The organism is Lentzea roselyniae (assembly GCF_039537795.1).
In the GTDB taxonomy this organism is placed as follows: domain Bacteria; phylum Actinomycetota; class Actinomycetes; order Mycobacteriales; family Pseudonocardiaceae; genus Lentzea; species Lentzea atacamensis.
Genome location: NZ_BAABBE010000011.1, coordinates 170,027 through 268,592 on the forward strand (window position 1 = coordinate 170,027; position 98,566 = coordinate 268,592).

The window sequence follows — 98,566 nt, forward strand, 5'->3', positions numbered from 1 at the left end:
AGTAGGAGTTCGCGAACATCGCCAGCTCGTCGAACGGGTCGTAGAAGCGGCGCAGGTACACCGTGAACGCCGTCAGCACACCCAGTTCGAGGGAGCCTCCCGCCACGCGGTAGGCGCCCCAGGCGAGGACGATGGCCAGGGACACGTTGCCGATCACGCGGATCGACGCGGTGAAGGTGGCCATCACGCCGAGGGCGTCGGTGTTCGCGTCGCGGAACTGGGCGTTGAAGCCCTTCATGATCTGCTCGTTGCGGGGCTGGCGGCGGAACGCCTGCACCGCGCGGATGCCGTTCATGGACTCCACGAACTGGACGATGATCTTGGCGATGGCGCCCCGCGTGCCTCGGTAGGCCTCCATCGAGCGGTGGCGGAACCAGCGCCAGATGACGTACGCCGGCAGGAAGCCCGCCACCACGACCATGGCCAGCGGGGCGTCCAGGTAGATCAGGATGATCGCGATGCCCGCCACCGACAGCAGGGCGTTGAACAGGCTGTCCAGACCCTCTTCGAGCAGGTCCTGCAACGCGTCCACGTCGCTCGTCAGCCGGGAGATGACCTTGCCGGACGTGTACGACTCGTGGAAGCCGACGGACAGGCGCTGCGAGTGCCGGAAGATCCGCCCGCGCAGGTCCAGGAGCAGGTCCTGGCCCACGCGGCCGGAGATCCGCAGGAACGCCCAGCGCAGGAACGTCGTCAGCACCGCGCAGATCGCGTAGCCGGCCACGCACCACACCAGGATCGACGCGCCGCCGTCCATCGCGGCCGGGATGCCCTGGTCGATCGCGGCGGCGATCAGCAGCGGGCCCGCCAGGTTCGCGAGGTTGCCGCCGATCACCGCCCCGATCGCGAGCGAAGTGCGCCCCACGTGCGGGCGCAGCAGCGAACCCAGGAGCTTGCGCGACCTGGCCTGCAGGCGCAGACCTGTCGAGTGCGAGATCTCGTCGATCTCCTCGGCGGCGACGCCGCGCCACTCTTCTTGTTGAACCACAGCCTGATCACTCACGACGCCACCTCCTCTGCCACGATCTCCTCGCTGTCCGAGCTGGACAGCAGGCGCCGGTATTCCTCGTTCGTCGCCAGCAACTCGCGGTGCGAGCCGATCGCGGCGATCTTGCCGTTGACCAGCATCGCCACGCGGTCGGCGAGCTGCACCGTGGACGACCGGTGCGCCACCACCAGCGCCGTCACGCCGTGCAGCACCCGCCGCAGCGCGGCTTCCACCTCGGCCTCGGTGTGGACGTCCAAAGCCGACAGCGGGTCGTCCAGCACCAGCACCGCCGGCCTGCCGACGACCGCGCGGGCGAGCGCCAGCCGTTGCCGCTGACCACCGGACAGCGACAGGCCCTGCTCACCGATGCGGGTCGCGAGGCCCCACGGCAGCGCGTCCACGAACTCCTCCGCCTTGGCGATGCGCAACGCCTCGCGCACCGCGGTCTCGGAGACGTCCGGCACGCCGAGCCCGACGTTCTCGGTCACCGACGCGGAGAACAGCACCGGTTCCTCGAACGCCGTGCCGACCACGCGCCGCAGGTCCTCCAGCGCGAAGCCCCGCACGTCGACGCCGTCGATCGTGACGCGGCCGCCCGTGACGTCGGCCAGCCGCGGCACCAGCGCGGTCAGCGTCGTCTTGCCGGAGCCGGTCGCGCCGACCAGCGCCACCGTCTCACCGGGACGCAGGTCGAGGTCGATGCCCGAGAGCACCTCCTTGCCGTCCTCGAACGCGAACCGCACGCCCTCGAAACGAACGTGCCCGCGCAGCGGCGTCGGCAGCGGCGCGGGCCGGGCGGGGCTGGTGATCGTCACGGGGGAGTCGATGACCTCCCAGTAGCGTTCCAGTGCGGAGGCGGCCTGGTTCGTCTCCGCCAGCAACCAGCCGATCGAGTCGATCGGCCAGCGCAGGTACGCGCTCACCGCCACGGCGGCGATCAGCGTGCCGACAGTCATCGTGCCGTTGATGATGCCGATCGCGCCGACGCCGAGCATGCCCGCGATCGACAGCTCCGGCAGCACGATCAGGACCGACCACAGCGACGCCAGGATCGAGATCTTCTGCAGCTCAGTCGCCCGCAGGTCACGAGCCTGCGCCAGGAACCGCTTCGAGAGCTCCGGCCCGCGCCCGAACGCCTTGAGCACCCGGATGCCGAGCACCGACTCCTCGACGGTCGTGGTCAGGTCGCCCGCCTGGTCCTGCGCCTGCCGCGCGACGACCTTGAACTTCTTCTCGAAGAAGTACGAGATCACGATCAACGGCAGCGCACCGCACAGCGACACGATCAGCAGCGACGGCGAGAGCGCCGCGATGATGCCCAGCCCGATCACGATGACGATGCTGTTCACGATCAGGAAGACGATCGCGAACGCGACGAACCGCCGCACGGTCGTGAGGTCGTTCGTCGCGCGGGACAGCAGCTGACCCGACTGCCACCGGTCGTGAAACGCCACCGGCAGCCGCTGAAGGTGCTGGTAGAGGTCGAACCGCATGCGTGCCTCGACCTCGGCCGCAGGCCGGGCGACGATCTTGCGGCGGATGTAGAAGAGCGTCGCCTCGCTGACACCGAGCACCAGCACGCCGAGGATCAGCCACGGCAGCAACTCGGTCTGCTTGTTCTGAATCGGACCATCGACGATGCGCTGCGTGAGCAGCGGGATGCCAAGACCGCACAGCATCGCGAGCATCGTCGCCGAGACCACGACAGCCATCCGTGCGCGGTGCGGCCGCACGTACGGCCACAGCCTTCGCAAGGTGCGGATCGTCGAGTTACGTTGATCGCTCACGCGATGAGCCCCCTCCAGGTCGTCTCCAAAGTACGAAGGACGACCGACAGTCAGCATCCGGTTTTTCTCCCCACCGGAGCCTGCTGTCTCGACTTAGGTCGAGGTCAAGGGCACGATGACCGACATGACGCGGTTTCTGCGAACCGAGCAGACGATGGCGTTTCCACACGGACGGCTCATCGCCTCACACGATGGAGCGAACTACGTGCTGGCCCCGGACGGCTGGGACCACCTGGCCGGCCCACGGCCGCGGCACGCGATGTACGTCTCCCGCGAGGAGGCGGAGGACTGGTGCGAACGCGAGGGCTGGGACCTGAACCTGCTCGACGAGGTGCCTACGACCTCTTGAACGTGAAGAGTGCGACCAGCCCGTAGGCGACGGCCGCGAGCAAGGCCTCGGCGTGGTGCCGGTTCGTGAACCACCCGAGGACGGGCTCGTGCACCTTGAAGTAGAGGCCGAGCCCCAGCAGGATCGGCCCGAGCAGGATGATCGGCCACACCGGCCGCACCCCGAAGATCCACAGGATCGGCCCGGCCAGCACCAGCGACGACACCAGCGCGAGCGGCAGCCCGATCAGCACGAGCAGCAGGAACGTCGACATCGAGGTGCTGTCGAGCCACGACTTCAGGAAGCCCGACTCGTACGCCCACGTCCACCCGAGCACGAGCCCCGCCCCGACGGCCATCGACAGGACGACCCGGAAGAGGAGCCGGCGTCCTGCCTTACCCGTCTTGCCCGCTGTGCTCTGTTCGGTCACGCCGACCACCGTAACCAGCGGTCACCGCAGCGGCCAAGGCGTAGCCACCGGCAGCCGCGATCGCGACCACGAAGATCCCGGCGTCCTCGGGCAGCTGAACCTGCACGAACCTGAGACCGAACGTGCTGATCAGCAACAACACGACCGCACCCGCTGTCCCCACCACGGCGGTCGGCCAGGCGGGGGAGAACCGCGCGAGCCGCAGCAGCCCCCACCCCACGACACCCCAGACGATCACCAGGGCCGGCACGACCAGCAGGATCAGCCCGACGACGCACTCCAGCCCGCTGTCCCGGCACAGGAACTCCCCCGACGGCTGGAGCGACGCGAACCACCCCGCCCCGCACAACGACCCCACCAACCCCGCTGTGACCGCCCTCATGCGACCGATCATGGCGAGTCGCGGGTGACCTCGCCATGAGGGGAACTGCGCGACCAGAACCCGGAGCACGTGCTCACGCCGTCCGCCGCTGGCCGACGCACAAGGCGGCAACCGCGTAGCCGACGCACGCGACCAGCACGTACGCGATCTCCAGGAAGCGATGAACATCCTCCTGGTACAGGTCGCCGAGGTGGAACACCCGCACGTAGATGACCGCCAGGAACAGCACGAACCACAGCCCGCTGCCGATCCCCGCCGTCCACCACCCGCGCTCCGTCCGCAACGCCCGGAACCCCGTGCAGATCAGCGCCGCGGCGACGACCATCCAGATCGAGAAGTTCAGTCCGAACGCCAGCGGGAAGGCGGCACCGCAGCCCGCCACGACGGGACCGCTGTCGCAGTACCGCGTGAACAGTTTCAGGGTCAGCAGGAACCCGGCGCCGGCCACCGTTCCGACGACGGCACCGACCGCAGTGCGCAACACCATGCGCCAAGAGCTACCTGATCTTCGACGCGATCAGGCCGGCCTGCACGAACCCTCCACATCACCTTCACCGGGTGAGCACGGCGATCAACGCGTACAGCGCCGCGAACACCAGGAAGGCCAGGAAGGGCAGTCCGAGCAGGAGCACCATCGCCACCACGGACATGAGGGTCGCGGGCACGGCCACCAGCCCTGCCCGCGACACACCCAGAGAACGCAACGCCACCCACCCGAGCGCCGCCGCCACCACCGCGAAGACCGGCACGGTCATCACGAAGGTGCCGAGGCAGCCCCAGTCCTCGAACGAGCAGACCGCGCCCGACGAGATGAGTGCGAACACTCCCCACCAGGCGAGACCGAGGAGTGCGCCCACTCCGGCAGCCAGCGCGACACGACGTCCCACGGCGTCAGCCGATCAGTCAGCGGTTCGACCGCACGCCCAGTAAAACGTCCTCCCACGAAGGGACGATGGGGTGGTTCTTCTTCCCCCGCTTGGGAGGAGGGTCCTTGCGCACCGGCTTCTCCGCGGCGGGCTCCTGCTCCTTCTTCACCGGTGGTGGAGGTGGGGCAGGAGCGGGCTCCGGCTCTGGCAGCTCCTCCTGAACCGGCTTCTCCGCCACGACCGGAGCCGGAGCGGGGGCCGGCGCTGGTGCAGGCGCCTGAACCGGCACCGGAGCAGGCTCCTCCGCGACGGGAGCGGGGGTGGCCACCGGAGTCGCCTCCAGGGCCTGCCGCGCCAGCTGCGTCACCGGCCGCACCGTGCGCAGCGTGCGGTTCGGGTTCGGGTCCATGAGGTCGACAGCGGCGTCGTCCAGCGCTGTCACCGTGCCGCCCTGCGCACCGGGGTGGAACGCCCAGTGCGCCCGGTTGTCCGAGCGTCCGGTCTTCCAGTGCAGCTGCACGATCCAGCGGCCGTCGTCACCGCGCCACGAGTCCCACGAGGTGTCGGAGAGGTCGTGTCCGCGCAGGCCGAACGAGTGCGCGACGACCTCGCCGAGCGTCTGCACGTCGGGGCCGTCCTCGCGGACCGGGTGCGCGCGCTGGGCCAGATCGGCCGTGCGCGAACGCTCCAGCAGCACCGGGTACGCGAACCGCTCGATGCGGTGCGTCGGCATGCCGGCTGCGGCCGCGACCTGCTCGATCGACTCACCGGCGCGGATGCGGGCCTGGATCTCGCGCGGCCGCATCTGGGCCTCGCCTGCCTCGATCTGCATCTGGCCGAGGCGGGCCAGATCACCGCGCAGTGCAGCCCGAAGGCGCTCGTCGGCGGGGAGCGTGAAGCGCTCGCCGCGGTTTTCGGGGTCCTCGAGGATGACGGACTTGCCGTCCTCGTCGAGCCCGATGACTCGCAGCGCTCGCATCGTGGCCTCCCTGAATTTGCACCTCGCCAGCAGACAACGTTAGGACAACGAGCCACCCGGGGGCGGGAGGCGCGCCGATATCTCAACGTGATCTTGCCAGTTCACGAGGGCTGTCGCACGTTCGTTTCCGGAAGGTTCACCTGGACCACCAGGCCGCCTCCCCCGTTCGGACGAGCCTTCACCGACCCCTGATGCGCCCGCGCCACGGACTGCACGATCGACAGACCGAGGCCAGATCCGGCGGTCCCGGTGCGGTCGCGCAGCCGCCGGAACGGTTCGAACAGGGCGGGCACGGCCTCCGCGGGCACGGTCGGCCCGGTGTTCGAGACGACGAGTTCTCGATCAAGACGGACCGACACGGTCCCGCCAGGTTTGTTGTAGAGCACGGCGTTGCGCAGCAGGTTGCCGACCAGCTGCGCGAGCAGCACGGGATCGCCCTCGACCAGATACGGCCGCACCGACACGTCGAAGGTGACTTCCTTCGCAGCCGCCAGCGAGGCGCACGACTCGACCTCGTCCTCGATCGTCTCGTCCAGCCAGACCAGCTCCCGGGTGGCCAGGCCGCGATCACTGCGTGCGAGCAGCAACAACCCGTCGATGAGCTTCTCGCTTCGCTCGTTCGTGTCGAGCAGGTGCGCTCCGAGACGGCGCATGTCGTCCGAGGCGCCGGGATCGGCCAGCGCCACCTCGATCAACGTCCGTTGCACGGCCAGTGGCGTGCGCAGCTCGTGTGACGCGTTCGCGACGAACCGCTTCTGGCTGTCGAACGACGACGCGAGCCGGTCGAGCATCCCGTCGAACGTGTCCGCGAGCTCCTTGAGCTCGTCCTGCGGCCCCTCCAGCTCGATCCGCTGGTCCAGCCGTTCCGCCTCCAGCCGGTGCGCGGTCGTGGTGATCGAGTGCAACGGCGCCAGCACCCGGCCGGCCACCACCCAGCCGAGCCAGACGGCGAGCACCGCGGCCACGAGCAGCGCGATGATCGACTGCCACAGGACGGTGCTCATCGTGGCCATCTTGAACTGGTCGCCGGTGATCACCTGGGTGTCGCCGGGCAGTTGCGCCGCCTCCACCACCACGTGGCCCGTGTACGGGTCGATCGGAAGCGCCCGTGTCACCGCGACGCTGCCGTCGACCGGCATCCACTCGGCCAGCAGGAAGTAGTTGAGCCCGATCAGCGCGACGCCCGCGATCAGGAACACCCCGGCGTACCAGGCCGTCAGCCTGGTCCTCAGCGTCACGAGCCGAACCGGTAGCCGGCACCGGGCACCGTCTCGATGACCTGCGGCGCGCCCAGCTTGCGGCGCAGCGTCATCACCGCCACCCGCACGGCGTTCGTGAACGGGTCGGCGTGCTCGTCCCAGGCCTTCTCCAGCAGCTCCTCGGCGCTCACCACGTTGCCCTCCGCCCGCATCAGCACCTCCAGCACGGCGAACTCCTTGGGCGAGAGCGGCAGGAACTTCCCGTCCCGCGACGCCTGGTGCCGGGGCACGTCCAGCGTGACGCCCGCCCGTTCGAGCACCGGCGGCAGGGCCGGTCGAGCCCGGCGGCCCAGCGCCTGCACGCGCGCCACGAGCTCGGCGAACGCGAACGGCTTGGTCAGGTAGTCGTCCGCACCGAGTCCGAGCCCGGTGACCCGGTCGTCCACTTCGGCCGCCGCCGTGAGCATCAGCACCCGTGCCTCGCCGCCGGTCGAGTGAACCGCCTTGCACACCTCGTCGCCGTGCACGAGAGGCAGGTCGCGGTCGAGCACGACGACGTCGTACGCGTGCACCCCCACCCGCTCCAACGCCGCTTCGCCGTCGTAACAGACGTCGACCGCCATCGAGAACCGGCGCAGTCCCTCGGCGATCGTGTCCGCGAGCAGCTGTTCGTCCTCGACCACCAGCACACGCATGACACCTATTTTCCGCGTGCCGGGGATAAGCGCCGGATAAAGGCTTTCGCTTAACGCCGTCGAATGACGCCCTCCGTAGACCTGTCGCCGTGAAGAAAACCATCCCAGTGCTGATCGCCGTGCTGCTGGCGCTCGTCGCCTGTGGCAGCAAGCAGGACAACGGCAACGCCAAGAAGGACGACACGGGCGACATGGTCAAGTTCGCCCAGTGCATGCGGGACAACGGTGTCGACATGCCCGACCCCGAGGACAACGGCAAGGGCGGTGTCGTGATGCGCGCGGCACCGGCCGAGGACGCCGGCTCCGACGGGCAGGCGAGCAAGTTCGAGGCCGCGCACAACGCCTGCAAGCAGCATCTGCCCAACGGCGGCGAGTTCAAGCCTCCGTCACCGGAGGAGCAGGACAAGATGCGCCAGCAGGCGAAGTGCATGCGGGACAAGGGCCACAACTGGCCTGACCCGCAGTTCGACGGCAACGCCAAGGGACAGGCGATCGAGCTGCCGGACATGGAGGACGAGAAGGTCAAGCAGGACATGAAGGACTGCGGCCTGAACATCCAGATGGCGACCGCGCCGGAGGAGGGCAAGTGAAGCGGAAGGTCGTCATCACCGCGATCATCGCGGCCGTCCTGCTCGGCACGGGTGGGGTCGTGGTGCTCACCAGAGTCGCGTCGAGCCAGGCGAACGCAGAGCCTCCCAAGTCGGATCCGGTCAAGACGGCTCCGGTGAAGAAGACGAACCTCGCCGACCAGCAGTCCATCTCCGGGCAGCTCGGCTACGGCGCGGAACGAGCGCTGGCCGGTCGCAAAGGAGGCACCATCACGGGTCTGCCCGACCAGGGCGCGGTCATCGACCGCGGCAAGGCGGTGTACTCGGCAGACGCGAAGCCTGTGCCGTTGTTCTACGGATCGCTGCCGCTCTACCGCGACCTGGAAGCGGGCATGCCGAACGGACCCGACGTCAAGGTCGTCGAAGAGAACCTGTCGGCCCTGGGGTTCAAGGACTTCGGCGCCCCCGACGAGAAGTTCACCTCCTACACCGCCGCCGCCATCAAGAAGTGGCAGAAGGCGAACGGCCTGGAGCAGAACGGAAAGCTCGGCCAGGGCGACGTCGTCGTGCAACCGGGCGCGATCCGGGTGTCGTCGCTGGTCGCGCAGCTCGGCGCGCCCGCTGGCGGTGAGGTGATGAAGGTGACCGGCACCGAGCGCGCGGTGACCGTCGAACTCGACACCAACAAGCAGCGCCTCGCGAAGGTCGGCGAGAAGGTCGAGCTGTCGATCCCCGGCGGCAAGCCCACCACCGGCACCATCCAGTCCGTCACCAAGACAGCGGGCAACGGCATGGACCAGAAGGCGAAGCTGGTGCTGACCATCTCGGTCGACGACGCGGCCGCCGCGGAGGGCGTCGACTCGGCCACGGTCTCGACCGTCTTCACGGTCGGCAAGAAGCAGAACGTGCTCGCGGTGCCGATCGGCGCGCTGCTCGCGTTGTCCGAGGGCGGCTACGGCGTGGAGACCGAGGATCGCAAGATCATCAAGGTCACCGTCGGCCTGTTCGCCAAGGGCCAGGTCGAGGTCAGCGGCGACGGTCTGCGCGAGGGCATGAAGGTGGTGACCACCGAGTGATCACGATCGACCACGCGAGCCGGACGTATCCGGGTGGCGTGCAGGCGTTGCGGGACGTGTCGCTGAACGTCGGGGGCGGCGAGATGCTCGCGATCGTCGGCCCGTCCGGCTCCGGCAAGTCCACGCTGCTGCACCTGATGGGCACGCTGGACAAGCCGACCACGGGCCGCGTCGAGATTGATGGGAACGACGTCTCCTCGTTGTCGGACAACGACTTGTCGGCCTTGCGGGCACGCACGATCGGCTTCGTGTTCCAGCAGTTCTTCCTCACCGACGGCCTGTCGGCGATCGAGAACGTCGCCGCGGGCCTGGTCTACGCGGGCGTGCCGCGGCACAAGAGACGTGCCCTCGCGATGTCCGCTTTGGACAGAGTCGGGCTGATCCACCGCGCACTGCACAAGCCGCACGAGTTGTCCGGTGGTGAACGTCAGCGCGTCGCCATCGCTCGCGCGGTCGTGAACACGCCAGGGATCCTGCTGGCCGACGAGCCGACCGGAAACCTGGACACGCGCAACGGTGCCGGTGTGCTGGAACTGTTGGAGGGCTTGAACAACGACGGCACCACAGTCGTGCTGATCACGCACGACCGCGACGTCGCCGCACGGGCGCCACGACGCATCGAAGTCCGCGACGGGGTGATCGTGTGATCGACCTGCTGCGCCTCGGCTTCTTCGGGATGCGCACCCGCCCGATGCGCGCGGTGCTGTCCGCGCTGGGCATCGCGATCGGCATCGCCGCACTGGTCGCCGTGATCGGCATCCCGGCGTCGAGCGCGCAGGCGTTGAGGGACAAGCTCAACACGCTCGGCACCAACCTGCTGACCGCGGCGCCCGGCCAGACGTTCGGCGGCAGCGACGCCAAGCTGCCGGAGACCGCGGTGCCGATGGCTCGCAGGATCGGCGCGGTCACAGCCGCCAGCGGCACCGGCTCCATCTCGGCGAACGTGCGCAAGACCGACCACGTGCCGTCCAGTGACACGCTGGGCCTGCGGGTGGCCGCGGCGGACCAGGACCTGCTGAAGGTGCTCGACGCCAAGGTCGACAGGGGCCGGTGGCTGCAGCCCGGCGAGAAGTCCATCGTGCTCGGCTCGACCGCCGCCTCGCGTCTGGGCATCGAACGCGTCGGCACGCAGGTGTGGATCGACGGGCAGTGGTTCAGCGTCGTCGGGATCCTCGCGCCGCTGCCGCTCTCGCCCGAGATCGACAGGGCCGCGCTGATCGGCTGGGAGGCGGCGAAGGAGGTGTTCGGCTTCGACGGCAGCCCGAGCACCGTGTACGTGCGGACCGACAAGGACCAGGTCGACGAGGTCCGCAAGCTGCTCGGCCCGACGCTGAACCCTCAGCAGTCCAACGAGGTGAAGGTGTCGCGGCCGTCCGACGCGCTGGCCGCGCAGCAGATCGCGGAGAACAGCTACAACGCGCTCTTCCTGGGACTGGGCGGGGTCGCGTTGTTGGTGGGTGGCGTCGGCGTGGCGAACACGATGGTGATCTCGGTGCTGGAACGGCGCAGGGAGATCGGTCTGCGGCGGGCGCTCGGGGCGACCCGGCGGCAGATCAGATGGCAGTTCCTCACCGAGTCGGTGCTGTTGTCCGGCCTCGGCGGCCTCGTAGGGGTGGTCGTCGGGATCGCGGTCACGGCTGGTTACGCGATCAGCCAGAAGTGGCCGGCGGCACTGCCGTGGCCCGCCCTGCTCGGGGGAGTGGGCGCGGCCATGGCCATCGGCGCCATCGCCGGCGTCTACCCGGCGGTCCGGGCGGCCCGCCAGTCGCCGACCGAAGCGCTTGCCTGAAAGCCCTGGGGTGCACCGAGAAGTCTCGCGGTGCACCCCAGGTTGCGCTTCTCAGAGCTGGCCGACGACCCAGTCGACGGCCTGCGTGAGGATCGTGATGTCGTTCGGCTCGATGGCCGGGAACATCGCGACCCGCAGCTGGTTCTTGCCGAGCTTGCGGTACGGCTCGACGTCGACGATGCCGTTGGCGCGCAACACCTTCGCCACGGTCGCCGCGTCGACGTCGTCGTTGAAGTTGATCGTGCCGACGACCTGCGAGCGGTCAGCGGCCTTCTCCACGTACGGCGTCGTGTAGGCGGTCTTCTCGGCCCAGTCGTACAGGCGGCTGCTGGAGTCCTTGGTGCGGCTGACCGACCAGTCCAGGCCACCGTTGCCGTTGATCCAGTCGATCTGCTCGGCCAGCAGGAAGAGCGTGGCGATCGACGGCGTGTTGTACGTCTGGTCCTTGGTGGAGTTGTCGAGCGCCGTCGGCAGCGACAGGAACTCCGGCACCCAGCGGTCCTTGAGCTCGTCGACGCGCTCCAGGGCCTTGGGCGACATCAGCGCGATCCACAGGCCGCCGTCCGAGGCGAACGACTTCTGCGGCGCGAAGTAGTAGACGTCGAAGTCCTCGGCCTTGACCGGCAGACCACCCGCGCCCGACGTGGCGTCGATGGCGATGAGCGCGTTCTCCGACCCCTCCGGCCGGAGCACGGGCATCGCGACACCCGTGGAGGTCTCGTTCTGCGCCCAGCCGACCAGGTCGGCGCCCGCGGCGTAGAAGAGCTCGGGCGCGGTGCCCGGCTCGGCCTTGGTGACCAGCGAGTCCTTCAGGAACGGCGCGGTCTGCGTTACCTTGGCGAACTTGGACGAGAACTCACCGTTGGTGAAGTGCTGGGCGGTCTCGCGGACCAGTCCGAACGAGGCCGCGTCCCAGAACGCCGTGGTGCCACCGTTGCCGAGCACGACCTCGTAGCCCTCGGGCAGCCCGAAGAGCTCACGCAGCCCGGACCGGACGCGGCCGACGAGGTTCTTGACGGGCTTCTGCCGGTGAGACGTGCCGAGCAGCGCCGCACCCTCGGACGCGAGGGCGGCGACGGCCTCGGGCCGCACCTTGGACGGTCCACAGCCGAAGCGGCCGTCGGACGGCTTGAGCTCGGCGGGAAGCACCAACGTGGTCGGATCGGCGGTCTGGGTCATGTGGTCACGCCTCCGGGGCGGATTGACGAGCTGAAGGGACCTGACCGGCGCCGTTGCCGGAGTTCACAGTGTTGCAGGCGGGTGGCCGGGAGATGTCAGCCGGGTGTCCTGGGTCACTGCAACATGCCCCGATCCATGGCGGTCGTCACCGCCGCGGTGCGGTCGGACACGCCCAGTTTGTTGAACACCCTCAGCAGGTGAGTCTTCACGGTCGCCTCCGAGATGAACAACGTCCGTCCGATCTCGACGTTGGACATACCCTTCGCCACCAGTCGCAACACCTCGGTCTCCCGCGCGGACAGCGGCGGTGTCCGCACCTGCCCGACGACCTTCGCGACCATCGACGGCGCGAGCACCGTCTCCCCACGTGCCGCCGCCCGGATCGCGGCGATGAGGTCCTCGGTCGTCGAGTCCTTGAGCAGGTACCCGGACGCCCCGGCCTCGACCGCGCGAAGAATGTCCGAATCGGTTTCGTACGTGGTGAGCACCAGCACCCGCGGCCCGGTCCCGACGATCTTCGACGTCGCCGTCGCCCCGTCCATCTCTGGCATCCGCAGGTCCATGAGCACGACGTCCGGCTGCAACGCGGCGGCCTGCGTGATGGCCTCCTGACCCGAGCCCGCCTCGCCGACGACCTCCAGATCGTCCGCCACGAGCATCCCCCGCAGGCCCTGGCGGACCACCGGGTGGTCGTCCACCAGCAGAATCCTGATCACAGCGGTACCTCCACCAGCACCGACGCCCCCTCATCGCTCGACAACGAGAGCGTCCCACCCACCTGTTCCAGCCGGGCACGCATGCCCCTCAACCCGAAGCCCTCCGGCGCGTCGCCGAACCCGCGGCCGTCGTCCCGCACTTCCAGCGAGACGCAGTCCTCGTCGAACCTCAGCACGACGTCGACCCGCGAGGCACCCGAGTGTCGTGCCACGTTGTTCAACGCCTCCTGCACGGTTCGCAGCAGCACGACCTCGACCGATGTCGGCAGTCCGGCGGCATCCCCGATCACCCGGAACGAAGACGGCAGAGCAGCCCCGGAGACCAGCCGCCGCAACGCGTCCTCCAACGAGGAACCGTCCAAAGGAGATGGTGCGTTGGAAGCCACCAGCGCCCGTGCCTCACGGAGGTTCTCCCGCGCGGTCTGCAGCGCCAGCTCGACGTTCGGCTGTGCGCCCTGCAGCAGCGTGATGATCGACGTGAAGCCCTGCGCCAAAGTGTCGTGAATCTCGGCGGCCCACCGCGCCCGCTCGGCCTCCAGCGTCAGCGCCTCGATGCGTTGCAGCAGTTCGCCGCGCTGCTGGTTCTGCTGCGCGATCCGGCTGACCGCCCATCCGAATGCCTGGGAGAAGCCGATGATGATCAGCGCGGCCGGCCACGACAGCGCGGGCACCGCACCGGCGAACCAGGTCAGGAGCTGCGGCGTGAACACGAACAGCGCCATCGGGTAGAACGCCCACGTGACCGGCAGCACCATGTAGATCTGCGGGACCAGGCCGAACAGAGCGAACGTGGCGTTGCCGCTGAACCAGACCGCGGGCGCGAAGGTGGCGAGCGAACCGGCCGCGTAGACGAGACCCTGCCAGTTGCCGTCCTCGCGCTGCACCAGTTTCCGGCCGTAGAACACGAACCACAGGCCGTTCAAACACAACAACCCCGCCGCCGACAGGCGGTCGGCGAGGGTGTTGTCGTCGATCAGGACGAGTGCGAGCGCGGTCGCCTGGGTGATCGCGAAGAGCACGTACCAGGTGATCAGCGGCTGGTGTTGCTCCACTTGAAGGTCCGGCTGACCAGCACCAGTCCCGCGATCGTCCACGCCCCGAGCACCAGCGCGATCCTGCCGAGCTCCCATGATCCCGCCGCCTCCATGACCGCGTAGCCGTCGTCCAGTGCGAACACCGAGCGGAAACCCTGACACACCCACTTGAGCGGGAAGAGCGAACCCGTCACGCGCAGGGACTCCGGCAGCGCCGACAGGCTGATGAAAACACCGGACAGGAACTGCAGCACGATGTACGGCAGGTTCAGCACGCCTGACGCGTTGCGGGTGGACTTCGCGATCGAGCTCAGCGCGACACCGATCAGCGAGCACGAGATCACGCCGAGCACGAACACCCAGCCGAACGTGAACCACTTCTCGGCGGTGGAAGGCAGTTCCACGTCGAACCGCAGCATCGCGACGACCAGCAGCAGCACGGCTTCGAACAGGCTGGACACGAAGACCAGGACGATCTTGCCGATGAAGTAGGACGTGAACGGCATCGGCGTGCCGCGCAGGCGCTTCAACGTGCCGTCCTCGCGGTCGGCCACGACGCTCATGCCGAGCCCGACGAACGACGTGGAGATGATGCCGGCGCCGATCATGCTGGCGGCGAACATCTGGCCCTCTGCGGCCTCGTGCACGTGAACGGTGCCGAGCAGCAGCATCAGGATTGCCGGCAGCGACACCGTGAAGATGAGATTTTCCTTCTGCCGGAAGAACTCCCGCAGCTCGGTCGCACCCCTTGAGAGACCGAGCGACAGCGTCGATGGCAGTGCGGCTGCGGTCGTCATGCGATCAGCTCCAGGTAGACGTCTTCCAGCGACGGGCGGGTGACGGTGAGTTCGGCGAGCTCGCCGTGCCTGGACAGGTCGGCGATCACCTTGGTGGGTTCGGAGGTGCGGACTTCCCGGTAGCCGCGGTCGGACAGCCAGCGGACGGTCGCGTCGGCGTGCGCACGGCCGCTGAGCGTCTGCGGTGTGCCCTCGGCGACGATCCGGCCGCCCGCGAGCACGGCCACGCGATCGGCGAGCGCCTCCGCCTCGTCCAGGTAGTGCGTGGTCAGCAGGATCGTGGTGCCCTCGCCCGCCAGCAGCTTGATCAGGCCCCAGAACTGGCGGCGTGCCTGCGGGTCGAAGCCCGTGGTCGGCTCGTCGAGGAACACCAGTTCGGGTCGGCCGATGATGCCGAGCGCCACGTCGAGCCGGCGGCGCTGGCCACCCGACAACGTGCCGGCGCGGGACTTGGCCTTCCCGGTGAGCCCGACGAGGTCGATGACCTCCTCCGGGTCGCGCGGGTCGGCGTAGTACCTGGCGTAGTGCTGCACGGCCTCGCGCACGGTCAGCGTCGCGGCGTCCGTCGCGCTCTGCAGAACGATGCCGAGCCGCGAACGCCACTCCCGCCCGGCTTTGGCCGGATCCACGCCGAGCACGCTGACCTCGCCGCCGTCGCGGTCGCGGTGGCCCTCCAGGATCTCGACGCTCGTGGTCTTGCCGGCCCCGTTCGGGCCGAGGACGGCGAACACCTCGCCGCGGGCGACGTCGAGGTCCACCCCTGCCACCGCCTGGTGGCCCTTGTAGGCCTTCGTCAGGCCCCTCACTCGAATCGCGTTCATGGGGTAAATCCTGCGGTTTTGCCCCATGAACGCGGGACGCCCGCACCGCTGACTCCGGCTGTCAACCGGTCGATGGACACGCGACCGTGTTTCGGCCGTGTTTCCACTCCGCGATAACGAGCTTTCGCGTGTTAGAACAACCGGGTGCATCTGACGCCGCATGAACGCGACAAGCTCCTCGTGCACGTCGCCGCCGACGTGGCCCGGCGCCGGCTCGAACGCGGGGTGCTGCTCAACTACCCCGAGGCCGTCGCGTTGATCACCGACCACGTGCTGGAGGGCGCGCGGGACGGCCGCACGGTCAGCGAGCTCATGGAGAGCGGCCGCACGGTGCTCGCGCCGGAGCAGGTCATGCGCGGGGTGCCGGAGATGATCGACTCGGTGCAGGTCGAGGCGACGTTCCCGGACGGCACGAAGCTCGTCACCGTGCACCACCCGATCGCGCCGTCCGCCGGGCCTGCGCCAGGTGAGGTGATCGTCGGTGGCGAGCCCGTCGAGCTGAACCCCGGCAGGCCACGCATCACGATGACCGTGGTGAACGCCGCCGACCGGCCCGTTCAGGTCGGATCGCACTTCCACTTCGCCTCGGTCAACACCGGCCTGGAGTTCGACCGGGAGGCCGCCTTCGGCTACCGGCTGGACATCCCCGCGGGCACCGCGGTGCGGTTCGAGCCGGGTGTGGAGCGCGAGGTCACGCTGGTTCCGTTGGCAGGCTTGAGGATTGTCCGGGGGTTGCAGCGATGATCGACCGCGAGCGCTATGCCGAACTGCTCGGGCCGACCGTGGGCGACCGGATCCGGCTCGCCGACACCGACCTGTTCATCGAGGTCACCGAGGACCGCTCGCGCGGTGCCGGATCGAGTGACGAGGTGATCTTCGGTGGCGGCAAGGTGATCCGCGAGTCGATGGGCCAGGGGATCGCGACCCGTGCCGAGGGCGCGCCGGACCTGGTCATCACGGGTGCGGTGATCCTCGACCACTGGGGTGTCGTCAAGGCCGACGTCGGCGTGCGGGACGGGCGGATCGTCGCGATCGGCAAGGCGGGCAATCCGGACACGATGGACGGCGTCCACCCCGATCTGGTCATCGGGCCGTCGACGGAGATCCTGTCCGGCAACGGGAAGATCCTGACCGCGGGCGGCATCGACTGCCACGTGCACTTCATCTGCCCGCAGATCGTGGACGAGGCGCTGGCGTCCGGGCTCACGACGCTGGTCGGTGGCGGCACCGGGCCGGCGGAGGGCACGAAGGCCACCACGGTGACGCCCGGTGCCTGGTACCTCGACCGGATGCTGACGTCGATGGACCACATGCCGATCAACGTTCTGTTGCTGGGCAAGGGGAACACCGTCTCCGTCGAGGGCCTGCGCGAGCAGCTCACCGGTGGCGCGGGTGGTTTCAAGCTGCACGAGGACTGGGGCACCACGCCCGCCGCGATCGACGCGTGCCTGCGGGTGGCGGACGAGTCCGGTGTCCAGGTCGCGATCCACACGGACACGTTGAACGAGGCGGGCTTCCTGGAGTCCACTGTGGACGCCATCGCCGGCCGGTCGATCAACGCCTACCACTCGGAGGGTGCCGGTGGCGGACACGCGCCGGACATCATCCGGGTGGTCTCGCTGCCGAACGTGCTGCCGTCGTCGACGAACCCGACGCGGCCGCACACCGTCAACACGCTCGAAGAACACCTCGACATGCTGATGGTGTGCCACCACCTCAACCCGTCCGTGCCGGAGGATCTGGCATTCGCGGAGTCGCGGATCCGGCCGACCACGATCGCGGCCGAGGACCTGCTGCACGACATGGGCGCGATCTCGATGATCTCGTCCGACTCGCAGGCGATGGGCAGGGTCGGCGAGGTGATCATCCGGACCTGGCAGACCGCGCACGTCATGTCGTCCCGGCGTTCCATGGACTCGAACCTGCGGGCGCAGCGGTACGTCGCGAAGTACACGATCAACCCGGCGATCGCGCACGGCATCGCTTCCGAGGTCGGTTCGGTCGAGGTCGGGAAGCTCGCCGATCTGGTGCTGTGGGAGCCCAAGTTCTTCGGTGTGCGGCCTTCCGTGGTGCTGAAGGGCGGGTTCATCGCCTGGGGCGCGATGGGTGACGCGAACGCCTCGATCCCGACGCCGCAGCCGGTGTGGGCGCGGCCGATGTTCGGCGCCACGGCCGGAGCTGCTTCGAGCGTGTTCTTCGTTGCGCCGCAAGCGATCGAGGCCGGTATCGCGGATCGGTACGCGCGACGGGTGCTGCCCGTCGCCAACACCCGGTCGGTCACGAAGGCCGACATGGTGCTGAACGACGCGATGCCGGACGTGCGCGTTGACCCGGACAGCTTCGCCGTGCACGTCGACGGTTCGCTGGTGGAACCGTCGCCGGTCGCGGAGCTGCCGATGGCCCAGCGGTACTTCCTGTTCTGATGCTGACCGCGCTGATCCTCGCCGACTCCCGGTTCCCGGGTGGTGGGCACGTGCACTCAGGAGGCTTGGAGGAGGCCGCCGCGCGCGGGTTGGTCACGGACGAGCCGTCGCTGAAGTCGTTCCTGCACGGGCGTTTGCTCACCACCGGCTTGCTGGCGGCCGGGTTCGCGGCCGCGGCGGCCAGGGGCGAGGACCTGGAGCTGCTGGGCGCGGAGCTGGATGCCCGGACGCCGTCACCCGCCCAGCGCGAGGCCTCACGGGCGCAGGGACGCGGCATGCTGCGGGCGGCTCGGCGGGCCTGGCCTTCTGAGCGGCTTGCCGCGCTGTCGAGGGACCCGCACCAGCCGCTGGTGATCGGAGTGCTGGTCGGCGACCCGTACGAGGCCGCGCTGACGTGCGCATATCTCGCGGTGAGCGGCCCGGCGTCGGCCGCGGTGAGGTTGCTCGGACTGGACCCGTTCGGGGTCAACGCGATCGTGGCGGCGCTTCCGGTGGAGGACGTCGCCTCGCGGGCGGTGAAGGAACTGCCCGCACTTGGTTCACCTGCCTTGGACCTGCTGGCCGAGGCCCACGTACGACGCGAAGGGGTGCGTCTCTTTGGGAGCTAACCACGGGCCCGACCCGCACGATCACCACCACGGCAGCGCGCCGCGCATCGGCATCGGCGGCCCGGTCGGCAGCGGCAAGACCGCGCTGACCGCCGCGCTGTGCCGGGCGCTGGGCGAGCAGCTGTCGCTGGCGGTCATCACCAACGACATCTACACGACCGAGGACGCCGACTTCCTGCGGCGGGCGGGCGTGCTGGACCCGGCGCGCATCGAGGCCGTGCAGACCGGGTGCTGCCCGCACACCGCGATCCGCGACGACATCACCGCGAACCTCGACGCCGTCGAACGTCTGGAACACAAGTTCCCCGCGCTGGACCTGGTGATCATCGAGAGCGGCGGCGACAACCTGACGGCGGTGTTCTCGCGCGGCCTGGTCGACAAGCAGATCTTCGTCGTCGACGTGGCCGGCGGCGACAAGGTGCCGCGCAAGGGCGGCCCCGGCGTGACGACGGCAGATCTTCTGGTCATCAACAAGGTGGACCTGGCGCCGTTCGTCGGCGCGAACATGGACGTGATGATCTCGGACGCGCACCGGATGCGGGGCGAGCTGCCGGTCATCGCGCAGTCGCTGGTGGAGACGCCGGAGGCGCCCGAGGTCGCCAAGTGGGTGCTGGCCCAGCTGTGAAAGCTTCGGCGCGGTTGGTGGTGGGGCTGGACTCGCACGGCAACAGCGTCGTGCGGGTCCTGCGCTCGCAGTCACCGTTGACGTTGGTGCCGGCGCGACGCGTGGGTCCGGTCGCTCTGGTGCACCTCGTCAGCTCCGTGACGTCCCCGCTCGGTGGAGACTCGCTGGAGCTGACGGTCGAGGTGGGCCCTGGAGCCTCACTGGATCTACGCGGAGTGGCGGCGACCCTGATGCTGCCCGGCCCGACCGGCCTGCCCTCCTCATCGGTGCTGCGGTTCTCGGTGGAGGGCTCCGTCCGGTACGTGCCGGAGCCGACCGTGGTGACGAGCCGTGCCCACCACGTCGCAGTGGTGGAGGCTGAATTGGACGGTCACGCAGAGTTGCTGCTGCGCGAGGTCCTCGTCCTCGGCCGGGTGGGCGAGTCCGCCGGCACGCTGTCGACCTCGGTGCGCGCAACCCGTTGCGGCAAGCCGTTGTTGCACCAACAGCTCGTCGTCGGCACGCCGTCGATCGACTCGTCCGCCGCCGGGCTGGCGGGCAAGCGGGTCGTCGGCACGTCGTTGATGTTGGACGCGGTGCCGCGAGCGTCCGATGGCGGTGAGTGGTGGAACGTCGTTCCGTTGGCAGCGGGCGGAACCCTTGCCACCGCCTTGGGTGATGACGTGGTGACGGTCACACGTGTGCTCGATGCCATCTGACTCGATCACGGTCTCGATCCAGAACCGTTCTTTCTACGGACAGTCACCGTTCAGGTGGTGGCCATCACCGCGCAGGCGGTTTCGGGATTCGTTCGCCGTGCGTATGGTCGCGGGGCCAGGGACCACGAGTTCTGCCGCTGCTTGGAGGTTCGCCGATGACGGAGATCACGAACATCGCGCTACCGGCGATGCGCGTGTCGTACGAGCAGGGCTCGCTGAGCGAGTCGGAGCTTTCCGCCACCTGGAACGAACAACTTCAGCTGTGGCTCGACGAAGCCACCCGCGCGGGGCTCCCGGAGCCGAACGCGATGGTGCTCGCGACCACCGATGTGAAGGGGCGGCCGTCGTCGCGGACGGTGCTCGCCAAGGGGCTCGATGAGCGCGGGCTCGTGTTCTTCACCAACTACACGTCGAACAAGTCGCACGACCTGATGGCCACGCGGTACGCGTCGGCGACCTTCCCGTGGTTCGCGATGCAGCGGCAGGCGCACGTGCGCGGGGTCGTGGAGAAGGTCGGGCCCGTGGAGACCGCCGAGTACTGGAACTCGCGGCCTCGTGGGTCGCAGATCGGGGCCTGGGCGTCGCCGCAGTCTCGAGTAGTAGCTGGGCGATCCACTTTGGATTCGGCGCTGCACAAGATCGAGCGGCAGTTCGCGGACACGGAGAAGATTCCTGTGCCGCCGCACTGGGGTGGGTGGCGGATCCGGCCTGAGGAGGTCGAGTTCTGGCAGGGGCGGCGGGATCGGATGCACGACCGGCTGCGGTTCCGGCTGGGGCGGGACGGGTGGCAGGTTGAGCGGGTTGCTCCCTAGGTAGTCGAGGCTTTTGCGCGAGGGGCGTCTCCTGTGGGCGGGAGGCGCCCTTTTGCTGTGTTCGAGGGCCGCTGGTTCGTGGTGGGTCAGCTCGCTTCGCGCGGTTAGCTCAACCCCGCTCGGGCCTCGTGCGTCCTCAGGGTGTCTCAGTGCCCGAATTCGGCACGGGCATACTGGGTTTTCGGACACAGCTAGCTACGAGGTGCGATTTCACGTGTGCGGAGTGCTCGGACTCATCTGTTCCACCGAGGCCGCTGCGGCCTCCGCGCGCGGCTCGGTTGCTGCGGCGCTGCGTTGCCAGCGGCACCGCGGGCCCGACGAGCAGGACACCTGGGCTGACGCCGAGGTCGTCTACGGGTTCAACCGGCTCGGGTTCATCGACCTGGACCACTCCCACCAGCCGCTGGTCTGGGGGCCGCCGGAGAACCCGACCCGCTACACGTTGAACTTCAACGGGGAGATCTACAACTACCTGGAGCTGCGGGCTCAGCTGGCGCGGGAGTTCGGGGCGCAGTTCAAGACGCAGGGTGACGGCGAGTCGATCGTCGCCGGGTACCACTACCACGGGGCTGACTGGGTCAAGCGGCTTCGCGGGATGTTCGCCTTCATGATCTGGGACGCGCAGGAGCGGGTGGTCTTCGGGGCGCGGGATCCGTTCGGCATCAAGCCGTTGTTCTGGGCGGCAGGGCCTGGCGGGGTGGCGTTCTCCTCGGAGAAGAAGAGTTTGCTGCAGCTGACCGGGGTGCTCGGGATCAGCCAGGAGCTCGACCGGACGGCGCTGCAGCACTACCTGGTGTTGCAGTACGTGCCGGAGCCCGAGTCGCTGCACAAGGCGATCCGGCGGGTGGAGTCCGGGACGTCGTTCAGGCTCACGCCGGGTGGGCAGGTGCTGTTCAACCGGTACTTCAAGCCGGTGTTCTCGCCGCGGCCGGTCAACAGCGACGCTGAGGCCGAGGCGTTGCACGAGCGGATCGCCGACGTCATGCGCGACTCGGTGGCCAAGCACATGATCTCGGACCCGGACGTCACGGTCGGGGCGTTCCTGTCGGGTGGCATCGACTCGACGGCCACGGCGACGCTGGCCAAGCAGCACAACCCGAACCTCATCGCGTTCACCAGCGGGTTCGACCGGCAGGGGTACTCAGAGGTGGACGTCGCCGCGGAGACCGCGGCGGCGATCGGGGTGCGGCACGTCGTGAGGACGGTGTCGCCGGACGAGATGATGGAAGAGCTGCCGCTGATCATCTGGTACCTCGACGACCCGGTGGCGGACCCGGCGTTGGTGCCGTTGTGGTTCATCGCTCGTGAGGCGCGCAAGTACGTCAAGGCCGTGCTGTCCGGTGAGGGCGCGGACGAGCTCTTCGGCGGGTACGTGATCTACCACGAGCCGTTGTCGTTGTCGCCGTTCGAGAAGGTGCCCGGCAGCGTGCGCAAACTGATGGGGGCCGTGTCCAAGAGCATTCCCGAAGGGGTGCGGGGCAAGGACCTGCTGCGGCGCGGGGCGCTCAGGCTCGAGGAGCGGTACTACGGCAACGCTCGCAACTTCAGCGACGACCAGGTGCGGGCGGTGTTCCCCGGCTACGTCGAGGGGATCGGTTTCCAGGACGTCACGGCGCCCTGGTACCGGGAGTCCGAGGGCTGGGACCCGGTCGCGCGGATGCAGCACATCGACCTCTTCACCTGGCTGCGCGGGGACATCCTGGTCAAGGCCGACAAGGTGACCATGGCCAACTCGATCGAGCTGCGGGTGCCGTTCCTGGACCCGGAGGTCTTCAAGGTCGCGGCCGAGGTGCCGCTCGACCAGAAGCTCACCGAGGGGACCACCAAGTACGCGCTGCGGAAGGCGTTGTCGAAGATCATTCCGCCGCACGTGCTCAACCGGCCCAAGCTGGGCTTCCCCGTGCCGATCCGGCACTGGTTGCGGGCTGAGATGTACGACTGGGCGCGCGGGGTCATCGCCGACTCGCAGACCGGGCACCTGCTGGACAAGAACGCGGTGTACGCGTTGCTCGACGAGCACAAGTCGGAGCAGTTCGACCGCAGCCGGCAGCTGTGGTCGGTGCTGTGCTTCATGATCTGGCACGGGATCTTCGTCGAGGGGCGGATCAGCCCGAAGGTGCCGGAGCCGGTGTACCCCGTCCGTCTCTGAAGTGGTGTTGGCGACACGTTTACGTAAAGGACCTGTTAGTTGTCATAAGCTAACGAAGTGGCCACCCTGGGGAGAAGTGCGCGCTCGACGTTCGTGATCGACACCCGGCCGTTGAAGATCGTCGCTTATCGCCGGTTGTGGCTGTCCACGATCGTCACGGCGGTGGGCTCCCAGCTCACCGCCGTCGCCGTGCCCAAGCAGGTCTACGACCTCACCGGGTCGTCCGCGTGGGTGGGGGTCGCCGCCGGTGTCGCGCTGGTTCCGCTGCTGGTCTTCGGACTGTGGGGCGGAGCGATCGCGGACACGGTCGACCGGCGCAAGCTGCTGCTCGTCACCAACACCGGCATCGCCGTGTCGTCGGTGCTGCTGTGGGCGCAGGCGGCGCTGAACGTCGGTTCGGTGTGGCTCGTGATCGCGTTGCTCGGGCTGCAGCAGGTGTTCTTCGCGGCCAACGCGCCGGCGCGGCAGGCGTCGATCGCGCGGCTGGTGCCGGCTGAGCTGTTGCCGTCCGCGGGTGCGCTGGGGTCGACGGTCATGCAGTTCGGCGCGGTGCTCGGGCCGTTGCTCGCGGGGGCGTTGATGCCCGTTGTCGGGTTGTCCACGTTGTACCTGGTGGACGCGATCGCGCTCGTGGCCACGGTCTACGCGGTCTGGATGTTGCCGCCGATGCCGCCGTTGAACGGGACCGTGCGGCGTGCGGGGCTCAGGGACGTGCTCGACGGGTTCGTCTACCTGTGGGCGCAGAAGGTGCTGCTGGCGAGCATGTTGCTGGACATCATCGCCATGGTGTTCGGCATGCCGCGGGCGCTGTTCCCGGAGATGGCCCAGCACACATTCGGTGACCCGCCCGGCGGCGGGTTCGCGCTGGGCGTGCTGTTCGCGGCGATTCCGGTCGGCGCGGTGCTGTGCGGGCTCACGTCCGGGTGGGTCTCGAAGGTCAGCAGGCACGGGGTCGCGGTGGCGCTGGCCGTGGTCGCCTGGGGTGTCGCGATCATGGGCTTCGGGCTGGCGGGGTCGCTGTGGGTCGCCGCGGCGTTCCTGGCGCTGGCCGGAGCCGCGGACATGGTGTCGATGGCGTTCCGCGGCGCGATCCTGCAGTCGGCCGCGACGGACGAGATGCGCGGGCGGATGCAAGGGGTCTTCATCGTCGTCGTGGCGGGTGGGCCGCGCATCGCGGACCTGTTGCACGGCACGGGTGGTGCCGCGTTCGGCACGGCGGCGGCGGTGACCGCGGGTGGGGTTCTGGTGATCGTGGCGACGGTGCTCGCCGTGGTGTTGCTGCCGGCGATCTGGCGCTACCGCCTCAGTTCCGCCGGCTGATCTCGTTCGCGGCGGGCTCGGCGATCTGCACTTCGGTGCCCCAGTCGGTGAAGCGCGCCTCGTCGACGATCAGCGCGTTCTGGAACTGGGTGGAGAACTTGATGCGGATCGGCAGGCCGCCGCCGTCCAGCTCGACCTCGCCGACCGAGCCCGTGACGCCCTGGTCGAGAGCGAGCTTGACCTCGTTGCGCAGGTTCTCGTCGGTGAGGGTGTCGTAGGCCTTCCGGTAGTCGACGGCGATCGAGTAGCGGGTGCGGTCGCCGGTCTGCGCGGTCAGCTTCAGCTCGCCACCCGCGCCGATCACCGGCAGGTGGTACGTCGTGAAGACGGCCTGCTGGTAGATCACGTCGTGGAAGCCGAGCATGGTGTTGGTGAAGTCGTCGGTGTCCTTGCGGTCGAGCTTCACCCACGGCTTGTCCTGCGGCAGACCGAACACCTGAGGCAGTTTCACGAACGCCGTGTCCTTTGTGGTCGAGACGAACCGCAGTTCCTGCTCCGCGCCTCCGGTCTGGACAGGACGCTTGGTGGTCGCGTCGATGCCGGGGACGTCACCGAGGCGGACCGCGCCGTTCGCCGGGGCCGTGACACCGCCCGTGGTCGGTGGCGCGATGGTGAAACGGTAGGTCTTCTTCTCATTGGCCGCCTTGGAGACCGCGGCGACGAGGCTCTTCACATCGGGGTGTTGGACCGATCCGGCCGGAGGTGGTTCCGAGGTGCAGGCGGTCAGCGCGATGGCGGCGACGAGCAGAGTTGCCGTGCGTTTCATTGTTACACCATATGGGTGAGGTAGACGCCCGTTCACGCTGGTGTCCAGGCCAAACGGGCACAATCTCGGGGCATGGCTGAAGCGACTCCACAAACGGAGCAACCGGAACTGAAACGGGCGATCGGCCCGAAGCTCCTGTTGTTCTTCGTCGTCGGCGACATCCTCGGTACCGGCATCTACGCGCTCACGGGCAACGTCGCCGGCAAGATCGGCGGCGCGCTCTGGCTGCCCTTCCTGCTCGCGTTCGTGGTGGCGTTCCTGACCGCGTTCAGCTACCTCGAGCTCGTCGGGAAGTACCCCAGAGCCGCCGGTGCGGCCCTCTACACCAACAAAGCGTTCAAGATCCACTTCTTGACGTTCATGGTCGCGTTCGCGGTGATGTGTTCCGGCATCACGTCGGCGTCCTCGGCGGCACTCGCCTTCGGCCGCACCTATCTGCGGCAGCTGCTCATCGAGTTCTTCGACGTCGCGATCCGGCCGGAGTCGCTGGTGATCACCGGCATCGCGATCATCTTCATCTCGGCTCTGGCGGTGATCAACTTCCGCGGCGTGTCCGAGTCGGTCAAGACCAACGTCGTGCTCACCTGCATCGAGCTGTCCGGCCTGGTGATCATCATCTTGATCGGCGCGTACGCGATCGCGGTCGGCGACGGTGAACCCGGCAGGCTCACCCAGATCGACGTTCCAGAAGGCAGCACCGTGATGCTCGCGATCACCTCGGCGACGGCACTCGCGTTCTTCGCGATGGTCGGCTTCGAGGACTCGGTGAACATGGCGGAGGAGTGCCGTGACCCGGTGCGCATCTTCCCGAAGGCGATGCTCTGGGGCATGGGCATCGCGGCGACGATCTACGTGCTGGTGGCGATCACGTCGTCGTTGCTGATCCCGGCCGACGAGCTGGCCAAGGCGGGCAGCAGCGCGTTGCTGCGGGTCGTCACCGTCGGCGCGCCCGGCTTCCCGCTGTGGGTCTTCGCGTTGATCGGCCTGCTGGCCGTCATCAACTCGGCGCTGATCAACATGCTGATGGCCAGCCGGTTGCTGTACGGCATGGCGAACGAGCGGATCATCCCGAGGTTCTTCGGCACCGTGCACCCGTTCCGCCGCACGCCGTGGATCTCGATCGTCTTCACGACCGGCGTCGCGGTGATCCTGGTGTCCACCGCGGACATCGGCAAGCTCGGCGGCACGACGTCGTTGCTGCTGCTGATCGTCTTCACCATCGTCAACGTCGCGTGTCTCGTGCTGCGCCGGGAGAAGTCCGAGCACAAGCACTTCCGCGCCCCGACGTGGGCTCCGGTGCTCGGCGCGATCACCTGCGCGTACCTCGCGATGCCGGTGCTGTCCGGCCGCCCGTGGGACGACTACGTGATCGCGGGCTGGCTGCTGCTCGCCGGTCTGGTGCTGTGGGTGATCAACCGCGTGCTGACCGGAAAGCACGAGATTCACCCGGAGAACCTGACGAAGTAGGGCCTTCTCAGTCCAGCAGGTACCTCAGGAACCGGTCGGGCTCACCCAGGAAGTTGCGGGTGAGCGCGACCGGTTCCGCCGTGTCGTAGGAGACCTCGTCGATGACGCCGTCCGTGATCTCCAGGATCGTGGCGCCGGGTGCCGCGAGCAGGATCGGCGAGTGCGTGGCGATGATGAACTGCGAGCCCTCTTCGACGAGCTCGTGCATCCGTCGCAACACGGTCAGGCAGCCCTTGACGGACAGCGCGGCCTCCGGCTCGTCCAGCACGTAGAGCCCGCGCCCGCCGAACCGGTGCGTCATCAGGTCCATGAAGCTCTCGCCGTGCGACCGCTCGTGCAACGACTTCCCGCCGTACGAAGCCAGAATCCCCTCACCGATCCGCTCGATCTCGGTGGCGACGTTGTAGAACGACTCGGCGCGCAGGAAGTAGCCCGTGCGGGGTTTCCTGGTGCCCCAGCTCAGGGTCAGGAAGTCGCCCAGTGACGACTCGGTCGCCCTGGTCGCGAAGCGGAACGACTGCGAGCCGCCCTCCGCGTTGAACCCCGCCGCCACCGCGATCGCCTCGACGAGCGTCGACTTGCCCGCACCGTTGTCGCCGACCAGGAACGTGACGGGCCTCGTCAGCTCGATCGGGTTCTCGACCAGGTGCCGCACGACCGGCAGCGTGAACGGGTACCGGTGCGTGTCATGCTGCTCGTCGAGGCGGATCTGGCGGATGAACGTCATGCCAGCCTGGCCAGCTCGACCGGGTCGTGGGCGCAGAACACCTCGATCTCGTCGTTGGCCTTGAGCTCCCTGAGTCGCTCCACATTGGACAGACGCTGCTCGCGGATCGTCTCGGTCTGCTTGGCGGTGAGCTTGAGCGCGAAGATGTTGCTCGGCGGCGTCTCGACCTCGCCGCGGTAGAAGTACGCGTCACCGGCGTGCAGCAGCCAGCCGTCGTCGCTCTTCACCGCGATGCCGGTGTGCCCGCGGGTGTGTCCGATCAGCGGCACCATGAGGATGTCCTCCGGCAGGCCGGGGATGTTCTTGACGGCCTCGAACCCGAACCAGTCCTCGCCCTCTGCCTTGTGCGTCTCGAAGGTGACGCCCTCGCGCTGGAGCTTCGGGTACCGCGCCCGTTCCTTGGCGTTCCTGGGGTTGGTCGCGGCCTCCAGCTCGGTGTCCAGCACGTGGACCGTGGCGTTCGGGAAGTCGCGCAGGCCGCCGGCGTGGTCCAGGTCGAGGTGGGTGAGCAGGATGTGCCGGACGTCCTCCGCGCCGTACCCGCGCTTCTCGACCTGGAAGATCGCCGTCTCGTTGATGTCGAGCAACGGCTTGAGCAGTGTGCGGCTCAGACCGTCGAGCGTGGCTTTCGGGTTGGTCACCTCGTTCGTGCCGAAGCCGGTGTCGACCAGCACGAGACCCTCGTCGGTCTCGATCAGCAGGCAGTGCGCCACGATGCCGCCCGCGACCAGGGGTGGCCGCATGGTGCCGCAGTTGAGGTGATGAACCTTCATCGGCAAGTCCTTCCGCTGGCCCCGTAGGCTTCAGCCTCATGTTGGGGATCTCGTACGAGGGTGCCACCGCCGTGATCACGACTGTAGGCGCGGGTCTGCGGTCGTTCGAGGTGGACGGCGTTCCGTATGTGGAGACATTCGGGCCCGACGAGAAACCGCCGATGAGCGCGGGTGCCGTGCTGGTGCCGTGGCCGAACCGGACCGCAGGGGCGTCCTGGGTGCTCGACGGGGTCGTTCAGCAGCTCGAAGTCACGGAGCCGGCGCGGGGGAACGCGATCCACGGGCTGGTCCGGCGGCGGCCCTGGTCGGTGCTGGAGCACACCGGGTCGTTGGTGTCGTTGCAGACCCTGATCGAGCCTCAGCCCGGATGGCCTGCGGCTTTGCGGGTCACCGTGTCGTACGCGTTGGACGACAACGGGCTGACGGTGACGCACGGGGTGAAGAACGTCGGGGATCTGGCGACGCCGTTCGGGGTGGGAACGCATCCGTACCCGCGTGCCGGCAACGCCGCCACCGACTCGTGCACGCTGACGCTGGCGGCCACGACCGTGCTGCCGCTGGACACCGACCGGATGGTGCCCTCGGGGGCGGCCGTGCCGGTGGAGGGCACCGAGTTCGACTTCCGCGAGGGGCGGGAGCTGAACGGCGTTCGGCTGGACACGCCGTTCGGCGGGTGTGAGCCGTCGCGGGACGGGCTGGTGCACCACTCCCTGGTCGCGGAGAGCGGTGGCGTCGAGGTGTGGGCCGACCCGGACTTCCGGTGGGTGCAGGTGTACACGCCGGACTCCTACCCGCAGCGCGGGCGCGCCGTGGCCATCGAGCCGATGACCTGCCCGCCGGACGCGCTGAACTCCGGCGTGGACCTGATCTGGGTGGCTCCTGGGGAAACCTGGGGTGCTCGGTGGGGGATCAAGCCGCTCTCGTAGCGAAACGCGGGCACAACCGTTAGCGTTGCTAACCATGAACATCGCGATCACCGGGGGCTACGTCGTGCCCGTCGACGGCGAACCCGTCGAAGGCGGCACTGTCCTGATCCAGGACGGGAAGATCGTCGCGGTTGGTGCCGACGTCGACATCCCGGACGGGGTTGAGGTCGCCGACGCCGACGGGGCCTGGGTGCTGCCCGGCTTCGTCGAGGCGCACGGCCACATCGGTGTCCACGAGGAGGCCGAGGGCTGGGCCGGCCAGGACACCAACGAGATGACGCATCCCGTCGGCGCCCGCATGCGCGCGCTCGACGCGATCAACCCTGCTGACCTGGGCTTTGCCGACGCGCTGAGCGGCGGGGTTACCACCGCGGTGATCAAGCCGGGGTCGGGCAACCCGATCGGCGGGCAGACGGTGGCCGTGAAGTGCTGGGGGCGGACCGTCGACGAGATGCTCCTCAAGGAGCCGGTCAGCGTGAAGAGCGCGCTGGGGGAGAACCCGAAGCGGGTCTACGGGGACAAGGGCAAGCTTCCGTCGACGCGCCAAGGGGTTGCGGCGGTCATCCGGGACGAGCTCACCAAGGCGCAGGACTACCTCGCCAAGAAGGCGGAAGCGGAGAAGGACGGCAAAGCCTTCGAGCGCAACAACACCCAGGAGATCCTCGGGAAGGTGCTCCAGGGCGAGCTGCCGTGGTGCCAGCACGCGCACCGGGCGGATGACATCGCCACGGCCATCAGGCTGTCGGAGGAGTTCGGCTACAAGCTGATCCTCAACCACGGCACGGAAGGCCACCTGATCGCGGACCTCATCGCGGAGAAGCAGATCCCGGTGATCATCGGGCCGCTGTTCACCTCACGGTCCAAAGTGGAGCTGCGCAACCGCGGGCTGCGCAACCCCGGCATCCTCGCCCGCGCCGGGGTCGAGCTGGCGATCACCACCGACCACCCCGTGGTGCCGATCCACTTCCTCGTGCACCAGGCCACCCTCGCGGTCAAGGAGGGGCTCGACAGCGAGGTGGCGCTGAAGTCGATCACGGTCAACCCGGCGCGGATCATGGGGTTGCAGGATCGCGTCGGCGCGTTGAAGCCCGGGCTCGACGGCGACGTGGTGATCTGGTCCGGGGACCCGTTGGACGTGATGAGCCGGGCCCTGCACGTGTACGTGCAAGGGCGCGAGGTCTACACGTGGAACGAAGCCAAGGGTGAAGGGGTCGTGGCCGACCCCTTCTACCGCGAGAGCTAGCGGCGCGTCCCGGAACGTTGGCGAGGTGATTCACGCTCAGCAGGGCACCACGATGCACCCGTCTGACCGCGAATTCCCCGGCAACGTTCCGGGCTACACCACTAGCGGAGCCCGCGGCCGATCACGAGGCGCTGGATCTGGTTGGTGCCCTCGAAGATCTGCAGGACCTTGGCCTCGCGCATGTAGCGCTCGACCGGGAAGTCGCGGGTGTAACCCGCGCCGCCCAGCACCTGCACGGCGTCGGTCGTCACCTTCATCGCCGCATCGGTGGCGACGAGCTTGGCGATCGACGCCTGCTGGCGGAACGGCAGGCCGCGGTCGCGACGGCGAGCCGCCGAGATGTACGTGGCACGCGCCGACTCGACCGCGGCGGCCATGTCGGCGAGCATGAACTCGAGGCCCTGGAACTCGATGATCGGACGGCCGAACTGGGTGCGCGTCTTGGCGTACGCCACGGCCTCGTCCAGTGCGGCCTGGGCCAGTCCGACGGCGCAGGCGGCGATGCCGAGGCGGCCGGAGTCCAAAGCGGACAGTGCGATCTTCAGGCCGTCGCCCTCGTTGCCGATCAGGCGGTCGGTGCCGAAGCGGACGTCGTCGAACGACAGCTGCGCGGTGATCGAGCCGGTGAGGCCCATCTTGCGTTCCGCGGGAGCCGCCTCCAGGCCAGGTGCGTGACCCGGTGCGAGGAAGCAGGAGATGCCGCGGCCGCCGTCCGGGGACGTGCGGGCCATGAGGGTGTAGAAGTCGGCGGCGCCGGCGTGGGTGATCCACGCCTTGGTGCCGTTCACGACGTACTCGGAGCCCTTGCGGACGGCGCGGGTCGACATGGCGGCCGGGTCGGAGCCCGCCTGGACCTCGGACAGGGCGTAGCCGCCGAGCAGCTCGCCCTCGAGCATCTCGGGGAGCCAGCGGTCCTGCTGTTCGCGGGTGCCGAAGGTGGCGAGGCCGTAGCACGACATGACGTGCACGGAGAGGCCCACGGCGACCGTCATCCACGCGGAGGCGACCTCTTCGAGCGCCTGCAGGTACACCTCGTAGGGCTGCTCGCCGCCGCCGAACTCCTCGCGGTACGGCAGACCCAGCAGGCCGGCCCTGCCCAACAGGCGGAACGCCTCGCGGGGGAACTTCTCGTTCTCCTCGGCGTCCGCGGCGTGTGGCTTCAGCTCGTCCCGCGCGATCTCCCTGACCAGCGCGATCAGGTCCTCGGCCTCTTGGGTGGGGAGCAGCCGCTCGGCGGGCATCGTCGACCTCCGGTGTGTACTGATAGCAGTACTGTAGGACGTACCGCAGTACAGCTGCCAGTCAATGTGGCAGGGTCGTCACATGACACGGGCTCTCACGCAGCGGCAGGCCGAGCTGCTCACCCGGTTGGAGACCCTCTTTCTGAACGAGGGGTTCGGTCATCTGACACTGGATGACATCGCGGGCAGGCTGCGCTGCTCCAAATCGACGCTGTACGCGCTCGCGGGCAGCAAGGAACAGCTCGCCGTGCGGGTGGTCGGCCGCTACTTCAAGGGTGCCGCCGAGCGCATCGAAAGGCGCATCGCGGGCCTCGACGACGTGCGCAAACGCATCGGCAGCTACCTCGCGGGCGCTGCCGAGGAGCTCAACAAGGCCTCGGCGGCGTTCATCGCCGACGTGTCCGCTTTCCCGCCCACCCGCGCCACCTATGAGCGCAACGCGCGCGCTGCGGCCGAGCGCATCAAGGCGTTCATCCAAGACGGCGTGCAGACGCACGTCTTCCGCGAGGTCCACGCCACGCTGTTCGCCGAGATGGCCGGGTTGCTCATCGAGAGCATCCAGACGGGTGTCCTCACGAAACGGGCAGGTGTTTCGGACGCCGAGGCGTTCACCGCGCTGGGTGAACTGTTGTTGGATGGGCTCCAGAGAGAACGGAGCCAGAAGTGATCGTGGTTGCTGGTGAGGCACTGGTCGACATGGTGCCGGTGGGGGACGACGAGCTCGCCCCGCTCGCGCCGAAGCTGGGTGGCGGGCCGTACAACGTCGCCGTCGCACTCGGGCGGCTGGACGTGCCGACGAGCTTCCTGTCGCGGGTGTCGGACGACCACTTCGGTGAGCAGCTGATCAAGCGGCTGCACGCGTCCAACGTGCGGACGGATCTGGTCCAGCGCGGGCCGGAGAACACCACGCTCGCCGTCGTCGGGCTCGCCGAGGACGGTTCCGCGCGCTACTCGTTCTACGTCGAGGGCACCGCCGACCGGCTCGTGCAGGACCCCGGTCCGCTGCCCGCCGAGGCCAAGGCCGTCTCGTTCGGCACGCTGTCGCTCGTCCTGGAGCCCGGCGCGTCCACCTACGAGCAAGTGCTCAGGCGCGAGAGCAAGCGCTTGCTCACCGCGCTCGACCCCAACATCCGGGCGGGGCTCATCGACGATCCGGGCGCCTACCGGGCGCGGTTCCGCTCGTGGCTGCCCGACGTCGGTCTGCTGAAGGTCTCCGTCGAGGACGCCCGGTGGCTCGCGGAAGAGGGCGACGTGATCGAGATCGCAAGGACGTGGATTTCACAGGGACCGGCGGCGGTCGTGCTCACCAAGGGTGGTGACGGTCTCTCCGTGATCACCGCCACGGGACAGGTCGACGTGCCGCCCGTGAAGGTCGACGTGGTCGACACGATCGGTGCCGGTGACACCGTGCAGGGTTCCCTGCTCGCGTGGCTGCACGACCACAACGCGTTGAGCGCGGAGAAGGTGCGTGCACTCGGTGACGATGAATGGACCGCCGCATTGACCTACGCGGGTGCAGCCGCCGCGATCACATGTTCCCGCGCGGGCGCCGAACCGCCCTTTGCGAGCGAACTCACCGCTGCGTTGGCTGGATAAAACCGGGGAACGGACTACCGTGAAGGAGCCGCGCTAGAAACTGGCATTACGGATGTGATGCCGGTCCCATCTCACAGAATCGGTTCACACCGCTGCTGCGAGGCGGGCCTTCCGCCGACTAGCGTGAGTGAACTTAGAAGACTCAGATCCCAACGGGGTGGTCCGAGACGACGGCAGGCCGTGCGACCTGCCACCACCCCGTCCGAGCGTTGAGAGGGACTTGAATGCCCGACGCGACGACTGCGCCGAACGACACCCAGACCGTCGCGCTGCGCCACGGGGGCGGAGAGCTCGAGATGAAGGTGGTGCCGGCGACCGAAGGCGCGTCCGGCATCGAACTCGGCAAACTGCTGTCGACGACCGGTCTGGTAACCCTGGACACCGGCTTCGTCAACACGGCCTCCTGCTCCTCCGAGATCACCTACATCGACGGTGACGCGGGCATCCTGCGTTACCGCGGGTACCCGATCGAGCAGCTGGCCCAGCGTTCGAACTTCATCGAGGTCAGCTACCTGCTCATCTACGGCGAGCTGCCCACTGCCGCCCAGCTCGAGGACTTCTCGCAGAAGATCAGCAGGCACACCCTGCTGCACGAGGACCTCAAGCGCTTCTTCGACGGCTTCCCGCGTGACGCGCACCCGATGCCGGTGCTGTCCTCCGCGGTGTCGGCCCTGTCGACCTTCTACCAGGACTCGCTGTCGCCGTTCGACGCGAACCAGGTGGAGATCTCCACGATCCGCCTGCTCGCCAAGCTGCCGACCATCGCGGCCTACGCGTACAAGAAGTCGGTCGGCCAGCCGTTCCTCTACCCGGACAACTCCCTTGGCCTGGTGGAGAACTTCCTGCGGATGACCTTCGGCTTCCCGGCTGAGGCCTACGACCTCGACCCGGACCTGGTCCGCGCTCTGGACCTGCTGTTCATCCTGCACGCCGACCACGAGCAGAACTGCTCCACGTCGACCGTGCGCCTGGTCGGCTCGTCCGAGGCGAACCTCTTCGCGTCCATCTCCGCGGGCATCAACGCCCTGTTCGGCCCGCTGCACGGCGGCGCGAACAGCGCGGTGCTCGAGATGCTCGAGAAGATCAAGGCCGACGGCGGCGACGTGAAGTCGTTCGTCAACAAGGTCAAGAACAAGGAGGACGGCGTCCGCCTGATGGGCTTCGGCCACCGGGTCTACAAGAACTACGACCCGCGTGCCGCGATCATCAAGAAGACGGCCGATGAGATCCTCAACAAGCTCGGCGCCGACGACCAGCTGCTCGACATCGCGAAGCAGCTGGAAGAGGCCGCTCTGAGCGACGAGTACTTCATCTCCCGCAAGCTCTACCCGAACGTGGACTTCTACACGGGTCTGATCTACCGGGCGATGGGCTTCCCGACGAAGTTCTTCACCGTGCTGTTCGCGCTCGGCCGTCTCCCCGGCTGGATCGCGCACTGGCGCGAGATGATCAACGACCCGGCCACCAAGATCGGTCGTCCGCGGCAGATCTACACCGGCCCGACCGAGCGTGACTTCGTGGCGATGGAAAACCGCTGATTGCGGGCTGATTCTGGTCGTAAGCTGAAGGCGCGTCGCCACGGGCGGCGCGCCTTTCGCGTGTTCTGGGGTGGTGCGTGACGGACGTGCGGGCTGAGGTGGCTCGTTTGTACGAGCAGCACGACAAGATGCGGTACCCGCGAGGGTTGACCGCCGGCGCCGAGGTCGCGGGCGTGGTCATGACCCTGCTCGACGGAGGTGCGACGAGCTGGATCAAAGCCTGGCTCGAACGCGATGGTGAGGCTGACGAGGACATGATCGTGTACCTCGCACTCTTCCTCGACGAACTGCACCGGGTGGTGCCGGTCTTCGCTGATCCGGCCTCGGACCGGTATCGGCCGTACGCTGCCCACTACTTCAGCCGCCTCCGTGAGATGGTGCGGCTGATCCTCCTCGAAGTCAGCGCTTCATCCGTGCAGGGCGCCTGTCATGCAGGCGCGCCCCGTTCGTTTTAGCGTCGAGTGGTGAGTTCCGGCCTCGCTCGTCTGGTTCTGCCGAGATTTTGCGGACATCCGATCATCCAGCCATTCTCGCGGCTGCGGAAAGGTTCCCTCGCGCGCTCGCATTGTTCGTTCTCGACGACAGGTTGCTGAAAGCTTCCGGACAGCCGCGAATCGTTTTCCTGCACCGCTGCCTGCGCATTGAACGACGAGCTGGGCGGCCGGCTGATGGTCGTGCACGGCGACCCGGTGAAGATCGTTCCGCGCAGCGCGAAGGAAATCGGGTCGGAGAGCGTCCACGTCACCGCTGACTGCGCGCCGTACGGGGCGAACGCGATGAGGCTGTCGAGGAGGCGTTGGGGGACATCGAACTCGTCCGCACCGGCTCGCCCCGCGCCGTCACGCCGGGCCGTGTTCGCAAAGCGGACGGCACCCCGTTCAAGGTCTTCACGCCGTTCCGCAACGCCTGACTGGACCACGGCTGGCGCAAGCCCGCGGACACCGATACGTCCACTCTGGACTGATCAGGGCGCCCTGGACCCGCACACGCTGGAACCGGTCGTCGACCACGCGGTCGAACGTCAGGTGGCGCTCGACCGCTACCAGGCCGTCAGATCTTGAGGGCCTCGCGGAGCTTCACGCGAGCTCCGGTCCGCAGCACGGCGTTCGCGTAGACCTTGCCGCCCAGCCACGTGATCGCCGCGATGGCCGCCAGCGCGAGCGCGATCGCCAGCAGCACCTGCCACGTCGTCGCCACGCCCATCGCCATCCGGCCCGGCATCAGGATCGGGGCGAACGGCGGCAGCAGTGACAGGACGGTGACCGTCGTGCCGGACGGGCTGCCGATCATCAGGTTGATGCCCACCACGAACGCCACGATGATCGTCATGCTGATGGGCGTCAGCACCGACTGCAGCTCCTCCTGCCGCGACACCAGCGACGCGGCGGCCGCGAACACCGTGGCGTACAAGAAGAAGCCGAGCAGGTACCACAGGACGCCGGTCAACAGCGCCGTCGCGCCGAGAGCACCCACGTCGATCACGTCGAACGCCGACGACAGCCCCAGCCCGACCATGGAGATCACCAGCAGCTGCAGCAGGCCGACCGCGCCGAGCCCGATCACCTTGCCCAGCAACAACTGCCACGGCCGCACGGTCGCGAGCAGGATCTCGACGACCCGGCTGGACTTCTCCTCGACCACGCCCTGCGCGACCATCGTGCCGTAGACCAGCAGCGAGTAGTACAGCAGCGCGGCCACGATCAGGCCGATCGCGAGGCGCTGACCTCGTTGCGGGTCAACGGGTTCCAGCGCGGTGACGTCGACGTTGACGTTCGCCAGGTTCTGCGCGACCTGCTGCGGGGTGATGCCCGCCTCGGCGAGCTGGGCGACGAGCACCTGCTGGCGCAGCACGTCGTTCAGCACCGTCGTCAGCACCTCGTCGCCGGAGCCCTTGACGATCATCTTCAACGCCGGTGGCGCGCCCGTCACCAGAGCGTCCAGCGAGCCGTCGCGGACCTGCTGCTCGGCGCTGTCCACGGTCGTGACGTCCTGCGTCTCGACCTCGATGCCGAACGACTTCGCCTTCTCCCGCAACGGATCCGCGAGCTGCGTCGCCTGGCCGGAGAGACCGACGACGCTGCGCTGCTGGTCGTCGAAGAGCACCGACTGCAGCACGACGTACCCGGCGAGCACGGCGATGATCACCGCGGTGCCGATCAGGAACGAGCGGGTGCGCACCTTCGTGACGAACTCGCGCCGTGCCACCAACGAGACCGCTCGGGCCGACGTCATGTGCTCCTCGCCTCGGTGGTCACCACGTTGCGGAACAGCTCCGTCAGCGTCGGGCGCTGACGTGAGAACTCGTACACCGGGCCCGCGGCGAGAGCGGCATGCAGTACGGACTGGTCGTCGACGCCCGAAGCGAGCTCCAGCACGCAGCGCGTCCCGTTCTTCTCGATCACCCGCACACCGTCCAGCGTGGCAGCCCAGTCGGTTGTTGGCGACTCGACGACCAGCCGCGACTCCCCGCCGGACCGGAGCTCGTCGACCGTTCCGCTCGCGACCATCGACCCGGCGCTGACGATGCCGACCCGGTCGCACAGCCGTTCCACCAGGTCGAGCTGGTGGCTGGAGAACACGACGGGCACCCCGGAAGAAGCCTTCTCGCGCAGCACCTGGCTCATCACGTCCACCGCGACCGGGTCGAGGCCGGAGAACGGCTCGTCGAGCACCAGGACGTCCGGCTCGTGCACCAGGGCGGCCGCGAGCTGCACGCGCTGCTGGTTGCCGAGGCTCAGGCGCTGCACCTCGTCCGTGCGGCGGTCGCGCAGGCCGAGACGCGCGATCCAGTTCTCCGCGCTGGTGTGGGCCTCGTTGGTGCTCATGCCGTGCAGCTCGGCCAGGTAGACCAACTGGTCGAGCACTCTCATCCGCGGGTAGAGGCCGCGCTCCTCCGGCATGTAGCCGATGCGGCGCCGGGTGTCGAGGTCGACGGTTCTACCGTTCCACCGCACCTCGCCGGAGTCGGCCGCGAGCACGCCCAGCGCGATCCGCATGGTCGTGGTCTTCCCGGCGCCGTTGCTGCCGACGAACCCGAAGAGCTCGCCCGCGTGCACGTCGAAAGACATGTCCCGCAGGGCGACGACCTCCCCGTAGCGCTTGGAGATCGCGTCGATCTCCAGCACCCCCTCAGGCACGGTGCATCCCTTCGTTAGCCCGGATGGCGGTAATCGGACTCAAAGTATCGGTGAGCAGGGAACGAGTGAAACGATACGGGCGTCTACGGCGAATCGAACGAACGACCAATTCACTCAACGGGGGTGACCATGCAGCCCATTGACCCCGATCAGTGGCTCAAGCAGTACGGGGCCAAGATCGAGCAGGCGAAGCAGCAGGCCGAGCAGGCCGTTGGCCAGCTCGGTGGTGTGGGCGGAAGCGCCAGCTCGCCGGACGGCCTGATCACGGTGACGGTCAACGCGACAGGCGTGCTGACCGACCTGCAGATCAAGCCGGAGGCCCGCGGCATGGACCCCAGCGAGATCGCCACGGCGGTGCTCGCCGCCTCCACCAAGGCTCAGCGTGAGGCCTCCGGCCGCGTCGTGCAGATCATGGGCGACTTCGTCGGCGAGAGCCCGGCGCTCGACTTCGTGAAGGCACAGATGCCGAACGGATACGCGGGCGACGGAACCGACGAGGAAGAACCGAAGTCGGAGTTGGAGCGCAAGGACACGCGGCCCGACGACGAGTACTTCACCAACCCGCCCGAAGTCATGGCCTGAGTGCAGGAGCAGGAGGGGGTAGGCGATGCAACAGCACTTCAACATCGACATCGATGAGCTGAGAACCCACGCCGCGAACGTGGACCGGCTCACCGACCGGTTGCGCAAGGCCACCGAGACGTGCGATCCGGGCGCGCTCACCACCGAGGCCTTCGGCGTCTTCTGCGGATTCCTGGCGCAGTACGTGCTCCAGCAGGCCGGCCTCGGGCAGGACGGGCTCGGGAAGGCGGCGAACTCGCTGATGGACATGGCGATCGGGCTCAAGGAGACGGTCGAGCAGTACGAGCAGGTCGACCTCGACAACATGTTCGGCTTCACGGGAGGCCGGGGATGAACGCCCCAGCGACGCAGGCCAAGGGCACCGACCCGCAGCAGCTGATCAACAACATCTCCAGCACGTACTCCGCCATCGAGCGGGGTGACTGGGTCGCCGGGGGCCTCGGCATCGCGAACACGGCGATGGGCATCGTCGGCATGTCCGCGAACCCGCTGAGCGGCTTCCTCTCCGCCGGCTTCAGCTGGGCGATCCAGCACGTCGACTTCCTGCGCGAGCCGTTCGACATGCTGCTGGGCAGCCCGGAGTCCATCGCCAAGATGGCACAGACCTACCGGTCCGCCGGCCAGCAGGTCCAGGAGATCGCGACCGAGTACAAGCGCATCTGCGTCCAGCAGACCCGCGAATGGCAGGGCAGGGCCGCCGACGGGTACCGCGCGGCCGCTCAGAAGCACGCTGGCGGCCTCGAGTCGCTCTCCAAGGCCACCCACGGCATCGCCGCGGCCGTCGAGGGTGCGGGCCAGCTCGTCGCGTCGGTCCGCAAGCAGATCATGGACCTGATCAGCCAGGCCGTCGCCGACATGGTCATGAAGATCATCCAGTGGCTGGCGGCATCGGTCCTCACCTTCGGCGCGGCCATCGCGGGCGCGATCGCGGACATCGTGACCACCGCGGTCAACTACGCGAAGAAGCTGGCGGACTTCCTGCAGAAGCTGCTCGGCTCCGTGCAGAAGCTGATGAACCTGATCAAGCAGGTCTCGCAGATCGCCAAGGTCGCCGAACAGGTCATCGACGCGATCTCCGCGCTGGCGCACAAGGGCGCCGGCGGTGGTGGCGGTGGCGTCAGCCGGCCGACCTCCGGCGGCTTCGACGGCCTCAGCGCCGACCAGCAGGACAGGGCCCATCAAGGCGCGAACGGCACGTTCACGAGCGGTGCCGGCGGCTCGGGTCCCGGCAGCAGGAACACCGCGGGGGACGGCCTGAGCAACGTCCGTCCGGGCTGGCAGGGCGGTGGCTCGCCCGGCTACGAGGGCCCCTACGGCCAGGGCCCCGGCGCGGGTGCGGGTCCGTCCGTTCGCCCGATCTACACGCCTCCTGGCGCTCAGCAGGGTGGCAACCAGGGCGGCAGGGCTCCCGGTGGCGGTTCCGGCGGCCAGGTCAGCCCCGGCTACACCCCGCCCGGAACGGGTTCCGGTTCCGGCGGCCGCTGGGTGCCCGGTCACTGGGAGCCGGCGGACACGACGACCACGGCAGGTGGCGTGACCAAGCCTCCGTCGTTCGGCGCCACGCCGACCACGACGAACGCCGACTGGTACCGCCCGACCACCACTGACCACGCCGCGACCGCGGCTGCCGGTGGCGGCGGTGGTGGTGGAGGCGGCGGCATCCCCAAGGGCATGGGCGGCACGGGTGGCGGCGGTGGCGGTATGCCGGCCGGCCTCGGCGGCCCGGCCGGTGGTGGTGGCGCTGGCACCGCGGCGACGCAGTTCGGTGGCGCGGCCGGTGTCATGGCTGCTGGTGGCGCCGGTGGTGGTGTTGCCGGTGGTGCCGTTCCGCACGGTCCAAGCGGTGGCGGTCCCGGTGGTGCGGCCGGCGGCATGATGGGTGGCGCTCCGATGGGCGCCGGTGCCGGTGGTCAGCAGGGCGGCAACAGCGAGCACAAGCGGAAGGTGCGGATCGAGGGCGAGGCCCTGGTCGACCCGCCCAAGGCCGCGAAGCCGGTCATCGGCGAGTGAGCTGAGTCCTTGCGCTGAGGGTGTCTGCAAGTACTGCCAACGCGAGGTCGGCGGTACTTGCAGACACCCTTTCACACGGCGGCGAGGAGTGCGGCGATCGCGGGTGCCGCCTTCTCGCGATCAGCCGGCACCAGGCCGATCCGGGTGCGCCGGTCGAGGATGTCGTCGATGTCGAGCGCACCTTCGTGCTTGATCGCGTGAACGACGTCGGCCTCGGTGACGCCGGGTGCGATCGGCGTGGTCGGGTGCGGCTTGTCGTCGACCAGGCGGATGTCCTTGGTGCGGCACGGGATCTTCGTCAGGTTCGTCGCGTTGACCGCGTCCGCCGCCATCTTGCGGTAGGTCGTGAGCTTGCCGCCCACGATCGTGATCACGCCGTTCTGGGCCTTGAGCACGGCGTGGTGGCGGGACAGGTCCGCCGTCTGGCCCTCGGCTTCGAGCAGCGGGCGCAGACCGGCGTAGCTGCCGATGACGTCTTCCCGCGTGAGCTCCCGTTGCAGGACGTGGGAAGCGGTCTTGAGCAGGAAGTCCACATCGGACTCCGGCACCGTCGGCACGTCCGGGATCTCGTCGACCGGCTCGTCGGTGAGGCCCAGGTACGCGCGGCCGTTCGCCTGGGGCAGCAGGAGTGCGTAGCGGTTGCGTTCACCGGGGACCGGGATCGTCAGCGCGGTTCCCGTGATGCCGACGGACTTCGCGTCCAGGACGAGGTGTGAGCCGCGGGACGGGCGCAGCTGCACCGGCGCGAGCGTGCCCGCCCAGACGCCCGTCGCGTTGATCACCGCTCTGGCCCTGACGCTGAACGTGGTGCCGGTGAGCGTGTCCTGGGCTTCGGCGCCATCGCCTTGCAGCGTCAGGACTTTCGCACGGGTGATGATGCGGGCGCCGTAGCCGGCGGCGGTGCGGGCGAGGGCGACCACCAGGCGGGCGTCGTCGACGAGCTGGCCGTCGTAGTTGAGGAGTCCGCCGGTGAGCTTGTCCGGATTCAGGCCGGGCACCAGCGCCAGGGCCTCGTGCCCGGGTACGCGGCGCGGCCGGGGCAGCACGCCGGCGGGGGTGCCGGCGGCGATGCGCAGGGCGTTGCCCGCCTTGAGTCCCGCCATGACGAAGTGGTTCGCGTTGGTGTGCAAGGGGAACAGCATCGGCAGCGTGCGGATGAGGTGCGGTGCCGTCCTGGTCATCAGGATGCCGCGCTCGACCGCGCTCTCGTGGGCGAGCTTCACGTCGCCCTTCGCGAGGTAGCGCAGGCCGCCGTGGACGAGCTTGCTGGACCAGCGCGACGTCCCGAACGCCAGGTCGTGCGCCTCCAGCAGCACGGTCTTGAGGCCGCGCGACGCCGCGTCGAGCGCGACGCCCGTGCCGGTGACCCCGCCGCCGATCACGAGGAGATCGGCGACTTCCTGTTGTGCAGCTTGGAGATCCTGCTCGCGGCGGATGGCGTTCAGGGACGTGTTCACGGTCGCAGCGCTCCGTCCAGCTGCTTGGCGAGCTCGTCCAGCAGCGAGGTGAAGTCGAGCCCGGACGTTGCGGGCTTCGTGGACAGGACCATCGACTGCGTGCTCAGCAGCACGACGCGGGCCTGCGTCTTGGCGTCCCCGAACCGGATCGACCCGTCGAGGTGTCCCGCCTCGATCTGGCCGACGAGGAACTGCTCGACGAGCCGTTGCGTGCTGCCGAGCCGCTCGGTGAGGTAGGGCAGCATCAGCTCTGCGTCGAGCTGGAGGACGCGTTGCATGAGCGGGTTGCCCGACAGCGCCCTGATCGCGTCCACAGCCCTGCTGACCAGCTGTTCGCGCGCGTTGCCGCGGCCGCTGGTCTCTTCGACCTGGGCCAGCAGGGCGGCGAACTCCCTGGTCATCAACGCCCGCACCAGGTGATCGACGTCCGGGTAGCGGCGGTACAGCGTCATTCGGCTCACGCCGGCGCGTTTTGCCACGTCGGTGAGGGTTGTCCGGCGTACCCCCACCTCAAGAACACACTCACGGGTGGCGTCGAGCAGCGCGTCGTGGGTGTGACGTTGAGACGTCATGTGTAACACTGTAGCAGTGACCAGGGCGAGATGGACCACTGAGACCGTGCCGCTGCCGCCTCATGCGCTGGCCTGGCTGAGTCAGCGGGTCGGGCTGGGCGAGCCGTTCGAGGAGGTGCCGGTGTCGGCGCCGGAATCCGGGCTGTCCACCGACGCCTTCGAGGCGTTGGAGGCGGTGGCCGGGATCAGCGTCGACCCGGTCGACCGGCTGGGACGTGCCGGTGGCCTGTCCTATCTGGATCTGCTGCGCCACCGCGGCCACGGCACGCTGGCCGTTCCCGACGCCGTTGTGCAGCCCTCCACGCCGGACGAGGTCCTCGAAGTCCTGAAGGTGTGCGTCGAGCACGACGTTGCCGTGGTGCCGTTCGGTGGCGGGACGTCCGTCGTCGGCGGGGTCGAGGCGCTGCGCGGGTCGAAGTCCGCGGTGGTGGCGTTGGATCTGGCCGGCCTCGGGGCGCTGGTTTCCGTGGACCCCGTGTCCCGGGTCGCCGTGCTGCAGGCCGGGATGACCGGGCCCGAGGCCGAGCGGCTGCTGGGGGAGCACGGGTTCACGCTCGGGCACGTGCCGCAGTCGTTCGAGCGGGCCACCATCGGTGGGTTCGCGGCTACTCGATCCGCGGGGCAGGCGTCCTCCGGGTACGGGCGGTTCGAGGACATGGTGGAGTCACTGCGGGTGGCGACGCCGGTGGGGGAGTGGGTGGTCGGTGCTGCTCCCGCTTCTGCTGCTGGGCCGGATCTGAAGCAGCTCGTGCTCGGCAGCGAAGGGCTGTTCGGGGTGATCACCGAGGTTTCTGTGCGGGTTCGGCCCAAGCCTTATGGGCCTCGGTACGAAGGGTTCGTGGTCGACGGCTGGGAGGCCGGGGTCGATCTCGTTCGTTCTCTTGCTCAGGACGGGGTGCTGGCCGACATCACCCGTCTGTCCGATGTGGATGAGACCGAGGTCGCCCTGGAGCTGGCCGGGCCGAAGGCCGCCACCTTGAAGAAGTATCTGCGGTTCCGGGGTGTGAAGCAGCCCTGCCTGGTGATTCTCGGGTGGGAGTGCCGGTCCCGGTCCGCGACCATGAGTGCGTTGAGCGGGCAGAAGGTCGTGCGGTTGGGGCGGGCCATGGGGGTGGCCTGGTTGCACGGGCGGTTCAACGGACCTCGGCAGCGGGACGCGCTTCTGGACGCAGGGGTGTGCGTGGAGACGCTGGAGACCGCCACGCACTGGTCTCGGGTGTCCGAGTTGCGGGACGCCGTTCGGGCGGCTTTGACCGCCGAGTTGGGGGATCCCGTGGTGATGTGCCATGTCTCGCACGCTTACGAGACCGGGGCCTCGTTGTACTTCACCGTGTTGGTGCCACGGGATCTCGCGGACCCGGTGGGGCAGTGGGAGCGGGCCAAGTTCGCTGCTTCGGATGCCATCTCCCGGCTGGGCACCATCACCCATCACCACGCGGTGGGCCGTGACCACCAGCCCTGGCTGGAGAAGGAGATCGGGCCGATCGGCGTGGACGTGCTGCGAGCCGTGAAGGCTCAGCTGGACCCGACCGGCATCCTCAACCCCGGCAAGCTGCTCTGACGCGACGCGGGGACCTTTCGCACCGTGTGACAGTGCGAAAGGTCCCCGCGTGCGTTCGCTCAGGTCAGAACTGGACGAGCATCTTGCCCTTGTTGTCGCCGCGCAGCATGCCCAGGAACGCGGACGGGGCCTGGCGGACGCCGCCCTCGACGACGGTCTCGCTGTACTTGAGCTCGCCAGAGGCGATCCAGGCGCCGACCTCGGACACGAACTGCTGCTGCAGGGCCTTGTGGTCGCCCACCAGCATTCCGCGCAGGGTCAGCCGCTTCGCGAGGATCTGGATCATGTTGCTCGGGCCTGCGGGCTTCTCGGCCTCGTTGTACTGGGAGATCGCGCCGCACATCGTGATCCGGCCGTTCACGTTCAGGACGTCGATGGCCGCCTCGAGGTGCTCGCCGCCCACGTTGTCGAAGTACACGTCGATGCCGTTGGGGGCAGCTGCGGCGAGCTGCTCGGCGACAGGCCCGTCCTTGTAGTTGAAGGCGGCGTCGAAGCCGAGCTCTTCGGTCAGGTACTTGACCTTCTCGGCGGAACCCGCCGAGCCGATCACGCGCGCGGCGCCCTTCAGGCGGGCGATCTGGCCCACGATCTGACCCACGGCGCCTGCTGCGCCGGACACGAAGACGGTGTCGCCCTCCTTGAACTCGGCGGTGACCAGGAGGCCCGCGTAGGCGGTCAGGCCGGGCATGCCCAGGACGCCGAGGTACGCGCCCAGGGGAGCGACGTCGGGATCGACCTTCACCGCGTGCTCGGCGTCCAGGACGGCGTACTCGCGCCAGCCGAGGCCGTGCAGGACGTTGTCGCCCACTGCGATGCCCTCGGCGTTGGAGGCGACCACCTCGCCCACGGCGCCGCCTTCCAGGGGCTTGCCCACCTGGAACGGGGGGACGTACGACTTCACGTCGTTCATGCGGCCGCGCATGTACGGGTCGACGCTCATGACCACGTTGCGCACCAGGATCTGGCCTTCGCCCGGGGTGGGGATCTCGACCTCGGCGATCTCGAAGTTGTCCTCGGTCGGCCAGCCCTTGGGGCGGGACGCGAGCCGGACCTCGAGTGCGGTGCTGGTCATGATCGAACCATCTCCATCCTGGAATTGCGGATCAGTTATCCGTTTCAACCGGCTGTGCGGTTCGACTGTTCCGGATTGTGAGCTAGACCGCAGGAAGGAGAGTGGTGAGGTCTCGATAGGCGAAGCCGAGTTTGCGGTAGAGGGCGATGGCCGGGGCGTTGTAGTTCTCCACGAAGAGCGCGCACGTGCCGTAGAGGGTGAGCAGGGACGACGTCACGAACTGGCAGACGCGCCGGCCCAGGCCCTGGCCTGTGTGGGACGGGTGGACGGCCACGCCCATCATGAAGCCGACGTCGGTCGAGGACCACGCTTCGGCTGCCGTGGCGACGAGGGTGTCGTTCGCGTGGACGCCGGCCCAGCGGCGGACTCCTGGTTCGCCCGGCCAGGCCCAGGACTCGGGGAGGGCGACGCGCAGCAGCGGTTCCACGCCGTCTGTTGTGGACAGCCAGTGGACGTCGGGCGGGGGATCCAGCGTGCCCGTGCGGTCCATCCAGCCGAAGGGCTTGTCCTCCGTCCACGGTGTGGGCATCAGGGAAGCGACCTCTTGGGCCAGCGTGCGTTCCATCAGTGGGCGCAGGTTCGTGCCTCGGCCGTGCGCGGCCAGCAACGAGGCCACGCCCTCCGGTGGGCCGGCGAGGACCAGGCGGCGGCGCCGGGTCAGTGAAGGGGCGTGCACGGCTACCGCGCCGCGGTGTTCCCAGGCTGCGCCACCGGAAGACAGGGCCTGCGCCGCCCAGCGGATCAGAGGGTCTGCGGAGGCGTCCTGGATGTCGGCGGTGGTGCGTAAGCGGCGCACTCAGTCCTTCTGCTTGCGGCGCAACAGGGTTCGCTTGGCCAGGGAGTCCTCGAGAGCCTGGTAGGCGAGGTCCATGGCCCGGTTGTACTCGCCTTGCGGGCGTGGCGGGACGGACTCGTCCGGGAGCGGGGGCGTGACCATCTGGAGCCAGCGCTCGTTCCAGAGTTGCTCCACGGCCTGTTCCCAGTGCAGGGCGGCACCCATGCGGACGACCCGCTCGCGGTCGCGGACCTCGGCGATCTGGTGCTGGGTCTGGGCGATTCGCTCGGCCAGCTCGGCGCAGCGGACCTCGTCCAGCTTGCGCTGGCGGGTTGCCGCGTCGGTGGCGATGGCGATGATCTCCTTGTAGCGCTCCACGGCTGAAACGCTCTCCGGCACGGCGGGCACCTCGATCACCTCCTCGCTCTGACGCTGCGACGGGACCGACTCGAACATCGTCGTCATCATCGGGTTCATCACGCTTCTCCTGTGTCGAACGGGATGATCACCTGCGGTCGCGAGTGCTCGAACCGGTCGAAGAACAGGCCTCGGCGTGGTCGGGGCGACCACGCCATCACCTGTTCCGGTCCGAGCGACAGCAGCTCCTTGCCCTGGACGTCGAACGCCACCCATGCGCCGATGTCGTCGTAGACGCCTGGTGGGAGGCTCGCCTTGAGCCTCGTGACGCCTCGCCACCAGCCCAGCACGTGGGTGCGGTTCTCCGGGCCGTGCTTGAGAACCGTGCGCAGGCTGTCCAGGCCGGACGTTCGCGTTGCCGGATCTTTCTGCTCCAGCAACGTGTGTGCCGCGTCCACGCCGTAGAGCACCAGGTAGTGCGGTGACGGCGGCGTGTCGGACGTGCCCGTGTTCAGCGACTGCAGGCGGGCCGCTGTGCGGTTCAGCAGCTCGCGGATGCCGTCGATGCCGATCACCGAAGCATCATGACCGTCGGCGCTCAGGCGTTTCGCCAGATGCAACGCCGCCGGCATGGCCTCGTCGACCAGGCACGCCAGGGAGAACGCCGCCTCGGACGGCTCGTGCTGCCTGCCCAGGGACGCGGCCGCTCCGCCGAGCACGGCGGCCGCGTCCTGGACCACGGAGCCGATCACCGCGATGTTGCGGCCGGGGGTTCGGGCGAACCGCACCCGTGCCGCGCTGCCCGCGACGTCGATCACCTGTCCCAACAGCACGGTAGGCGAAGCGTCGCCCGGCCGCAGTTCGAGGAAGTCCGGCAGTGCGTCGAGAAAGGGAACTTTGCTTCCGTCGAAGAGGCCTGGGGCCTCGCCGGGCTCGCGGCGCCACAGCTCGTTCTGCAGGAAGTCCATGGTGCCCTTGGACGTCGAGTCCGGGATGCGGCAGATCTCGTTGCCCGGCTTCACACCCGACTCGTGGTTGATCACCGCGTGCCAGCGGGGGAGCTCCACGGCGGCGTCGTTCTGCGGCTCGGCCAGCACCCGGCGGGCCTTGGGCAGGGCGATGCGGACGGTGAACTGCTCGAAGATCGCCGACTTGCCCCAGAACCCCTCGATGCCCGAAACGTCCTGCGACGACAGCACCAGGTGGATGCCCTGCGAGCGACCGCGCCGCGCCACGTCCTCCAGCAGCTGGGTCGCGGCGGCGGTGACCTGGTCGCGCTCGCCGAAGAGGTACTGGAACTCGTCGATCACCGCGACGATCCGCGGCCAGCGCCCGTTCGGGTCCTCCGCGCGCAGGTGCTCCAGCTTCGTGACCTCGTGCTGCTTGGCCGCGTCCGCGCGCCGGCGCATCTCGTCGGACAGGAACTTCAGCAGCGCCACGCCGAACTCGCGGTCGGTGTTGACGTTCACGCCGACCAGGCGCGCGTGCGGCAGCCACGACGGGTCTTTGCGGCCCGGCGCGAACTGCGCGAACGAAACGCCTTCCTTGAAGTCCAGCAGGTACAGCTCCAGCTCGTCCGGCGAGTACCGCGCACACAACGAACCGAGCATCGCGTAGAGGAAGTTCGTCTTACCTGAACCCGAAGGTCCACCGATCAACGCGTGCGGCGAGGTGTCGCCGAGTTGCACGCACACCGGCTCACCGTCGTCGAAGCCAACGGGCGCAATGACTCCAGCGGCGGAGTTCTCGGTCCACGGCCGTTCGGGCAGCAGATCGCCGAAGGTGCTCATGCGCGTCCGCCGCTCCTCGCGCTTCTCCGCGATGGCGGCGCAGGCGCGCGGCACGAGGGTCCGCGGCAGCGGCGGATCAAGCGTCACGGTGACGTGCTTGCCGGTCATCGTGCAGGTCGCGGTGCCGTCACCGCGCAACGACACGGTCTCCACCGGCGAGTTGATCGTGATCGGGATGTCCACGATGAACAGCTGCACCCCGCACGCCAAACCGTTGCGCGCCACGCGTTGCAGCTGCTGCTGGTGCTCTTCCTTCAACGCCTTGCGGTTGCCGAACAACACGGCGATCCGCCACGGCTCGGTGCGCCTGCCCTCACCGCTGACCGACCGAACGGTCAGGTGCCCGTCGACCAGAACCTTCGTGTGCACCTGGCGGATGTGCTCGGACAGCTCGTCCAGCAGCTCGTGCAGCCGCGCCGGGTCGTGCACCGTCAGCAGGTTGGCGCGGGTCAACGGGTAGAGGCCCGGCAACGAACCGGTCAGCTGGCCGACGTCCCACACGTGGACGTGCACGAGACCCGGCTGGAAGTGCGACAGCACCCGCAGCAACAGGTTCTCCACCAGCGTGTCCGCGAGCTGACGGCTGTCCGAAGTGGACGAGATGTGCAGGTGCGCCTGGTCCAGCAGCGGAACCGCCACCGGGAACGGCTGCGTCTCCGGCGCGGACGTCACCACGCCCGTGCCGATCCGCCACAGCTCCGGCACGCCCTCGCTGCCGTCGTGCGTGCCAGGCGTGCCGAGCCACGACTCGTGCGGCCACGACGCCGGCCCGGCGGCGACCGAGTTCACCAGCGCCGTCAGCTGGTCGGGACCGGTCGTGGTCCACTCGTGGTACGACTGCTGCCAGTCGTGCTTGATCTGGGCGAGCCGCTCGGCGAACTGGGCCATCGAGAGCGGAGCCTGGCGCGGGTTTCTCTCGCGCTTCTCGTCGACCACCAGGAACGGTGTCACGTTCGCCAGCGCGGTGTCGCGCAGCGCCTTGTCGACGCCCATGCCGCGCACAGTGAACTCGAACATGTCCTTCGCGTGCTCGGTGGCGAGTGCCCGGTGCTCACGCGCCACGGAGCCCAGCGCGGCCGCAACGGCGCGCTGGAACTCCGCGAAGGCTTCCTCGATCCTCCGTCGCCGCTCGTCCCGCCTGCTCATCACAGCTCCACGGTGAGTCGTTGGATGCGCTCTAGAGTTCCCACCATCAGTTCCAGCTGATCGGGGAATCTTTCCTTTGCGCGCACGAACTCCGGTGGAAGCAGCGACTCGTGGTGGTTCTCGCTCGACTCGGCGAGGATCGCGACCGCCTCGTCGAGGCCCTCCTGCGCACTGCGGACACTCCGGTACGCCTCACGCAGGATCTCGCTCGCCTGCTCGAGCGCGGCGCGAACCTCGGCGATGGATGCCATCAAAGCCTGCTGTTGATGCCCTCGGCCCCGGAAATGCCCGCGCCGAGGTAGTTCTGCAGCTCGCTCACGCCGGACACGACCTGGGCGAACTGGGCGTTCGTCGTCTCGACGTCCGCCTGCACGGAGCCCTGCGTGACCGATGTCAGCAGCTGCTGCGCGTCCTCGGCGAGCTCAGCCGCCTGTTGGAGGGCCGACTGGCTTTGGCTCGCCTTGTCGATCGCCTGGGCAATTGCGGCACGGACCTCTTCGATGCTGGCCATGTCGACTCCCGAACCCTCCCGGAACAGGGCGGTCGTACAACCACCCTCAGTAGAGATTGTGCCCAGATTTTCACAGTTGAGACCGAAGATCGGCTAACTGGGTGGATGCCTGAATCCACTCGAACGGGCCTTGATTTAATGATCAGTTAGGCGCGGTGCTGGCCCCTCGACTGAACGTGTAGTAACCCTCACAATGCCGCCTACACCCCGTTGTGAAGACCTACCGACCGGCCGGGTGAATCAAGACGGCCGCGCGGGTGAGTTGTCACGCGGAGTGCCTGCACCGAACGGGTCATCTCCTGCCCACGCCTCGACCAGGACGCGCTCGGCTCCCGGCACCAGCCCGTTGATCAGCTCGGGGTCGTCCAGCACCGTCCACGCCGTCGGCGGCTCGCACGCCACCCGCGGGGTCGGGAAACCGTCACCCAGCCCCCGCACGAAGGTGCGAACCGCCCGCGCCAGGGCCGCGGAGACGTTGTGCGTGGCCTTCTCCGAGCTCGGCTCGGTGATGATGACGGCCCAGCACCCCGGCTCCTCGTCCGAGCAGTCACGGGCGTCCACGACCCGCGCGTCAGCACGGCTGATGAGCGCGTCGCACGCGGCACGCGCCTGTTGCTCGTCCGCCGCCTCGACCACCACGGTGATCAGCAGCACGAGGTCTTCCACGCCCAAAATGGTGTCAGACGACACGGCGCGCGAATTCCAGCACCCGCATGACGGCCTCGGCGTCGGTCAGCAGCCCGTCGACGATGTGCTCCTCGAAGGCGGTCCCGCGGATCCTGTCCGTTCCCGCGCGCGTGTCCGAGATCGGCACGATCTCGTCGTCCGACCCGTGCAGCCACAACGTCGGCAGCTCGCCCAGCGCCGGCCCGAAGTTGACCTCGTCCATCAGGTCGGCCAGCTCGTCGGACGCGCCGTCCCACATGCCCAGCACCGGTGACACCAGCACCAGCGCGGCGAGCCCCGAATGCGTTTGCGCGTAACGGACCGCGGCGGGTGCGCCGGTGAAGTGTCCAATGAGGACGACCGGTCGGTCGGCGGCCTTCACCGCGGCCTCGACGTCCTCGGTCACCGCGACCGCAACCCCGGCGGAGCGCAGCGAAGAGGCGATGCGCTCGCCGTGCGGCAACACGGCGAGCCATCCTGGTACGTCCATTTACGCAGCGTAGAACGCGCTGATCTCGATCCGGCCACCGGAACACACCGGGCCGTAGGTCCACGGCACGGACAGCGGTGCCGTCTCGTCCGGCGGGATCGCCGCGACCTGCGTGGCCTCCGGCTCGCACGGCTTGTCCACGGGCTCGTCGCCGGCCGGGACGATGGACCAGTGCAGGTTCGCGACCGCCTTGGCGCCCGGCGCGAGCGAGATCGCCTTCGGGCCGGGATCGGCCTTGCGCTCCAGCTTGGTCGGCACCGCGGCGCCGCCGGCGGTCTGCAGCTGGAAGCCGCTGTAGCCGTTCAGCGTGCACGGTGCGGTGCTGGAGTTCGTCACCACGAACTTGCCGTACCTGTTGCCGGCACCGGCATCGGTCGGCTCGACCGCGCCTTTGAGGACGGACGCGTCGCAACGCTTGACCGCGGGAGCCGCGGGAGCCGTGGACTCGTCGGCGGCCTCCGCGGGTGAAGCGGAGGGCGACGACGGAGTCGACGTCGGCAGCGTGGCAGACCCGGTGTCCGCGGTTCTGTCCCCGCAGGCCGTCACGGAAGCGAGCACCAGCAGTCCGCAAGCGATCAACCGTCGAGTCATGGATGCACCTCCTACCAGTGAGGATGTGCCCACTCACCAAGTCGCCCACACAACCTGCCGGAAATTCACCGGATCTGGTGGACGGCCCATCCGTCGGGCAGCTCCGGCATGCCCTTCACCGCCGCCGTCCACAGGTACGTCCAGGCGATTCGCCCGTCGGGCAGCACGACCCGCACGCGCCGGTAGTCGTCGCCCTCGTACTCGTCGAGCAGCGGCAGCGCGTCCTCGGGTGAGCGCAGCCGCAGCACGAAACCGGGCACGCCGAGGCCGGCGCCCGGACGCAGTGCCGGGTAGCCGAGGCCCGTGTCGAACAACGTGCCGGGCAGGTGGGTCTCCTCCGACTCCACGACGTGCGGCTCCATCAGGTGCCAAGCGCTTGCGCCCGGCTGAAGCGTGCCGTAGACGAACAGCAGCTCCGGCCAGTCGTCGGCGGACGGCTCGCCGTGCACCTCGGTCACGTCCAGTCCGTCGGTCATCGCCGGCACCCCGCCCAGCACACGGGCGTGCCGCTGCGACACGTCCTCGCACCGGACCATACGGCCGTTCACGAGCACGGGCATCCGCTTCTTCGAGCCTGCCGTGTACGCCAGGACCGAGTCGATGACACCGCCGTTGTAGAGCACCACACGGCCCGTGTGCAGGCGTACCAGGCGATAGCGCAGTCCGCGGCCCTCGCAGCGGTCCAGCACACGGAGTTGTTCGGGCGTGGCGAACCAGACCGAGTGCTCCTCGACGTGGCCGGGCTCGGCCGCGAGCGTCGCCGGGCGCTGGCCGTCACGCGCACGCATTCCCGCCGCCCAGACGGCAGAAAGGCCCTCGCACCGTGCGCGAAGCACGACCGCGGGGCCTTCGAGACCGAGCTCCTCGCGGAGCCAGGTGACCTTGCTGGGGTTGGCGTTCGAGCCGTAGCCGAGCACCGGCATCCGGGCAGCCAACGGGGGCTCACCGTGGTTTGCGAGCCATTGGTCTAGGTCGATGTTCTCCGGCTCTACCCGCCATCCCGACTCCATCGTGAGGTCCGGTCGCACTGGCCAGCCTGTTTCGTCGACGTGGACGAAACAGTGGTCTGGACGAGTCCCCGGATAGGGCTCCGCCGGATGGCTTTCGTCGGTGAACGGTTGGGCCATTGGTCCATTGTGCCAGCGGGAGGGGCCAGGTTGCGCCCCCTAATCGTGACCCATCCGATGTTTCACTCGGCTTTGTGGGTGTTTAGTGAGAACCTTCACTGCGCATTCGAGTGACTGGCCCGATGTCTATCTGTCGACACTCCGGCGAGTCTCAGGCTTCGTCGTAGCGGTTCTGCGCCTGGGCGACCTCCGGGTAGTTCGCCTCGATCCACGACGACAGCGCCACGAGGTGCCCTGCCGCGCCCTTTCCGAGTGGCGTCAGGGTGTACTCGACGTGCGGCGGGATGACCGGCTTCACCTCGCGGTGCACGAAGCCGTCGCGCTCCAGCGTCCGCAACGTCTGAGTGAGCATCTTCTCGCTCACGACCTCGAGCTTGCGGCGCAGGTCGCTGAACCGCCACGAGCTGCCGTCGGACAGTGCCTGGAGCACCAGCACGCCCCATCGGCTTGTGACGTGCTCCATGATCGCCCGCTCCGGACATATCGTGACCTGCATGCTCACCTCCACGTAAGTACCCAACTTCAAAGTGGGTACTTACCACAGGTTAGCGCTAACCATAGCTTTGACGCCATGACGATCCTCATCACCGGAGCAACCGGCCAGTTCGGCGGCGCAGTCGTCCGCTACGTCCTCGACCGCACGGACGAGCAGGTCATCGTGTCCGTGCGGAGCCCGGAGAAGTTCACCCTCGAAGGCGTCGAGGTGCGTCAGGGCGACTTCGACCGGCCCGAGACCCTCGACTTCCGCGGCGTCGACAAGCTGCTGATCGTGTCCGCGGACGCGCACGACTCCGCCGTCCGCATCCAGCAGCACGCCAACGCCATCGCCAAGGCGAAGGATCACGGCGTGGGCCACGTCTTCTACACCAGCGTGACCGACGCGGACACGTCCACGCTGAGCGTCGCCGAGGTGCACAAGGCCGCCGAGGAAGCGATCCGCGCGACCGGCCTGACCTTCACGTTCCTGCGCAACGGCATGTACCACGAGAACTACCTGGACACGCTGGCCCAGGACGTCGTCGCCACCTCGACCAAGGACGGCCGCGTCGCGAGCGCCCCGCGTGACGACCTCGCGCTGGCCGCCGCCGTCGCACTGACCACGGACGGCCACGAGAACGCCGTCTACGAGCTCACCGGCTCCACGAGCTGGTCGTTCCCCGAGGTCGCCGGCGAGAAGTTCCGCGACGTGAGCGACGAGGACCTGATCGCGGCCGGCATGCCCCCGTTCGTGGTCGACTTCTTCGCGGCGATCCGCGAGGGTGTGCTCGCCGAGGTCCGCCCGGACCTGGAGAAGCTGATCGGGCGGCCTTCGCGCCCCATCGCTGTCTAGGTGAACTCGGGGTGCGCCTCCGGGTGCGCGTCCCACCACTTGCGGTACTCGGGATTGCGGTCCAGCACCGACCGGTAGGCGTCGGCGGCGCACGCGAACACCTCGTGCGCCCGCCCCGCCACCGGAGAGTCCCGCCGCGTCGCCACGAAGATGTCCGTCATCAACGGGGTGCCGCGCAGCTTGCGGATCACGATGCCCTCACCGGTGCGCGAGGGTGCCGCGGCGAACGACACGGCACCGCTCGCGACCAGGCCGCGCGCCATGTTCGACTCGCCGGTGTGGTGGGTCAGCCTGGGTGCGAAACCGGCGTCCGCGCACGCCTGGAACACCTGCATCCGGTTGCCCATCATCTGCGCGGGCGGCGTGACCCAGTCGCGGTCGGCGAGCTGGGCGAGGTCGATCTCCTCCTGCCGCGCCAGCGGGTCCTTCTCCGACACCGCGACGAACGCCGGTTCGCTCACGAGCTTGCGCAGCTCGATGCCCGCGAGGTCGCGTGACGGCATGCCGTCGAAGAACTCGAACAGGGCCACGTGCACCCGGCCCTGTTCCAGCAGGTCCACGATCTCCGGCGACGACTGCCGCACCTCCGCCCGCACATCGGCGTTGAGCTGCCGCAGTCCCTCGACGAGCGCCGCGAAGTACAGGATCGAGATGCAGCCCAGGTACAACGGGCCGCAGCGGTCCGTCTCCCTCGTGGTGCTGATCAGCTGAGCCATCTCGTCGAGGACCAGTCTGGCCGTGCCCAGCACACGACGGCCCAGGTCCGTTGGGATGCAACCGTTGCGCGTCCGGTCGAAGAGCTGGCCGCCGACCAGTCTCTCGACCGTGCGCAGCTGGGCCGACAAAGCGGGTTGGGTCAGTCCGAGCCGCGTGGCGGCCCTGGTCACGCTGCCTTCCTCGGCGATGGTGCGAACCGCGCGGAGGTGGCGGAGCTCCAGCTCGGGCATAAAGACCTTGTATCCCCGTTCTGAATGCGCCGCCACCCTTCGATCGGGGCATAGTGATGTCGAAGATCTCCCGGCCCGGCGCTTGCGGCAGCGTCCAGGGTCCGGCGCGGGAGGGTGCGCACCCCTCGGTTCGACGCTGCTGCCGCGCACCCTGCGCTCCGCGGCAGTAGCGTCGAACCCATGGCGGTGAAGGACTCTCCCACTGGCTGGGTGAACGAGCACATTCAGAAGTACGTCGAGACCGGCGGCGCCGAAGGTCATGAGTGGCGGCCAGGTGTGTTCACGCTGCTGCTGACCACCAAGGGGCGCAAGAGCGGCGAGATGCGGCGCACCGCGCTCATCTACCAGCGCGCCGGTGACGACTACGTGGTGGTCGCGTCGCAGGGCGGCAAGCCCCAGCACCCGTCGTGGTACCTGAACCTCGCAGCCGATCCCGTGGTGGACGTTCAGGTCGAGGCGGACAAGTTCCAGGCGCGCGCCCGCACAGCCGGTCCCGACGAGCGAGACCGGCTGTGGAAGCTGATGAACGAGGTCTGGCCGTCCTACGCCGACTACCAGAAGAAGACGGACCGCGAGATTCCCGTTGTGGTACTGGAGCCGATCAAGGGATGACGACGGCCGCGCCGGTCACGGTGACGCGGAGGTCTTCGCGAGTGGCGTCGACCTCGAGCCGTGACGGCCTGCCCATGTCCTCGCCCTGGCTGATGACGAACCGTTGCGGCCCTTCGAGGTCGCGCAGGTAGCCACCGAACGCGGCTGCGGCAGCGCCCGTCGCCGCGTCCTCCACCACGCCACCGACCGGGAACGGGTCGCGGGCGTGCACGAGGTCCGCGGACTCGCGCCAGAACAGGTGCACGGTCGTGAGGTCGTGCGCCAGCATCAGGTCGCGCAGTGCGTCGAAGTCGTAGTCGAGGTTCGCGAGCTGTTCGCGGTCCTTCAGCGGGATCAGCAGGTGCCGTGCGCCGCCGAAGCCGACGTGCACCGGCCCATCGCCGATCTCCTTGTACCGCAACGCTTCCAGTGCGGCCGAGACCAGCTCCGGGTCCGCCTCGGACGTACTGGTGGGCACGCTCGTGAGCGAAGCCGTACCGTCGGCGGTCTCGATGGTGATCTCACCGGCCGGCGTGTGGAACGTCAGCGCGCCGTCGCCGATCCGCTCCGCCAGCGCGACGGCCGTGGCGATCGTGGCGTGACCGCAGAACGGCACCTCGGCCTTCGGGCTGAAGTACCGGACGTCGAACTCGCGCCCTTCCCTCGGCAGCACGAAGGCGGTCTCCGAGTAGCCCACCTTCGCGGCGATGGCGAGCATCTCGTCGTCGGACAGGCCGGTCGCGTCGAGCACCACGCCCGCCGGGTTGCCGCCTGCCGGATCCTTCGTGAACGCGCTGTAGCGCAAAACCCCCGTGTCGCTCATACCTCGCTCCAACGCGTAGCAGTGCTGAAGTCTTCCGCCCATGTTCTTGCTGGTGAAGTAGGTCAGCCCGGCCTTCTCGAGCACGCGGCCGGACGCGGTGTTCTCCGCCTCGTGGCCCGCGACGACGCGGTCGGCGATGGCGAGCGCCTTGTCCCGCAGCTCCTCGGCGATCCTCGTGGCGACGCCGCGTCCCCAGTGCCCCGGATCCACCCAGTAGCCGATCTCGATCTCTCCCAGATCGCCCTCGAGCATCTGCCCGATCCCGATGACCTCGCCGTCCTCCACGACGGCGTGCATGCCGAAGCCGTAGCCCTCCCAGTGCCGCAACGCCTGCTCGTGCCGTTCGGTCACGTACTCCGGCGTCCAGGGCTGCCCGTCGCCGACGTACCTGGTCATCCGCGGGTCGGTCGCCCAGCGCAGCAAGTGCTCGAAGTGCTCGTCGCCCCACTGCACGAGTTCCATCAGCCCATAGTGCCTCAGGACAGCTGCGGGAGAAGCCCCTCGCACGTGCGGACCACGATCTGCGCGGCCCTGCGCTGGTCGTTCGGTGCGTGCACGTCGGCGGCCTGCGCCTGCCACCGCACCAGCGCGTCGAGCAACGCCTCCCGCTGCTCCCGCTGGTCGGCCTCGTAGTCGAAACCCAGGCGCGCCAACGAGGTCGTGCCCTCCGCGCCGACCAGCCGCAACGCCTCCGCCTGCAGGTCGGCCGGCAGCTTCGTCCGGCCTGCCTGCAACGCGGCGACGAGCCGGAGCTCGCGAAAGTCGTGTGCCGAGGCGACGACCCGTTCCAGGTCGGCCATCAGCTTGCGGGCGTTCTGCCGCGGCTCCATCCGGAACAGCACGTCCAGCGCCAGCAGCGCCGACCGCGCCTTGAGGATCTCGCGGCGCTCGGTGAAGTGGATCGCGATCGAGTCGCGCAGGTCGCCGAGCCCGCTGCGCTGCACCAGCTGACCGGTGAGCTTGACCTGGGTGTCGAAGCCCTGCCGGATCAACGCGGTGATCAGCCGGACGCCGAAGATCCCGAACCGTTCGAGCAGCGCCTGCCGCACCGCCGGGTCCATCGGCACCGGGAACTGCTCGCCGACGAACCGGTCCGCCGACAGCAGGTGGTCCTCGAGCTCCTCCCGGCCGAGCGACGCCAGCGACCGCAGGGCCGCGAACTCGTCCTCCCGCAACGTCTTCGCGGCCACGGCGAGCAGCCCGGCAACCGAGACCACGTTCTGGCACAACGGTTGCACGGCCACGTCGCGCCGGTAGCGGCGGGCGATCTGCTTGGCGGACGACAACGCGTCGATCCGCCCGGCGCCGATCTCGTCGGCGCGGGCGAGCACCGCGACCGTGTGCACCGCGGCGGTGCGGGCGATCGGGTGGTCGTTGGCCGCCTGCAGGTACTTCAGGTCCTCGTCCTGCACGTGCCGCATCAGGTACAGCAACGCGTCCGCCTCACCGAGCGCCTGCTCCGGCGAGGCCTCGGCCGGGGCGTCGATCAGCACGACGTCCCGCAACGTCCGCGCGGGCCACTCGACGACGATCCGGTCGGCGCGGTCGAACTGGCCGATCTCCACGTGGTGCCTGCCGCCCCGCCTGCCCACCGCGACCTCGTGCGGACGGCCGGGCCCGGAGAACACGTGCGCGCGCGGTTCGGTGCCGTTGCGGTACCAGACGAAGGAGTTCAGCGGCGCGAACTCGTCCCCGATCAGCGCACTGACCACAGTGGACTTGCCGATGCGCGACCGGCCGGCCACCGCGATCCGCACGGGTTCGGTGTAGCGCTCGATGTGAGAACGCAGCCAGCCCGTGGCGCGCGGGCTGTCGCGGTAGACGGCCAAAGCTTCCTGCAGCATCGACCAGACGACGCGATCCAATGTCACGCGGAGAGCTCCATCGCCGGACCACCGAGCGCCTGCACCCGCTTGTAGAGCGTGACCAGCTTGTCCAGTTCCTTGCGGCCTTCCCGCAACCGGCGCTCGCGTTCGGTCTGGTCGTCCTGCACCGCGCGCTTGGCACTGCGGGCCGACTCCAGCAACGTCTCCTGGAACTCCTCCGCGAGCGTGCTGAAGTGGTTGCGCAGCGAGCGCTGGATGTGGCGGCCCGAGTCGCGGACGTCCTTGGAGAACTTCATGAAGAAGTCGTCGACGTGCCGTTGCGCGGCGGCCTTCGCGGCGGCCTGGCGGCGCTTCAGCCGTTGGTCGCTCTCGTCGAGGATCGACTTGCCACCGAACAACGCACCGGCGCCGAGCGAGATCACGTTGATCAGCGGCATGCCGGCGAGCGAGGTGACCAGACCGAACATCAGCACGCCGCCGTACGAGCCGCGCAGACCGGTGAAGAGCTTCTGCGGGATCGAGAACGGCTCGATCTTCGGCTTCTCCAGCCTGCCGACCGGCTCCAGCAGGTCGTCCGGCAGCACCGAACCGGGGATCAGGTCCTCGCGGTAGACGGGGAAGTTCTTCGCGACCTTCGTGGCCACCCACTCCGCGCGCTCCATCAGCCAAGCGAAGTTCGTGGTGGCGGCCTCGTTGAGGTTGTCCTCCAGCCACTGCTCGAACTTGTCCCAGCCGATCGCGGGATCGGCCTCGTCGTAGGTCTTGTCGACCTCGCGCAGGATCTTGCGCGTGCGGTCGCGCAGGTCGTACTCGACGTCGGAGATCAGGTCGGCCATCTCGTCGTTGAGCACGTTCTGCCAACGCGCTGACCGGCGCCGCAGCTCGTCGACGCGGCGCTGAGCCTCCTGCAGCGTCGAGATCGTGGCGGCCGTGCGGGACGAGTCGTGGGCCGTCAGCTCTTCGCGCAGCGGCGTGACGAGCTGGCTGATCGCGCTGGAGGCGACGACTGCGACGGCGCGGCGGGCCAGCAGGTCGGCGCTGGCCACGATGTCCCGCTGCACGCACGCCAGCAGTTCGGGGAAACCGGACTCGGTGTTGAGCCGCTGGTCACCGGTCTTCGCGGCGCGCAGCCGCAACGCGCTCGACACCGGGATGAGCTTCGCGGGGACGCCGGCGCGAGCGAGCAGGGCCTTGTTGCGCTCCACGACGGTGCGCCAGCTCGGCACGAGGTCGATCTTGGTGACGACCACCGTGACGTTCGGGCAGGCCTCCATGACCTTCTTGAGCAGCGTCATCTCCGCGGAGGTCAGCTCGCCGGTGGCGTCGGAGACCAGCAACGCGGCGTCGGCCTGCATCAGCGTCGCGAACGTGCTGGCGGTGTGCGCGGATCGGGTGTCACCCACTCCGGGGGTGTCGATCAGGACGAGGCCGCTGTCGAGCAACGCGCGGGGGATACCGATCTCGGCCCGCACGACGTGCTGCGAACGGGCGGTGGAGACCTGCTTGGTCACCTGCTCGATCGGGACCGCGATGCGCTCGGTCGGCGTGTGGAAGATCGACCCGCGGGCGGAGGCGTTGCGGACCAGCGCCGCCGACGGGGTGTCGGCGTGCTGCACGAACGTCGGCACAGTCGTCGTGATGTCGTCGCCGACCGCGCAGACCGGCGCGTTGAGCAGCGCGTTGACGAGCTGGCTCTTGCCTTGCTTGGACTCGCCGACGACGAGAACGCGCAACTTGGGATCGAGCTGCTGAGCCCGCTTCTCCCGCAGCCGGGCCTCGAGATCGGGCCTCCGGTGCGTGACGCAGGCTGCGATCGTCTCGTCGAGCACGTCGAGCCAGGGCGGTGCCATCACCTGACTCATAGTGCCGTGTTCACCCCCTTGGGTGAAAGCCTCGAACGCAAGACCGGTTCCGAACGGGGGAGACCGAGCTGTTCGGAGCGGACGGTGATGTTGCTCACCGCGAGAGCTGCCATGACCGTTTTGCCTGGTAGACGCCGAACCGGCCCTGTCCAGATGAGACAGGGCCGGTCCGGGACGGGTCAGGAAGATCAGCCGAGCAGGCCGCCCAGGTCGAGGTCGCCGGCGACCGGCAGGTTGTGCGCGACGTCGGTGACGTTGCCGAGCACGTTGCCGACACCCGCGGTGTCGCCGGCCAGGCCGGTCGCGGAGTGGGTGAGGCCGGTGGCGGTGTTCACGACACCGGACGCGGCGTTCTCGACACCGCCGACGGCCTCGGGGACCTTCACGTCGACGGTGCCGGTGGACAGGGTGTCCAGGCCGCCGACGTTGAGCACGTTGCCCAGGGCGGCGTCGCCGCCACCGAGCACGCCGAGCGCGTCGTGGCCGAGGCCGGTCACGCCGACCAGGTTGCCGAGGACGCCGTCGACGCCCGGAACGGTCGAGGTGACGGTGCCCAGCGTGCCGTCGACGGTGGAGGTCGCGGTGTCGGCCACGTCGAGCGCGGTGCCGGCGACCGGGGAGGCGGTCTGGTCGAGGACCGAGGTCACGTCGCCGACGGCGGAGAAGTCACCGCCGAGCTTGACCTCGCCCGCACCGAAGACGTTGGCGGTGTTGGTGCCGGCCCACACGGTCAGGCCGTTCTCGTCGGCCGCGAGCAGGCCGGCGGAGGAGGAGGTGATGTCGCCGAGGGACACGCCCTGCGTGGTCAGCTGAGACGCGACCGCCTGCAGCTGGCTGATGGCGCCGAGCGGGCCGTCCTCGAGGACGTCCTGCGGGAGACCGGACAGCGCGACACTCTCGAGAGCGGGCAGGCCCGCGGGAGTGGCCGGCAGCAGGTCGATCACCAGCGGGATGACTTCCTGAACGTCAACAGCAGTGATGTCCGCCAGGCCGGCCTGCTCCAAGGTGCCCTGGGCGTCGTTCGCGAACGCGGCCTTCAGGGCCGGGTCGCTGAGGAGGTTGAGCACGAAGTCGTGGAGCGTGCTGGTCGACTCGATCATCTGAAGGACTCTCCTGTTGAAGCACGTATCAATTGGTCTGCCGGAAAGCTATGAGAGCGGGCCCACCCCCAACATCGGGGATCACTCCCAGTAGATCCCCGTTCCCCGAAGGGGTGACGCTCGTTGAGCCCCTAGGGGATTAGGGGCACCGCTTGAGCGCCTCTTGTTCACCCGTGTAGGTACTGGTCGCTGCTGCGAACAGGTGAGGGAGAGACTTGGCGTACGTACTGGGAGTCGATGTCGGGACCACCCGGACGACTGCTGCCGTGTGCCGTCTCGACGGTGCCCGAGAGGCCGAGATCGCCCTGGTCGTGCCGTCGTTTCTGCAGCTCACGGACGCTGGGACGTTCTCGGTCGGTGAGTTCGGCACGCCAGGCTGGACGGCCACCGGTTTCGCCCGCAGAGTCGGTGACGCGGTGCCGTTGTCGCTGGGTCCGGAGACGTGCCCGGCCGAGGAACTGACCGCGTTGCTGATCATGTGGGTCATCGGCGAGGTCGTCGCCCGGGAGGGTGAACAGCCCCGTCACGTGGCCGTGAGTCACCCTGCCGTCTGGGGTCCCTATCGCCGTGGACAGCTCTACGCGGCACTGCGGGCGGTCGGGGTCCACGACGTGACGCTCGTGCCGGAGCCGTTCGCGGCCGCGGAGAACCACGCCGTGCGCTCGCGGGTGGTGCCGGACTCGTCGTTGGCGGTGTTCTCGCTGGGCAGCCACGCGTTCTCCGCGTCGGTCGTGCGTCGGTCGCAGAACCGGACGTTCGATCTGGTCAACCACGTTGAAGGCGTCGACCACCACACCGGGGCCGACTTCGACGACCTGCTGGCGGCGCTGGTGCGCAGCCGGCTCGGCAAGGACGGCGTGGTGTCGGTCGCCGAGTGTGAGGCGGCAAAGCGGGCGTTCGGCCCGTCGGTCGTGATCAGCGGCATCGAGATCACCCGTGACGAGTTCGTGGAGGAGATCAGGCCGTCCATCGACCACCTGGTGTCCACGTTCACCCGAGCCCTGGGCGCTGTGCAGCCCGACGCGGTGCTGCTCGTCGGCGGTGGCTGCCGGATGACGGCGATCGGCGACGCGTTGTCCGCGGCGGTCGACTGCCGGGTGCTGGCCGAGGCCGCGCCGGAGCACTCGGTCGCGAAGGGCGCCGCCGTGGCGGCGCGGCTGGTGGTCCTGGGTCCCGAGTCCGAACCAGAACCCATCGAGACGTCAGTCCTGGTCCACACCCGCGAAGCGTCGTTGCGGTTCCCGGTCGGCGAGATCGCGCACCCCGACGACGACGAGTTCACCGCGCCACCGCCCCGCCCGCCGGTGGACGTGTCCCCCCTGGAGCTGCCCCCGCGCAGGGTCAAGCGCGTCGCGAGCGTGCTGAAGCCCGCCGGACGCCGGTCCGGCTCCCGATCAGACTCCAAATACGACGATGAGGACGGCCGTTGAGCGTGACCACGCGAGCCAGGTTGGTGTTGGACGTCTCCGTGCGGGACGTCCTGGACCGGATCAACGACGCCGCCTCGGGCACCCGCCTGCGCGTTGTCGTTGTGGCGCCTGGTGGTTACGGCAAGACAGCGTTTCTGGAAGAGATCACCAACTCGGCTGTCCGGGTGGTGGACGACGCGCACCTGCTGGACGACGCCTCGCTGAGCGCGCTCGCCGCCGAGCCTCTGCTCGTGCTGGCATACCGGCCATGGCCTCGTCGTTCACTGCTGGCCGAGCTGACCCGTGGCGCTGTGGTCGTGCCGTTGGCGCCGTTCTCGCGGGAACAGGTTCGTGAGTTCCTGCACGCGCCCAAGCCCGTTGTGGACTTCGTCTTCGGGCAGACCGGTGGTGTGCCCGGGTTCGTGGAGCGGCTCGGAGCCGTTTCCGAGGTGTCCGCCGACGTGCTGAACGGGTTCCGGTCCGAGCTCGACTGGCTGGACGTGGACCTGCAGAAGTTCCTGCTGGCGGCCGAAGCCGGTGCGGCTAAGCGCCTCGACCTGCTGTCCGCCTTGCTGGACAAGGACTTCGACGAGGTCAGCGACATCATCGAAGCTGCCCGCGCGACCGGCATGCTGGCCGAGGACGGGACCCTGCTGCCGTTGGCGCATCGAGCTGTGGGTGCGCTGACGCGGGCCGAGCGGCGGATCGCGGTGCGGCAGAAGCTGGCGCAGTTGCAGCTCGAGCGCGGTGGACCGGTGCTGGATCTGGTGCGGCCGTTGCTGGACACCGGTATCGGTGGGCCGGTGTTCGCGGCTGCTGCCCGCGAGGCCTTGGCTTCTGATCCTGCGCTGGCCGCCCGGCTGTTCAAGGCTTCTACCGGTGGTGGGGCGCCTTCAGCGGAGACCGCTGCTTCGTGGGCCACCGCTGCTGCGATGGCCGGCGATCTGGACTCCGCTCTCCGGCTCGCCGATCAGGTGATCAGCACCTCTGACACGCCGCATCGACGTACGGCTGCCGAGGTCGCGGCGGTTGCCCTGGCGCACCGGGGGCAGTTGGCCCGGAGCACCGAGCTGTTTCGGTGGGCTGCCACGCCTTACGCGGCGGCGTTCGCCGGGATCGGGCTGATCGGTACGGGGCATCGGTTCGAGGAGACGCCGCCTCAGCCACCGACGATGCTCGGCGGGGCGGCTTCCTTGATGCTCCAAGGGGTTCGGCAGTCCGTCTCCGGGGCCGAGACCGCTGCGCTGTCCACATTGGTGCGGGCTTCGTCGATGCTGGAACCGGCCGGTGGGGCGGTGTTGCTGCCGGACAGCCCGGCTGCGTTGGCCGCGCTGGTGGCTGTGCACTGCGGTGAGCCGAACGTTGCCGAGTCGGTGCTGGACCGGGCGGTCGAATGCGGCACCGGCGGGGTGCTGATGTCGGTGCGGCACCGGTTGTTGCAGGCTTGGGTGCAGATGTTGCGCGGGAACCTGGGTGTTGCCCGTGAATCGTTGATGTCGGTTCGCGGGGTGTTCGAGCCTCGGGACTGGATCTTCGCGGTGGCGCTTGAGATCGGGGTGGCCCGGCGCAACAGCGATCTGGCCACCTTGCGGCGCACCTGGGAACAGGCTTGCGAAGCTGTGCTTCGGCATCCGGTTGACTTGTTCTCGTTGTTGCCGCTTGGAGAGTTTGCTGCTGCTGCGGCTCGGTTGCGGGATCAGGAGCGGTTGGCGCCGCATCTTCGGCAGGCTGCTGCTTTGCTGAGGTCGTTGGGGGATCCGCCGTTGTGGACCACCCAGCTGCACTGGAGTCTGTTGCACGCGGCGATCATCGACGAGAACACCGCGGCTGCTGAGGAGCATGCTGCTGCGTTGGCTGTTCATCGGGGGCACAGCCGGTACTGCGCGATTGTTTCCGCCGCCGCTGAGAGTTGGCTCGATGTGATCGCCGGGAAGGTTGACGCGGATCGCGTTGAGGAGGCTGCTCGCAGCTTGCACGCCGTGGGGCTTTGGTGGGATGCCTCTCGGTTGGCCGGGCAGGCCGCCATTCGGACTTCCGATCGGCAGGCCATGGTTCGGTTGCTCGACTGTGCCCGGTTGTTGCAGGGGCGACCGGTTTCGGCTCGGCGGGGTGGGGAATCGGATGTTCCCGTTGTGGCTGAGGATTCCGGGAAGTTGAGTGATCGGGAGAGGGAGGTGGCTCAGCTGGTTTTGGAAGGGATGACCTACAAGCAGGTTGGGGATCGGTTGTTCATCTCCGCCAAGACTGTTGAGCACCACATGGCTCGGATGCGGCAGAGGCTGGGGTCTACTTCTCGTAGTGATCTGCTGGCTCAGTTGCGGCACATCGTGGGTGGGTGAGAGCGCCGCTCGCTTTCCGCCGACTCCGCCGCTTGCCGCAGCTCGCCGGCCGGTGGCGCCTACCAACCGAACGTGGAGTTGCGGTGCGGGCTTCGTGGGAAAATGGTCCGATCGAGCGAGCTGATGTTGTAACGCTCCGGGATCGCCGTACCCCCGTTGGGAGGAAGCCGGCCGCGTGATGCGACGGTGTGGTTTGCTGGCGGTAGGCTTCTGCACCGGTGCTCGCCGAGCAGGTCAGGTGGAGATTTGCCGAGCCAGGACGACGCGAGATCGTCACGTTCGGTGGGACGTGACGAGTTGGCGCGCGGCTGGGCGGCCGAGGTCAGCCGGACTGCATACATTCCGCTGTCTGCCGCGAAGTTGACGGAAGAGCTCCATGAGCTCTTGAACGTCGTGGCTGAGGCCATCGCGCAGGATCCGGCGATCGCTTCCCTGGTCGGTACGCGGCTGGTGGAGATGCACTGCGTCGGTACGCAGAGCCTGCGGAAGTCGGTGGAGGTTCTCGCCCGGTTCGTGGCGCAGGAGGGCGCCGACGCGAAGACTGCGGCGCTGGTCGTCGGGGCCGTGTCGACTGCGTACACCGGGGCCATTCAGGAACTGGTCCTGGAGCAGCAGGAGAGCGTCAGCCAGGCGTTGCTCCGCGCGAACCGGGCTGTGCAGCTCGACCTGCAGGCCAGCGAGGAGCGGTTCGAGGACATCTTCGCGCACTCGTCGACCGGGATTGCGATGGTCAGTCTCGGCGGGGAGCTGGAGCGGGCCAACGAGGCGTTGTGCAACATCCTGCGGCGTGAGGACGTGGCTGGGATGACGCTCACGGATTTGATCGCGCCGGTGGACTTGCCGCTGGTCAGCAGTGCGTTGGAGAGTTTGAAGCACGGGCGGATGCGTCGGGTTGAGGAGCGGCCGCGGCTCATCGACCGCGATGGGGAGCACTTTCGGGTGCTGCTGGCGGCGACCGTGCAGAAGGACGCGGAGGACAAGCCCAAGCACTTTGTCGTGATGATTGATGACGACAGTCAGCTCACGCTGCTCGGTGGGCGGTTGCAGTACCAGTCGTTGCACGACGCGTTGACGGGGTTGCCGAACCGGCAGTATCTGACCACGCGGCTTGAGTCGTTGTTGCACAGCGACATCGAGCACGGGGTGACGCTGTACCACCTGGATCTCGACGCGTTCGCGGTGATCACCGACGGGCTCGGGCGGGAGACCGGGGACAAGGTGCTCAAGCTCGTGGCTGAGCGGTTGAGTGCCGTTTTCGCGAGTGAGAAGGCAATGGTGGCGCGGCTCGAGGGGGACGAGTTCGCGGTGCTGGTGGAGAACGGGCCGAACACTCCGGACGTCGACTCCACGATTCGGACGATTGAGCACGAGCTGGCCGAGCCGGTCTACTTCGGCGAGCACGGGGTGGCCGTGTCGGCTTCCATCGGGGTGCTGCCGCGGTTGCATCCCGGGGATCACCCGGCTGAGGTGTTGCGGGCCTCGGACATGACGCTTCGGCGGGCCAAGCGCAGTGGGCGGCGGCAGTGGGGGCTGCACGATGCCACGCAGGACAAGCGGGAGCAGGAGGAGTTCGCGCTCGCGGCTGTGATGCCGGGGGCGTGGGAGAGCGGTGAGATCGACGTCGTGTTCAACCCCGTCATGCGACTGGACGGGGTGGCTCGGGTGTGTGTTGAGGCCGAGCTGAACTGGCGGCATCGGGATGCCGGGCTGATCACGCACGAGAAGTGCGTGTCGATGGCCGAGCACACCGGGCTGATGTTGCCGCTCGGCGAGTGGATGTTGCGGCGGGCGGCCGAGGTCGCTTGCCGGTACGACGAGATGCTCGCGGTGTGCCTGACGGAGAGTTTGGCGAACAATCCCGACCTCGTGCGGGACGTGCGGCGGGTGCTGGCCGACACCGGGTTACCCGCGGGGCGGTTGTTGCTCGGGTTTCCCATGCACGTGCTGGCGTCCGAGGACAGCGAGGCCGCGGACAACGTGGATCTGTTGTCCGACATGGGAGTTCACATCGAAGCGCGTGACTTCCGGGGGTCCACGGCGGAGATCGAGCTCGTTCGGTCGCTCGGCGTCAGGGCCGTGCGGATCGAGGGGCGTTCCCAGAAGCCGGACGACCTGGTGTCGCACGTGCTCAGCGACCTCGTCGGGTTCGTGCACGAGGCCGGTGGGCTCGTGGTGATCGACTCGATCGAGGACGCTGAGCAGCGTGACTGGTGGGGTGAGATCGGCGCCGACGCTGGGCTCGGGCCGGTGTTCTGCGTGGAACCGACTACTGAGTGGCCCGGCGTGGGCTGAGGTGGACGAGGATCAGCGCGAAGCCCGCGATGGTGACCATGCGCAGGGCCGCGGAGATGCCGTTCCAGTCCTTCGACTGCCACATCGCGAACCACTCGCCGCCGATGGTGATGAAGCCGCCGAGGAACAGGGCCATGATCATCAGCAGGCCGGCGGACGCGAACTTGCGCGCGCTGTCCTCCTTGTCGCGGATGTAGGCGATGGTGCCCGCGGTGAGCAGGACCGCGGAGATCGCCTCCCACAGGATGATCGCGACGTAGACGATCGTGACCACGGCGGAGCTGGTGATGGCCCGCCACTTCAGTTCCTTGCCGAACGTGGTGTCCATGGCCAGGACGTGCTGCACGAACGCTTCGTTCGTGCCGTAGTCCGTGACGTTGCCGAGCACCACGAGAAGCATGTTGAGTGCGATGAACCCGACGGTCACCGCCACAACCGCGCGCAAGCTGCCGACCCGAGCAAGAAGACGCATGGCGCGGACAGTAACCGATAGGGTGCTGCCAGTGAGTCGCGTTTGTGTCGTCTCCCACCGGCTGGGCGGGTTCGACGGGGTCAGCGTCGAGGCAGCGAAGTGGGCGGATGCCTTCACCGCCCTCGGCTGGGAGGTCACGCTCGCGGCCGGGTACTTCGCCTCCGGGTCCGGAGTGGTCGTTCGCGGGATGTGGGCGGATCGGCCCGGCGGTGATCCGCCGCCCGTCGACCACGCGCTGATCAAGTCGCTCTGCACCACGCATGACCTGGTCGTTCTCGACAACGCCGGTTCGTTGTGGAGTGCGCCGGAGGCCTCGGTGGCGTGGGAGGAGCACACTCTCGCGGCCGGTGTCCCGGTGATCCTGCGGCACCACGACCCGGCGTGGCAGCGTGTCCAGTTGAGACCTGTCGACGGTGACGTTCTTCCGTTGCACCACCCGGCGCAGTTGCACGTGCTGATCAACTCGCTGACCGAGCGCGAGTTCCTGGCGCGCTGGCCCTCGTTGCGCACTCGCGTCGTGCACAACCGGGTCGACGTCGCCGGGCTCGCCGGTGGGGATCGGGCCGGCACTCGTGCTGCGCTCGGTGTCGGCCCTGACGACCACCTGGTGGTGCATCCGGCCAGGGTCGAGGGCACGTCGAAGAACATCCCGGGCGCGGTCGAGTTCGTCCGCGCGCTGTCCTCGCGTCGTGACCGGGTCAGGTACTGGCTCACCGACGACGCGCCTTGCCCCGCGGTGGAAGGACTTTCCGGCGTTGTGCGCGGCAGGGTGGCCGATCCTGCCGAGCTCTACGCCGCTGCCGACCTGGTGCTGCTGCCGTCCACCTGGGAGGGATGGGGACTGCCGGTGTGCGAAGCGGCCGCGGCGTCCAGGTTCGTGGTGGCCGGGCCGTACCCGGTGCTGGACGAGATCCGCGCGTTGGGGCTGACCGTGTTCGACCCCGGCGACATCGACGGGTTGCTCAGCGCGTCCGATGACGTCCTCGCGGCGAATCGTGCCGCGGTGCAACGACATCTGGACCTGCGCGAGCTGCCCGCCGTGCTGGAGGAACTGATCGAGGAGGCTGCCCGGTGCCGGTGATCTCGGTGCTCACCCCGGCTCATCCCGGCCGCGCGGAGTACGTGCGGGAGGCCGGGGAAAGCCTTGCCCGGCAAGAGCTTCCGGAGGGCTGGGAGCTGGAGTGGGTCGTGCAGGAGGACGCGGTCACGGCGGAGCTGGATCTTGCCGCGTTCCCGTTCACCCGGCACGAGCTCAACGGTGAACGGCTCGGCATCGCGATCACCAGGAACCTCGCGCTGACCAGGGCGTCCGGTGAGCTCGTGCACGTGCTGGACTCGGATGACCGGCTGTTGCCGGGTGCGCTGGCGGTCGCGATCAAGGCGTTCCAGGACTTCCCCGACATCCACTGGGTCGCGACTCAGGCCGACGACCTGCTGCCGGACGGATCCCGCAAGGCCTTCGACCCGTTGATCTCGCCCGGCCACCTGAAAGCGGGGGCGGTCAACGACTACGTGCTCGCGCACATCGACGACCGGGGCATGGGGCGGTGGCCGTTCCACCACGGCTGCATGACGATGCGCGCGGACACCGTGCGTGCGCTCGGCGGCTGGGCGGCGATCCCGCGGTCGGAGGACGGGCTGCTGCTGGCCGCCCTGTGCGAGGTGACGCCCGGCTACTTCACGCCGGAGGTGACGTGGCTGGTGCGCCAGCACGACACCAGGTCGTCGCGCTCCGGCGACTGGCACCGGCTGCTGCCGCAGTCGATGGCCATGATTCGCCGCCGGATCGAGGCTATTCGCACGGGTCCTGGAACTCGAGCTGTGGCAGGCGCTGTTCCCACAGCTGACGGGTGAGCGCGCCCCGCGTGGCCGCGCAGATGCGGTCGGCCTGGTCGGACACGTCCAGGTCCCACAGCCGGCCCACGCCGTCGCTCGAACCGGTGCCGAGGATGCGTCCGACCGGTCCGAAGTGGACGTGGGTCTCGCTGTTCGAGTCGACGGTGATCGGCTGACCGAGCGGGGCCGCCGCGGCGGGATCGCTGACGTCCCACAGCCTGATCGTCTTGTCGGTGCTGCCGCTGGCGAGCGTCTTCCCGTCGGGCGTGAGCGACATGGAGCTGATCAGCCCGGTGTGGCCGGTGAGCACACCGAGCCGCTTCGGTTGTTCCCGGTCGCTGATGTCCCACAGCCTGATCGTCTTGTCGCCGCCCGCGGTGATGAGAGTCTTGCCGTCCGGCGTGAACACGACCACCATGACCGGGTCGTGGTGGTCGTTGATCGGACTGCCGAGCAGCCGGACGTTCGCGGGATCCGTGACGTCCCACAGGCGGAACGTGCCGTCACTGCTGGCCGACGCGAGGGTCTTGCCGTCCGGGCTGAACCCGACGCCGTTCATCCACCCGTCGTGGCCGGTCAGCGGCTCGCCGATCTTGACGGGCCTGGCCGGGTCACGGGCGTCCCACAGCTGCAGTGACTTGTCGTCGTTGCCGGTGGCGATGACGGTGCCGTCCGGGTTGAGCGCCAACGGCGAGGCGAACCGCGTGTTGAGCCTGATCGGCTCGCCCAGCGGAACCGTGTGTTCCGGGTTGCTCACGTCCCAGAACCGCACCGTCTTGTCGCCGGCCGCGGTGATCATCACCTTGCCGTCCGGCCGGAACTCGGGCTGACCGATGCCCCACTCGTGGCCGAGCAGCGGTGGCCCGACCTGCTTCGGGTCGTCGCTGTTCGAGATGTCCCACAGCCGCACCGACCTGTCGCCCGACCCGGTCGCGATCAGCTTGCCGTCCGGCCGGAACCCGGGCCTGCTCACCCGCGAGGTGTGCCCGAGCAACATGTTGTGCGGCAACGACCACAGCCGCACCGAGTTCTCGTTCGCGCCGGTCGCGAGCGAACGGCCGTCCGGGGAGAAGCCGACGGCGAACAGGCCACCGCTCAGCGCCGCGAGCGGCCTGCCGAGCTGGGTGACGGCGGACGGGTTGCTGAGGTTCCACAGCCGCGCGGTGCTGTCGGCGGCACCGGACGCCAGGAGCTTTCCGTCCGGGCTGAACTTCACCGACCACACGGAACCGGTGTGCCCGGCGATGGCCTGGCCGACCGGGTTCTGCGTGGCCGGGTCCCACAGCCTGATGGTCTTGTCGTCGCTGCCGGACGCCAGCAGCTTGCCGTCCGGGCTGAACGCGACCGTGTGGACGCCGTCGGTGTGGCCGGTCATCGGCTTGCCGACCCGCGTCCTGGTGGCGACGTCCCACAGCCTGACCGTCTGGTCGTCGCCGGTGGTGGCGAGCAGCTTGCCGTCCGGGCTGAAGGCGAGCGAGCGGACGGGTGAGGTGTGGTCGCGCAGCGGCTCGCCGAGCGGCTTGGCGTCGGCGGGGTTGCTGACGTCCCACAGCCGGGCGGACTTGTCGTCGTTCGCGGCGGCGAGCGACCTGCCGTCCGGGCTGAACTCCAGCAGGTAGCTGGTGCCGTTGCCGGTGTCGATCTTCTTGATCTCCGTGGGCTTCGCGGGGTCGCGAACGTCCCAGAGGCGGATCGTCCTGTCCGCGCCGGTCGTCGCGAGGACGGTGCCGTCCGGGTTGAAGACCGCGGAGCTGAGCCAGTCGGTGTGCCCGGTGAGCACGGCGAGCGGCTTCGGGTTCGGCTTGTCCCTGACGTCCCAGAGCCGGGCGGTGCGGTCGTAGCTGGCGGTGGCGAGGACCGTGCCGTCCTTGTTGAACGTCGTCAGGTAGACCGCGCCGGTGTGCCCGTTCAGCGGCACGGCGAGCGGGGACTGCTGCATGGCCAGCAGCCGCGAGTTCACGCCCTGGTCGTCGGGACGGAGCCGGTGCGCGGCGAGCAGCAGCTGCGCCGACAGCGACGGATCGCTGTCGAGCACGCGGGCGGCTTCCGCGGTGACCTGGGAGAAGAGCGCGTCATCGCGTTGCCGGACGGCGATCACCGCCGCGCTGGCTGCGATCAGCGCGAACACCACCACCAGCGCGATGGCGCTCCGGCGCAGCCAGAGGCTCTTGCGGTGCTGCCGTTCCGAGGCGTGCACGAAGTCCTTGGCGACCGCGGTGACCTCCTGCTGCTGCCGCGCGCCCTCCAGCCGTGCGCCGCGGTAGAGCAGCGAGGAGTCGCGGCCGTGCTCGGACCACGTCGTGGCGTCCTCCTCCAGCTTCTGCCGGGTGAGGTTGCCCGCGCGGTCCTCGTCGATCCAGCTGCGCAGGCGGGGCCACGCGTGCAGCAGCGCCTCGTGCGTGATCTCGACGCTGCCGGCGTCGAGCGTGATCAGCCGGGCGCGGGTGAGGACCTCCAGCGCGCGTTCCGTGGCGGGGAGGTTCGTGCTGGCTTCGAGCAGACTGTGGCGGCTCGACCTGCGGCGGGTGTCCTGGGTGTCGTCGCCGACCCTGACCAGGCGCAGGAGCAGCTGTTTAGCGGCGGCCCTGGCGGGCTCGTCGAGGTCGGACCAGGCGCGTTCGGCCGTGGTGCCGACAGCGCCCTGGATGCCGCCGGCCGCCCGGTAGCCGGTGATCGTGAGGCGACCGGCCTGCCTGCGCTGCCACGTGACCAGCAGGGCGTGGCTGAGCAGGGGGAGCGCACCCGCGTCGTAGGCGTCCTTGCCGCGGCGGTTGTGCGCGCCGAGGTCGCGCAGCAGGAGGTCGACCAGACCGGGTTCGAGCTGCAGGCCGGCTGCCTTGGCCGGGTTCGTCACGGCGTCGCGCACCTCGGTCGCCGACATCGCGCCGAGCACCATCTGCCGGTTCTGCAGGGCCTCTGCGAGCTCTGGGAAGTCGAGGCAGCGGGCGTAGAAGTCGGCGCGCACGCCGAGCACGACCGCCGTCTTCTCCGCCGCCGCGTGCAGCGCCTGCACGAAGATCCGCAGCCGGTTCTCGTCGCCGCCGAGCGTGAACGCCTCCTCGAACTGGTCGACGATCACCACCCGGTCGCCGATCGCGAGCTGCACCTCGTGCGCGAGCTCGACCAGCACCTCGGAGTCGGCGGCGGCCTCCAGCGTGTGGATCAGGTCCGGCACCTGGAGCGCGAGCTCCTTCAGCGGATCCGTGCCGGGAGAAATGACGACGGCTTCTTTGCGCAGGCGCGGGAGCACACCCGCTTTCATCAAGCTCGACTTTCCGGCGCCGGATGCGCCGACGAGCATCGTGATGCCGTTTTCGTTCAATCGGGCGAGAAGTGCGTTCGTGGCCCTTTCCCGGCCGAAGAACCAATTCGCGTCCTGTGGCCCGAATGCGCTCAGGCCCATGTACGGGCAGACGGCGCTGTCTTCTTGAGGGGGTGTCTCCGTGTCGGTGACCGGGCTGGCGAGCGCCTCCTCCCAGAGGGTGTGCCACGCGTCCAGGTCGTACAGCCCGTCGATCGCGGGCTGGGGCTTCCGTTTGCGCGCCTCGCCGACGAGGATCTCGAGGACCGCGCTCAGCCCGCTGAACCTGGCGGGGACGTTTCGCCCACGCCGCCAGTCGCTGACGCGCTGTGCCGGTACGCGAACCGGTCTGCCTTGTTCGTCCGTTCGGCGGGCACGGGCGACCGACTCCGTGACCCGCTTCAAAGGTGGGTCACCTGCCTCCGCGTAGAGCAGCGCAAAGCGCTCCGCGAAGACGCCACGGGGTCCCAAGCGGCCTCCACCTCGTCCGGACCGGAAAACGCAGACCGCCCGTCTGAGCTGCGGTGCAGGCACCGGACAGGCCGTCAGCAACCCACCCTAACGAGGTGGTCTGACAACCTCGACCCCACGTCCTTCACAAGACCGGGAGACCGTCACAGTGGTAGTGGCTGACTGGGGCAAAACTTCCACGGCTGAGGAGCGCTGGGGGTCTCCTCAGCCGTGGCCTCGCCCGAGCGAATGGCAAGGTGCCGCCTGCTAGGTCAGGCCGCCTTCCACAGCGCATCCGCTTCCGGTTGCTTGGGCTGAACCCGGTTGGGGTCCGGCAGGTACGTCTCCGTCGGCAGTGTCACGTAGGTGATGTTCTCCGGCTTCAACGCGGTGAGTTTGCCCGCGAGATCCGCCAATTTGGCGATCGACCCGATTTCCTCGTCCGTGACGATCGACTTCGTGAGAATGTCGGCGAGCGCGAACGTTTTCTGCGGGCTCGCGAGCCAGTTCTCGTTTGCGAGTTTCTCGCTCAACGCCCGCATGAACAGCTGCTGGTTCCTGATGCGGTTGAGATCGCTGCCGTCGCCGATGCTGTAGCGAGTCCGGACGAAAGCCAGCGCCTGCGTCCCGTCGAGCCTGGTGGGTCCGGCCGGCACGTGCAGCCCGCTCTTGTCGTCGTCGATCGGCTCCGGCAGGTTGATCTCGACGCCGCCGAACCGGTCGATGACGTCGCGGAAGCCGTTGAAGTCGATCTGCACGAAGTGGTCGATCCGGATGCCGCTCATCTGCTCGACCGTCGCCACGGTGCACGCCGCGCCACCGGTGGAGAAGGCGCTGTTGAACATGGCGATGGCGGCAGGCGGGTTGGTGCCGCACCTCGGCCGCGGCACCATCGTGTCGCGCGGGATGCTGACGACCCTCGCCTGGTCGCCCGCGGCGTTGAGCTGCACGACCATGGCGGTGTCGGACCGCCCGTCGTCCTTGCCGATGAGGAGGATGTTGAGCGGACGGCCAGGCGTGGACGGAGGCCTGGCGTTTCCGATCTCCTTGGTGAGATCGACGGTCCTGAGATTGCCCTCCAGCCGCCAGTAGGAACCCCCGGCCACGACGCCCGCCGCGATGACCACCGCGGCCCCCGAGACCGCGAGCCATCGTTTCAAGTGGACGTTCATACCTCTGACGGTCCCGGCTGTTTGTCCGGATTCCGTCGGTGGTTTGTCAGGGTTGTGTCACAGCGTGCCTCAGTTGGTCGAGGAAGGCGTCCTTGTCGGCCGTGACGGCGTACTTGGCCTTCGTGCGTTCGGTGCCGATGTCTCGTCCGAACGGGCTGCCCTCCGCCAGGAAGCGCCGGTCGGCGACGATCGCGCCGCGCGTGTACCGGCCGGTGAGCTCGATCGCGAACCGGTCCTCGACGTACGTGGCCAGGTGTGGCTGAAGCATGATCGCCGCGGCCAGCGGGTCGTGCGGCACGAACCCGGCCTTGCCGAGGAAGCTCTCGTAGAAGTCCGCGTAGAACCTGAGGAACTGCCTCGCGTAGCTCTCGTGCGGGAGCGCTTCCAGCCACTCGCCCGGTGCGTGGCTCGCCATCGTGACGTCGAGGCCGACGATCGTGAGGTCTTCGAACCCGGCGCCGAGGACGAGGTCCGCGGCCTCGGGGTCGTGCCAGAAGTTGGCTTCCGCGTAGCTCGTGATGTTGCCCGGCACGTTGAGCGCGCCGCCCATCACCACGACCTTGTCGAGGAGCTGCGGGAGGCGTGGCTCGATCTGCAGCGCCAGCGCGACGTTGGTGAGCGGCCCGATGGCGAGCAGGCTGAGCTCGCCGGGCTCCTGCCGTGCCCTGTTGGCGAGCTGCTCGGCGGCGCTTTCACTCGTGCAGCTCGTCGTGGGGTCGTCTCCCGCACACCCGCCGAGCCCGTCCTCGCCGTGCACGTTCTCGGCGGTCATCAGCGGCTGGGCGAGCGGTTTCGCGGCTCCCACCGCGACGGGTGCCTTGATGTTCAGCCGCTCGGTGAGCCTGAGGGCGTTGGCGGTCGCCACCTCGACCGGCACGTTCCCGTGCACCGTGCCGATGGCGACTATTTCGGTGTCCGGCTGCGCGCGCAGGTAGTACAAAGCAAGGGCGTCATCGATGCCGGGGTCCGCGTCGACGATGATCCGCATACACCCGATCATGCCATTGGGGGATCACATGACAGTCCGCCTCGCAGATCCCGCCGACGCGCTTGCCATCGCTTCGGTGCACGTGCGGTCGTGGCAGACAGCCTACCGAGGTCAGATCCCGGACGAGGTGCTCGACAACCTCTCCCTGGAAGAGCGCATCCCGATGTGGGAGCGCGCCTCCCGGCGGGGCGAGGTGTGGGTGGGCCTCGACGGCGATCAGGTGGTCGGCTTCATCTGCACCGGCCCGAGCCACGAGGCCGACGCCGTCTCTCAGCTGTACGCGATCTACCTGCTGCCCTCGGCCTGGGGCACCGGGCTGGCGCTACCACTGGCGGAGGCGGGTCTCGCCGGCCTCACCGACGTCGTCCTCTGGGTGCTGGAGGACAACCAACGCGCTCGCAGGTTCTACGAGCGCCTCGGCTTCACCGCGGACGGCACGACGCGCGAGGAGATCTTCGGCGACACCGTCGTGAAGGAGCTTCGCTATCGCCGCAGGGGCTAGCCGCGCTGCACGGTGATCTCGTCGATCAGCACTCCGTCCTCGTCGAGTGCGCGAACCTTCATCCGGGCGGGGGTGCTGCTCGTCTTCGGCGTGACGTCCACGGCGGTGATGCTGTAGCCCCGGTAGCGTACCCGTGACCAGGTGACCTGGGTGTCCGTGGACTTGTCGCTGTTCTTCTTGTAGCACCGCATGGTCGGTGTGCCGCTGGTGTTCTCCTTGTCCAGATAGGACTCCGGAGCGTCCTTGTAGAACTTGTCGAGCGCCTGTCCGCCCGCGCCGGCCGTGATGTACGTGGTGCCGTCCTTGGCGGGGTTGACGGTTCCTCTGCTCGCCACCTTCTTGGTGCCCTTGCCCGCCTTGATCGGGTCGGTGCGCTCGTAAACGCGGTTGTGCGCGTTGAGCACGAGGTCGACCTGGTACTTGTCGAACACCGGTGCCCACTTCTGCTGCGCGACGCTCTCCGCACCACCGTCGGACGTCGAGTACGTGGCGTGGTGCAGGTAGACGACGATGAAGTCGATTGCCGGGTTCTTCCTGAACTGTTTGAGTTGCCCCTCCAACCAGGTGAGCTGCTTGCCCTTGGTGTAGTCGAGGTTCGCCGTGTTGCGGCTGCAGATGTCGTTGCCGTCCAGGCTGATCAACCCGACGTTCTGGTACCGCCACGCGTAGATGCCGGTGGAGGCGCTCCACGCGTTGTCCGGCATGGTGACGCGCGCCTTGATACCGCCATAACCGTTGGGGGAGTACCACTCCTCCATCTCGCGGTTGCCGAGTGTGATCATCCACGGCACCCGCGCCGCTGTCGGTTCGTTCTGCACGAACAGGGAGTTCCACCTGGCGGCGTCGTACTTGTCCGTGTCCGGATGCCCGCCCTCGACGTTGGCCGCGCCGCCGTGGATGGCGTAGCTGAGGTTGCCGAGGGCGAGGTGGAACGCGGGGTTGTTGTCCGCGACAAGGCTGTTGAGCTTGCGTGCGTTGTACCCGTACCCCTGGTCACCGAAGGCGGTGAAGGTGAACGGCTTGCCGCTCGTGGGAGCCGTGCGGAACGAGGCGATCTCGCCGCGCCGTTTGCTGGTCGCAGGGTCGTAACCCCGGTGCCCCACAACGTAGAAGTACGTGGTGTCGGGCTGCAGGTCGTTCAGCCTGACGTGCAGGTAGTACTGGTACATCGGGTCCGGCCCGTGCGGCGGAGAGCTGTGGTCGCCCTTCTGCCACGCGATCTCACTCCTGAGCGTGCGCACCTCAGCGGCGATCGGGGTGCCGAAGTTCCCGGCCTGCGTGGCGATCCGGACGTACGCCCCGTCCACCTTCTCCAGCTGCTGCCAGGAAATCACAACCTGCTTCGACGGATCCGCCCCGAACGCGATGTGCCGCCCGAGCGGCCTGGTCCTCCGCCCGTCCGGCGCCGCCTCGGCAGTTCGGCCGCGCATGGCCGCGGCCGTGACAAGCGCGGCTCCGCCCACCTTGAACAACGTCCGCCTGGAAGTTTCAGTCATGGCAAGGCCTTTCAGCTGCGGCGCAGGGTGAGCTCGTCGACCAGCGCGCCCGTCTCGGTGAGCGCGCGGACCTTCATCTGGGCAGGGGCGCCGTTGGTCCTCGGCGTGACATCGACGACGACCAGCCCGTACCCGCGATACCGCACGCGAGACCAGGTCACCTTGACCATCAGTTCGTCGCCGTTCTCCTGGTCGACCCGCATGGTGGCCGTGGCGTCCTTGACGTTGCCGTAGTAGGAATCGCCGACCTTCGAGTCCGCCCAGCTGTTGATGCTTTCGCCTCCACCACCCGCGGTGATGTAGGTGGTCCCCTCCTTGACGGGGTTGACGACGCTCTTGATGTCAGCCTTCTTCGTGCCCTTACCCGCCTTGATCGGATCCGTCCGCTCGTAGACGTGGTTGTGCCCGTTGAGAACCAGGTCCACCTGGTACTGGTCGAACAGCGGCGCCCACCTCTTCTGCGCGCCGATCTCCGATCCGTTGTTGCCAGACGTGGAGTAGGTGCACTGATGGCAGTAGACGACGATGAAGTCGATCGTCTCGTCCCCGCGGAACTTCTCGAGCTGAGCCTTGAGCCACGCCTGCTGCTTGCCCTCGGTGTAGTCGAGGTTGGCGTCGCTGTTGTAACAGATGTCGTTGCCGTCCAAGCTGATCAACCCGACGTTCAGGTACCGCCACGAGTAGATGCAGGTCGACCCGTCCCAGGCGTTGTCGGGCATGGTGAACCGAGCCCGCATCCCGCCGTACCCGTGGTTGTCGTACCAGCTCTCCATCTCGTGGTTGCCGAGCGACACCATCCAGGGAATCCCCGCGGCCACCAACTCGTTCTGCGCGAAGAACGAGTCCCACTTCCGCGCGTCGTAGACGTCCGTGGCCGGCCGCCCGCCCTCCCCGTCGTTGGCGTAGCTCATGTCGCCCATGGCGAGGTGGAACTGCGGCCCGAGGTCCGCGATCAGGCTGTTGGTGGCCAGCGCGTTGTACCCGACGCCCTGGTCCCCGAACGCCGTGAACGAGAAGGCCGTGTTCGTCGTCGGCGCTGTGCTGAAGCTGCCAACCTCACCGCTTGTGGCCTCAAACCCTTGATGGCCAACGACGTAGTAGTACGTCGTGTTGGGCACCAGGTCGTCGAGCCTCACATGCAGGTAGTACTGCGTGACAGCCTTCCCGAGGTGCGGTGAGATCGTGAAGAGCGCACCTTTTTCCTGCCACGCCAGGTCGCTGGTCAGCGCCCTCGTTTCCGCCTTGATCGCTTCCCCGTACTCGCCGGGTTTGGTGCCCACGCGCAGGTAGGGAGCCTTGACGTTGGCCGGCACCTGCCAGGACACCACGACCTGCCTCGCCGGATCCGCCCCGAACGCCAGATGCCGCCCGAACGGCCTCAGCGCCCCGCCGTCCGTGACGCTTTCGTCGAGCAGCACCGTCGGCACCTGGAAGCTGCTGGACGCCGCCGCGGTCCCGGTGCCCAGCCCGGTGGCCAGCGCGGCTCCCGCTCCGACCCGGAACAGGCTGCGCCGCGAGTACCTCCGCTTGGCGTCCTCGTACAGCTCCTGCAGGCGTGGACCGTTCTGTGACCTGCGTCGCGGAGGCTCGCTCATGGTTCCGAAATTAGGAAACCTTCTTTACTAATGTCAATGATCGTTGGGGCAGGCTTCGGCCGCGGGGTCGTCGTAAACGATCTTGTCAGACCCCGTCAGCACACTGGAGCCCTCACCACGAGGAGGAAGTCATGTGCTGGAAATGCGACAACAAGGGCAGCACGGCGGCGTACCTGGAGCTGGTCCGCGGCAAGATCCACGACTACGGCTGGTACGTCCAAGGCGTCGAAGGGGACCGTGTGCACCCACCCTGGGCGTACACCGTCGGCCTCACCGAACACTCGCGTCCGGAGCTGGTGCTCACCGGCATGCCCCTGGACCCGGCCGCCGACCTGCTGGGCGCCGAGGCGGCGTATCAGCTCTTCTTCAACGATCCCATTGCCGGGCAACGATTCCGGCTTCGCGACGGCCCGCTGGTGGAGGCCGTGCCAGTGACGGACCCAGCTGCACATCTGAACACCGCCACAGCGCTGTACGGCACCACGGTGTCGGCAGTTCAGCTGGTGCACGCCGACGAGCGCGGCCACTTGCCGTGGGAGCCCGGCTACCGCGGCGTCCGAGGTGGCCAGCCCGTACTCGGCCCGCACACCTGAGACCTCACAGCCGCTACCGCACACCGAAGCCGAGTCCCGCGACGATGGCGGCGGCGGGCCCGGTGAGGCTCCCGTGCACCAGCTCCGTGCGGTGCACGAGAGCCGGGGCGGCAAGCGGCACCGCGGCCACCCCTTCCCGCGCAACCGGCGCAGGCAGGACCGCAAGCCCACCGCCGGCCGCCACCATCGCCAGCAGCACGGACCGTTCCGCGCCGTCGTACCGCAGGCCGGACCGAAAGCCGTCGGCCACCACCCGCAGCCGGGCAAGCGGGACAGCGGCACCCGGTGCGTCGATCCACCGCGCGTCAGCGAGGTCGCTCAGACGCAGCACACCCCGAGCGGCCAACGGGTGGTCGCGCGGAAGTACGACCACAAGCGGACTCTCGCTGACCACGACGGTGGTGAACGTGCCGAGCTCGACAACGCGCAGCGGATCGCTGGGCGCGGTCACCCCGTCAACCAGCCCGATCTCCAACTCGCCCCGCGCCACCCCAGCCGCAACCTCGTCCGCCCCGCACGCCGACACCGTCACCGCCACCCGCGGCATCGACCGCTGGACCTCAACGAGCCGCTCCACCAACCGGCCGCTGTCCGCCATCGGCGAGATGCCCACACGCAGCTCAACCGGTTGTCCACCGGAAACCCTGCGAACATCGGCGCGCGCCGCGTCCAGTCGCAACAGGATCGCCCCGGCGTGCTCAAGCAACCGCCGACCAGCATCGGTGGGCACCACCGGCCGCCGTCGCAACAACAGCACGTCGAGGTCGGCCTCGAGCGCAGCGATCTGCTGGGAGACAGCGGACTGGGTGTACCCCAGCTCGTGGGCGGCGACGGAGAACGACTCGTGGCGCGCCACGGTCACAAAGGTCCGGAGCAGATGTGGGTCCACAGCATCAGTGTCACTAATGCACCCAGCAAAAGGAGTCGTTGGTCTTATGTGGAACGCGCCACCACGATGGAAACCATGGTTGGTACTCGCACCGCACGCGTGGCCTTGATCGGCGACCGCTCGCCGCTAGTTCGCTCACACACTCGAATCCCGCGCCTGCTGGAAGCCCTGCGCGTCCACGACGGCCTGACCCTGGACGCGTACTGGGTGGCCACAGAGGACGTGCCCGACACCCGCCTCGAAGACTTCGACGGCGTGTGGGTCCTGCCCGGCAGCCCATATCGCAGCGAAGCAGGAGCACTCTCAGCAATCCGAACCGCCCGCGAGCACGGCATCCCGTTCCTGGGCACCTGCGGCGGCTTCCAGCACGCCCTGCTGGAGTACGCGCGCAACGTGTGCGGCGTAGCCGATGCCAGCCACGCCGAGACCGCACCGACCGCCGAGCAGCAGGTAGTCGTCCCCCTGACCTGCTCGCTGGTCGGCCACGAGGGAGCGGTGCGGGTAGAGCCGGGTTCACTCGCGGCACGAGCCCTGGGCGCCGAGCGCTCCATCGACCGCTACCACTGCGCCTACGGCCTGAACCCTTCGTACGCCGAAATGCTGGCCGCGCACGGACTGCGCTTCACCGGCCACGACGACGAGGGCGCGATCCGCATCGCGGAACTGCGGGCACACCCGTTCTACCTGGTGACGCTCTTCCAACCGGAACTGGCAGGGGACGGCGACACGTGCCATCCGATCGTGCGGGCGTTCGCGGAGGCGGCCGTCGCGAACGCCGCCCTCATTGTTCGGTGACGGTGAATGGCTAAAAGATCAAGCTCCGACCGCGCTGCCGCCCCAAGAACCTGCATCGGAAGATCATCCAGCAGGGCTCCAACATCCCGACGGGTGTACTACGCCAAATGTCCGATTGATCGACCACGTGGTCCGCTGCAACTCTGATGGCTGGGGAAATACTTTCAGCACACTTTGCCTGGGGGGCTCTTGTGCGAAGACTGATCTTGCTTTCTGCTGTCCTGACCACGGCTATGGCCACCGCATTGGGTGCGTCGCCGGCTGCGGCCGATTCCGGTGAAATCACAGCCGACGACCGCGCCCGGCTCACGTCACTCGCCCAGCGGTACCTGCAGGACCGCGCCGACCGGCTCACCGATGGCGACGGCCTGACGACCCAACGACTCACCACGGTCCCGACCGGCACCTCCGTCGAGGCCAAGCTGGCAAAGGACCGCACCGCCATCGATGCGCGGCGATCCCTGCTGCGCAAGGTGAACGGCGGGCACCACCGCGCCGAGGTCGCACTCCTCGATGTCACGTTCGAAGCGCGTGGGAGCACCGTGGACGTGGCGTTCACCGAACACACAAAGCTGTATTTCGTCCGGACTTACCCCGGCGCGCCAACGTTCGAGGAGTACGGCCTGCAGCGCAGGCTCTCGTTCACCTCGACGGCCTCCGGCTGGCTGTTGGCCGACGACGTCGCGGACCTCGGCGACTCCGTCATGGCTCCGGACACCGATCCTGCGGCCGCCACACCGGTGTCGATGAAGGCCGCGAGCCCGTCCAGGCCATCGGCCGCGACGACCAGGCCCACGGGCGCTCAGCTCAACGACGCCACCAAGAATGCGATCAAGCCGGGTCTGAAAGGCACCGATGCGTCTTCTGCGGCGTATGACTACGTTGCGATGCTGAACTACGCGAACAGGTACTGGGGGCCCACCGAGGCACAGTACAACCACGCGTACCGGTCCTACGCAGGCGCAGGCGAGGGCGGCGACTGCACCAACTTCCTCTCCCAGATCGTCGGCGCGGGTGGCTGGACCACCGTGGGTTCGTGGCCGTGGGAGGACCGAACCGACAACAAGAACTGGTTCTACGGCGACTACACCTGGACGACCAGCTACTCGTGGGCCGCGGCGGAGAACTGGTACTGGTTCGCCGCACACGAGTCCGGCCGCACCAGCTACATCGACAACGTGTGGAAGCTGTGGGTGACCGACGTCCTCCAGGTCGACTTCGACCGCAATGACAACATCAGCCACTCGATGTTCGTGACCGACCGGGTGGGCAGCGGTGAGTGGGCGTCAGAGGTGTACTTGACGTACCACAGCGGCCGCGAGGACAACAAGCACAACAGACCGCTGTCCAGCTTCATCGCGACGCACCCTGACGCCTGGTACTACGCCCACCGGACCTGAGGAAACCATTGCGCTTCCCACTTCACCGAGGCCGGCGAGGGCTTTTCATCACCCTCGCCGGCCTCGGCCTGCTTGCAGCCTGCTCCACCACACCGGACACCGGCGCGGACGCTCCGCGTGCCGCGGTCGACGCCTACATCCAGGCGCTCAACGCTCGCGACTCACAGGCCTTGTCCCGCCTCGCGCCACCGGGCAACGACGCGACCGACGACATCAGCCGGCGAATCGAAGCGAACGGCGGCAAGGACATCCGCCTCACGAATGCCGACATCTCCAGCGAGTTCGTCCCGGACGTGGCAGCGGCGCGGCTCACCGGCACCAGTTCGACCGGCGACTACAGCGAGCGTCTGACGCTGACCCGCACGGACGACCGCTGGTACGTCGTGCTCGGCGAAGCCCCGCAGAACCCGTCGAAGCAGCCCGCGAGCACGAGCAGGCCATGATCGGGCTCAGCCGGAGCGCGTGGAGATCTTCCGAGCCGTCACGAGCCGCTACACCCCTCAGTACAACCTCGCTATTGGAGGGTAGTGCGGTGTCCTTGAGATGCTGCGCCGCTCGGTGGAGGTGTCCGGTCGTCACGGCGGCCGGAAGCCCCGCCGACATCAGCCGGTCGAACGTCTCCACGTACTGACAAAAAGATCAAGCTCCGACCGCGTTGCCGCTGGTCAGAGCTTGATTTCACCCGGCGAAAGGTGGTGCCCCAGGCAGGATTCGAACCTGCGATACACGGTTTAGGAAGGCAGGTGGGCTGCTCCGTAGCTCATGCCTGCTGACCTGTGGGTTCGGCTGCATCCGTTGGGGCGCTTGGCATAGCCAGTCCGTGAGGAGTGCGTGGTCCGTGCGCGGCCACTTCTCCCGCTTCATCTCGACCCCAAGCCGATCAGGCGGCCAGGGGTGTCGGGCAAGATATTCGTTCCAGCCTTGACCCGACATCCCTGGCCGTTGTCATGCTCGTTGGGCGGGGTGGAGCTCCAACAGTCGGCGTACTCGTACTGCTCGGTCGTCGGTGTTCATCGTCCGGTGGCAAGGCGGCGAAGCCGTCGCGGCAGTCGAGCGCCGCCGTGCCGAGCAAGTCCGCGGTGGCCATGCTGGCGCTCGTGGGGAGCTGCTGTCCGGCATGGCTCGATGGGCAGGCTAGTCGGTTGGGGTGAGCCGGAGTGCGGCGCGCAGCGCCGCCCGGCCGACCGGCGGAGCGAAGCGGATGCTGGGAGTGCCGGGATGGAAGGTGTTCGCCGTACGCACGGAGCGTGCCGCCACCGGCGGCCTTGATCCTGTAGAGCCAATTTCGGCAACTCCATAAGACACATAAGCGCATAGGAGGAGATGAGGCACCAAGGCTATGCGCTGACGAAGTTGGTTTCGCCACGTGCCCATCTGCGAAGTCTTTCAGCGCGCTTCCGGGACAATCCGTCAGGGAATTCTAGTTCCCCTAGATCCTTCGGACGTTGGCGTGCGGATATCAACTTAGCGATTACGCCAAGCTCTTCGGCTCGGGTGCTTATGCGACCCTCGAAGCGATCCTGCTTTCGAAGTTTGTCAACTTCTGCCAGGATGCAAGATATCACGGCAGTGCAGAACCACTCATCGATATCAGACGGCTGGGGTGTAGGATCGTCAAAATCCAGGTATGGGCCATAGCTTGATTCTAGGCAGCTTGCTCGTACGACTGGCCATTCGTCGTAACTGTCAAGGGCGGAAGCCAGGTCCTTCGAAATTCGACTCCAGCGCTTTTTGTTGGGGCTGTCGCCCCCTTGAATGGCATGTGAAAACACCATGAAGGCGATCGGTGAATAGGTAACTCTAAAAAGTTTCGTCTGTTTTGATGTAAGTACCTTTTCCAGCGGATTTAGGTCGCCGAATTTTGTTTCGAACATGTAATCATGCAGTGAGATAAGACTAGCTTCGACACAGTTTGCCGCCAAGGTCAGGTCATGTCGGCACGCAGCAAGCAACCTGCCTTCGTTTGCGCGGATAATCTTTAGTTTTTGGTCGGTCCAGTACTCCAGGTGTTCTCGCCGGGTCACAGGGTTGTTATTTCCGTAGAAAGATATACTGAAGGGAAGGATAAAGACTACTGTCCAAAGATTTACTTCAGCTCGGAGGTCAGTTGGACCGAAGGCCTGGGAAGTAACAAAACTGGAAACCTCGTCAGCAATTACATTGCGCGCTTCTGAGGTCTCAGACAAAAGCGTCCCCAGAAGTTGGAGGGCATTCGATCCTTCATCCTTGTCTGATGCGAGTATCAGATTCAGGGAGTCGTTCGTCAGCTGGCGTACAACGCTGGGCCTCGCGTTTAAGAAGGAAAGGCACCTAGCGACGAAGCCAAGCACCGATGCGCGTCCTTGACGCGATCTTCTTCTACGCTCGTCGAGCATTGTCTTGAGAGCACGATCTCCTCCATTGTCAGAGTTCTTGTTTTCAATCTGGATAGCGAGTTGGGCAACTACATCCCATTCGCCCTTAGCGACCCGCGGCAATAGAACTCGCGCCAATGACTCTGGAGATTCGCATGCTCTTGTGAGCTGATACGCGGCGAAATATTCCATAAAAGTTCGGTGTGTAAATTTGAAGAGTAGCTCTCCTGATGCAGTCGAACCTGCATCCGAGAATACCCAAGCGCGACCCCTGCAGAAATCAACGAACTCAACTGCTGCGCGCCTGGATACCTCCTCATCCTCGAACGCCTTACCGTAAAGGTATGAGGAGACTTCTTTGACTAGTTCCGACTCCGTGACGCCGTCTTTTACATTCGTTGAAGTGAGCATCCAGTAGGCGACGTGCTTCAGTACGGGATCTACGACATGTCCAGCCTGGAGCTTTACGTGGATGTGCCGAGAGGAGTCCCATTTATCAAATAGCATCGTGGCGCACCGTTCGTACACCTCTGGGCGGTTTCGAGGAATGAAGCTCTGCCCTCGGTAAATGATACACATCAAGGACAACAGAAGTGGGTTCGTGCGCAGATCTGGAACGACGGAGCTTTCCTCGATAAAAGCCTTGGTGATTTGCTCATATTCGCTTTCGCTGAGGCTTTCTTGCTTAAACCACTTCTTAGCGTATTCCGCGATTTGCTCCACGCCGAAGCCGGATATTTCGAAGCTTTGGAATACTTCTTCATCCATTGGTGCTTGTTCGTAGCCGACTTTGCGTGAAGTAACCAGGACCTTGCAAAGTGGATACCGGTTACAAAATAGTTCTACTATCTCGGCTATTTCTCGTCTTTGACTTGTGTCGATAAGCTCGTCGAGTCCGTCGAAGAGTAGGAGCGCGTTACCTGAAACCAGCATTCGCTCGATCGCATTTTCTGGAGGGGTGATCTGATAGTAACTCTTTAGTCGCGACTCAAGATATTCAACTACGGATGTCCTGTCCTTTGGCGAAGGAAAATCCCGTAGAACGATTAGAAATGGGAGGGGGGCGGTGTCTGAAAGTGCAGATCGGTAAGTTATTACTGTGCTTGCAGTGGACTTGCCACCACCTGGATCACCAAGTAGAACCGTTCTGTCAAGCCGCTCCTGTAGACCGTCTATTGAAAGTGTTGCCTGATTTACGACATCTGCGGTAGGTATGATTTCCGGACTCACGTAAAGGTCGTCGATTGGGACCTTCTTCTGGCGATCGAAATCTGGTGGAACTATTCTGCCATGGGCGGCAATTAGCTGCTTTCGATAGTTCTTCGTAAATTCTTTGCTTTCTGCTTCTGAATAGCTTGGAGGATTTGCGAGGTGCTTTACATGTCTATCGATGTTATCGAGCGTGGCTTGAAGTAGGACGTTCTGCGCGCCAAGGCGTATCAGCGATACGGTTTCGCCGTGCTCCTTCTCGATATCGTTTATGATATTGGCGCATGTATCGTTCAGGGCCGCGAATATGATGTTCGATGCATGGTCGGTGACACTTGGCTCGGTTTCTGAAAATTGAGTACGGGCGAAGGCACTGAAGGCATCGTTAAGTTCTTGCACTCTTTGGGGTTCTGCTGCGGCCAGGCGAAGGGCGAGCAATTCTCGCACAATGGCATTCGTATCTGGATGGCTTAGAAACACTGTCAACGCAAGTTGATCGAATTCTTTCGACAGGTATGAGCTGAGAGCAGTTATGTCGGTCTTGAGGATCACCTCCCGCGTCATCAGCGCTCGGCCGGCCAAGACTGCCTGCTTTCGGTCTTTCCTGCGCGACTTAACTGCAGAATTGAAGATGCGCGTGCCCATTGCGCTAGCTGCGCCGCCGACCGCTTTCGTGAGTAGAGATTCTACGATCATCCTGCCTCTTCCCTTCATTGCTTGTTGTATCTCTATCGCCTACGGCCATCTAAGTGTTAGCTTGGGTAGTGCGTTTGGCGCAACGCCTGGGAGTGGTTAGGTCCGGGTGAATTAAGTGATATTGCAAGGCGAGGGGAGTGATGGCGGCGTCGGCTTGTTGATTTCTGTGGACTGCAGGGGCTATTCTGAAATAGACGAGATTCTACTTCGTAAAGTATGGGATCGATCCAGCTTCAAACCCATGTTTGATTCGAAGCTGGATCGAGGGGTGGATGTTCAAACTCTGTAGATCCGCTCGCCTGATCCAATGCACTTCACTTGATTCGCTAGATGTGCGTATTTCACCGCCGATTGGGAGCACCCGGAAGCAGATAGAGAACTGTTGCCGTATCTCGCCGTCGGTGTAGGCGATCACATGCTTAGGGTCGGAGTAGACACCGATGATGTCGGTGGGCTCGACGTCAATCCCGGTCTCTTCCTTGACCTCGCGTATGACGGTTTGGCCGATGGTCTCGCCGACGTCCTGCGCTCCGCCCGGGATCGAGTACAGGTCGTTGTCTGTGCGGCGGATCATCAACAGCTGGTCGCGCTCGTCCTGCACGAACGCGGTCACCGTCACGACGATGTTGGTCGCTGTGGGGGCGTTCGGAGCGTTGAAGTAGTCAATGCGCGCCATACCAACCTGCCTACCAGCTCCGCGGCTGACTGCCGTCGCTCTTCTGGCGGACTTGCGGTCAAAGTGCGTCGTTGAGGAGCGCCATTTCCGTGATGGTCATCCGTGGACCCTCGGGCATCCGATCAGGGCTAGAAATGTGCCTCGTTCGGGAACTGCAAGGTGTCGGGCTGCGTTTCAACTTCCGTGGGAAGTCAGGTCACGAGAGTGGTTTGGGTTCAGGTCCAGAGCGAGTCCATCTCGCTCGCGGGCGATAAGTAGGGGTTCCCTGTTGCGGCACATCTGATGCCGCCCATCCCCTCCCACCTACCCCAGGTGGCGGTTGCTGCGGCAACTGGTCGTCCTTCCCAGAGGTTCGTGGGAGGGGCGAGTTCGAGGAGGATAGCTGTGCAAGCGTTCGTCGAGTGGCTCGTGCACAACTGGCCCATGTTGACCTGCTTCGTGGTGCGCCTGGCTCTGGTTCAGTCGATCGCCAGAGCCAACAAAAGGCCTTGGAACGAGGTCGACGAGATGAGCAGTCCGCCGTACCTCAGCGGTCTGCCCTAACTGTGGTCACGGCCGCGAAGCGAAGGAAGACGGTCCTCGCCTGTAGCGCGGATCTACGATGATTCTGGGACCTCGGCGGAAGCTGAGGCCCCAGGTGTTTGCAGGGTATGTGGGCTTCAGCCAGTCCGCGGTGAGTCCGTAGATGGCGGCAAACAGGGGCAGACTCCCGCTGACGCTGACTGACCAAAAAGATCAAGCTCCGACCGCGTTGCCGCTGGTCAGAGCTTGATTTCACCCGGCGAAAGGTGGTGCCCCAGGCAGGATTCGAACCTGCGACACACGGTTTAGGAATGTGCTTTTCGGGCGGAGAATGCTGCTCTACCTGCGGATTCGCCGTCACGAACACTCGCACCATGCGCCGCGTGGTCTCGGTTTGGCCACAGTTCGCACCACGACCCGCACCACGAGTCTCAGCCGTAATGACCACGCCGACAGGGACCGGCGCGAGGTGCCTAGTTGATCTTCGTCTTCTTCGTCGGGACCGGCGCTGGCGGAGGTGTGAAGAGTTCGTCTGATTCGGGAATCTCAATCACAGTCAGCGAGATTTCCAGCTCCTCAAGTCGCTGGGCACATCTAGTGAGTGTCACCTGTGAGAAGGTGAACAAGCTTCCTGCTTCGGCTGCACCACCTGTAAAGGCGAGCACGACCTCTTTGACGCGGAAATCTGCAGGGAGGTCGCGAGAGCCATTGCTGACGGTTCTTACTCGCTCACGGAACTTCTCAAGCGCATCCACCTGACGACGAAGCGCCTCCGCCGAAACGATCGCTTGGTTGAAAAGGTGACTTGCTGAGACTGAGTCGTCTAGACGCTTGACGTGGACAAGCGCGTTGTTCGGCGTCAGAATGTCGCACGCCTCGAACCCGCGAGGATGCTGCTGGGTGTAAATTAGCTTGCGGTCGAGCGAGTAGTACCCACTGGTCTGTGTTGCGACATGATCGTTGTAGACACCTTCTGTGGCAGGACCGATGTACTCTTCCCCTGTTCGCTTTCGTGTCTTCTTCATTTGCGGCCACGGAGGAAGGCTCTCGGGGCTTTTCTTGGAAAGGATGCGGTCCACTCGATCTCTGAGGAGTTCCAAGTAGGCGCCGCCGACGTTGTACCATCGGCCGCGGTGGAATACGAAGCGTTCGTCATTGAGCTCGGTCTCAAAGGTGATCCACCGATCTCCAGATATCGCGCGCGATGCGGCCGATCCGCTATTGATGCCTTGTACGCGCGCAGACTTCAGTCTCTGCAATCGATTTTCAGGAGCAGTGGCTGCCAGTGGATCGACGAGGTCGCTCAGCTCAAGCTCGTCGACCGTTGTGTCCCACTTCCTGCCGAATCCGCTGATTTCGAAGTTGGAGATATCGCCTACCTCGTCATCCCACTCCGAGGGCCAGCATAGTGCTAGTCGCTTTGTGCCCGTCTGTAGGAGTTCAGAGAGCTTTGCGTTTAGCTCCTTCGTCTTGGGGTTCTTGGGCTGAAGTGGATGTGTGTTTTCGAGGTGCTCAAGTCCTTCGGCCGGCTTCTCGGTCTCTACGACTGTATGAATGAATCGTAGATCGTCCAGCAATGCAGATGCCTTCTTGGCAAGCGGAATGCCTAGAGAGTCTGCGCCCTTAACTGTGATGAACTTCTTTGCTGGTGGCTTGGTCTTCCGCCCCTTGGGGGTGACTGTAGGTTTTACGTCGCTAGAAAGGCCGTCTGCCGGAATTCGCCCTACCAGCCTGCTGATGACTTCGCCGATCTCCTCAAGCCCGTATGATCTCAGCGACGTTCCGCCCATGACTGACATGCGTGCAGTTTTCGGCAGCGTATCAAGCGCGTGCGTCGTGAGGGCGCTGATCTGATCGGCGTCCGCACGGCGAAGTGCGAATCGAAGCCCGAATCCGGTGTCTATGTACTTCTGTTCCAAGGTGATATGCCCCATGCCCCAGCTGAGGGCGTAGCAAAATTCGTGATCCTCGTCGAGTCGAATTATGAGCACGCCTGCCGACGTGTTGTTTCCGACAGGAGGGAGAAAATCGCTTAGCGAGTTTACGTGCTTCGCCCAGTCTGGCTGCTCGTTAGTTATGCTGCCGTACACCAGGAGGGCGTCGTGCCCATCAATTGAGAGATGTTTTGGTTCAAACCCTTTTTGTAGATACTTCTCCTGTATGGCCTCGATCTCTTTCTGTTTTGCGGTTAGGTTGACGCGATACAAGGAGGTCTTGTTAGTGTCTGCTGCTTGCCGAGTCATCTCGATCCCTCCCAGGATTATTGCTCGTGTATCGCACGTGCGGTTGCTTGCGTTTCGTCGCTTGGAATTGTTCGCCCGATCGGACGAACATCATCAACGATGGTAACGGCGACGCAATTCGTCAGGCGATCTACTGCAGCTCGACTCGTTGCAACTGTCGCTGGCAGGCGAGATGCATTAGGATTCGCATGTGACGGAGTACCCGGAGGAACTGAAGTGGAAGGTTTACGGAGAGCGGACTGTATATGACAACAGGTGGGTGAAACTCAAGCTTGTTGAAGTGCAACCGCCTGACGGCAGCCGGTTCGAGCATCACGTTGTGAAGCTCGATCATGTGGCAGTCGCGCTCTTGGTGAACGAACACGAAGAAGTACTCACACTATGGCGCTACAGGTTTGCTGTTGACCAGTGGGGATACGAGCTTATCGGCGGGCTTGTTGAAGAAGGCGAGGAGCCTGAGCACACTGCAGCGCGAGAAGCTGTGGAGGAAACGGGATGGCGGCCGGTCGGTGAACCTGAGCACATCGGTACTTTCCAGCCGTTGCCCGGCATCATCGATGCACCCGTTGATGCGTATCTCTGGCGCGCGGCTGAGAAGGTCGGCGAACCGACTGATGGCGAGGAAGCCGCACGGATTGAGTGGATTCCCGTTGATCGCGTCCTAGACCTCGTACGGCGTGGCGAGGTTTTGGGCTCTGGTGCGATCGTGCCACTCCTGTACTACTTGGCCTCACGTGCTGTCGGAACGTCCTCGGGGGACAGGTAGCTCTAGGTTCGCGAGCCGCCGTTGCTGGCGATCGGACTTGATGCGGGACGCGAGCTGTCGTGCCTTGCGCGCGTAGTCGAGCGCTCCCCGGCTGTCGCCAGCAGCGGCGTACGCGAAGGCAAGATCTACGTACAGGTTGGTCTGACCGCGCACGGCGTTGAGTCCGGGCGCGGCGAGATCCCGTACGGCTACTTCGAGTTGGTTGATGGCGTCCTGGTCGCCCAACCGCAGGAGCGAGCTGCCTCGCCAGCGTGCGAGCTGTCCTGAGTTGAGGAGCAGGAAGGGCATCTCAGGATCAACCGGATTCGTTGGCAGCAAAGAGCTTGCGTCGTCGAAAGCGCGCAGCGCTGCGTCCCGATGTCCGCCAGCGGCGAGCCCTTCGCCGTGTGCTGCGGCGAGCCATGATCGCAGCAACGACGGCGCGCGGTTCTCTGCGACGTACCGCGCGTACTCCAGCAGTTCGACGGCTTCGGCCGGCTGCCCGATGTCGAGCAGGATCACTGCTTGTTGTGCGGCAGCGTGCGCGAGCAAGTGCGGTGAATCAGCTTCACGCGCAGAGACTTTCGCGTCCTCGTGGTACTGCCACGCCTGAAGCTGTGAACCTCTATCAAGGGCTGTCCAACCGGCGAGCGTTCGCGCGTCTGTGAGGATTGCGGCGAGCCGTTCGCGATGACGCGAACTCACGCTGAACGTGCGGTACTCCTCAATCTGGCGTACCAGGCTGTTCAACTGGTCCAGTACCACCACGGCGCCGAATTTGTGGTCAGAGCTGCGCAGGTCGTTGACTTGTCGCTGAAACATATCGAGCGTTCCGCGGTCGATGCTGCGCGCGACGATCAGCCGTTCGCGCAGCTCTTCAGCGCTCTGGTTCTCGACCTCGGGCGGGAATCCAAGTTCTTCGTTCGTTCGTCCGTAGAACTCTCGGAACAAGCGTTGATAGCCGGGGTCGGTCACCTCTACGTGGCCGTTCTCCCAACGCGACATCATGATGAGCATTGATTGCTCCGTCGCATGGGGAGCGCCGATCTGCGGCCCACGTGTCAGGAAGAACCTGACTACCTGCGCCTGCGTGTGGCCAAGCTCCTGACGGACCCCCTGCAGCCTCGATCGAGGCTGGTCACCGCGCTTCCTCGTCGCCACGTCTCCCCGTTCCCCAACGGTTGTGACCTGCGGACCTAACTCCACCTAACACGCGGCGTGATAGCCGCTGGCAATTATTTCGACCCCCTCTCCGGATGTCTGCTGTTCACATGACAGCGACACCGAAAGCAACAAGAGAACGTGAGCTAGTCCTTTCGATGGCTCCCGTCATCGAGGCGGCTAGCGAGTGTTCCGACCTGGGCTCGAAGGCCGCGCAGTTCTCGAATGATCGTGTTGAGCAGCGGAACAAGTGGATTATCGGCCGCGAGGGCCGGCGGCTCGGGTGGCGTCTTTCCCTGCAGCACCGAAATGAGGTGCTTGGGGTGCCAGTCGAGCGCAATCGACAGCGCTTCGAGCGTTCGTGGGTTGCGCCTTCGTTGGATCTTTCCCTGTTGCATCTCGCGAACGATCGCGAGCGAAACGCCGGATCTCTCCGCAAGTTCCTTTTGCTTCAAAGCCAGCTCTGCCGCGCGGGCGTTCATTGCCTCCGCGACTGCCGACCAATTCTCTGCCACGTACGCCTCCGTGCTCCGCCTCAGCGCCGACGTTAGCGCGCGCTCGTGCCCTGAAACGGGGCTAGCGCTGACATCGGCGGTGAATCGGCAGTAATCAACGCCAATGTCAGCGCCTTCGGAGAAGAAATCAGTCTTTCGAAAGGTATTCAGCTGATGACTACGTCAGGCACGGCGGGGAGCAACCCGCCGATCTTCTACACAGTCGCCGAAGCCGCGCGCATCCTGCGCGTGGACGTGGCGACGATCTACCGGGCGATCCGAGAGGACGCGTTCCCGGCGGTGCGCCTGCGCACTCGCTACGTGATCCCTTCTCGTGCGGTCGAGGAGATCGTTCGGCAGGCGTCGGAGTCCGGAAGCGTTGTGGACGTTGCCCGGATGACCGCTGAGCGGCGGTCTGCTCGTGAGTTCGAGCGGAAGTCCGGGGGTGCGTGGTGAACCCGGAGAACTACTACGAGGTGATCGCGGCCGAGCTCGACCGCTACGCCAAGGTGCCCGACGCGGTGCTGATGGAGATCGTCACGCGTGACGGCACGTGCATGTGGTTGTGGTCCAACGAGGAACAGCCGGAATGGCAGGGCGAGGAGATCACCGATCGGGAGTTGGCGGCTCGTCTGTGCGAGCCGTGCCCGGTGCGAAGGCTCTGCCTTGAGTGGGAGTTGCGCCTTGCTGGTGAGTACCAGTTCGGCGTGTGCGGCGGACTGACCGGAGAGGACCGCCGCGCGCTGTACCGCGTGTGGCGTGCCCGCCGCGAGCAGATGAACGAGGACCAGGATGGAGGGCAGCAATCGTGACGATTAACGTGACGCCAACGCAACTGCTCGCCGCTCTGGGCGTGGCCGTGGTGCTGCTGTGGATCTGGCGAGCCAGTGCCCGTAGGGCGAAGGCTGCCGCGAACGCAGCACGAACGCGTGCTCGGTTGTTCTCGCTGACCGGGCGGGTGCTGGTGATGGCCGGGGTCATCGTCGGAGTTCAGTGGGTGGTGATCACGCACCGGGGTGACACCGTGTTGTTGCTCGCGGTGTTGGGTCTGCCCGCACTGTTCGCCGCGTACACGCTGACTCGTGCTCTCACGATCACCTCGTACGACAGTCCGCGCGGTAAGGGTGATCGGCGATGAACGCGATCACTCGGGTTCGGGAAGGGGTAGCCGCCTTCGGGCGGCTGCCCGCCGCCCCGGCAGCGCAGCGGCTCGCGGCCGACGCTGCGGAGGCGGCAGAGCTGAGGGCCTACGCGACGCATCCGGATGTGGTCGCGCTTCGCATCGAGCGCGTCCGTGCTGAGGTCGACCGGTTGTGTTGGGCGGGGATCGTGCTCGGTCTCGGGTTCACGATGACCAACGTGCAGTCGTTCGCGGCTGCGGGCACGCCGGCATGGTCGCTGCCGTGGCTCGCGGCGTGGCTGCTCGATCCCACGGTGTCGCTGGTCCTGCTGGCGATCCTGCGGGCCGAGCAGGTGACGGCGCGGTACCAGGTGCGCACGGGTGCGTGGACGCGGCGGGCGAAGTGGTTCACGCTCGCGGCCACCTACGTCATGAACACCTGGCACTCGTGGGCGGCAGGGTCCGTGTCGGGTGTGGTGCTGCACTCGGTTCCGCCTCTCGTGGTGTTCGTCGCTGCGGAGGCGGTGACGGACCTGCGGGACAAGCTGACGGAGGCGGTCACGGCCGCGTTCACCGAAGCGCAGCGACGTGCGGCACCGGTCGTATCGGCGAGCGTGCCGGAGGCGGCCACCACTGAGCGTCCGGCCGTGGAACGTAAGCAGCGCACCAGGAGTCGACCCAAGCGACGAGTGACGTTCGACGACTACCTAGCGACTGCACGCGAAGCATGGACACCTGAGGTCGTGGTCAGTCCTGCCTGGATACGTGAGGTCACCAGGTGCTCGCGTGGCTTGTCACCACGGCTCGCCGCAACGCTTGCGGCCGAACTCCGGACCGCGACCACATCGGGCGGAGGTGATCCGCGATGACCGAGCAGGACCGAGAGTTGGCCAACTTGGATGCCTCCCTGCCGGTGCGGGCAGTGCTCGAAGGTGAGTTCGTGAACGACGTCCCGGCGGTTGAGCGGACGTCGTGGCGTCAGCGGGCCGTGAACTGGTGGCAGCGTTCACCGCGTGTGCCGTTGTGGGCGAAGGATCGCGTTCACGCGGTGCAGACCGTTAAAGATCTCGTGGTGGCCGTGCTGCGTTCACCGTTCCGGTTCATGGGCGCGGTCGTGCGTGGACTCGTGGTCGCGGTGCGGTGGTGGCGTTCATGGGTGACCGTGCGGGACTACCGGGAAGCAGCTGAGCAGTCGGAGAAGCTCGCGGACAAGTTCACCGACATTCGTGAGCTGACGTTGTTCAGGTGGAAGGTCACCGGGGCAACGGTGGTCACGGTCGCTGTCGTGGTCGCGGTGCTCGATCTCGTGTACGGGCACCGGGTGCTGTGGATCGCTGGCGGTATCGCGTCGGTGGCGCTGGCGATCCTCGGTCGCCGGAAGGATGGCAGCCCTGGGCGTAAGGCGGTGCTCGCCGGTCCGCGCACGCTGACGTGGACGATGGACCCTCAGGTGCTCGTGGACGCGTTCCGGGACGCCAAGCTGATCGGGAAGGACGAGACGCTGCGCCTGGTCGACCGAGCCACGCGCAGGGGCGAAGGGTGGGCGGTCACTGTCGATCTGCCCGCCACCCGCAAGGCGGCCGACGTCGTCAAGCACCGGGAAGCGCTCGCGTCCGCGCTCGCGGTGGACGAGATCCAACTCAGCGTGGAGCGCGTACGCGGCAACGGCGGACACGCCGGACGGGTGGCGATGTGGGTAGCCGATGAGGACCCGTACGCCAAGCCGCCCATCCGGACACCGTTGCTTGGGGTGCACCGGTGGGACGCGTGGCGGCCGGTGCCGTTCGGCACCGACGCGCGCGGACGCCGGATCGACCTGCCGATGGTGTGGACATCGGTACTGATCGGTGCTCTGCCCCGGCAGGGCAAGACGATGGCGCAGCGGTTGGCAGCCGCGGGCTTGATCATGGACCCGCATGTCCGGTTGCTCATGGCCGACTTCAAGGCCGGTAAGGACTGGGACGCCGTTGCGCAGGTGGCGCACCGGTTCATGTCCGGGGACGACAGCGAGCACGTGCTGACGTTCATGAACTGGCTCGTGGAGCTGGTCGCCGACGTACAGCAGCGCTACCGCAGGATGCGGGAGCTGGACGACCTGACATGCCCCGAGTCGAAGGTGACGCCGGACATGTCACGTGATCCATCGCTGGACATGCCGATCACGGCCCTGTTCGTGGATGAGCTTCACATCCCGCTGGAGGACCGTACTCCCGTTGAGGTGCAAGGGAAGAAGCTCACAGCGGGGGAGTACATCGGCGAATTGCTGACGTGGCTCGCGAAGAAAGCGCCGGCCGCAGGGCTGATCTTGGTCCTCGCGACGCAGCGGCCGGACGCCAAGACCCTGCCGACCAGGCTGCGCGCGGTGCTCGGCTCGCGGTTCGCGTTGCGGGTGATGGACTACCGGGACAGCAACATCATTCTTGGCGAACAGATGAACACACGCGGGTATGACTCCAGCCGCCTACTGCCCTCGCACAAGGGCGTGGGCATCCTGCGGCCGGATGGCGAGACCCAAGCGGGGACTGAAACCCTCGCGCTGACCGTTCGGACCTTCTACATGCCCAACGAGGACTGGAGGGAGATCTGCCAACGCGGACGGGCGTTGCGCGAGGCCGAAGGCACGCTCACTGGGCACGCGGCGGGGCAGGAAGCACAACCGATGCTCGACCATACGGCCGTGGCGAAGGCCATCGGCAGCGCGCCGACACCCGCTGAAGCCGAGAGGGCCGACGAGATCGAGTTGCCCGAACCGCTGGCGTCCGTTGTGGACTATCTCGCAGACGAGATCAGCAGTGAGGACGGTCGGGACTTCGTGCCTACGGCCGAACTCGTGGCCGCGCTCGATGTCGAGCCCACGTTCGGGCTCGACATGGCCAAGCTCGGTTGCCGCTCGACACGGGACAGGGTGCCCACAGAGGACGGAGTGAAGCAGGTACGCGGCTACGCCGTTGCAGACATCCGCGCGGCGGTCGAACGCCTCCGCGAAGCGGCCGTGATCGACGGTGAGGTGATCGACGATGACGACCGCTGACCCGTCACAACCCGTCCCAGCTACCCGTCACCCCGTCACAGACTCTGTGACGGGTAGGAAACGGTCATCTAGCAGCGGAAACGGGCCACCGTGACGGGTGTGACATGTGACGGGTGACCCCGTCACATGCAACCGGAAACGGCCGTGTGCCGCGCCGTCTGGACACAGGTGCGGCGCACGGCCAACCCGTCACTACGTGATCGTGCGCCGACGTGGCCGCGCTGCGGCACGCTGGTAGTCGTCGACCAGGTGAGCCAGAGCGTCCATCCGAGTACGCCACGGGCCACCATGCACGCGCGCCAAGCTGGCGGTCTGCGCCTCCCAGCGACTACTGCGCCGACCAGTCACCGACAGCACTGGTTCCAGGAACCCCACCAAGACCGGTGCGTCCTCGGTGCCCGCCAGGACCCGCCACCCCGTCCGAGTCGGGTCCGACGAACGTTTGAGGCGGACTGTATCCAGGTCCAGCGGGACAGGACGCGTTGGCGGCTTGGACCGACTCGTTCGAGGCTTGTTTTCCGTGACGGGTTTCGTGACAGGTGGCGCGGGTGGCTCGGCAGTGGGAGCGATCGTGACGAGCTGGGAGAGTTCGGCAGCTGCACGCGTGAGCTGGCTCGCGGCCTGCTCCGTGTCGCCGTCCGCAAGTACTGACCGACGCACCTCGGCAGCCGCCGCCTCGACAGCGGCCACGGCAGCCAACACGTCCCCGTGTCGTGTGGTCAGTCGCGCACGGCGGGCACGTTGTCGGCAGGCCGCGTTGTGATAGCGGGCCGGTCGCCCACGGTTCGCCCCTGCCTGCAGCGGCTGTCCGCATCCCGCGCACTTCACGGCTCACCACTCCGATTCGTGACTAGTTTCGTGACGCTCAGGCCGAGCGTAGCAAACACCCGTCACGAAAAGAATCACGAAATTGCGGAGGTCGTTGCCCGTCTTCCTCGGCTGGTCAGCGTGCGGTGTCCTTGAGGTCCTGCGCCGCGCTGTGAAGACGCTCGGCCGTCTCGTCGTCCGCGAGCGTCGTGGACATCAGCCGCCCGAACAACTCCAGGTATGGCCGCCGCTCAGTCTCGCGCTCAAGCCACATGTCGCCGTGCGGGCAGTCGAGGTGCGCCACGTCGTCAAACTGCGTCTCACGGAACGACAGCAACGTGAACGAGGTCATCCCCGCGACGACACCCACACTGTCCGGTACGAGATACACGGTCACGCCGGGAAGCTGCGCGAACACCGCCAACTGAAACAACTGGTCCGCCATCACCAGCGCACCGCCGACAGGCCGCCTCAACACCGCCTCTCCCAGAACGAGATCCACTCGCAGCGTTGGATCTTGATCCAACTGGGACAGCATCTGCGCACGGTGCAGGTCGTCGTAACTACGGTGACCTCGCTCAGAGGCGGCGTCGATCTGCCCATATCGAACCGCAGCCGAGTACTCGGGCGTCCAGACCAGCGGCGGCAAGACGTCCAGCGCGACTACCCGCACGTAGCTCGCCTCAGCCTCGACCTCGGAGTACGTCCAGTTGACACAGGGCACCGTGCCGCCGGTCACCACGTCGAACGTGCGTGGATCACGTGCGCGCTGCGCACCCCAGAACACGGGTTGCCGCCGTACGTCATCGATCCTGTAGGCCAGAGCAAGCGCCATCACGTCGGCATCGGTGATCGGGACGAGCCCGTTCTGCAGCATCGAAGTCTTGGCTGCAGACCAGTGCACGCGCTGGGACACTTCGGACAGGCTCAAGCCGCTTTCCATGCGCCACAACGCAAGCGCACGTGCAACGGCGCGGTTCTCAAGACTGGACCTGAACCCCTTAGAGGTCCTAACAAATGATCGCTTGTTTGCATGCCAGTTCTTGATCGTTGATCATGGTGCGGTGAGGAAGGGTGAGCAGCCACCATGGATCGTGTCCGACGACCTGTGGGAACGAATCGAGCCGTTG

The 98,566-nt window shown here is 67.2% G+C and carries 96 protein-coding genes (1 of these 96 only partly in view); 44 read left to right on the forward strand and 52 right to left on the reverse strand.

The window, feature by feature from the left end:
• On the reverse strand, positions 1-1,003 hold the 5' portion of the coding sequence (locus ABFX45_RS21385) for an ABC transporter ATP-binding protein (RefSeq protein ID WP_346131766.1). Its footprint begins 833 nt before the window's first position; only the first 1,003 of its 1,836 coding nucleotides appear in the window; the start codon lies at positions 1,001-1,003; its stop codon lies beyond the left edge, outside the window.
• Positions 1,000-2,775 (reverse strand): ABC transporter ATP-binding protein, encoded by a 1,776-nt coding sequence (locus tag ABFX45_RS21390; RefSeq protein ID WP_346131767.1) that lies wholly within the window; start codon positions 2,773-2,775, stop codon positions 1,000-1,002. Before ABFX45_RS21390 ends, ABFX45_RS21385 begins: the two co-directional genes overlap by 4 nt.
• Positions 2,776-2,899: 124 nt before the next feature.
• Here ABFX45_RS21390 and ABFX45_RS21395 point away from each other — a divergent pair, with 124 nt between their 5' ends.
• Entirely contained in the window at positions 2,900-3,124 is a 225-nt protein-coding gene (locus tag ABFX45_RS21395; protein ID WP_233439180.1) for a hypothetical protein, read from the forward strand.
• Here the strand turns inward: ABFX45_RS21395 and ABFX45_RS21400 are convergent.
• The 7 genes from ABFX45_RS21400 to ABFX45_RS21430 form a co-directional block, all read right to left on the reverse strand.
• Positions 3,111-3,533, reverse strand: coding sequence for a hypothetical protein (locus ABFX45_RS21400; RefSeq protein WP_146231401.1), 423 nt, complete (start codon positions 3,531-3,533; stop codon positions 3,111-3,113). The genes ABFX45_RS21395 and ABFX45_RS21400 overlap by 14 nt on opposite strands.
• Positions 3,499-3,915, reverse strand: coding sequence for a hypothetical protein (locus tag ABFX45_RS21405; protein ID WP_346131768.1), 417 nt, complete (start codon positions 3,913-3,915; stop codon positions 3,499-3,501). The genes ABFX45_RS21400 and ABFX45_RS21405 overlap by 35 nt, the downstream gene beginning before the upstream one ends.
• A 73-nt stretch (positions 3,916-3,988) precedes the next feature.
• Complete coding sequence (locus tag ABFX45_RS21410; RefSeq protein ID WP_109631784.1) at positions 3,989-4,402, reverse strand: hypothetical protein; 414 nt, start codon at positions 4,400-4,402, stop codon at positions 3,989-3,991.
• A 64-nt stretch (positions 4,403-4,466) separates the two neighbouring features.
• Complete coding sequence (locus tag ABFX45_RS21415) at positions 4,467-4,802, reverse strand: hypothetical protein (RefSeq protein ID WP_146771892.1); 336 nt, start codon at positions 4,800-4,802, stop codon at positions 4,467-4,469.
• A gap of 16 nt (positions 4,803-4,818) precedes the next feature.
• Positions 4,819-5,760, reverse strand: coding sequence for a septation protein SepH (gene sepH, locus ABFX45_RS21420; RefSeq protein WP_109631790.1), 942 nt, complete (start codon positions 5,758-5,760; stop codon positions 4,819-4,821).
• Between the two features lie 101 nt (positions 5,761-5,861).
• Positions 5,862-6,998: a sensor histidine kinase gene (locus tag ABFX45_RS21425; RefSeq protein WP_112228979.1), complete on the reverse strand. Its 1,137-nt coding sequence runs from the start codon at positions 6,996-6,998 to the stop codon at positions 5,862-5,864.
• Positions 6,995-7,654 carry a response regulator transcription factor gene (locus tag ABFX45_RS21430; protein WP_109631797.1) on the reverse strand — a complete coding sequence of 220 codons (660 nt, stop codon included), beginning with the start codon at positions 7,652-7,654 and terminating at the stop codon, positions 6,995-6,997. The genes ABFX45_RS21425 and ABFX45_RS21430 overlap by 4 nt, the downstream gene beginning before the upstream one ends.
• A gap of 89 nt (positions 7,655-7,743) precedes the next feature.
• Here ABFX45_RS21430 and ABFX45_RS21435 point away from each other — a divergent pair, with 89 nt between their 5' ends.
• From ABFX45_RS21435 to ABFX45_RS21450, 4 genes are read left to right on the forward strand one after another with little or no spacing between them, the layout of a single operon-like run.
• On the forward strand, positions 7,744-8,244 hold the full coding sequence (locus ABFX45_RS21435) for a hypothetical protein (RefSeq protein WP_112228977.1): 501 nt from the start codon (positions 7,744-7,746) through the stop codon (positions 8,242-8,244).
• A complete protein-coding gene (locus ABFX45_RS21440; RefSeq protein WP_109631803.1) occupies positions 8,241-9,278 on the forward strand; it encodes a peptidoglycan-binding domain-containing protein in 1,038 nt (345 codons plus the stop codon). Before ABFX45_RS21435 ends, ABFX45_RS21440 begins: the two co-directional genes overlap by 4 nt.
• Positions 9,275-9,925, forward strand: coding sequence for an ABC transporter ATP-binding protein (locus tag ABFX45_RS21445; RefSeq protein WP_109631806.1), 651 nt, complete (start codon positions 9,275-9,277; stop codon positions 9,923-9,925). Before ABFX45_RS21440 ends, ABFX45_RS21445 begins: the two co-directional genes overlap by 4 nt.
• 29 nt (positions 9,926-9,954) lie before the next feature.
• Positions 9,955-11,067 carry an ABC transporter permease gene (locus tag ABFX45_RS21450; RefSeq protein ID WP_233439255.1) on the forward strand — a complete coding sequence of 371 codons (1,113 nt, stop codon included), beginning with the start codon at positions 9,955-9,957 and terminating at the stop codon, positions 11,065-11,067.
• 51 nt (positions 11,068-11,118) lie between these two features.
• Here the strand turns inward: ABFX45_RS21450 and serC are convergent, their stop codons facing one another.
• From serC to ABFX45_RS21475, 5 genes are all read right to left on the reverse strand, one after another.
• Positions 11,119-12,246: a phosphoserine transaminase gene (gene serC / locus ABFX45_RS21455; RefSeq protein WP_346131769.1), complete on the reverse strand. Its 1,128-nt coding sequence runs from the start codon at positions 12,244-12,246 to the stop codon at positions 11,119-11,121.
• Positions 12,247-12,359: 113 nt separating this feature from the next.
• Positions 12,360-12,962: a response regulator transcription factor gene (locus ABFX45_RS21460; protein WP_109631812.1), complete on the reverse strand. Its 603-nt coding sequence runs from the start codon at positions 12,960-12,962 to the stop codon at positions 12,360-12,362.
• The gene (locus ABFX45_RS21465; RefSeq protein ID WP_170154738.1) at positions 12,959-14,014 is read right to left on the reverse strand and encodes a sensor histidine kinase; all 1,056 of its coding nucleotides are present in this window, start codon (positions 14,012-14,014) and stop codon (positions 12,959-12,961) included. The genes ABFX45_RS21460 and ABFX45_RS21465 overlap by 4 nt, the downstream gene beginning before the upstream one ends.
• Positions 13,993-14,793 (reverse strand): ABC transporter permease, encoded by an 801-nt coding sequence (locus ABFX45_RS21470; protein ID WP_109631818.1) that lies wholly within the window; start codon positions 14,791-14,793, stop codon positions 13,993-13,995. The genes ABFX45_RS21465 and ABFX45_RS21470 overlap by 22 nt, the downstream gene beginning before the upstream one ends.
• Complete coding sequence (locus ABFX45_RS21475; protein WP_109631821.1) at positions 14,790-15,614, reverse strand: ABC transporter ATP-binding protein; 825 nt, start codon at positions 15,612-15,614, stop codon at positions 14,790-14,792. Before ABFX45_RS21475 ends, ABFX45_RS21470 begins: the two co-directional genes overlap by 4 nt.
• Before the next feature lie 144 nt (positions 15,615-15,758).
• Here ABFX45_RS21475 and ABFX45_RS21480 point away from each other — a divergent pair, with 144 nt between their 5' ends.
• The 8 genes from ABFX45_RS21480 to ABFX45_RS21515 all read left to right on the forward strand — a co-directional run bounded on the left by ABFX45_RS21480 (position 15,759) and on the right by ABFX45_RS21515 (position 24,249).
• On the forward strand, positions 15,759-16,358 hold the full coding sequence (locus tag ABFX45_RS21480; RefSeq protein ID WP_109631824.1) for an urease subunit gamma: 600 nt from the start codon (positions 15,759-15,761) through the stop codon (positions 16,356-16,358).
• Positions 16,355-18,037, forward strand: coding sequence for an urease subunit alpha (locus tag ABFX45_RS21485; protein ID WP_346131770.1), 1,683 nt, complete (start codon positions 16,355-16,357; stop codon positions 18,035-18,037). Before ABFX45_RS21480 ends, ABFX45_RS21485 begins: the two co-directional genes overlap by 4 nt.
• Positions 18,037-18,645: an urease accessory protein UreF gene (locus ABFX45_RS21490; protein ID WP_428834178.1), complete on the forward strand. Its 609-nt coding sequence runs from the start codon at positions 18,037-18,039 to the stop codon at positions 18,643-18,645. Before ABFX45_RS21485 ends, ABFX45_RS21490 begins: the two co-directional genes overlap by 1 nt.
• Positions 18,635-19,270 (forward strand): urease accessory protein UreG, encoded by a 636-nt coding sequence (gene ureG, locus ABFX45_RS21495; protein ID WP_346131771.1) that lies wholly within the window; start codon positions 18,635-18,637, stop codon positions 19,268-19,270. The genes ABFX45_RS21490 and ureG overlap by 11 nt, the downstream gene beginning before the upstream one ends.
• The gene (locus tag ABFX45_RS21500) at positions 19,267-19,968 is read left to right on the forward strand and encodes an urease accessory protein UreD (RefSeq protein WP_346131772.1); all 702 of its coding nucleotides are present in this window, start codon (positions 19,267-19,269) and stop codon (positions 19,966-19,968) included. Before ureG ends, ABFX45_RS21500 begins: the two co-directional genes overlap by 4 nt.
• Positions 19,969-20,123: 155 nt before the next feature.
• On the forward strand, positions 20,124-20,780 hold the full coding sequence (gene pdxH, locus ABFX45_RS21505) for a pyridoxamine 5'-phosphate oxidase (RefSeq protein WP_109631833.1): 657 nt from the start codon (positions 20,124-20,126) through the stop codon (positions 20,778-20,780).
• Between the two features lie 214 nt (positions 20,781-20,994).
• Positions 20,995-22,929: an asparagine synthase (glutamine-hydrolyzing) gene (asnB, locus tag ABFX45_RS21510; protein WP_346131773.1), complete on the forward strand. Its 1,935-nt coding sequence runs from the start codon at positions 20,995-20,997 to the stop codon at positions 22,927-22,929.
• Between the two features lie 57 nt (positions 22,930-22,986).
• Positions 22,987-24,249 carry an MFS transporter gene (locus tag ABFX45_RS21515; protein WP_233439181.1) on the forward strand — a complete coding sequence of 421 codons (1,263 nt, stop codon included), beginning with the start codon at positions 22,987-22,989 and terminating at the stop codon, positions 24,247-24,249.
• On the opposite strand, the gene ABFX45_RS21520 is transcribed toward ABFX45_RS21515, so the two are convergent.
• Positions 24,233-25,015 (reverse strand): hypothetical protein, encoded by a 783-nt coding sequence (locus tag ABFX45_RS21520; RefSeq protein ID WP_346131774.1) that lies wholly within the window; start codon positions 25,013-25,015, stop codon positions 24,233-24,235. The genes ABFX45_RS21515 and ABFX45_RS21520 overlap by 17 nt on opposite strands.
• 72 nt (positions 25,016-25,087) lie before the next feature.
• Here ABFX45_RS21520 and ABFX45_RS21525 point away from each other — a divergent pair, with 72 nt between their 5' ends.
• Positions 25,088-26,482, forward strand: a complete 1,395-nt coding sequence (locus ABFX45_RS21525) for an APC family permease (protein WP_109631840.1) — start codon at positions 25,088-25,090, stop codon at positions 26,480-26,482.
• Between the two features lie 7 nt (positions 26,483-26,489).
• Here the strand turns inward: ABFX45_RS21525 and ABFX45_RS21530 are convergent, their stop codons facing one another.
• Together ABFX45_RS21530 and ABFX45_RS21535 are read right to left on the reverse strand one after the other, a co-directional pair.
• On the reverse strand, positions 26,490-27,209 hold the full coding sequence (locus ABFX45_RS21530) for an AAA family ATPase (protein ID WP_112228965.1): 720 nt from the start codon (positions 27,207-27,209) through the stop codon (positions 26,490-26,492).
• Positions 27,206-27,982 (reverse strand): MBL fold metallo-hydrolase, encoded by a 777-nt coding sequence (locus ABFX45_RS21535; RefSeq protein WP_346131775.1) that lies wholly within the window; start codon positions 27,980-27,982, stop codon positions 27,206-27,208. The genes ABFX45_RS21530 and ABFX45_RS21535 overlap by 4 nt, the downstream gene beginning before the upstream one ends.
• Positions 27,983-28,020: 38 nt before the next feature.
• On the opposite strand from ABFX45_RS21535, the gene ABFX45_RS21540 reads away from it, so the two are divergent.
• Both ABFX45_RS21540 and ABFX45_RS21545 read left to right on the forward strand, forming a co-directional pair.
• Positions 28,021-28,908: an aldose 1-epimerase family protein gene (locus tag ABFX45_RS21540; protein WP_346131776.1), complete on the forward strand. Its 888-nt coding sequence runs from the start codon at positions 28,021-28,023 to the stop codon at positions 28,906-28,908.
• Between the two features lie 34 nt (positions 28,909-28,942).
• The gene (locus tag ABFX45_RS21545; protein ID WP_346131777.1) at positions 28,943-30,151 is read left to right on the forward strand and encodes an amidohydrolase; all 1,209 of its coding nucleotides are present in this window, start codon (positions 28,943-28,945) and stop codon (positions 30,149-30,151) included.
• A gap of 101 nt (positions 30,152-30,252) precedes the next feature.
• On the opposite strand, the gene ABFX45_RS21550 is transcribed toward ABFX45_RS21545, so the two are convergent.
• The gene (locus tag ABFX45_RS21550; RefSeq protein ID WP_346131778.1) at positions 30,253-31,392 is read right to left on the reverse strand and encodes an acyl-CoA dehydrogenase family protein; all 1,140 of its coding nucleotides are present in this window, start codon (positions 31,390-31,392) and stop codon (positions 30,253-30,255) included.
• Positions 31,393-31,474: 82 nt separating this feature from the next.
• On the opposite strand from ABFX45_RS21550, the gene ABFX45_RS21555 reads away from it, so the two are divergent.
• From ABFX45_RS21555 to ABFX45_RS21570, 4 genes are all read left to right on the forward strand, one after another.
• Positions 31,475-32,059, forward strand: coding sequence for a TetR/AcrR family transcriptional regulator (locus ABFX45_RS21555; protein ID WP_109631854.1), 585 nt, complete (start codon positions 31,475-31,477; stop codon positions 32,057-32,059).
• Positions 32,056-32,988, forward strand: coding sequence for a carbohydrate kinase family protein (locus tag ABFX45_RS21560; RefSeq protein WP_346131779.1), 933 nt, complete (start codon positions 32,056-32,058; stop codon positions 32,986-32,988). Before ABFX45_RS21555 ends, ABFX45_RS21560 begins: the two co-directional genes overlap by 4 nt.
• A gap of 224 nt (positions 32,989-33,212) precedes the next feature.
• The gene (locus tag ABFX45_RS21565) at positions 33,213-34,526 is read left to right on the forward strand and encodes a citrate synthase (protein WP_109631858.1); all 1,314 of its coding nucleotides are present in this window, start codon (positions 33,213-33,215) and stop codon (positions 34,524-34,526) included.
• Positions 34,527-34,603: 77 nt separating this feature from the next.
• Positions 34,604-34,981: a hypothetical protein gene (locus tag ABFX45_RS21570; protein WP_146231403.1), complete on the forward strand. Its 378-nt coding sequence runs from the start codon at positions 34,604-34,606 to the stop codon at positions 34,979-34,981.
• On the opposite strand, the gene ABFX45_RS21575 is transcribed toward ABFX45_RS21570, so the two are convergent.
• On the reverse strand, positions 34,978-35,271 hold the full coding sequence (locus ABFX45_RS21575) for a hypothetical protein (protein WP_346131780.1): 294 nt from the start codon (positions 35,269-35,271) through the stop codon (positions 34,978-34,980). The genes ABFX45_RS21570 and ABFX45_RS21575 overlap by 4 nt on opposite strands.
• Positions 35,272-35,322: 51 nt before the next feature.
• Between ABFX45_RS21575 and ABFX45_RS21580 the strand changes: the two genes are divergently transcribed.
• Complete coding sequence (locus ABFX45_RS21580; protein ID WP_346131781.1) at positions 35,323-35,436, forward strand: hypothetical protein; 114 nt, start codon at positions 35,323-35,325, stop codon at positions 35,434-35,436.
• 140 nt (positions 35,437-35,576) lie between these two features.
• Here ABFX45_RS21580 and ABFX45_RS21585 read toward each other — a convergent pair whose 3' ends face one another.
• Both ABFX45_RS21585 and ABFX45_RS21590 read right to left on the reverse strand, forming a co-directional pair.
• Positions 35,577-36,758 (reverse strand): ABC transporter permease, encoded by a 1,182-nt coding sequence (locus ABFX45_RS21585; RefSeq protein WP_346131782.1) that lies wholly within the window; start codon positions 36,756-36,758, stop codon positions 35,577-35,579.
• Positions 36,755-37,663 carry an ABC transporter ATP-binding protein gene (locus ABFX45_RS21590; protein WP_109631866.1) on the reverse strand — a complete coding sequence of 303 codons (909 nt, stop codon included), beginning with the start codon at positions 37,661-37,663 and terminating at the stop codon, positions 36,755-36,757. The genes ABFX45_RS21585 and ABFX45_RS21590 overlap by 4 nt, the downstream gene beginning before the upstream one ends.
• Before the next feature lie 129 nt (positions 37,664-37,792).
• Between ABFX45_RS21590 and ABFX45_RS21595 the strand changes: the two genes are divergently transcribed.
• The 3 genes from ABFX45_RS21595 to ABFX45_RS21605 are packed head-to-tail and all read left to right on the forward strand — an operon-like array spanning position 37,793 to position 40,255.
• The gene (locus tag ABFX45_RS21595; protein WP_109633140.1) at positions 37,793-38,245 is read left to right on the forward strand and encodes a YbaB/EbfC family nucleoid-associated protein; all 453 of its coding nucleotides are present in this window, start codon (positions 37,793-37,795) and stop codon (positions 38,243-38,245) included.
• Between the two features lie 25 nt (positions 38,246-38,270).
• On the forward strand, positions 38,271-38,579 hold the full coding sequence (locus ABFX45_RS21600) for a type VII secretion target (RefSeq protein WP_109631868.1): 309 nt from the start codon (positions 38,271-38,273) through the stop codon (positions 38,577-38,579).
• On the forward strand, positions 38,576-40,255 hold the full coding sequence (locus tag ABFX45_RS21605) for a WXG100 family type VII secretion target (protein WP_346131783.1): 1,680 nt from the start codon (positions 38,576-38,578) through the stop codon (positions 40,253-40,255). The genes ABFX45_RS21600 and ABFX45_RS21605 overlap by 4 nt, the downstream gene beginning before the upstream one ends.
• Positions 40,256-40,326: 71 nt before the next feature.
• Here ABFX45_RS21605 and ABFX45_RS21610 read toward each other — a convergent pair whose 3' ends face one another.
• Together ABFX45_RS21610 and ABFX45_RS21615 are read right to left on the reverse strand one after the other, a co-directional pair.
• Complete coding sequence (locus ABFX45_RS21610) at positions 40,327-41,712, reverse strand: glycerol-3-phosphate dehydrogenase/oxidase (RefSeq protein ID WP_346131784.1); 1,386 nt, start codon at positions 41,710-41,712, stop codon at positions 40,327-40,329.
• Entirely contained in the window at positions 41,709-42,284 is a 576-nt protein-coding gene (locus tag ABFX45_RS21615) for a TetR/AcrR family transcriptional regulator (protein ID WP_109631872.1), read from the reverse strand. Before ABFX45_RS21615 ends, ABFX45_RS21610 begins: the two co-directional genes overlap by 4 nt.
• Here ABFX45_RS21615 and ABFX45_RS21620 point away from each other — a divergent pair.
• Positions 42,283-43,845: an FAD-binding oxidoreductase gene (locus ABFX45_RS21620; protein ID WP_346131785.1), complete on the forward strand. Its 1,563-nt coding sequence runs from the start codon at positions 42,283-42,285 to the stop codon at positions 43,843-43,845. The genes ABFX45_RS21615 and ABFX45_RS21620 overlap by 2 nt on opposite strands.
• A gap of 64 nt (positions 43,846-43,909) precedes the next feature.
• Here ABFX45_RS21620 and ABFX45_RS21625 read toward each other — a convergent pair whose 3' ends face one another.
• The 11 genes from ABFX45_RS21625 to ABFX45_RS21675 all read right to left on the reverse strand — a co-directional run bounded on the left by ABFX45_RS21625 (position 43,910) and on the right by ABFX45_RS21675 (position 52,866).
• The gene (locus tag ABFX45_RS21625; protein WP_109631877.1) at positions 43,910-44,917 is read right to left on the reverse strand and encodes an NADP-dependent oxidoreductase; all 1,008 of its coding nucleotides are present in this window, start codon (positions 44,915-44,917) and stop codon (positions 43,910-43,912) included.
• Positions 44,918-44,999: 82 nt separating this feature from the next.
• Entirely contained in the window at positions 45,000-45,713 is a 714-nt protein-coding gene (locus ABFX45_RS21630; protein WP_346131786.1) for a GNAT family N-acetyltransferase, read from the reverse strand.
• On the reverse strand, positions 45,714-46,169 hold the full coding sequence (locus ABFX45_RS21635; protein ID WP_109631880.1) for a hypothetical protein: 456 nt from the start codon (positions 46,167-46,169) through the stop codon (positions 45,714-45,716).
• The gene (locus tag ABFX45_RS21640) at positions 46,169-48,985 is read right to left on the reverse strand and encodes an FtsK/SpoIIIE domain-containing protein (RefSeq protein WP_109631882.1); all 2,817 of its coding nucleotides are present in this window, start codon (positions 48,983-48,985) and stop codon (positions 46,169-46,171) included. The genes ABFX45_RS21635 and ABFX45_RS21640 overlap by 1 nt, the downstream gene beginning before the upstream one ends.
• Entirely contained in the window at positions 48,985-49,236 is a 252-nt protein-coding gene (locus ABFX45_RS21645) for a hypothetical protein (RefSeq protein ID WP_109631884.1), read from the reverse strand. The genes ABFX45_RS21640 and ABFX45_RS21645 overlap by 1 nt, the downstream gene beginning before the upstream one ends.
• Positions 49,236-49,496 carry a hypothetical protein gene (locus tag ABFX45_RS21650; RefSeq protein ID WP_030467713.1) on the reverse strand — a complete coding sequence of 87 codons (261 nt, stop codon included), beginning with the start codon at positions 49,494-49,496 and terminating at the stop codon, positions 49,236-49,238. Before ABFX45_RS21650 ends, ABFX45_RS21645 begins: the two co-directional genes overlap by 1 nt.
• Before the next feature lie 240 nt (positions 49,497-49,736).
• Positions 49,737-50,162, reverse strand: a complete 426-nt coding sequence (locus tag ABFX45_RS21655; protein ID WP_109631886.1) for a hypothetical protein — start codon at positions 50,160-50,162, stop codon at positions 49,737-49,739.
• A 13-nt stretch (positions 50,163-50,175) separates the two neighbouring features.
• Positions 50,176-50,652 (reverse strand): alpha/beta hydrolase, encoded by a 477-nt coding sequence (locus ABFX45_RS21660; protein WP_109631888.1) that lies wholly within the window; start codon positions 50,650-50,652, stop codon positions 50,176-50,178.
• Complete coding sequence (locus tag ABFX45_RS21665) at positions 50,653-51,243, reverse strand: DUF4232 domain-containing protein (RefSeq protein ID WP_109631890.1); 591 nt, start codon at positions 51,241-51,243, stop codon at positions 50,653-50,655.
• A 65-nt stretch (positions 51,244-51,308) separates the two neighbouring features.
• Positions 51,309-52,178, reverse strand: coding sequence for a gamma-glutamylcyclotransferase family protein (locus ABFX45_RS21670; protein WP_233439182.1), 870 nt, complete (start codon positions 52,176-52,178; stop codon positions 51,309-51,311).
• A gap of 343 nt (positions 52,179-52,521) precedes the next feature.
• Entirely contained in the window at positions 52,522-52,866 is a 345-nt protein-coding gene (locus tag ABFX45_RS21675; protein ID WP_109633143.1) for a winged helix-turn-helix transcriptional regulator, read from the reverse strand.
• A gap of 75 nt (positions 52,867-52,941) precedes the next feature.
• Between ABFX45_RS21675 and ABFX45_RS21680 the strand changes: the two genes are divergently transcribed.
• Positions 52,942-53,700: an NAD(P)H-binding protein gene (locus tag ABFX45_RS21680; protein ID WP_109631894.1), complete on the forward strand. Its 759-nt coding sequence runs from the start codon at positions 52,942-52,944 to the stop codon at positions 53,698-53,700.
• On the opposite strand, the gene ABFX45_RS21685 is transcribed toward ABFX45_RS21680, so the two are convergent.
• Entirely contained in the window at positions 53,697-54,647 is a 951-nt protein-coding gene (locus tag ABFX45_RS21685) for a LysR family transcriptional regulator (RefSeq protein WP_112228944.1), read from the reverse strand. The two genes, ABFX45_RS21680 and ABFX45_RS21685, sit on opposite strands and share 4 nt — an antisense overlap.
• 180 nt (positions 54,648-54,827) lie before the next feature.
• On the opposite strand from ABFX45_RS21685, the gene ABFX45_RS21690 reads away from it, so the two are divergent.
• On the forward strand, positions 54,828-55,259 hold the full coding sequence (locus ABFX45_RS21690) for a nitroreductase family deazaflavin-dependent oxidoreductase (RefSeq protein ID WP_112228943.1): 432 nt from the start codon (positions 54,828-54,830) through the stop codon (positions 55,257-55,259).
• Here the strand turns inward: ABFX45_RS21690 and ABFX45_RS21695 are convergent.
• The 4 genes from ABFX45_RS21695 to ABFX45_RS21710 form a co-directional block, all read right to left on the reverse strand.
• On the reverse strand, positions 55,249-56,523 hold the full coding sequence (locus ABFX45_RS21695) for a PhzF family phenazine biosynthesis isomerase (protein ID WP_346131787.1): 1,275 nt from the start codon (positions 56,521-56,523) through the stop codon (positions 55,249-55,251). The two genes, ABFX45_RS21690 and ABFX45_RS21695, sit on opposite strands and share 11 nt — an antisense overlap.
• A 14-nt stretch (positions 56,524-56,537) precedes the next feature.
• Positions 56,538-57,932, reverse strand: coding sequence for a hypothetical protein (locus ABFX45_RS21700; RefSeq protein WP_346131788.1), 1,395 nt, complete (start codon positions 57,930-57,932; stop codon positions 56,538-56,540).
• A complete protein-coding gene (locus tag ABFX45_RS21705; RefSeq protein ID WP_109631905.1) occupies positions 57,929-59,737 on the reverse strand; it encodes a dynamin family protein in 1,809 nt (602 codons plus the stop codon). Before ABFX45_RS21705 ends, ABFX45_RS21700 begins: the two co-directional genes overlap by 4 nt.
• A gap of 200 nt (positions 59,738-59,937) precedes the next feature.
• Positions 59,938-60,849 (reverse strand): IniB N-terminal domain-containing protein, encoded by a 912-nt coding sequence (locus tag ABFX45_RS21710; protein ID WP_109631907.1) that lies wholly within the window; start codon positions 60,847-60,849, stop codon positions 59,938-59,940.
• Positions 60,850-61,064: 215 nt separating this feature from the next.
• Between ABFX45_RS21710 and ABFX45_RS21715 the strand changes: the two genes are divergently transcribed.
• The 3 genes from ABFX45_RS21715 to ABFX45_RS21725 all read left to right on the forward strand — a co-directional run bounded on the left by ABFX45_RS21715 (position 61,065) and on the right by ABFX45_RS21725 (position 66,889).
• On the forward strand, positions 61,065-62,279 hold the full coding sequence (locus ABFX45_RS21715) for a DUF7159 family protein (RefSeq protein ID WP_146231404.1): 1,215 nt from the start codon (positions 61,065-61,067) through the stop codon (positions 62,277-62,279).
• Between the two features lie 428 nt (positions 62,280-62,707).
• On the forward strand, positions 62,708-64,597 hold the full coding sequence (locus ABFX45_RS21720) for a helix-turn-helix transcriptional regulator (protein ID WP_346131789.1): 1,890 nt from the start codon (positions 62,708-62,710) through the stop codon (positions 64,595-64,597).
• 393 nt (positions 64,598-64,990) lie between these two features.
• Positions 64,991-66,889, forward strand: a complete 1,899-nt coding sequence (locus ABFX45_RS21725) for a diguanylate cyclase domain-containing protein (protein ID WP_346131814.1) — start codon at positions 64,991-64,993, stop codon at positions 66,887-66,889.
• Here ABFX45_RS21725 and ABFX45_RS21730 read toward each other — a convergent pair.
• A complete protein-coding gene (locus tag ABFX45_RS21730; protein WP_109633145.1) occupies positions 66,864-67,361 on the reverse strand; it encodes a DUF2165 domain-containing protein in 498 nt (165 codons plus the stop codon). The genes ABFX45_RS21725 and ABFX45_RS21730 overlap by 26 nt on opposite strands.
• Positions 67,362-67,392: 31 nt before the next feature.
• Here ABFX45_RS21730 and ABFX45_RS21735 point away from each other — a divergent pair, with 31 nt between their 5' ends.
• Entirely contained in the window at positions 67,393-68,442 is a 1,050-nt protein-coding gene (locus tag ABFX45_RS21735; protein ID WP_346131790.1) for a glycosyltransferase family 4 protein, read from the forward strand.
• The gene (locus ABFX45_RS21740) at positions 68,433-69,215 is read left to right on the forward strand and encodes a glycosyltransferase family A protein (RefSeq protein ID WP_109631917.1); all 783 of its coding nucleotides are present in this window, start codon (positions 68,433-68,435) and stop codon (positions 69,213-69,215) included. The genes ABFX45_RS21735 and ABFX45_RS21740 overlap by 10 nt, the downstream gene beginning before the upstream one ends.
• Here ABFX45_RS21740 and ABFX45_RS21745 read toward each other — a convergent pair.
• The 3 genes from ABFX45_RS21745 to ABFX45_RS21755 all read right to left on the reverse strand — a co-directional run bounded on the left by ABFX45_RS21745 (position 69,154) and on the right by ABFX45_RS21755 (position 75,108).
• Complete coding sequence (locus tag ABFX45_RS21745) at positions 69,154-72,903, reverse strand: nSTAND1 domain-containing NTPase (protein ID WP_346131791.1); 3,750 nt, start codon at positions 72,901-72,903, stop codon at positions 69,154-69,156. The two genes, ABFX45_RS21740 and ABFX45_RS21745, sit on opposite strands and share 62 nt — an antisense overlap.
• A 317-nt stretch (positions 72,904-73,220) precedes the next feature.
• A complete protein-coding gene (locus ABFX45_RS21750; RefSeq protein ID WP_109631922.1) occupies positions 73,221-74,120 on the reverse strand; it encodes an LCP family protein in 900 nt (299 codons plus the stop codon).
• Positions 74,121-74,166: 46 nt separating this feature from the next.
• Positions 74,167-75,108, reverse strand: coding sequence for a nucleoside hydrolase (locus ABFX45_RS21755; protein WP_109631924.1), 942 nt, complete (start codon positions 75,106-75,108; stop codon positions 74,167-74,169).
• 28 nt (positions 75,109-75,136) lie between these two features.
• Here ABFX45_RS21755 and ABFX45_RS21760 point away from each other — a divergent pair, with 28 nt between their 5' ends.
• Entirely contained in the window at positions 75,137-75,610 is a 474-nt protein-coding gene (locus ABFX45_RS21760; RefSeq protein ID WP_346131792.1) for a GNAT family N-acetyltransferase, read from the forward strand.
• On the opposite strand, the gene ABFX45_RS21765 is transcribed toward ABFX45_RS21760, so the two are convergent.
• Both ABFX45_RS21765 and ABFX45_RS21770 read right to left on the reverse strand, forming a co-directional pair.
• A complete protein-coding gene (locus ABFX45_RS21765) occupies positions 75,607-77,106 on the reverse strand; it encodes a purple acid phosphatase family protein (protein WP_346131793.1) in 1,500 nt (499 codons plus the stop codon). The genes ABFX45_RS21760 and ABFX45_RS21765 overlap by 4 nt on opposite strands.
• An 11-nt stretch (positions 77,107-77,117) precedes the next feature.
• On the reverse strand, positions 77,118-78,701 hold the full coding sequence (locus ABFX45_RS21770) for a purple acid phosphatase family protein (protein ID WP_109631930.1): 1,584 nt from the start codon (positions 78,699-78,701) through the stop codon (positions 77,118-77,120).
• A gap of 131 nt (positions 78,702-78,832) precedes the next feature.
• Between ABFX45_RS21770 and ABFX45_RS21775 the strand changes: the two genes are divergently transcribed.
• Positions 78,833-79,294, forward strand: a complete 462-nt coding sequence (locus ABFX45_RS21775; protein ID WP_346131794.1) for a DUF4262 domain-containing protein — start codon at positions 78,833-78,835, stop codon at positions 79,292-79,294.
• A 13-nt stretch (positions 79,295-79,307) separates the two neighbouring features.
• On the opposite strand, the gene ABFX45_RS21780 is transcribed toward ABFX45_RS21775, so the two are convergent.
• Complete coding sequence (locus ABFX45_RS21780; protein ID WP_346131795.1) at positions 79,308-80,183, reverse strand: LysR family transcriptional regulator; 876 nt, start codon at positions 80,181-80,183, stop codon at positions 79,308-79,310.
• Between the two features lie 75 nt (positions 80,184-80,258).
• On the opposite strand from ABFX45_RS21780, the gene ABFX45_RS21785 reads away from it, so the two are divergent.
• The 3 genes from ABFX45_RS21785 to ABFX45_RS21795 all read left to right on the forward strand — a co-directional run bounded on the left by ABFX45_RS21785 (position 80,259) and on the right by ABFX45_RS21795 (position 82,821).
• Positions 80,259-80,978, forward strand: a complete 720-nt coding sequence (locus ABFX45_RS21785) for a CTP synthase C-terminal region-related (seleno)protein (protein ID WP_346131796.1) — start codon at positions 80,259-80,261, stop codon at positions 80,976-80,978.
• A 233-nt stretch (positions 80,979-81,211) separates the two neighbouring features.
• Positions 81,212-82,378, forward strand: coding sequence for an amidase domain-containing protein (locus ABFX45_RS21790; protein ID WP_346131797.1), 1,167 nt, complete (start codon positions 81,212-81,214; stop codon positions 82,376-82,378).
• Between the two features lie 8 nt (positions 82,379-82,386).
• Positions 82,387-82,821, forward strand: a complete 435-nt coding sequence (locus ABFX45_RS21795) for a Cif family virulence factor (protein WP_109631939.1) — start codon at positions 82,387-82,389, stop codon at positions 82,819-82,821.
• Between the two features lie 894 nt (positions 82,822-83,715).
• Here the strand turns inward: ABFX45_RS21795 and ABFX45_RS21800 are convergent.
• Both ABFX45_RS21800 and ABFX45_RS21805 read right to left on the reverse strand, forming a co-directional pair.
• Complete coding sequence (locus ABFX45_RS21800; protein ID WP_346131798.1) at positions 83,716-86,586, reverse strand: NACHT domain-containing protein; 2,871 nt, start codon at positions 86,584-86,586, stop codon at positions 83,716-83,718.
• 253 nt (positions 86,587-86,839) lie between these two features.
• Positions 86,840-87,313: an NUDIX hydrolase gene (locus ABFX45_RS21805; RefSeq protein ID WP_346131799.1), complete on the reverse strand. Its 474-nt coding sequence runs from the start codon at positions 87,311-87,313 to the stop codon at positions 86,840-86,842.
• Positions 87,314-87,697: 384 nt separating this feature from the next.
• Between ABFX45_RS21805 and ABFX45_RS21810 the strand changes: the two genes are divergently transcribed.
• Positions 87,698-87,856 carry a hypothetical protein gene (locus ABFX45_RS21810; protein ID WP_346131800.1) on the forward strand — a complete coding sequence of 53 codons (159 nt, stop codon included), beginning with the start codon at positions 87,698-87,700 and terminating at the stop codon, positions 87,854-87,856.
• Between the two features lie 452 nt (positions 87,857-88,308).
• Here the strand turns inward: ABFX45_RS21810 and ABFX45_RS21815 are convergent, their stop codons facing one another.
• On the reverse strand, positions 88,309-90,078 hold the full coding sequence (locus ABFX45_RS21815; RefSeq protein WP_346131801.1) for a DUF6119 family protein: 1,770 nt from the start codon (positions 90,076-90,078) through the stop codon (positions 88,309-88,311).
• Between the two features lie 190 nt (positions 90,079-90,268).
• On the opposite strand from ABFX45_RS21815, the gene ABFX45_RS21820 reads away from it, so the two are divergent.
• Entirely contained in the window at positions 90,269-90,844 is a 576-nt protein-coding gene (locus tag ABFX45_RS21820; protein WP_346131802.1) for an NUDIX hydrolase, read from the forward strand.
• Here the strand turns inward: ABFX45_RS21820 and ABFX45_RS21825 are convergent.
• Complete coding sequence (locus ABFX45_RS21825) at positions 90,809-91,840, reverse strand: NsdA family TPR-like regulatory protein (RefSeq protein WP_346131803.1); 1,032 nt, start codon at positions 91,838-91,840, stop codon at positions 90,809-90,811. The genes ABFX45_RS21820 and ABFX45_RS21825 overlap by 36 nt on opposite strands.
• Positions 91,841-92,130: 290 nt before the next feature.
• Complete coding sequence (locus ABFX45_RS21830) at positions 92,131-92,499, reverse strand: helix-turn-helix domain-containing protein (protein WP_346131804.1); 369 nt, start codon at positions 92,497-92,499, stop codon at positions 92,131-92,133.
• Between the two features lie 153 nt (positions 92,500-92,652).
• On the opposite strand from ABFX45_RS21830, the gene ABFX45_RS21835 reads away from it, so the two are divergent.
• Genes ABFX45_RS21835 through ABFX45_RS21855 form a run of 5 tightly spaced genes read left to right on the forward strand, consistent with a single transcriptional unit; the run spans position 92,653 to position 96,629 of the window.
• Complete coding sequence (locus ABFX45_RS21835) at positions 92,653-92,934, forward strand: helix-turn-helix domain-containing protein (protein WP_346131805.1); 282 nt, start codon at positions 92,653-92,655, stop codon at positions 92,932-92,934.
• On the forward strand, positions 92,931-93,290 hold the full coding sequence (locus ABFX45_RS21840; protein ID WP_346131806.1) for a WhiB family transcriptional regulator: 360 nt from the start codon (positions 92,931-92,933) through the stop codon (positions 93,288-93,290). The genes ABFX45_RS21835 and ABFX45_RS21840 overlap by 4 nt, the downstream gene beginning before the upstream one ends.
• Positions 93,287-93,616, forward strand: a complete 330-nt coding sequence (locus ABFX45_RS21845) for a hypothetical protein (RefSeq protein WP_428834179.1) — start codon at positions 93,287-93,289, stop codon at positions 93,614-93,616. Before ABFX45_RS21840 ends, ABFX45_RS21845 begins: the two co-directional genes overlap by 4 nt.
• A complete protein-coding gene (locus ABFX45_RS21850) occupies positions 93,613-94,467 on the forward strand; it encodes a hypothetical protein (protein WP_346131807.1) in 855 nt (284 codons plus the stop codon). The genes ABFX45_RS21845 and ABFX45_RS21850 overlap by 4 nt, the downstream gene beginning before the upstream one ends.
• Positions 94,464-96,629: an FtsK/SpoIIIE domain-containing protein gene (locus tag ABFX45_RS21855; RefSeq protein ID WP_346131808.1), complete on the forward strand. Its 2,166-nt coding sequence runs from the start codon at positions 94,464-94,466 to the stop codon at positions 96,627-96,629. Before ABFX45_RS21850 ends, ABFX45_RS21855 begins: the two co-directional genes overlap by 4 nt.
• 943 nt (positions 96,630-97,572) lie before the next feature.
• Here the strand turns inward: ABFX45_RS21855 and ABFX45_RS21860 are convergent.
• On the reverse strand, positions 97,573-98,484 hold the full coding sequence (locus ABFX45_RS21860; protein ID WP_346131816.1) for a helix-turn-helix domain-containing protein: 912 nt from the start codon (positions 98,482-98,484) through the stop codon (positions 97,573-97,575).
• Positions 98,485-98,566: the final 82 nt, after the last annotated feature.

Excerpts from the sequence above, each read along its gene's own strand:
- ABFX45_RS21395 (WP_233439180.1), top strand. The coding sequence starts at position 2,900 with ATGACGCGGTTTCTGCGAACCGAGCAGACGATGGCGTTTCCACACGGA.
- ABFX45_RS21405 (WP_346131768.1), bottom strand. The coding sequence starts at position 3,915 with ATGAGGGCGGTCACAGCGGGGTTGGTGGGGTCGTTGTGCGGGGCGGGG.
- ABFX45_RS21410 (WP_109631784.1), bottom strand. The coding sequence starts at position 4,402 with ATGGTGTTGCGCACTGCGGTCGGTGCCGTCGTCGGAACGGTGGCCGGC.
- sepH (WP_109631790.1), bottom strand. The coding sequence starts at position 5,760 with ATGCGAGCGCTGCGAGTCATCGGGCTCGACGAGGACGGCAAGTCCGTC.
- ABFX45_RS21430 (WP_109631797.1), bottom strand. The coding sequence starts at position 7,654 with ATGCGTGTGCTGGTGGTCGAGGACGAACAGCTGCTCGCGGACACGATC.
- ABFX45_RS21450 (WP_233439255.1), top strand. The coding sequence starts at position 9,955 with ATGCGCACCCGCCCGATGCGCGCGGTGCTGTCCGCGCTGGGCATCGCG.
- serC (WP_346131769.1), bottom strand. The coding sequence starts at position 12,246 with ATGACCCAGACCGCCGATCCGACCACGTTGGTGCTTCCCGCCGAGCTC.
- ABFX45_RS21470 (WP_109631818.1), bottom strand. The coding sequence starts at position 14,793 with ATGACGACCGCAGCCGCACTGCCATCGACGCTGTCGCTCGGTCTCTCA.
- ABFX45_RS21475 (WP_109631821.1), bottom strand. The coding sequence starts at position 15,614 with ATGAACGCGATTCGAGTGAGGGGCCTGACGAAGGCCTACAAGGGCCAC.
- ABFX45_RS21485 (WP_346131770.1), top strand. The coding sequence starts at position 16,355 with ATGATCGACCGCGAGCGCTATGCCGAACTGCTCGGGCCGACCGTGGGC.
- ABFX45_RS21490 (WP_428834178.1), top strand. The coding sequence starts at position 18,037 with ATGCTGACCGCGCTGATCCTCGCCGACTCCCGGTTCCCGGGTGGTGGG.
- pdxH (WP_109631833.1), top strand. The coding sequence starts at position 20,124 with ATGACGGAGATCACGAACATCGCGCTACCGGCGATGCGCGTGTCGTAC.
- ABFX45_RS21520 (WP_346131774.1), bottom strand. The coding sequence starts at position 25,015 with ATGAAACGCACGGCAACTCTGCTCGTCGCCGCCATCGCGCTGACCGCC.
- ABFX45_RS21525 (WP_109631840.1), top strand. The coding sequence starts at position 25,088 with ATGGCTGAAGCGACTCCACAAACGGAGCAACCGGAACTGAAACGGGCG.
- ABFX45_RS21530 (WP_112228965.1), bottom strand. The coding sequence starts at position 27,209 with ATGACGTTCATCCGCCAGATCCGCCTCGACGAGCAGCATGACACGCAC.
- ABFX45_RS21535 (WP_346131775.1), bottom strand. The coding sequence starts at position 27,982 with ATGAAGGTTCATCACCTCAACTGCGGCACCATGCGGCCACCCCTGGTC.
- ABFX45_RS21540 (WP_346131776.1), top strand. The coding sequence starts at position 28,021 with ATGTTGGGGATCTCGTACGAGGGTGCCACCGCCGTGATCACGACTGTA.
- ABFX45_RS21545 (WP_346131777.1), top strand. The coding sequence starts at position 28,943 with ATGAACATCGCGATCACCGGGGGCTACGTCGTGCCCGTCGACGGCGAA.
- ABFX45_RS21550 (WP_346131778.1), bottom strand. The coding sequence starts at position 31,392 with ATGCCCGCCGAGCGGCTGCTCCCCACCCAAGAGGCCGAGGACCTGATC.
- ABFX45_RS21555 (WP_109631854.1), top strand. The coding sequence starts at position 31,475 with ATGACACGGGCTCTCACGCAGCGGCAGGCCGAGCTGCTCACCCGGTTG.
- ABFX45_RS21565 (WP_109631858.1), top strand. The coding sequence starts at position 33,213 with ATGCCCGACGCGACGACTGCGCCGAACGACACCCAGACCGTCGCGCTG.
- ABFX45_RS21585 (WP_346131782.1), bottom strand. The coding sequence starts at position 36,758 with ATGACGTCGGCCCGAGCGGTCTCGTTGGTGGCACGGCGCGAGTTCGTC.
- ABFX45_RS21595 (WP_109633140.1), top strand. The coding sequence starts at position 37,793 with ATGCAGCCCATTGACCCCGATCAGTGGCTCAAGCAGTACGGGGCCAAG.
- ABFX45_RS21600 (WP_109631868.1), top strand. The coding sequence starts at position 38,271 with ATGCAACAGCACTTCAACATCGACATCGATGAGCTGAGAACCCACGCC.
- ABFX45_RS21605 (WP_346131783.1), top strand. The coding sequence starts at position 38,576 with ATGAACGCCCCAGCGACGCAGGCCAAGGGCACCGACCCGCAGCAGCTG.
- ABFX45_RS21620 (WP_346131785.1), top strand. The coding sequence starts at position 42,283 with ATGTGTAACACTGTAGCAGTGACCAGGGCGAGATGGACCACTGAGACC.
- ABFX45_RS21615 (WP_109631872.1), bottom strand. The coding sequence starts at position 42,284 with ATGACGTCTCAACGTCACACCCACGACGCGCTGCTCGACGCCACCCGT.
- ABFX45_RS21625 (WP_109631877.1), bottom strand. The coding sequence starts at position 44,917 with ATGACCAGCACCGCACTCGAGGTCCGGCTCGCGTCCCGCCCCAAGGGC.
- ABFX45_RS21635 (WP_109631880.1), bottom strand. The coding sequence starts at position 46,169 with ATGAACCCGATGATGACGACGATGTTCGAGTCGGTCCCGTCGCAGCGT.
- ABFX45_RS21640 (WP_109631882.1), bottom strand. The coding sequence starts at position 48,985 with ATGAGCAGGCGGGACGAGCGGCGACGGAGGATCGAGGAAGCCTTCGCG.
- ABFX45_RS21645 (WP_109631884.1), bottom strand. The coding sequence starts at position 49,236 with ATGGCATCCATCGCCGAGGTTCGCGCCGCGCTCGAGCAGGCGAGCGAG.
- ABFX45_RS21650 (WP_030467713.1), bottom strand. The coding sequence starts at position 49,496 with ATGGCCAGCATCGAAGAGGTCCGTGCCGCAATTGCCCAGGCGATCGAC.
- ABFX45_RS21660 (WP_109631888.1), bottom strand. The coding sequence starts at position 50,652 with ATGGACGTACCAGGATGGCTCGCCGTGTTGCCGCACGGCGAGCGCATC.
- ABFX45_RS21665 (WP_109631890.1), bottom strand. The coding sequence starts at position 51,243 with ATGACTCGACGGTTGATCGCTTGCGGACTGCTGGTGCTCGCTTCCGTG.
- ABFX45_RS21675 (WP_109633143.1), bottom strand. The coding sequence starts at position 52,866 with ATGCAGGTCACGATATGTCCGGAGCGGGCGATCATGGAGCACGTCACA.
- ABFX45_RS21680 (WP_109631894.1), top strand. The coding sequence starts at position 52,942 with ATGACGATCCTCATCACCGGAGCAACCGGCCAGTTCGGCGGCGCAGTC.
- ABFX45_RS21685 (WP_112228944.1), bottom strand. The coding sequence starts at position 54,647 with ATGCCCGAGCTGGAGCTCCGCCACCTCCGCGCGGTTCGCACCATCGCC.
- ABFX45_RS21690 (WP_112228943.1), top strand. The coding sequence starts at position 54,828 with ATGGCGGTGAAGGACTCTCCCACTGGCTGGGTGAACGAGCACATTCAG.
- ABFX45_RS21695 (WP_346131787.1), bottom strand. The coding sequence starts at position 56,523 with ATGGAACTCGTGCAGTGGGGCGACGAGCACTTCGAGCACTTGCTGCGC.
- ABFX45_RS21705 (WP_109631905.1), bottom strand. The coding sequence starts at position 59,737 with ATGGCACCGCCCTGGCTCGACGTGCTCGACGAGACGATCGCAGCCTGC.
- ABFX45_RS21710 (WP_109631907.1), bottom strand. The coding sequence starts at position 60,849 with ATGATCGAGTCGACCAGCACGCTCCACGACTTCGTGCTCAACCTCCTC.
- ABFX45_RS21730 (WP_109633145.1), bottom strand. The coding sequence starts at position 67,361 with ATGCGTCTTCTTGCTCGGGTCGGCAGCTTGCGCGCGGTTGTGGCGGTG.
- ABFX45_RS21750 (WP_109631922.1), bottom strand. The coding sequence starts at position 74,120 with ATGAACGTCCACTTGAAACGATGGCTCGCGGTCTCGGGGGCCGCGGTG.
- ABFX45_RS21755 (WP_109631924.1), bottom strand. The coding sequence starts at position 75,108 with ATGCGGATCATCGTCGACGCGGACCCCGGCATCGATGACGCCCTTGCT.
- ABFX45_RS21760 (WP_346131792.1), top strand. The coding sequence starts at position 75,137 with ATGACAGTCCGCCTCGCAGATCCCGCCGACGCGCTTGCCATCGCTTCG.
- ABFX45_RS21765 (WP_346131793.1), bottom strand. The coding sequence starts at position 77,106 with ATGACTGAAACTTCCAGGCGGACGTTGTTCAAGGTGGGCGGAGCCGCG.
- ABFX45_RS21770 (WP_109631930.1), bottom strand. The coding sequence starts at position 78,701 with ATGAGCGAGCCTCCGCGACGCAGGTCACAGAACGGTCCACGCCTGCAG.
- ABFX45_RS21775 (WP_346131794.1), top strand. The coding sequence starts at position 78,833 with ATGTGCTGGAAATGCGACAACAAGGGCAGCACGGCGGCGTACCTGGAG.
- ABFX45_RS21785 (WP_346131796.1), top strand. The coding sequence starts at position 80,259 with ATGGTTGGTACTCGCACCGCACGCGTGGCCTTGATCGGCGACCGCTCG.
- ABFX45_RS21790 (WP_346131797.1), top strand. The coding sequence starts at position 81,212 with ATGGCCACCGCATTGGGTGCGTCGCCGGCTGCGGCCGATTCCGGTGAA.
- ABFX45_RS21800 (WP_346131798.1), bottom strand. The coding sequence starts at position 86,586 with ATGGGCACGCGCATCTTCAATTCTGCAGTTAAGTCGCGCAGGAAAGAC.
- ABFX45_RS21805 (WP_346131799.1), bottom strand. The coding sequence starts at position 87,313 with ATGGCGCGCATTGACTACTTCAACGCTCCGAACGCCCCCACAGCGACC.
- ABFX45_RS21815 (WP_346131801.1), bottom strand. The coding sequence starts at position 90,078 with ATGACTCGGCAAGCAGCAGACACTAACAAGACCTCCTTGTATCGCGTC.
- ABFX45_RS21825 (WP_346131803.1), bottom strand. The coding sequence starts at position 91,840 with ATGCTCATCATGATGTCGCGTTGGGAGAACGGCCACGTAGAGGTGACC.
- ABFX45_RS21835 (WP_346131805.1), top strand. The coding sequence starts at position 92,653 with ATGACTACGTCAGGCACGGCGGGGAGCAACCCGCCGATCTTCTACACA.
- ABFX45_RS21850 (WP_346131807.1), top strand. The coding sequence starts at position 93,613 with ATGAACGCGATCACTCGGGTTCGGGAAGGGGTAGCCGCCTTCGGGCGG.
- ABFX45_RS21855 (WP_346131808.1), top strand. The coding sequence starts at position 94,464 with ATGACCGAGCAGGACCGAGAGTTGGCCAACTTGGATGCCTCCCTGCCG.